Genomic DNA, 115343 nt, shown 5'->3' with positions numbered 1-115343 from the left:
AAGCGTCCTCTTCTTCCTCGTAATTGGGAGCCATCTCCTGACGTTCAAGAAGTAATTGATACCTGTAAAGTCGTTGCTGAGCAATCAAAAGAAGCGTTAGGCTCTTATGTTATCTCAATGGCTCGAACTGCATCGGATGTACTGGCTGTTCATTTACTACTTCAAGAAGCTGGCTGTCCATTCCGTATGGATGTATGCCCACTATTTGAAACTCTAGACGATTTAAACCGCTCCAAAGAAGTAATGGAACAACTGTTCTCTATTGACTGGTATCGTGGATTTATCCAAAACCATCAAATGGTGATGATCGGTTATTCTGATTCTGCAAAAGATGCTGGTGTAATGTCAGCGGGTTGGGCGCAATACAGCGCGATGGAAGCACTGGTTGAAGTGTGTGAGAAAGAGAGCATTGAGCTTACTTTATTCCATGGCCGTGGCGGTACTATTGGTCGTGGTGGCGCTCCTGCACACGCAGCGCTTCTATCTCAGCCACCAAAAAGCTTAAAAGGCGGTTTACGCGTAACTGAACAAGGTGAAATGATCCGCTTTAAATTGGGCCTACCTGAAGTTGCAGTAAACAGTTTTAACCTATACGCAAGTGCGATCCTTGAAGCTAACCTTCTGCCACCACCAGAGCCAAAACAAGATTGGCGTGATCTGATGGAAGTATTATCTGAAGTATCGTGTGAAGCTTACCGTAATATAGTTCGTGGCGAAAAAGACTTTGTACCTTACTTCCGAGCAGCAACACCGGAGCTAGAACTGGGTAAACTTCCACTAGGATCTCGCCCTGCTAAACGTAACCCAAATGGTGGTGTTGAGAGCTTACGAGCAATCCCATGGATCTTCTCATGGAGTCAAAACCGTTTGGTTCTTCCTGCATGGCTAGGTGCTGGTGAAGCGATTCAATATTCAATTGATAAGGGTCATCAAGAGCTATTAGAGGAGATGTGCCGTGAATGGCCATTCTTCTCTACACGTCTTGGTATGCTTGAAATGGTTTACACCAAGTGTAATCCACAGATGTCTGAATACTACGATCAACGTTTAACTGACAAGTCTCTATGGCCTCTAGGTGAGCGTCTACGCAATCAATTACAAGCTGATATTAAAGCGGTATTGAACGTAGAGAACAGCGATCACTTAATGGAACGTGACCCATGGGGTTCTGAGTCTATTCGTCTACGTAATATTTATGTCGATCCACTAAATATGCTACAAGCTGAGCTTCTGTTCCGTACTCGTCAAAAAGAAGAGACGTCACCAGAGCTTGAAGAAGCACTAATGGTTACTATTGCTGGTATTGCTGCAGGTATGCGTAATACTGGCTAATCATTAGGGTTTAAACCTCCTTCCTATATTCAAAGGTCACTTCGGTGGCCTTTTCTTTTATCTTTTATCTTTTATCTTTTATCTTTTAGATAGATACAGACACAAAAAAACCGCTATAGTAGCGGTTCTTTATAATGAGTTCGAAAGGTAATCTAACTTAACCTTTAGGGCGTACACCTAGAGTATGACACAGTGCGTAAGTATGCTCCGCACGGTTTAGAGTATAGAAGTGGAAGTCTTTTACTCCTTCACGGCTGAGAACACGCGTCATATCGATAGCATGGCTTGCTCCTACCATTTGACGGGTCACAGGATCATCATCCAAGCCTTCAAACTGCTGTGCCATCCAGCCTGGGATCTTCACATTATTCATCTTGGCAAAACGAGAAGCTTGCTTAAAATTCGATACAGGCAAAATACCAGGAATGATCTCAACATCAATGCCAGCAGAGACACAACGGTCACGAAAACGTAAGTAGCTTTCTACATCAAAGAAAAACTGAGTTATCGCACGGTTCGCACCCGCATCCACTTTACGCTTTAGATTCAACAGATCGGCTTGTGCGCTTTTTGCTTCAGGGTGAACCTCAGGAAAAGCAGCAACTGAAATATCAAAATCATGTTGAGACTTCAATAATTCAACAAGATCAGAAGCGTACATTTCTGGGACTCCGCCATCTGGTGGGATATCACCACGCAATGCCACGATATCTTTAATGCCATTTGCCCAATAGTCATTAGCAATATCAATCAACTCTGAGCGACTTGCATCAATACAAGTTAAATGCGGGGCAGCAATAAGACCCGTTTGCTCTTTAATTTCTTTAATAATGGAGTGAGTACGATCACGCTCGCCTGAGTTTGCGCCATAAGTTACCGACACAAATTTCGGTTGTAAGGTTTTTAATCGGTGAATAGAGTTCCACAACGTTTCTTCCATCTTCTCTGAACTTGGTGGAAAAAACTCAAAAGAGACATTGATATTACCATCAAGCTCAGCAATATTTTGATTCAGTGACTCTAAGTGGCTTGCGTGTGAATAGGCCATATCTTGCTCTCCCTGCTGTAATACTAAAGGTGTGCATTACAAAAATATATCATCCGTGACGACATCATTTAGACGTCTATATGTCTATATGTCTATATGTCTATATGTCTATATGTCTATATGTCTACAGAATGTATGTTATAGTGTTCAATGTCAAGGGGCTGATTATGAATTTTTCTCAAGTTATTATTGAGTTATTTTCAAGATAGAAAAGGCGGATGAGAATAATGAATCGAAATAAGAATATAACGGAGAGATAAAAAAAACGCCAGCACTAAGGCTGGCGTTTAAATTATTAGTTGGCTATTGATTACTCAGCAGCAACAACTTCTAATTTCAATGTAGCAAATACTTCAGAGTGAAGTTGGATGCTAACTTCGAAAGAACCAGTTGTACGTAGAGCGCCTTCAGGAAGACGAACTTCGCTTTTCGCAACTTTAACGCCTGCAGCTGTAATAGCATCAGCGATGTCACGAGTACCGATTGAACCGAATAGTTTACCTTCGTCACCAGATTTTGATGCGATAGTAACTTCTAGAGCGTTAACAGACTCAGCACGAGCTTCTGCAGCAGCTAGTTGCTTAGCAACGTTAGCTTCTAATTCAGCGCGACGAGTTTCAAACATCTCTACGTTAGCTTTAGTTGCCATAACAGCCTTACCTTGTGGGATAAGGAAGTTACGTGCGTAACCAGCTTTAACGTTAACTTGGTCGCCAAGGCTACCTAGGTTACCGATTTTATCAAGTAGAATAACTTGCATTATCTTAGTCCTCTATATACTTAATTAAACAACTAACGACTTACAGATGCTTATCTGTGTACGGTAGAAGTGCAAGGTAACGAGAACGCTTGATAGCGCGAGCTAGCTGACGTTGGTATTTAGCACGAGTACCAGTGATACGGCTAGGTACGATTTTACCAGCTTCAGTGATGTAGTTTTTTAGAGTTGCTACGTCTTTGTAGTCAATCTCTTGTACGCCTTCTGCTGTAAAACGGCAGAATTTACGACGACGGAAGAAACGAGCCATGGGCTATCTCCAGATCTAAATTAATTTAATATGCTCAGCATGTAACACTACTCTCGCCACGCCATTTCGGCCTGTCTGATAAGTGATAAAACCACCTACCGTAACGTTACTACTTTGAGCTAAGTTTGCAGTTAAAGCTTGAGACCTTTGTCCACTCACTACCACGTTCATTCTGCAATAGACTTCACGTGATAAGCCAGCTTCCTGTTTAATCGAACGATGCTCAATGACAAAATGACAATGAGGTATGCCCGCAGGACTAAGACTTCGAACCGGAGCCTTGGCGATTACACCGCTTAACTCCAATCGATTGGTCATCAATTCAATTACTCAGCAGCAGCTTCTTCAGCGCGTGGTGCAGCGTCTTCACGCTTAGCAGAACGCTCTTCTTTAGCTTTCATCATTACTGATGGCTCAGTGATCGCAGCTTTAGTACGCATGATCATGTTACGTAGAACAGCATCGTTGTAACGGAATGCAGTTTCTAGTTCATCAATAACAGCTTGCTCAGACTCAACGTTCATAAGAACGTAGTGTGCTTTGTGCAGTTTGTTGATTGGGTAAGCCATTTGACGACGACCCCAATCTTCTAGACGGTGGATAGTACCACCAGCTTCTGTGATTGAACCTGTGTAACGCTCGATCATGCCAGCAACTTGCTCGCTTTGATCAGGATGCACCATGAATACGATTTCATAATGACGCATTGGTTGCTCCTTACGGATTATTCAGCTTCCACGATTGGCTCAGTCATCCAAGGGAAGCAAGGAACTAAAAAAAAGACTGAGAATTAAGAACGGCGGATAGTATAGAAAAACAGCGTTATTAGCAAGAAAAAGATAACTAAATCACAAAAATATTTTCTCTGATTTCAAAGAAAAAAAGAAGGTAATGAATCACTCATCACCTTCTCACTTAGCTTGCTGTTTTATCTGTTATTTCGCCTTATAACGAACGCTGGCGTACTGCTTCAAACAAACACACACCAGAAGCTACAGAGACATTTAAACTGGTTACAGAGCCTGCCATTGGGATTTTAATCAGGTCATCGCAAGTCTCACGAGTTAGGCGACGCATACCATCACCTTCTGCGCCCATAACGATTGCTAATGGGCCGGTCAGTTTCGCTTGATAAACATCATGCGTCGCTTCACCAGCAGTACCAACAAACCATACGCCTTTCTCTTGCAGAGCACGCATCGTACGAGCCAGGTTAGTCACGCGAACCAAAGGAACCACTTCTGCTGCACCACAAGCAACTTTACTTACTGTTGCTGTCATTGATGCTGACTTATCTTTAGGCACGATTACCGCAGCAACACCTGCACCGTCAGCATTACGCAGACAAGCACCTAAGTTGTGTGGATCGGTAACGCCGTCCAGCACTAAGAATAATGGATTCTCAGATTGTGCCATGATGTCGTCTAGATCGTTTTCATTAAGCTGCTTAGCAGGAGTAACACGAGCAATAATACCTTGGTGATTTGCACCATTTGCTTTGTCATCCAACGTTTTACGTGGAAGCTCTTGGATTTTAAACCCAAGATCAGTCAGTTCCTTGATAATAGGTAACAAACGATCGTCTTCACGACCTTTTAATACAAATATTTCAATAAAACGGGCAGGATCACGCTCTAATACTGCTTTGGCTGCGTGGATGCCAAAAATAAATTCATTACTCATGCTGTCGCTTCTTTCTATTACAAATTAGTGGTTCTAATGGAGCATCGTCGCTCCATTATCGAATCGTTACTTATTCCGCTTTCGGCTTAGGTTTTCTTGCGCGCACTTTTTTCTTGTGCTTTGGTTTCGGCTTTCTTTTTGCCTTTACCTCATCAGCTGAGCCATCTGGACGTTTTGTTGGTTCAACCATGGCTTGAGCTTTTGATTTCACTTTGCCCTTACCTTTGGATTTACGCTCACCTAATTGACCACGGCCTTTTGGCTCCGCTTTCTCGCCTTTTTTCTTTGGCTTAAAGTTAGGATCGCGACGAGGCTCTTTTGTGCCACGTTTTTTCGCGTTATCTTTGGCTGTTTTACCATGACCACGCGCTTTACGCATTGAGCTTGTACATTCAAAGTCAATGTTGCGATCATCAAGATTAACGGCGACAACCTTAACGGTAACCTGATCACCAAGACGGAAAATTTGACCAGAGCTTTCACCAGTTAAACGTTGACCTGCTGGGTCGAATTGGTAGTAGTCATTCGCTAATGATGAAATATGAACTAAACCATCGATATGCAAATCATTTAATCGAACAAAGAAGCCAAAACCGGTGACATTGGCAATTACACCTTCTAGCTCTTCACCGATATGATCTTGCATGTATTCACACTTCAACCAATCGGCAACATCACGTGTTGCATCATCTGCACGGCGCTCAGTCATTGAACATTGTTCACCAAACACATCCATATCATCGAATGAATAATGGTAACCACCTGTTGGTGTCCAACGATCGTTATTTTGGCCTTTCTCTTTGGCAATTAGATACTTAATTGCGCGGTGTAACAGGAGATCAGGATAACGACGAATTGGCGATGTAAAGTGCGCATAACGCTTCAATGCTAGACCAAAGTGACCTTGATTATCTGCGTTGTATACTGCTTGCTTCATTGAACGCAGCAGCATCGTTTGAATCAATTCTTTGTCAGGACGATCAGCAATCACATGCACCAGTTGGCCATAGTCTGTTGGTGACGGCGTTAACCCACCCGACAAGCTTAGACCAAGCTCCCCTAAGAAATCGCGGAAACCCATTAAACGTTCTTCACCTGGAGATTCATGCACACGGTACAGTGCAGGCTCTTTGGCTTTTTCAACAAAAGAAGCCGACGCGATGTTCGCTAAAATCATACACTCTTCGATGATCTTATGAGCGTCATTACGAATCACTGGTTCAATGCGGTCAATCTTACGATCGGCATTAAAGATAAACTTAGTTTCAATAGTTTCAAACTCAATCGCACCACGAGCTTCACGTGCTGTTTTTAGCACCTGATACATATTATGAAGCTCTTTAAGATGCGGAACTAATGGCTCATAACGTTGAGTCAGTTCTTCATCACCATCAAGAATATCACTTACTTTGTTGTAAGTAAGACGAGCGTGTGAGTTCATTACCGCTTCGTAATGCTTAAAACCTGACAGCTTGCCTGATGCAGAGATAGTCATCTCACACACCATACATAGACGGTCAACTTGTGGGTTCAATGAACATAAGCCATTCGATAATACCTCTGGCAGCATTGGTACTACTTGCGCAGGGAAGTAAACCGAGTTACCACGCTGAATCGCTTCTTTGTCTAATGCGTTATCAGGGCGAACATAATAACTTACATCAGCAATCGCAACCCATAAACGCCAACCACCAGAGGCTTTCGCTTGACAGAATACCGCATCATCGAAGTCACGAGCATCTTCACCATCAATCGTTACTAATGGTAATTCACGAAGATCGACACGACCTTCTTTTGCTTCTTCAGGTACTTCTTCTGCTAAGCCTTCAACTTGTTTTTCAACGGCTGTAGGCCATACATGAGGAATATTGTGAGTGCGTAGTGCAATATCGATCTCCATGCCTGGTGCCATATTCTCACCAAGTACTTCAATCACTTCACCTGACATGCCACGAGCACGGCCACCACGGTCAGTAATATTAATCACAACGACATTACCCATGCGAGCACCCATTTTATGCTCTTTAGGGATAAAGATATCTTGGTTGATCCGTGAATCATCAGGAACAACAAAGCCCAAGCCATCTTCAATAAAGAATCGGCCGACAATACCTTCGTTATGAGGTTCTAATACACGTACAACTCGGCCTTCTTTGCGGCCTCGTTTATCGGTACCTGTTGGCTGAACTAATACCACATCACCATGAATGACTTTCTTCATTTGGTGGAAAGGCAAAAGTACATCATTGTCTTTACCAACACTGCCTTCAGGACGGATCCAACCGAACCCATCACGGTGTCCAAGTACCACACCTTTTAATACTTCAATGCGTTCAGGTAATGCATAGCATTGACGACGAGTGAACACTAACTGTCCATCTCGCTCCATCGCTCTTAAACGACGACGTAAGCCTTCATAGTTATCTTCACCAGATAAACCTAGGGCTTCGAATAAGTCATTACGATTTAAAGGAGCGTCTGCTTTTTGAAAGAATTCAAGAATACATTCACGACTTGGAATTGGATTCTCATACTTTTCTGCTTCTCGATCTTTGAAAGGATCGTTTTGAATAATCTTAGACATAGGCGACCTGCTTAGTCAGAGGAGATAATAAGGTAATTGTACCTGAGTATGCATATAACAGATAGAAAAGGATTTGGAATTACGGTCTTAAACGCGATTTAGCAAAATCAGTAATTCACTGTTATCTGTCAACATATCCTGAATCGTATAATTGTCTAATTCATCCAAGAATGCTTGTTTCGCTTTAGCAAGAGCACATTTAAGTCGACAGGCAGAAGTAATATGACAAAATTCAGGTGCGCAATTTACAACCTGTAGTGGTTCAATCGAACGGATCACATCACCTATAATAATTTGATTTGCTGGCTTACCTAAACAAATCCCCCCATTCTTACCTCGAACCGTTTTTACATAGCCTTCTTGACCTAATTTATTGATGATCTTCACCATATGGTTACGCGATACACCAAATGCTTCAGTTACAACTGTAATACTGGTTAGTTCATCTTCAGGCAATGACGCTAGGAATATCAAGGCTCTTAGGCCAAAGTCGGTAAAATTTGTTAGTTGCATATCCTCTCCTTATCTTTATTTATTGTAAATCTTCTCTTGACCAAAAGATATATTTTAGATACAACTTATAACATACATAATAAATACACCTTTAAAGGTACACATCATGCTCAACAAAAATACTATTGATATCATTAAATCAACGATTCCATTACTTGCACAAACAGGCCCGGCATTAACTGCTCATTTTTATGATCGTATGTTTACTCATAACCCTGAATTAAAAGATATTTTTAATATGAGTAACCAACGTAATGGCGACCAACGTGAAGCGTTATTCAATGCGATCTGTGCTTATGCGGGTAATATTGAAAACCTAGAAGTGCTATTACCCGCCGTAGAGAAAATAGCCCACAAACATACGAGTTTTATGATCACCGCTGATCAATACAACATTGTTGGTGGTCACTTACTTGCAACGCTTGATGAGATGTTTTCTCCAGGCCAAGAAGTTCTTGATGCTTGGGGTGAAGCTTATGGTGTATTGGCTAATGTATTCATTCAACGTGAAGAGCAAATCTATCAAGATAATAATGCTCTTGATGGGGGCTGGCGCGGACTGCGTGAGTTTGAGCTAATCGCAAAAGAAAAAGAGAGTAAGCATATCACTAGCTTTACGTTTATGCCTACAGATGATCAGCCCGTTTCCCACTTCAAACCAGGTCAATACATTGGTATTTACTTAAACCCTGAAGAATTTGAAAACCAAGAGATTCGTCAATACAGCTTATCTTCAGTGCCTCAAGAAAAAACATATCGTATCTCAGTAAAACGAGAAGATGGCGGTAAAGCCTCAAATTACCTACATGCATCTCTGAATATTGGTGATAAGGTAAACCTTACCGCACCTGCGGGAGATTTCTTCTTAGAAGTTGAAGCATCAACACCTGTTACGCTTATTTCTGCAGGTGTGGGCTTAACTCCGACTCTTTCTATGTTAGAAACACTGACCCAACATAAAGAAAAAGTAACGTGGTTACACGCAACGGAAAATGGCTCTCAACATGCATTTAAACAACACATTTCTACTTTAGCTGAAAAGCATGAGCATATCTCTGCGTATACTTGGTATAACCAACCACAGGAAACAGATACGCTAAATCAAGACTTCCAGTTTAACGGTTTAATTAATTTAACTGAGGTTAAAGAAGAGATCGTCTCTGATAATGGCCACTACTACTTCTGTGGTCCTGTTGGCTTTATGCAACATGTCGCGAAGCAATTGATTGAACTGGGTATTACTGAGGATCGTATTCATTATGAGCGCTTTGGCCCTCATAAAGTTCTATAAATTAATAGAGTCTTAAATGCAAAAACGCCCAGCGGTAATTTATCGCTGGGCATTTTTTTGAGCTGATGAAATTACATATCCAACGATAATAGTTAAATATTAAACTTTAGGTTCTACCAGAAGGTATCTCGTCTTTTTGCTCTCGCAATCACATTGCCAGGCATACGCATTTCTAATCCATTTCTTAAATTAGCAATTCGTTTATGCTTACGTCCATCTGAAGTCACCGTGTTATATAACCATCGATACGCGTCTTCATAATCAAGTGGGCTACCATAATCACTCAATAGTAGCTCAGCAAGATGAATACGAGCATTTACATTTCCCATTCCTGCGGCTTCACGCAAGTAAGGAATTGCTCGCTCTCTATCTTGTTGAACCAAGGTACCTTTGGCGTAATATCGACCAATCTGCTCAAGTGCTGCGGGTAAACCTTGTCTTGCTGCATTTTCCATGTAGTAAAGCCCTAGCTCTACATCACGGTCCACACATACTCCCCACGCCAACATGTCTCCGTAAAGAAACTCGTAAGCAGGTGAATCAATCTTAGTAGCACGAGCTACAATGTCTTCAACTAATTGACAATTATCTACATTTTTCACACGGGTTAGGTGTGAATTTGTATCAAATAATCGAAACAGTTGGTTTTCGGTATAGATTGGGATCGGTTCTCCGATCTCTTCGCTAGAAGCATGCATAGGCACTAATGCTACCATGCAGGCTGCTACGAGATGTCGTAGTTTCATAATTCATCAACTCTTTATAACTGTATTTATTGTATCGACGTAAGCGGCAAGTTCTTTAGACAAAATTTGCCCTTAGTGGCAATTTTTTGCCCATACTTTATAAGTTGTTGATTAAATGAAAATTCAGAGATTTGATAAGGAGATAACAGAAGCTAATAATGAAAATGACAGATATAAAAAAACCAGCTACATGAGCTGGTTTTTCTTCATTCTCTAAGCAATTAAGCTTGGAATGGGTGTACTTTGATGATTGTCTCGTTACGGTCAGGACCAGTAGAGATAATATCAATAGGCACGCCTGTTAATTCTTCGATGCGCTTAATGTAATTTAGAGCAGCTTGTGGAAGCGCTTCAATTGTTTTCGCACCAAATGTATTTTCAGACCAACCAGGCATAGTTTCGTATACTGGTGTCGCTTCTTCAAATGCTTCAGCAGCCATTGGAGAAACTTCTAGTAAAGAACCATCTTTCATCTGGTAACCAGTACAGATTTTTAGTTCTTCTAGGCCATCTAATACGTCTAGTTTAGTTAGACACATACCAGACAGTGAGTTGATTTGGATTGCACGACGCATAGCTACAGCATCAAACCAACCAGTACGACGTAAACGACCAGTCGTTGCACCAAACTCGTGACCAACTGTACCTAGGTGTTTACCAATTGGATCTTGCTTCTCTAAACCATCATATAGCTCAGTAGGGAATGGACCAGAACCTACACGAGTACAGTATGCTTTAGTAATTCCTAGGATGTAACCTAAGTGACGAGGACCAAAACCAGAACCTGCAGCAACGCCACCAGCGGTAGTGTTAGAAGATGTTACGTAAGGGTAAGTACCGTGGTCGATGTCTAGAAGTGTACCTTGAGCACCTTCAAACATGATCTTGTCGCCGCGCTTGCGTGCAGCATCAAGAGTATCAGTTACATCGATAACCATTGAAGTTAGTAGATCAGCATAGCTCATTGCTTGCTCAAGTACTTCTTCGTAGCTTACTGGTTCTACTTTGTAGTAGTTAACTAATGCGAAGTTATGGTATTCCATTACTTCTTTTAGTTTTTCTGCGAAAGCAACTTTATCAAATAGATCGCCAACACGTAAACCACGACGAGATACTTTATCTTCGTACGCTGGACCGATACCACGACCTGTTGTACCAATTGCTTTGTTACCACGTGCGATTTCACGCGCTTGGTCTAGCGCTACGTGATAAGGAAGAATTAGAGGACAAGCTTCAGAAATGAATAGGCGTTCACGAACTGGAATACCACGCGCTTCAAGCGGCGCCATTTCTTTTAGTAAAGCATCAGGTGAAAGCACTACGCCATTACCGATAATGCATTCAACATTATCACGTAAAATACCTGATGGAATTAAGTGTAGAACGGTTTTTTCACCGTCGATAACTAGAGTGTGGCCTGCATTGTGACCGCCTTGATAGCGAACTACATACTTTGCATCTTCAGTTAAAAGGTCTACGATTTTACCTTTACCTTCGTCACCCCATTGGGTGCCCAGAACGACAACGTTATTTCCCATCTTTCCAAGTCTGCTTGTTAGTTAAAAATGGATTCTAGCATTGATAGAAAAATCTTTCAGGTATTTTTAGTTAAAATCTCATTTTCATAATAAAGCGCTATCAATATAAACAAGGTTATGATTTATATTTCTAATAAAATCAAAAATAAAGACACAATCCTACATTTTCAGCGAATATTAGAGCATCACACTACAAATAACGACACCAGCCACCACTAAACACCCACCGATACGACGCAAAGTATTGTCAGGTTGCTCACTTAATTGCGCCACCATATTACGCCACCCATTAGGCGCGATTAATGGACCTAGCCCTTCCACAATAAGTACACCACCAATAGCTAACCAAATCACATTGTTCATACAAACCTCTTAATAAACTTAATAACGTGCAGAAACAAAACAAGGCCCCGTAGGACCTTGTTAATTAAAGCGAATCAAAATCTAGAGTTAGATTTATTTTCCACCCTTTGGATCATTCATGTATTTGAAGAAGTCAGTCTTAGGATCAAGTACTAAGATATCGTTCTTGCTATTAAATGATCTCTCATAGGCTTTCAATGAACGGATAAAGCTAAAGAACTCAGGCTCTTTATTAAACGTGTCTGCATACAGTTTTGCAACTTTTGCATCGGCATCACCACGAGTAATTTGTGCTGTTTTATCCGCTTCAGCGATAATCGTTGCTACTTCAAGCTCTGATTGAGCACGAATAACTTCGGCTTTCTCACGACCTTGAGAACGTAATTTACGAGCAACCGCTTCACGCTCTGCACGCATACGACGGTAAATCGATTCAGAGATCTCTTCAGGTAAGTTGATTTTCTTGATTCGTAAATCAATCACTTCAATACCTAGGTCACCTGTTCCATCTTGAGAGTCAAGAAGTACTGTTGCCATTACCTCTTCACGCTTTTCAGAAACCAATTCTTTTACCGTAGTACTACCGATTTCAGCACGTAGACCATCAGAAACACGACGTTGTAATAACGCTTCCGCTGTCAGAATATTACCACCACCAGTTGCTAAGTAGAATTGACCAAAATCTTTGATTCTCCACTTAACATATGAATCGATAATAACATCTTTTTTCTCTGACGTTACGAAACGGTCTGATTGATCATCCATAGTTTGGATACGAGCATCTAATGTATTAACTCGATCAAACATTGGCATTTTAAAATGCAAACCAGGTTCGTAAATACGAGTGATTTCATTATTGTCTTTAATCAAACGACCAAAACGAGTCACAATACCACGCTCACCTTCTGGGATCACAAACAGTGACATCAAGAAAATAGCGACTACAACAATCAGTGTTGGGATCATTAACTTACGCATGATTAGTATCTCCCTTCACGTGTTGAGTTACGGCCAGTAGTATTCGTATTAGTTGGTTGTTGCTTTTGTTCTACTTCGATATTGTAATTTTTAGACTGTGACGTTGAGGTTCTAGGAGCCGACGCCGCACCCTGCTGATTACCAGTGATCTTATCTAATGGAAGGTATAATAAGTTACCATTTGATTCTGAATCAATCAGAACCTTACTTGTATTACCGTATACGCGTTCCATCGTATCCAAGTACAAACGAGTTCGAGTTACTTCTGGTGCTTTGTTATATTCAGGTAGTAGCTTTTCAAACTGTGCAATTTGACCAATCGCTTCGTTAACAGTTCGTTCTGTATAACCTTGAGCTTCTTTTTTCAGACGCTCAGCACGACCCGTCGCTTTTGGAAGGATATCATTACTGTACGCTTCCGCTTCACGAATGAAACGCTCTTCATCTTCTCGAGCTGCAATCGCATCATCAAATGACGCTTTTACTTGCTCTGGCGGACGAGCTGATTGGAAGTTAACATCAACAACTAATAAACCCATGTCGTATTTATCAATAATGCGATTTAGCGTTTCTTGAGTTCGTTGACGGATCTCTTGACGACCACTGGTCAAGATATCATCCATTTTTGCGTCACCAATAACGGCACGTAACGCAGAGTCTGTCGCTTGGCGCAAACTGTCATCCGCATTCGTTACTGTGTACAAATATTTATGCGCATCAGCAACACGATATTGAACACCCATCTCAACTGTTACTACGTTTTCATCTTTAGTAAGCATTAAACCTTTTGAGTTTAATGAACGAATTGATTGAACGTTTACTGGTGTCACTTGGTCAATAAAAGTTGGTTTCCAGTTTAGACCTGGGTCAACCATGCGATCATATTGACCAAAACGTAATACTACGCCTCGCTCACTTTCACCAATGGTATAGAAACCAGAGAATACCCAAATACCAATAGCTACAACTGCAATTAAACCTAAGCCAATTGCACCGCCATTGCCAAATGAAGGTAGCCCGTTGCCACCATTATTATTTCCGCCTTTATTGCCACCACCAAACTTACCACTCAATTTTTGGCTTAGTTTATTAAAGACTTCATCAAGATCCGGTGGACCTTGATCACGGCCGCCACGATTTTTATTACCCCAAGGGTCTTTATTATCGCCACCGCCATTGTTGTTATTATTTCCAGGCTCATTCCACGCCATTAGAAAACTCCAAGGTAATTATGAAGACAAAGAATTCTGTGTGCTCTCATCAGCAATTAAAAAATCACTTAATGGAGTCTCTTCACGTTTTTCTAACTTAGACCAATCAACTTGCTGCATACGTACATCGAGAAGCAAGCTGCCATCATCCTGATATTCTTCTTTTATAATGCTTTGCATTTGAAAGAATTTACTTCGAAGACGTCCAACCAAATCTGGCGGTAATAGCAATGTATGCGCCACCATCTGCCCAGCTAATCGTTCCGTTAATGCTTGGAAAAGTAATTCAATGCCTTGGCCTTCTATTGCTGAAATCCAAACACATCGAGGAACTCCCTCCTCATCACGTTCAATTCTTGGTTGTTGATCTTCTAAGTTATCAATCTTATTCATCACAAGAAGAAAAGGTACCTCATTGGCATCTATCTCTTCTAGAACAATATCTACTGCCTCAATATTCTCACGAAAACGGTCATCACTGGCATCAACAACATGTAACAAGATATTTGCTTCTTGCGTTTCTTGTAATGTCGCTTTAAAAGCAGCAACAAGATCATGTGGCAAATGACGGATAAAACCTACCGTATCAGCAAGTATCGATGTCCCAACATCAACAACTTCTATCTTACGTAATGTAGGATCAAGTGTTGCAAACAATTGGTCAGCTGCATAAACCCCCGCTTCAGTAATTCGATTAAATAACGTAGATTTCCCTGCGTTGGTATAACCGACTAATGAAATGGTTGGAATTTCAGCCCGATATCTTGCTCGACGCCCTTGCTCACGCTGCTTAGCAACTTTAGCTAATCGGCGCAAGATTGCTTTGATACGATCTCGCAATAGTCGTCTATCGGTTTCTAATTGAGTTTCACCAGGACCACGTAAACCTATTCCGCCTTTTTGACGTTCAAGGTGCGTCCACCCTCGGATTAATCGAGTAGATATATGACGTAATTGTGCTAACTCAACTTGCAACTTCCCTTCATAGGTTCGTGCTCGCTGAGCGAAAATATCCAGTATTAACCCCGTACGGTCTATTACTCGACATTGACATAATTGTTCTAAATTTCGTTCTTGAGCAGGAGAAAGCGCGTGATTAAAAATCACAATATCTGCATTCTTAGCTCGAACTGCATCGGCAATTTCTTGCGCTTTACCTTCACCGACATAGTATTTAGGGAGTGGAGACTGACGGGTTCCCGTCACAACACCTAATGTGTTTACTCCAGCAGAAGACACCAACATCTTACATTCGTCGAGATCTTCTACGTCTCCCTCATAGGTGAAACTGATGTGCACAAGAATCGCCTGTTCACCGGATTCATAACGGTCAAACAAGCGCTAACTCCTTAAAGATCGACTATTCAAAAGTAGAATAGTATTAATCTTCTGTTGTTTCTTGTGGACGCTCGCCTTGTGGGCGATCACTTGCAGTGTGATGGCTTACAGCACGAGCTGGAACAACAGTAGAGATCGCATGCTTATATACCATTTGATTTACTGTGTTCTTCAATAGGATAACAAATTGATCAAATGATTCGATTTGTCCCTGTAATTTAATCCCATTAACTAAGTAGATAGACACTGGAATCCTTTCACGACGCAGCGCATTCAAAAATGGGTCTTGCAAAGATTGCCCTTTAGCCATTTTTTTTTCCTTTTTGGTTTGTAATTGTAATTTTATTTAGCTATTAGCCTTTAGCTTATGACTAAACGCTCTGAAGTTAAACAACATTGATACATTATTGTGCTTATTTTTTCTCTAAACGATCAGAGATCGTCTGTAGGGCACCATCAATGTCATCACTATCCAGCCAAGTGAGTTCTTTCCAGCTACGTAGCCAGGTAATTTGTCGCTTGGCCAATTGACGAGTCGCACACACACCACGGAAAACCGCGTCATCTAATGTGCCCTCCCCATCAAAATAGTCCCACATTTGTCGGTAACCTACGCATCGAATAGACGGTAAATCAGCATGAAGATCATCACGTTCATATAATGCTCGAGCTTCCGCTTCAAAGCCTGCTTCCATCATATTCTCAAAACGCAGTTCAATCCGACGGTGTATCTCTGCTCTTTCTTTCGGTGCAATCGCAAACTGATGCACTTCATAAGGCAAGGCGTCACCTTTAATCTGGGTTAATTCTGTTAAAGTTTTACCCGAAATTCGAAATACTTCCAACGCTCGGGAAAGTCGTTGTGGATCATTTGGATGAATTCTCTCTGCTGATACAGGATCAATCGTTTTTAATTGATCATGCATTGCTTCCCATCCAAATTGCACCGCTTCTTGCTCAATTTGAGCTCTAATGTCAGCATCCGCTGCTGGTAATGGTGAAAGACCTTCAAGTAATGCTTTGTAGTACAACATCGTACCACCAACCAATAAAGGTATCTTTCCTTGAGCAACAATGTCATCCATTTCTTTCAGGGCATCACGACGAAACTCAGCCACTGAATAGCTCTCTGTTGGATCAATAATATCAATAAGACGATGAGGTGCTTGTAAAAGTTCCTCTTCATTTGGTTTTGCCGTACCAATATCCATTCCCTTATAGATAAGGGCTGAGTCTACGCTAATCAACTCTACAGGAAAACGTTTTCGCAATTCAATCGCTAAGTTTGTTTTTCCTGATGCTGTCGGTCCCATCAAGAAGATGGCTTGTGGTAATGCTTTATTCATGACTAAATGCTTGTATCACTTGAGTAATATCGATGTTTTTTAACAGTTTCTGATTGAATTGGGATAACCCATCTCCCCATAACTGCTCTAATTCCATCACTAATTGTATCGCTTGAGCATTACTATAACTGACTTCTTCATGTTGAACTTGATGAGAAAGCCAAATAATAACCTGTTCAAGTGACGGATTTATGCTGTCTAGATACCTTAACAGATTCGGAATTAATTGTTGTAAATTCTGCTGCCGAATTGGCTGACAAACCGCCATCACAATAACACTCGTTCTATTTTTAACTTTAAGATCAATACCCAAAGGTTTCAAGAATAAAGCGTAATCTAATACTTTACGGCAAATCGTTTCTTCTACACCGATAGAAAGTGGTATTAATAAAGGTTGAGCTCGTAACGCTTCGTTATGCACACTGTTTAACTGCCCATAACTTTTTACAAACTCAGCATAATGTAAATTTAAAAGTTGCAGTTGCTCTCCTTTTTGTAAGAGGGCAAACCCTTTTTCGACAACGGTTAAGACCTTACCTAACGAAACCACTTTATCGTCGACTATTGAGAGTATTGGCACATAACTTTCGACGGTCGGTATGTCGCTTAAATGGCGTAAATGGCCCTCATTTACCTGATGATTGGTAGAGCGCTTCTCTTCAATTGGCGTGTTTAGTAACGCGCTGTAATTCGTCAGCTCTTTTTGAGATGGTTTCTCATTTTGGTAAGTAATACTACGGCCATTTGATGATGAGGGCTTTGATGCTGAAGTGGAGTTCGATACCCAAGAATCAGATGGCGCTTTATTTGGGTAATTCGGCGTTGAATCTACCGCATTTTTTAGCTGCTCAGTTCTATCAATACTCGTTTGTTGAGGCTGACGAACGTATTCCTTCATTGGTGGGAAATAGGCCTCTTTCTCATGGAAAGTACTGCACTCTTCATTTTCTTCTTCACTGTATGAGATTTCAGGTGAGCTAATACTTTGCTGTAATGCGCCATAAATGGCTTGATAGATAAAGTCATGCACCAAACGCGCTTGATGAAAACGCACCTCATGTTTAGCAGGATGGACATTCACATCGACATCGTGCGGATTAATCTCAATGAATAAGGTATAGGCAGCATATTGATTTGCTAATAATGAAGACTCATAACCTTGTCGTATAGCATGATTGATGAGTTTATCTTTCATCATTCGGCCATTCACATAGCAATATTGGATATCACCTTGCGCTCTAGCCCCTTCAGGTGAAGAGATCCAACCATGAAATTTTAGCTCACCGTGTTCTAGTTCAACCTCTAATGCATGTTGTAAAAAATGAGAGCCACAAATGGCTGCTAGTCGTTTTTCGACTTGAGCTTTTGTTTGCGCCGCTCGATATTGACGGACTTGCTTTCCATTGTGACGTAGGTTGATCGTAATATCTAATCGACTTAGGGCTATTCGCTTTAAGAGCTCATCAATATGGGTGAACTCTGTTTTATCAGTGCGAAGGAACTTACGACGAGCAGGCGTATTAAAGAAAAGGTCGACCACATCAATGGTGGTACCAATAGGGTGAGCTGCAGGTTTTAGTTTAACTTCCATATCTCGTCCCTCAGCATATGCTGACCACGCTTCTTCTTGAGCAACAGTACGAGAAGTTAAGGTTAAACGAGAAACAGAACTTATTGAGGCAAGCGCTTCACCACGAAAGCCAAGGCTCACAATGGCTTCGAGATCATCAAGAGTGGTAATTTTTGATGTTGCATGGCGACTTAAGGCAAGAGTCAGTTCATCTTTCGCGATACCAAAACCATTATCACGAATTCGAATTAACTTGCTACCTCCTTTCTCAATATCAATATCGATGCGAGTCGCTCCCGCATCAATACTGTTTTCAACAAGTTCTTTTACTACAGAAGCAGGGCGCTCCACAACCTCACCCGCCGCAATCTGGTTGGCTAATCGAGCTGGTAAGATTTGAATTGGCATAACCCTGTCCTTTCTAACTGGTTGGTATAATGAGTACCTGCCCTATAGCCAGCTCATCAGTACGTAACTTATTGGCTTTTCTTAAGCTAGACACAGATACTCCATATTTCGTTGCAATTTTACCTAAGAACTCACCACGTTTCACCGTATGTTTCTTCACTGGGGCAACAATACTTACTTTCAATTTTTGTCCGACAAACAAGGTATCTGATTTCAATCGATTTAACGAACGAATGCTGCTTGTAGAGACCTTATACTTAGACGCAATTTTTCCTAAATATTCACCAGATCGTACTTTATGAGTAATGATCGTACGTGCTTGTTTAGTGTTTGATGATGCAGCTTTTGACGTCGTCGTTTTCGGAGCAGCATACACAGGTTTATTTGTTGGAATAATTAGCACTTGACCAACAGCTAAACTCGTACTCTTCAAGTTATTCACACTTTTTAACTTGGTTGCAGTAGTACCGTATTTCTTAGCAATAACAGAGAGTGATTCACCAGAGCGCACTTTATGCTTCTTTTGCTGACCTTCTGCAGCCAGCAATGTCCCTTGCGGAGGGTTAGCATTAAGGTAGCTTACAATCGCTTTAGAAATCGCGCGAGCTATCTTATCTTGATGGCCACGCTGGAATAATTGCTTCTCTTCTGTCGGGTTCGAAATAAAACCAGTTTCAATCAAAATAGAAGGAATATCTGGTGACTTTAGTACCGCAAGACTGGCATTAACAGGATCTTTCTTATGAAGTTTGATCACTTTTCCCATTTCAGAAAGAACGTTCGTTGCAAGTTTATAACCCTCTTTTTGAGAGTGACTAAATTGCAAATCTAATAATGTTTGACTCACGTTTCGGTCATTGCTGTTCTTTGCTAGTACATCACCTGCGCCACCTAATAATTCAGATTGTTTCTCATGCTTCTCTACCCAACGACCAATCTCAGTGTTTGCACGACGTGTATTTAACACAAAAACAGAGCCACCTCTTGGTTGTGGAGAGCGGAAGCTATCTGCGTGAATAGAAACCAATAGATGAGATTTGTTTTTACGAGCAATGTCAGTACGTTTGTTTAAGTTAACAAAGTAATCACCGCTGCGCGTCATGATAGCTCGCATACCTGGCTGAGCATTTATCTGGGCAACGACTTTTTTAGAGATAGCAAGAGTCGCGTGTTTCTCGTACTTTCTCGTTGGTCCAATAGAACCAGGGTCTTCGCCACCATGACCAGCATCAATAGCAATAATAATCTCGCCATTACCAATAATATGATTGGAATTAGAGTTAATGATTGGCTGCGATGGTTTTACTGGTTTACTTTGAGTTGGCTTAGAGACACTGCTTGAAGAATGAGGTAAGTCCATTACCAAACGATGACCGTACTGCCCACCGGGTGTTGGAGCTAACTTAAACACTTCAGCTTTCACTGAATGCTTTAATTCAAAAACCAGACGCGTCGTGCCCTTGGATGGCGATGAGCTCTTTCGTATTTTTGATAATACTTTACTGTCACTGACCGTTAATGGCAGCTTGGCTTTTAAATCGGTATTTTTAAGATCAACAACCAAACGATAGGGGCTACTCAGTGTGAAGTAGCTGTAATTCGCCTCTGAATTTAAATCAATAACAATACGAGTTTCATCTGGCGACGGCCACACTCGTATCCCCTCTAAGGTATTAGCAGATACATAAAAGCTACTCACTGACATCACAGCAAGTATCGCATACCAAATTACTTGAAAATATTTACCGATTAACACAAATCCAACCGCTGAATTAAACTACATCCATACTCATTATTACCCGTGATCACAACATGACGAGCTTCGCCATCATAGCGAATATCAATATCAACATCTGGATTTGGTAATAACCCTTCCCCTCTCTCAGGCCATTCAACTAAACAAATTGCATCATCTGTAAAATAGTCACGGATCCCCATAAATTCTAATTCTTCAGGATCTGCTAAACGGTAAAGATCAAAATGGTATACTTGCCACTTATCCAGTTCATAAGGCTCAACTAAGGTATATGTTGGGCTTTTCACGTTGCCAATATGGCCTAGTGAGCGGATAAAGCCTCGACTAAAGGTGGTTTTACCTGCGCCAAGATCACCATGTAAAAAGATCGTTGTTTGTTGAGTACAAGCTTGAGAGAGCTGTCTACCAAATTCAACGGTGTCGTCTTCAGTAGCTAAATTAAATTCAAAGCGTTCCATTATTCACTAATTTCACTATTTTAATTGTCTAAATTGATGGACTTGGTATCAGATTCACAATTTATCTGCGGAATATTTACACACAAGTTCTTATGGGTTGCGTTGATTCAATACCTTTTAGTTGCATTGAAGTACGTCTTATCAATCCTATATGATAAACTTTTACTCATAATACTGTAATAAAAAAATGTAATCTCTCTGTGAATATCGACTATCAAGCACTCGCAAATAACATCAAAGTATGGGCACAAGAACTTGGCTTTCAAAAAGTTGGGATCTGTGACGTTGACTTATCTCAGCACGAAGCGGCTTTAGAGCAATGGCTTGATGCTGGCTATCATGGTTCAATGGACTGGATGGCTCGTCATGGCATGATGAGAGCAAGACCTAATGAGTTGCACCCTGGAACAATTAGAGTCATCAGCGCACGCATGGATTATTTACCTCCTAAAGCCGGTTTCGCAAGTAATTTAAGCGATCCTACACAAGCTTATATCAGCCGATACGCTCTCGGCCGCGATTATCATAAGCTGATCCGCAACCAATTAAAAAAACTGGGGCAAAAGATTGAAGCTGAAGTTGAACAGCTTGGTTATCGTCCTTTTGTAGATTCCGCCCCAATCTTAGAAAGACCTTTAGCAGAAAAAGCAGGATTAGGCTGGACAGGAAAGCACTCATTACTCCTTGATAAAGAGGCAGGTTCTTGGTTTTTCTTAGGTGAACTGTTAATTGATATTCCATTGCCTGTTGATTCTCCTGTTGAGAACCAATGCGGAAAATGCACGGCCTGTGCTGCCTCTTGCCCTACTAATGCCATATTAGAAAATGGGGTTATTGACGCCCGTCGTTGCATTTCTTATTTAACGATAGAAAACAGTGACGTTATTCCAGAAGAGTTTCGTTCATTAATGGGCAATCGAATTTATGGTTGTGATGACTGCCAGCTAGTATGCCCTTGGAACCGTGAAGCCGAAATAACACAGCAAAATGACTTTCATCGTAGAGAATCTTTAGATGATGCTAATTTACTCTCTCTTTTTGCATGGGATGAAGTCACCTTTTTAAAAAATACGGAAGGCTCTGCAATTCGTCGTATTGGCCATAAGCAGTGGTTACGCAATTTAGCCATTGCAATGGGTAACGCACCACATTCAACTGACATCATTTCAGCACTACAGGCTCGTATAGGGTTAGATGATAACTTGGATATTCATCTTCTTTGGGCAATAGAGCAACAACAATCCCAACAAATAAATACAAATAGAAAAGAACAACGCCTTATTCGAATTATAGAAAAAGGCTTACCAAGAGACGCCTAATCTCACGCAATATATCGGGTTGAGTATTTACTTATGATGAAAATTTGATGTTAGTCGTAATTAATGTGGAAAACATTTTGAAGTGAAGCAAACTATTTGGTTTACAGAAAAGTTAAGCACAAGGCAGGAATATGATTAGGATCAAAGAAGTCAAGCAAAAAGATCTTTTCAATTGCTAAAATAAATGCATATAGAAAATAAACCACATAGGAATCAATAAGATAAATAAAAACAAGAAATATATTGATCTAAAACCAACAATAAGATCTTTATTTTAGTTATTTAAAAAAAGGATTTTTATAAATAACTAACAGAGTTATCCACAATGTTCTTTTTGTGGATAAGTTTGTTGATTATATGGTAACTACTACATATAACTGACCCTCTGCCCTTTATGTTTTATAAAAACATATTGATATGCAGATAGATAATTTGATTCTTTGGCTTTGTATGAATCAGAATGTTCTAAAGAGCAGAATTTTATGTGGGGTTAATACTTCACAGCATTAATTTTAAAGAAAATAAAAGCGCTGAATAGTATTCAGCGCTTTTATTTTGTTTGGAGCGACACACGAGGCTCGAACTCGTGACCTCAACCTTGGCAAGGTTGCGCTCTACCAGCTGAGCTAGTGTCGCATGATCAACGCTTATAAAGCATTCAATCTAAATGTGGTTGCGGGAGCAGGATTTGAACCTACGACCTTCGGGTTATGAGCCCGACGAGCTACCAAGCTGCTCCATCCCGCGTCCGGATGCATTGTTTAAGACAATGAGACTATAAACCAAACTCTCTTTTCGAGAAGAACCATCAAGGCTCTTAAAGAGAAAATGGAGCGACACACGAGGCTCGAACTCGTGACCTCAACCTTGGCAAGGTTGCGCTCTACCAGCTGAGCTAGTGTCGCATGATCAACGCTTATAAAGCATTCAATCTAAATGTGGTTGCGGGAGCAGGATTTGAACCTACGACCTTCGGGTTATGAGCCCGACGAGCTACCAAGCTGCTCCATCCCGCGTCCGGATGCATTGTTTAAGACAATGAGACTATAAACCAAACTCTCTTTTCGAGAAGAACCATCAAGGCTCTTAAAGAGAAAATGGAGCGACACACGAGGCTCGAACTCGTGACCTCAACCTTGGCAAGGTTGCGCTCTACCAGCTGAGCTAGTGTCGCATGATCAACGCTTATAAAGCATTCAATCTAAATGTGGTTGCGGGAGCAGGATTTGAACCTACGACCTTCGGGTTATGAGCCCGACGAGCTACCAAGCTGCTCCATCCCGCGTCCGGATGCATTGTTTAAGACAATGAGACTTTTATCTTATCATTCAAAAAGTTGAACAAGAAGATTTAAATTGGAGCGACACACGAGGTTCGAACTCGTGACCTCAACCTTGGCAAGGTTGCGCTCTACCAGCTGAGCTAGTGTCGCATTCTGATAAGGAGTAGCTCCTCGTTCAGAGGCTGCGAATTATACGAGTAAAATGTGATGATGCAAGCGGATTTTAAAAAAAACGCGAGTTTTCTTTAAAATCCATCATTTTTAGCTCAACAATTCATCAGATGAAATTAAATTGTAAAAATATTTTGACGATAATACTTCAATTCAGCGATCGACTCTCTAATATCATCCAATGCTAAATGAGTTCCCGACTTTTCAAAACCGTCTAATACTTCAGGCTTCCAACGACGAGTTAATTCTTTAATTGTACTTACATCTACATAACGGTAATGGAAATACTCTTCCAGCTTAGGCATATGTTTGTATAAGAAACGACGATCTTGTCCGATACTGTTACCACAAATTGGTGATACGCCTTTTGGTACCCATTGCTCAAGAAAAGCAATCGTCTCTTCAATCGCTGCAGCTTCATTATATTTACTTGCTTCTACACGAGCGACTAATCCACTGTTAGTATGTGTATTTGTACACCAGTCATCCATCTTAGCCAATTCTTCTTCTGGCTGATGAATAGCAATAACAGGCCCTTCTGCTAAAATATTTAGCTGAGCATCAGTTACAATGGATGCGATTTCGATGATTTTATGAGTTTCAGGATCCAGTCCTGTCATCTCCAAATCAACCCAAATCAGGTTTTGATCATTAATTGCCATAGAGAATTGCCTATTTTGTAACTAAAAAGGGTATGATACTCGGGCCGATTTATCTTTCAACATAAAACTGAAAGCCAACCTTACAAGTGAAATCATTTCGTGGCAAAGAAAAAAAAGCTAACTAAAGGCCAAGTACGCCGAGTACGTTCTAATCAAAGTAAACGTATAGAAAAAATAAAAACCACTGTCGAGTGGGATGAATCCTCGTTAGAAGCAGCTAAAGAAGGGTTAGTAATTACTCGCTTTGGTCAACATGCGGATATCGAAGATCCAGAAAGCAAAGAGATACATCGCTGTAATTTGCGTCGAGGTATTGAAAGCTTAGTCTCAGGCGATCGTGTTATTTGGCGTCCAGGTACCGAAGTACTTGCAGGGATCTCTGGTGTTGTTGAAGCCGTTAAGCCACGCACATCAATACTCACTCGTCCAGATTATTATGACGGTATTAAACCCGTTGCAGCAAATGTTGACCAAATGGTCATTGTTTCTTCTATCCTCCCTGAACTGTCATTAAATATTATTGACCGTTACCTTATTGCGTCAGAAACATTACATATAAAGCCGCTAATCGTACTAAACAAAGTCGATTTACTTTCTGAAAAAGAATTTACTGATGTTAAGCAACTTCTTAGTCTATATGAAAATATTGGCTATAAAGTAAAATACGTAAGTAAAGAATCAGGCTATGGCGTAGAAGAACTTAAAGCTGAGCTACGCGATCATATTAATATATTTGTTGGTCAATCAGGCGTTGGTAAATCAAGCTTAGTGAATGCATTAATGCCTGAACTTGAAATTATTGAAGGCGCAGTTTCTGAAAACTCAGGTCTTGGCCAACACACAACAACCGCAGCTCGTTTATATCATTTCCCTCATGGCGGTGATCTTATCGATTCACCAGGGGTTCGTGAATTTGGTTTATGGCACCTAGAGAAAGAAGAAGTCACAGCGTCTTTTGTTGAGTTCAAAGGCTTTATTGGTGGCTGTAAATTTAGAGACTGTAAACATAAAGATGATCCAGGCTGTATTCTTCAAGAAGCTGTAGCTAATGGGAAAATTTCCAAATTGCGCTTCGAAAGCTACCATCGAATTATTGAAAGTATGTCTGAGAACAAAGCCAATCGCCAATTCTCTCGCGGCAAAAAAGCCGATTAATAAACAAAGTAAAGATGTGGTAATATCCACATTAAGTGATAACTAGTAGGCAAATAACGTGTCAGATAATTTAAAAATTGGGTTACAGTATTTAACCCCAAAACATGCACTTACTCGTTTGGCTGGCAAATTAGCATCAGCAAAAATGGGTTGGTTAACAACAGCGGTAATTAAGTGGTTCATCAAACAATACAAAGTTGACATGAACGAAGCTAAAAACCCAGATCCTAAAGCGTACTCTACGTTCAATAACTTTTTTGTTCGTGAATTAGAAGATGGCGCTCGCCCAATTGATGAAGACGCAAGCGTTATTTCTCATCCAGCGGACGCGTGTGTAAGTCAATTTGGCCCAATTACAGATGGTCAATTAGTTCAAGCTAAAGGTCATGTATATTCAGCTCAAGAGCTATTAGGTGGCGACGCTGATCTTGCTGAAGAATTTATGGGTGGCGAATTTGCAACTCTGTATTTATCACCAAGTGACTACCACCGTGTTCATATGCCTTGTGATGCAACACTCCGTAAGATGATTTATGTTCCTGGTGATCTTTTCTCTGTAAACCCATTAACCGCAGAAAACGTACCAAATCTATTTGCACGTAACGAACGTGTGGTCTGTATTTTTGATACTGAGTTTGGCCCTATGGCTCAAGTTCTTGTTGGTGCAACCATCGTTGGTAGCATTGAAACAACATGGGCAGAGACGGTAACACCACCGACAGGTCCTGCAGTTAAAACATGGCATTACCCACTTTCTGGCGATGATATGATTTGCTTTAATAAAGGTGAAGAGATGGGTCGCTTTAAATTAGGTTCAACAGTTATTAACTTATTTGCACCTAACTCAATTAAGTTTGATGCATCAATGGAAAATGGCGTTCCAACTCGTATGGGTACCCCATTTGCACATATTGTAAAATAAGTAATTTCCTTAAAATAAAGCAAAAATAGCGAACCTTGTGTTCGCTATTTTTTTATTGTGTATTTATATAACTGAGATTACAATCCGCGCTTAATTTCAGACTATTTATTTACAATAATTTTCATGATAAAAAAAATAACCACTCTTTTTATGATTTTGCTTTTTTCTAGCATGTCATTAATTGTATTATTTAATACTAATACCATGTTTAAAGCTCTTAAAACTGAAAACAAAATAAGAGTTGATCAATTACTATTAGTCCAAGCTCAAATGATTAATAATTTAGAGGAAAAAGTAAAAAAACAGGAAATGACAAAAGAACAAGCTCAAGCTTTAGCTATATATTTATTGCGTAATACCAAATATGCTTCCGATGAATATGTTTGGGTTGCAAGCAAAGATGAAAAAGGAATTTTGCGATTTTTATCTGCTCCACTAGATCCAGGCATTCATGATAAAGTATTTATTGATATTGTAGGGAAAGATACTGAAACTGCACTATTAAATAACTTAGATAACGCATCATCAAATACACTAATTAGCTATACTTGGAAATCGTCAAAAGGGGATGTTATCGCGAATATTGATAGCGTTGCATTAAAAACTGGAGACTGGGAATGGTATCTAGGTAATGGTGTTCAGGAAGAATATGTAAAAACACGATTAATGGGTTCCGCTTGGTATAATGCTTTCTTTATTCTTATTGTTTGCGCAATCTTATTTATATTAATGCATGTTATTTTAAAGAAAGAACTTCGTATTATTCCTCAAATAAATAACGTTATCGGAAATATGAGAGAAGGGTTATTTAATCCAATTCAAATACCTAAATCTAGGAATGAATTAGATGGCATTTCAAATTCACTATCTGAATTGCAACAAAAAATCGAATCTATTGTAACATCATCAAATTATCACATGGATAAATTATCAAAAAATCAAATAAAGATTATCGATATTATTCAGGATAATTCTGATAATGCTCAAAAAGAATTCTTAGAAGTAAAAGAAGTTGAAGAATCTATTCTTTCTTTATCTTCTGCTGCATCAGATGTAAATAAGATAATCACAGATTCAGGCTCTGTTGTTGCATCGACGATGGATATTATTTCGATTAGTTCAAATACGTTGCAACGCTCAGAAGGCATCACAACTAAAGTAAACCATACTATGGAAGAATCTACGAGTGTGGTAAATGAATTACGTGAAAGTGCAGAAAAAATCAGCTCTGTTGTTGATGTTATTGATGTTATATCTGAACAAACAAACTTATTAGCTTTAAATGCTGCAATTGAAGCAGCAAGAGCAGGAGAACAAGGGCGTGGTTTTGCTGTGGTAGCTGATGAAGTTCGAGCTTTGGCTGGAAAAACACAACAATCAACTATCGATATTCAACAGACCATTACACAGCTTCAAGATCTTTCAAAGCGTGCTAATGAATATATGCAGCAGAGTTCAGAGCTTGTAGCAGAATCTCAAACTATTTCAAATGAATTATTTGAATCATTCCGTGTTATTTCTCAAAAAGTATCTGAAATTTCAGAAATTAATTCGATTGTTGTTGTTGAATCAAACAAACAACTAAACGTAACACATGCAGTTTCTGAACGCTTACAAGAGATCAATAGTATTGTTCAACATAACCTTTCTGGAGTAACAAAAGTCTCAGAAATGAATAATGATATTTCAAACTTAACCATTAACTTAAAAGACGATTTATCTTTCTTTAAAATTAAAAATCATTAATTAAGTGATAATTGAGCACTAAACCAAACGCTTTGGTTTAGTGCTTTTTATATTATAAAAATTGCAAATTATGCTCTATCAAAAGGGAAAGCCATTACTTGATCGATGTGCTTCTCGTCCATTGCCAACATGATCAAACGATCAATACCGAGAGCAACGCCTGCGCAATCAGGAAGGCCTGCTTCTAGTGCGGCAATTAAATGATAGTCAATTGGTTGCTCAATTAATCCCATCGATTTACGTTTCGCATTATCTTCTTGAAAGCGAGTAAGTTGTTCTTTTGCATTATCCAATTCATGGAAACCATTCGCTAACTCAATCCCTTTGAAATAAACCTCAAAACGTTCAGCGACTCTCTGATCCATTGGATTAATCTTAGCAAGCGCCGCTTGAGAGGCTGGGAAGTCATAAACAAAAGCGGGAACCTCTAAGCCTATTTTCTCTTCAACCCCCATGCTAAATAGCAGTTGCAGTAATGTATCTCTATCTTCTTCAATATCTGCAATATCTGATAAGCCTAGCGGAGCTGCAACCGCTCTTAATTCATCCATAGACGATTCTAAAGGGCAAATACCAAGCACTTTAATAAAGGCTTCCTGATATGTCATACGCTCTGAATCATTACACTTTAACACCAACATCAGAAGCTCATTCATTTCATCCATTAGCTGATGATGATCAAAGCTTGGGCGATACCATTCCAACATCGTAAATTCAGGGTTATGGAAACGCCCGGCTTCTTCATTACGAAATGCTTTATTAATTTGGTAAATCGCACCACTGCCAGCCGCTAATAATCGCTTCATATGAAATTCAGGGCTAGTCATAAAATACAAATGCGCGCCATCTGCATAGCCCGGCCCAACAAAATCAGTTTGAAAGGTATGAAGGTGCACATCTGTAACAGTGGCATGACTCATTGCAGGGGTATCTACTTCCATCACTTTTCGCTCAGAAAAAAACAAACGAATAGAAGCCATAATCTCAGCACGTTGCTGTAATTGCTCAATTGATGCGCTTGGCATCCAATTTTGACTAGTCATAATCTTATACATTAGAAAAACTTATCCAAAATGATACCTGATAACCCACTTTAAGGTTACCTATTTTTTAACTTTATAAATACCCTTACCCATCAAGGGGATACGAGACCGATAAGAATCATTATCACTTATAAAGCAACAACTTAACTACAAATAACAGTGAATATTAACAGCTTTAACTAGTTGATGGAGATCACATTATTCGCAACAAACCACCCCATTAGTGGTACTTGCACGACAAAACTTTATCCATATCAATTTTTATTACAAAAGCTCACATAGAATAGGCATCAGAATTTTTAAGTTTTATTTGCTCTTTATTTGTCATACGAGCAGGCTAGATTCTCATAATTAATCACATTTGGATGGTTAATTTAATTTTTTATCTTTTATCCCGGAGAATAACTGTGAAAACGATAACCACAGATATTGCAGTGATCGGCGCGGGCGGTGCAGGTCTACGTACTGCCATTGCAGCAGCAGAAGCGAACCCAGAGCTAGAAATTGCTCTAATTTCAAAAGTTTACCCAATGCGTTCGCACACTGTTGCCGCGGAAGGTGGGTCAGCAGCCGTGACCAAGGAAGAAGATACACTAGACAATCACTTCAACGATACTGTTGGCGGTGGTGATTGGCTGTGTGAACAGGATGTTGTTGAATACTTTGTAAAAAATGCATACCGCGAGATGACTCAATTAGAACAATGGGGTTGTCCTTGGAGCCGTAAAGAAAATGGCGAAGTAAACGTTCGTCGTTTTGGTGGTATGAAAGTTGAACGTACATGGTTTGCTGCCGATAAGACCGGCTTCCATATGCTTCACACCCTATTCCAAACTTCAATGAAATACCCTCAAATCAACCGTTTTGATGAGTACTTTGTTGTTGATATTTTAGTTGAAGATGGTCAAGTTCAAGGTCTGATTGCTATTCATATGGCTGAAGGCGAACTTATTTGTATTAAAGCAAAATCTGTTGTTCTTGCAACGGGTGGCGCAGGTCGTGTTTACCACTGTAATACCAATGGCGGTATCGTTACTGGTGATGGTATGGCTATGGCATTCCGTCACGGTGTTCCACTACGTGATATGGAATTTGTTCAATACCACCCAACGGGCCTACCTGGCACAGGCATCCTGATGACTGAAGGTTGTCGTGGTGAAGGCGGTATCATCGTAAACAAAAATGGTTACCGTTACCTACAAGATTACGGCATGGGTCCTGAGACTCCTGTTGGTGAGCCTAAGAACAAGTACATGGAACTGGGTCCTCGTGACAAAGTTTCTCAAGCGTTCTGGCACGAACAACAAAAAGGCAACACTATCAAACACCCTCTTGGTGATGTAGTGCATTTGGATCTTCGCCATTTAGGTGAAGAGTACTTAAATGAACGTCTACCGTTTATCTGTGAGCTTTCAAAAGCCTACGTTAACGTTGATCCAGCAAAAGAGCCAATTCCAATTCGTCCTACAGTTCACTACACCATGGGTGGTATTGAAACGGATAAGAACAACGAAACAAACATCAAAGGTCTATTTGCTGTTGGTGAATGTTCTTCTGTTGGTCTTCACGGTGCAAACCGTCTAGGTTCAAACTCACTTGCTGAGTTAGTTGTATTTGGTCGCCTTGCAGGTGAAAAAGCCGCTGAGCGTGCTGCTGAATTCACAACTTGGAATGACGATGCTATCAAAGCACAAATTGAAGAAGTACAAGGCCGTATTGATGCATTACTAGCTCAAGAAGGCGATGAAAACTGGTCTGATATCCGTACGGAAATGGGCCATTCAATGGAAGCGGGTTGTGGTATCTATCGTAAAGAGCACGAGATGCAAGATACGATTGAGAAACTGGCTGAACTGAAAAAACGTTATAAAAACATTAGCATCAAAGATAAAGGTAAAGTGTTCAACACTGACCTATTATACGCTATCGAAGTAGGTTACGGCCTTGAAGTTGCTGAAACAATGGCTCACTCTGCGATTCTACGTAAAGAGTCTCGTGGTGCACACCAACGTCTAGATGAAGGTTGTACAGAACGTGATGATGTGAACTTCCTAAAACACTCATTAGCGTATTACAACAAAGATGCAGCGCCGACAATTAAATACAGCGATGTAACTATCACCAAATCTCAACCAAAAGCTCGCCTATACGGTGAAGCAGCAGAAAAAGCAGCAGCGGCAGAAGCTGAAGCAGCTAAGATCGCAGAGGAGCAAGCATAATGACAGCTGGTAAGAGAGTTCAAAAAGTAAGCATTATGCGTTACGACCCTATGGTAGATGAGAAACCTTATCTACAAGCGTTCGACGTACCTTGTGATGACACAACTTCTGTTCTTGATGCAATTGGTTACATCAAAGATAACCTAGACAAAAACCTATCTTACCGTTGGTCTTGTCGTATGGCGATCTGTGGCTCTTGTGGCATGATGGTAAACAACGTACCTAAGCTTGCTTGTAAAGCGTTCTTACGTGATTACCCAAATGGCTTAACACTAGAACCATTAGCAAACTTCCCTATCGAGAAAGACTTAATTGTTGATATGACGCCGTTCATCGAACGTCTAGAAGCAATCAAGCCTTATATTCTTGGTAACGACCGTACTCCAGATCAAGGTCCTAACACTCAGACTCCTGAGCAAATGGCAAAATACAAGCAGTTCGCTGGTTGTATCAACTGTGGTCTATGTTATGCAGCGTGTCCTCAATTCGGTCTAAACCCTGAATTCATCGGCCCTGCAGCACTAACACTGGCACACCGTTACAATCTTGATAGCCGTGATAACGGTTCTGCTGAGCGTATGAAGCTAATCAATGGCGACAACGGCGCATGGGGCTGTACGTTTGTAGGTTACTGTTCTGAAGTATGTCCAAAACACGTTGACCCTGCAGCAGCAGTTAACCAAGGTAAGATCGCATCGTCTCAAGACTTTGTTATCGCAATGCTTAAACCACAGGAGGCATAAGGATGAGCAACCGTAAACCTTACGTTCGCGAAATGACACGTACTTGGTGGAAAGATCACCCTTTCTACCGCTTCTACATGGTTCGTGAAGCAACAATTTTACCGTTAATTTTCTTTACTATCTGTCTGCTTGTTGGCTTAGGTAGTTTAGTGAAAGGTCCACTTGCTTGGGCTTCTTGGTTAGATTTCATGGCAAACCCTATTGTGGTTGCTCTGAACATTGTTGCTTTAGCGGGTAGCTTATTCCATGCTCAAACATTCTTTAGCATGATGCCGCAAGTAATGCCTATTCGTATCAGTGGTAAAACACTGGATAAGAAAGTCGTTGTTCTTGCACAATGGGCAGCCGTTGCTGCAATCACACTACTTGTATTGGTTATCGTTTAAGGAGAATTATTGTGGTAAATCTTAATCCAAAGCGTTCTGACGAACCAGTATGGTGGGGCTTATTCGGTGCCGGTGGTACTTGGTTTGCAATGCTAACACCAGTAACTATCTTAGTTCTTGGTATTTTAGTTCCACTAGGTGTGATTGGTCCTGAATCAATGAACTACCTACGTGTTGCTGGTTTTGTTACTAGCATCATTGGTGCATTATTTGTTATCGGTTCTATCTCTATGCCTATGTGGCATGCGATGCACCGTTTACATCATGGTATGCACGACCTAAAATTCCACACAGGTACTGCGGGTAAAATCGCATGTTACTCAGCGGCTGCTCTAGCAACTGTATTATCTGTTGTGTTTATCTTCATGATCTAATCATCATTTAGATACAAAAAAAGGTTGGCTTTATGCCAGCCTTTTTTGTATCTGCTATGTAATAAATAAAAAAGGCCACCGAAGTGACCTTTTATATAAAGCTATTCTCGATATAAATCGAAATTACTTCACACGACCAACATATTCGCCAGTACGTGTATCAACTTTAACTACTTCGCCGATAGCGATGAATAGTGGAACACGAACTACTGCACCAGTAGAAAGCGTTGCTGGTTTACCACCAGTACCTTGAGTATCACCTTTCAGGCCTGGGTCTGTTTCAGTCACTTCAAGTTCAACAAAATTTGGCGGTGTCACTGTAATTGGATTATCATTCCAAAGAGTCAGTGTACAAGTGTCGTTTTCTACTAACCATTTAGCAGCGTCACCTACTGATTTTACATCAGCAGCGATTTGCTCAAAGCTTACGCTGTTCATGAAGTGGTAAAATTCACCGTCGCTGTATAGGTAGTCTAGCTCTACGTCTACAACGTCTGCTAATTCAAAGCTTTCACCTGATTTAAATGTTTTTTCTAGTGTTTTACCAGAAAGCAATCTACGAAGTTTTACACGGTTGAATGCTTGACCTTTACCTGGCTTAACATATTCGTTCTCGATAATTGAGCATGGCTCATTATCTAGCATAAATTTCAAACCGCCTTTGAATTCATTGGTACTTACTGACGCCATGATTTCCTCTTAACATCGTTGAGTTATAAATAATGTCACACATAATAACCCGAAATGACGCTCCTGTTGAGCAAAACTGGCTCAAAGAACTAGCGAATGCGATCTCTGACCCTCATCAGTTACTCTCAACACTAGGTATTGATAGCTCTTCATGGGAGAAAGGTCTAGAAGCGAAAAAGTTATTTGCGTTACGTGTGCCGACAAGTTTTGTCGATAGAATGGAATTTGGCAACCCTTTTGATCCTTTATTACGCCAAGTATTGCCTTTAGATCAAGAATTCGAGGTACATGAAGGATATTCGAACGATCCTTTAGAGGAGCAAGACAACGAACAACCGGGTTTACTGCATAAATACAAAAACCGAGTTCTGTTAATTGTAAAGGGAGGTTGTGCCGTGAATTGTCGTTATTGCTTCCGCCGTCATTTCCCATATCAAGATAACAAAGGCAGTAAGGCCATTTGGCAAGAGTCCATCGATTACATTGCAAATCATCCTGAAGTAAATGAAGTCATCTTTTCTGGTGGTGATCCTTTAATGGCAAAAGATCATGAACTGACATGGTTAATTGAACATATTGAAGCGATTCCGCACATCAAGCGCCTTCGTATCCACTCTCGCTTACCGGTAGTAATACCAAACCGTATTACTGATACGTTGTGTCAGCTATTTAAACAAACACGCTTACAAATCATTCTAGTGACTCATATTAACCATGCTAACGAGATTAACGCTGAGTTAGTAAATAAAATGACTCAATTAAAGCAATCAAACGTCACACTATTAAATCAAAGTGTATTACTTAAAGATGTGAATGATACAGCAAGGACATTGACTGATTTAAGTGAGGCATTGTTTGATGCGGGCATTTTACCCTATTACCTTCATGTATTAGACAAGGTGCAAGGTGCTGCTCATTTCTTTGTTTCTGATGAAAAAGCAAAGCAATTAATGGGGGAGTTAATTGAAAATGTTTCTGGTTATCTTGTTCCTACACTTGCCAGAGAAATTGGTGGTAGAAAAAGTAAAACACCTCTCGATTTATATTTAGAGTAATTCCATTAACATAACTCCTTTGAATCATAAGTATTCAGATATAAAAAAACCGAAGCGAATGCTTCGGTTTTTTATCTCTAACGTTTAATTCTAAATTAGAATAACTCTTCAGCTACTTTGTATAGCTCAAGTTTTTCTGGGCGACGCATGTTTTCAATTGCATCGATGATATCGTGATGAACTAATTGCTCATTCTGAATACCAACACAACGGCCACCGTGACCATCAATCAACAATTTAACACCAAAGTTACCCATACGAGACGCAAGGATACGGTCAAATGCACCAGGTTGGCCGCCACGCTGAATGTGACCAAGAACGGTTGCACGAGTTTCACGACCCGTTTCAGCTTCGATCTCTTTTGCTAAACTATTAACATCAGTCATTAACTCAGTGATAGCGATGATTGCATGCTTTTTGCCTTTTGCAATGCCATCTTGAATGTTCTGAATTAACGCGTCTTTATTTAGGCCAGTTTCTGGAGTAATAACATACTCACAACCGCCCGCAATTGCAGCCATTAATGTTAAATCACCACAGTGACGGCCCATAACTTCTACAATAGAGATACGTTGGTGAGAAGAAGACGTATCACGTAAGCGGTCAATCGCATCAATAACTGTGTTTAATGCCGTTAGGTAACCAATAGTGTAGTCAGTACCAGCGATATCGTTATCGATTGTGCCAGGCAGACCGATACATGGGTAACCCATCTCAGTTAACTTCTTCGCGCCCATGTAAGAACCATCACCACCGATAACAATTAATGCATCGATGTCGTGTTTCTTAAGGTTCTCGATCGCTTTTTCACGAACAGCAACTTCTTTAAACTCAGGAAAACGTGCTGAACCTAAGAATGTACCGCCGCGGTTGATCATATCAGATACGCTATGGCGCTCTAATTTCTCGATACGGTCTTCAACAAGACCTAAGTAGCCATCATGAATACCAAATACTTCTAGGCCTTCGGTTAATGCTGTACGAACAACACCACGAACTGCCGCATTCATACCCGGCGCATCGCCACCACTTGTTAAAACACCAATCTTCTTGACCATGGTTACCCTCTAATATGGTTGGGAATTTCAATTTCAATTTCTAATACAGCAAGTAAACTCCCTAATCTACTCACCATTAATAATCTGTAATTTTTTTTCTTATGTAAGAGTATTACCAGTTTACTGAAAAAGTTCGTTGATTCACATCAGAATCAATCACGACTGTTTCATTTTTCTGTTACGAAAAAACAATTATTGCTAATAATACTACATACTCACTAACTAAACTGACTCTGCTCTCTGTCTGAGTCTAGCACAACTGAAAGTGGGTCTTGATGAATTATAATATCAGAATGTGGAAATACTGTTAAAAGTTCATCTTCAACTTTATCCGCAATACGATGTGCTTCAACTAATGGCATATGATCTGGCAACTCTAAATGCAGTTGAATAAATCGGGTTGGACCTGCTAAACGCGTTCGTAAATCATGAATCCCTTTAACCCCCTCGACTCGACAACACGCCTCTCTTATCTGATCCAACTCTTCCTGTGGCAGTTGTCTATCAAGTAATAGTTGAATCGCCTCATACGCCATTTTAAATGCGCTAATTAAAATATACACACCAATGACTAAGGCAAAAATAGCATCAGCTTGATGCCAACCATACCAACTTAATGCAAGTGCTAACATAATAGCGGCATTCATGAATAAATCGGTTTTGTAGTGCAACGAATCAGCAGCAATAGCCTGACTTCCCGTCTGTTTAACCACCCATTGCTGGAACATAACAAGGCCAAGAGTTAACACAATAGCAAACCCACTGACATACACCCCTAACTCAGGAGCAATAACATCTTGAGGACGGAAAAAACGCTCAACCCCATTCAATAATAAGAAGCAAGCAGAACCAGAAATAAACATTGCCTGAGCTAACGCCGCTAGCGACTCCGCCTTACCATGCCCAAAACGGTGCTCTTCATCAGCAGGTTGTAATGCATAACGGACGACTAAAAGATTAGTTATAGATGCGCCCATATCAAGCAAAGAGTCAACTAACGAAGCCAATAAACTGACTGAACCCGTTACCCACCAAGTTCCTAATTTAAATAGCATTAAAATTGTCGCAACAATGGTTGCAAGCCATGCAGCCGTAGTCACTAAAGACGCGTATCGTTGAGTCATGTTTCATCCATCTACCTAAAAATCAAACTTTAGTATAAAGGGTTACGCTCAAGATAGTTATTCCATTTATTAATATATTTACAACAAAATAGGTCTAAATAAAAAACGGACCTTTATTTATCATAAAGGCCCGTTTTCATTTTCTAGAGATAATTGCGTTTATTTAGCGCAATCAGCAATGTACTTATCTTGATTTGCTTTAAATTCTGCTTTTTGCTCTGGCGTTAGAATATTCATCATTTCATGACGTTTTTTCATCATTTCAACACGGCGATCGATTTGACGCTGTGACATTTTTTCAGCTAAATTACGTACTGCCTGCTCATCAAAATTATCCGCTAACATTAAGTTTTGCATCGCTTCATGATCGGCTTTCATTTCAGCCGTTGGCTGACGTTTTTGACCTTTCTTCGCTTTCATTTCAGCTTTACGAGCGTCACGCATTTCATCAAATTTATCTTCTTGAGCATCAGTAAGATCTAAATCTTTAAACGCCTTCTTATTTGCTTTCATCATACACTTACCACCATGCATGCCTTCACCGCCTTTCATTCCACCTTCGTGATGACCACCACCAAAAGCAAATGCCGATGCAGAAGCAAAAGAAAGAGGAAGAACAACTGCGCCTAAAATCATTTTTTTCATCATGTTCATTGTGTTATCTCCGTTACAGAAAATGTGTTTCAATCAAAAATCAGCTTGCTGCTGCTTGGTATGGAGTAAGAATAGCTCAGTAAACGTAAATGAGTGTATTTTGTGCGTAAAGCAACGTAAAGGTTATTTTGAAGGTTGGTATTCCTTCATTTATTTGGCGATACTACACTTAGAAACTATTTATGTAGGTGAATAAAAATGGCAAAGATTTTATTAGTTGATGACGATATTGAGCTAACCGCACTACTAAAAGATATCCTAAGTTTAGAAGGTTATCAGGTTACGGAGGCAAATAATGGCATTGAAGGCCTTGAAGCGATCACTAATGATTTAGACTTGATCCTACTTGATATCATGATGCCAAAAATGAATGGCATGGACATGCTTCGTAAATTACGAGAGACCAATGAAACTCCTGTATTAATGCTTACAGCAAAAGGAGAAGAAATTGATCGTGTTATTGGTTTAGAACTTGGTGCCGATGATTACCTACCAAAACCTTTTAGTGATAGAGAACTACTGGCTCGTATTCGCGCTATTTTGCGTCGTACACAAAATAAAACCAAAGAGAGCAACAGCAGCAGCATTAAATATCAAGGCATTGAGATATTTATAGGCAAACAAGAAGCCTATAATCATGGTGAATTGCTAGACTTAACTGGAACTGAGTTTGGGTTATTGTCTCAATTTATTCAAAAACCAGGAGAGATCATCTCTAAAGAAGAACTCAGCCTAGAAGTGCTTGGTAAACGCCTAGCACCCTTTGATCGCGCTATTGATATGCACGTTTCAAACTTACGTAAAAAATTACCACCACTCTCAGAAGGAAAGCCACGCATTAAAACCTTACGTGGTCGTGGCTATTTGTTTGTTGAGGAATAATTGGTGTTTAAAGTAAATACACGCTTCCCTCTTTTATCCAGCTTATATGGCCGTATCTTTGCCATATTTTGGTTTACCTTATTATTGGTTTTAATTGGGGTTGTTATTGGCCCTAATTTTGATCCACGATCTCGCCATAATATCGCAACTGAACATCTTACTAAAATGACTCAAATTGCTGCCTACATTACAGGGAAATACTCTGAGCGCGACAATTTAAAAAAGACCTTAAAAGAGATTAGCCATAAAGCACATCAACACGATGAAAACCTCGATCTATTTTTCACAACCCCTACTGGCGAAATTTTAGATAAACCTAAAGAGCTACGAGGAAGAAAAAAAGCGTTACTTAACTTTTTAACACTTTCTGATGACCCTGATCTTCCTCAACAAAAACTGTATGGCAGAACCATGATGGCGGGGCCTTTTGATATCGTCATCGCTCATGAAACCGTGTACATGTATGTGGGGCGATATTGGAAAAAGCCCCCACCATTTATTCTTAGAATATTAGATAAACCAGGGCAATTATTACTAGTGACCATGCTCGTTAGTACGCCTTTTTTACTTTGGCTTGCTTGGGCGTTAAGTCAACCTGCAAGACGTTTACAAAAAGCAGCAGAGCGGGTTGCTAAAGGCCAATTTGAAAAAGATGAGGCGTTAGAAAAAGGGCCAAGAGAATTTAGAAAAACAGGGCAAAGCTTTAATCAGATGGTCGGGTCACTCAACACCATGATCTCAGGCCAGCAGCGCTTATTATCTGATATTTCTCATGAACTACGCTCTCCCTTAACTCGTTTAAGAATGGCAACAGCCCTTGCCACTCGTAAGCAAGGTGAAAGCGCTGAGTTATCTCGTATTGATATGGAAGCGGATCGATTAGAGCAGATGATTTCTGAGCTATTAGAACTCTCTCGAATACAAGTAAACAGCCATCAAGAACGAGAGAAAACTGACGCTTACTCATTATGGTTTGATATTTTAGAAGATGCCAAATTTGAGGCAGAGCATTCAAATAAAATACTGACTTATTCTGATTTAAAAGAAACGCCTATTTTTGGTAACCCTAATCTATTAATGAGTGCGGTTGAAAACGTAATACGCAATGCTATTAAGTACGGTAATGATGTGGTCACTGTGAATATCAATGATAATGGCAACATTCTCACCATCACCGTTGATGACAATGGGGATGGTGTACCAGAAGATGAACTCAAGGATATCTTCAAACCCTTCTATCGAGTATCTACCGCTCGAGATCGAAGCAGTGGCGGAACAGGTCTTGGTCTGGCGATTACCGAAAGTGCTATTCACCAGCACAGCGGCACCATCATTGCGAGTAAAAGCCCTCTTGGCGGATTGCGCATGACCATTACGCTACCTATCGAACAATAATAACTTGTCACAACATGGCTTATCTCAAAGTAAGCCATGTTGTTACTCGTATGCTCTACCCCGATACCTATCAATTAGATATACTGAGTTTACTTTCCGTTATTCAAGAGTTCACTATGTTTGATATTGCGTTGTACGAACCTGAAATCGCCCCAAATACGGGTAACATCATTCGCCTGTCTGCTAACTGTGGTGCAAATCTGCATTTAATTGAACCATTAGGATTCGATTTAGAAGAGAAAAAACTTCGCCGAGCAGGGTTAGATTATCATGAGTTAACCCATGTAAAACGTCATAAAGATTACGCTGCCTTTCTTGATTATTTAGAAAATGAAAGTGAAGGTGAACACCGTATCTTTGCCTGCACAACCAAAACGACAGGCCATCACACCACTCCAAGCTATCAAAAGGGAGATGTGTTGTTATTCGGCCCAGAGACTCGTGGATTGCCCGCTGATTTAATTGATGGCTTACCAATGGAACAACGTGTTCGAATTCCTATGATGCCAGACAGCCGCAGTTTAAACTTATCAAACTCTGTTGCTATCATCGTATTTGAAGCGTGGCGTCAAATGGGATTTGAAGGCGGGTTATAATTCCAAAGCTCATAGCTCAAATACAAAAATAGCCACTCAATAGTGGCTATTTTTATACGCATAAGGAATGGGATATATTAAATTCCATCACCAGACATAAACGTTTGTGACTTACCATTAAACTGTTGGTCCATATCGAGCGATGGCATTTCAGAGCTAGGGCGCCCAACAATTTTAGCAGGAACACCGGCAACCGTAGTATGTGGAGGGACGGCTTGCAGAACCACAGAGCACGAACCAATCTTAGCACCAACACCCACTTCAATATTACCTAAAATCTTCGCACCCGCACCGATCATAACGCCTTCACGGATCTTAGGGTGACGATCGCCACACTCTTTACCCGTACCACCGAGTGTCACATCTTGCAGAATAGAAACATCATTCTCAACCACGGCCGTTTCACCAATGACGATGCCCGTCGCATGGTCAAACATGATCCCTTTACCAATGGTCGCCGCAGGATGCACATCCACCTGACAAGCAACAGAAATTTCATTTTGCAGATACGTCGCTAATGCAACACGACCTTGCTTCCAAAGCCAGTTAGATACACGATACCCTTGCAGTGCGTGATAGCCTTTTAAATACAATAAAGGCATTGAGTACATAGAAACCGCAGGATCTCGAGTCACAGTCGCGCAAATATCGCACGCAGCCGCATCGGTAAGAGAAGGATCAGAAGCAAATGCTTCCTCTACCACTTCACGAACTGCCATTGCAGGCATAGAGGCTGTCGCCAACTTATTCGCTAAAATATAACTTAATGCTGCAGCAAGGTTTTCATGTTTTATGATGGTGGCATGATAAAAGCTTGCAAGCATAGGTTCTTGTTCTGACTGCTCACGCGCTTCTCGAACAATGCACTCCCATACTTGGTGTTTTTTACATTCTTTCATTTTCATACCATCCTTGAATTACGATTCTGATTTCTTATCTCGCGCTAATAAGTCCTGCGCAGCAACTCTTGCATCTTTTCCTTGATACAATACTTGATAAATTTGCTCAACTATAGGCATTTCAACACCCATACGATCAGCAAGTAGCCATACTTCTTTGGTATTGCGATACCCTTCAACCACTTGACCAATTTCTGCTTGAGCGCTATCTACATCACCGCCTTGACCTAAAGCCAAACCAAAACGACGGTTACGAGATTGGTTATCGGTACACGTTAACACTAAATCACCTAAGCCAGCCATCCCCATAAAGGTTTCAGCTTCTGCGCCTAAAGCCACGCCTAAACGAGTCATTTCAGCCAAACCACGGGTAATTAATGCAGTACGAGCATTAGCACCAAAGCCAATACCATCAGACATACCCGCACCAATAGCGATTACGTTCTTCACTGCTCCGCCTAATTGCATTCCAGTAAAATCGTTATTGGCATAAACACGGAATGTTTTAGAGCAGTGGATTTTTTCTTGTAAATCTTTAACAAACTCTTGGTCAGGAGACGCAACAGCAATCGCCGTTGGCATACCAGATGCAAGTTCTTTAGCAAAAGTAGGTCCAGAAAGCACAGCCAGTGAATGAGATTCACCTAACGCTTCTACTGCCACTTCTTTTAATAAACGACCTGTTTCAGGCTCTAGTCCTTTTGTCGCCCAACATATACGAGAATCATCACGTAAGAATGGTTTTACATTACCTAGTACCAAACCAAAAACATGACTTGGAACTACAACCAGTAAATCGCGACTTGCTTGCACTGATTTTTCAAGATCCGTAGACATGATTAATGACGGTGGGAAAGCAACACCCGGCAAAAACTCTTCATTAGCACGATCGGCTTCAAGGCGAGCTATATGTGATTCTTCATGACCCCATAAAATCACTTTTGCGCCATTACGAGCAAGAGAGATAGCAAGAGAAGTTCCGTATGAGCCAGCACCAAGTACGGTCATGGAAATATCAGAGTAATCGGTTTGTGTTGTCATTGTGACCATCCAAAACAAGTATCAAAGGATACTAGAGTAATAAAAGCAAAATGCACTTTTTATCAAAATTTAATTTCTATATTCAGTATAGAAACTATCTTAGATAAAAAAGTGCATTTATTCTCTACAAATTAATCAATAGCGCAAGGCTATTCATTATTAAGCTTCAGAAGGCGCAGCTGCGTTTTCTTGAGCTTGGTTTTGTAGGTAATTCATGAACAATGCGTCAAAGTTAACTGGTGCAAGGTTCAATTGTGGGAACGTACCTTTAACCACTAGGCTAGAGATCGTTTCACGAGCATATGGGAACAGAATGTTCGGGCAGAATGCACCTAGACAATGTGCTAGTTGAGCTTCTTCCATTTGGCCAGCAGTAAAGATACCACCTTGTTGAACTTCACAAAGGAATGCCGTTTCTTCTTCGTTCTTAACCGTAACAGTTAAACGTAGAACGACTTCGTAAACACCTTCGCCTAGTTCACGGCTTTGAGTATCAAGGTCCAGTTTAACATCTGGATTCCACTCTTTTTGGAACATAGTTGGAGAGTTAGGAGCCTCAAAAGATACGTCTTTTAGGAAGATACGTTGAATTGCAAAGTTTTGTTGCTCTTGTTGTGCTGCTTCAGCCATGGGAAAGTCCTTTCTATATATGTATGTATGAATGCAGAATAACGCTGTGATATTACTCTGCATTCGTGATATCTAAAAAATGGGCCAGATATCACATCAAAATGAATCAGTTGCTTATGAAATGGGCAATTACTTTTTGCCTTTTACTAACGGTAAGTTAGCTTCATTCCAAGAGATTAGGCCATTCTTAAGCAATTTAACTTGCTCAAAACCTTCTTTATGCAGATCATTTGCTGATGCTTGAGCGGTTTGGCCTGTTTTACATACCACAATAATTGGGGTTGTTTTTGAGTTTTCAAGACCAGCTAGGTTACCGGCTTTAATATCACTTGGTAAAATGTGACGAGCACCCGTAATATGGCCTGATTTAAACTCATCTTTAGAGCGAATATCTAACACAATCGCATCTTCACGGTTCATTAGTGTTGTTGCTTGTGAAGGATCCACTTCTTGGTAGCCTGCCGTTTTTTGTTTTACTACGTTTTGAATCAACGCAACAACAATACCAATCCACACAACAGCTAAAATCATGTTATTGGTTACAAAATCGATGATTGACGTTTCCATATTCTTTATCTCTGATTTTTGGATAACCACATGCCATTAGACGATGTCAGTTACCATGGGCTCTAAAATGAAGTCGAAAGTATACCCTAGGGTTTGTTCGGAGACTAGCGAGGATAAAAAAACTGATAAGAACAACAAAAATGCTGTGATATTGGTTTTACAATTGAGACCAAATAAAAACTCTATCTAGTCAGAACTCACTCTATCTGAAATAATGCAGCGATGAATATATCCTTTTTTAATAAGCCTATTCCTAGTCGTAAATTTCTTACGACCGCGATCGTGTGCCTGACATTTGCACTTCCTCTTATCGCTCATGCGAATGACGCTGAATTAAAAGGAATGAAACAAGAAATATCTCGTCAGAGCTCAGTATTAAGTAAACAGAAAAAAGAGCTATCAAGTCTTCAATCTAGTCTTAAAAAGCACGAACTATCTATTGCTAACGCCTCCAAAAAAGCGCGCAATGCAGAGCGAGAACTAGAGGCAGTAAAACGCTCGATAACCGAATTAAAACAGCAACAATCAGAACTTACTCAACAACAAATTGAACAGACCGAAGTACTAAAAGACTTACTCGTCAATTACTACTTAATAAGTCGCAATAATCAACTTTCTAATGTACTCAGCGGCGATGAGGTCACTAAAATCGATCGCATGACACAATACGCCCAACGTATTTCTGAAGCCCGAGTGGGTGCGATTTCTCAATTAGAATTCACAACGATGCAGCTGAGAGAAAAAGAAGTCTCTCTTCTTAAACAGCAACAACGACAAAGTGAGTTATTAACTCAATACAAGCAAGAAAAAACCACACTGCAAACATCACAAAACAAACGTAAGAAAACCGTTTCCAGTATCAAAAAACGCATTTCAAATGAAAATGGTTACTTAAATGAACTGCAGCAAAATGAAAAACGCTTAAAAGTTGCCATCGCAAAAGCGAAAGCAAGTAACAATGTACCTATGGATGGTATTGCTCGTCAAAAAGGGCGTTTACCTTGGCCTATTAGCAATGCCAAAACACTTCATAGTTTTGGAACAAAACAAACAGGGCAGCTCACTTGGAAAGGTATGGTGCTAGCCAGTGAATACGGTACACCAGTAAAAGCCGTTGATTCTGGTAAGGTCGTTTTTGCTGATTGGTTACGAGGCTATGGCTTAATGGTGTTAATCGATCACGGTAAAGGTGATATGACACTTTATGGCTACAACCAAAGCTTAATGAAGAAAGAAGGCGATAAGGTGCAAGCAGGAGAGACGATTGCGGTTGTTGGTGACAGTGGCGGTCAAGACAGACCTTCACTTTACTTTGAGATCCGCCGTAACAGTAAGGCACAAAACCCACGCTCTTGGTTAAGGCGTTAGTAGTTTAGTGATTTGCTAAAATAACAATTATGAATAGAGTTCAGATCGCTTCGCTCGCAGAATTCAGAGATGATCGCAGTAATAACTGCGATCAATCTGAGTCCTTTAAGGGAGCTTGCGACCGATCTGAATTCTTATCTTTCTAAACGTTAAAATATTAAAGCGAGATTATTTTAAGGTTTTATTTGGATCGTCTTCTTTACGTTGAAACTCACCTTCAAATACATCGCCTTGTTGATCATTCTGGTTTGTACGATCAAATGGGTTACCTTGATTAAACGGACCATTTTGATCAAAGCCACCACCAAACCCTGCATGAAAACCACCCTGTGATGCTCCCATGCCATTTACTTTTACACGGCTCATTAGCTGTTTAGCTAAATACGCTCTCGGTGCTGGAAGCAATACCAGCATACCTAATGCATCAGTCATAAAACCAGGAACAAGCAATAACACACCAGCAACGGCAAGCATGACACCTTCTACTATTTGCTGTGCAGGTAATTCACCTTGTTGTAATTTTGATTGCACTGACATTAGAGTCTGAATGCCTTGGCTACGGACTAATGACGCACCAACAAAAGCGGTGATCAATACTAATCCAAGTGTTGGCCACATCCCTAACATGCCCCCTACTTGCACAAACAGCGCAATTTCAATAATGGGAACAAAAATAAACAATAATAATAAAATAGGAAACACAATATACCTCGATTAGATTTGATACGAACTTTCACTTTTCGCTTCATTTAGTGTAGCAGGCATTCTCTGCGAACCACTTTTTCTCTCTCTATTATGATAGATGCGGCACATCCCCTCATTTTTCAAGAAAATCTTCTGTAAAAGAGTGTAAACAGCCATCAAATTCATTAACTCGATTAGCAGTTATATAACCTACAAAGTAAATATATTAACAACTAGTGAGAGCATTATCTCAATTTGAAATATTTTGCAAAAACTAGACTTAAAAAGTGATCAACTTAACACTTTTACCACTAAAGAGGTGTATGATGACGTTAAAACAAGGCATCAGGTACGATATTGATCACCCTCTGACGAACGGACTCTACTCGCAGATATGATCACTTGGACAGAATCCAATAATTAAAATATAGAACCTTAAAGGCTTACTATGACTCAGATGCTTGATTTAGAAAAAACGAATACTGCAACTCGTATTGAAGAAGATTTGCTAGGTGAACGTCATGTTCCTTCTGAAGCTTACTACGGTATTCACACTCTTCGCGCTATGGAAAACTTCAACATTTCAAATGTAACTATTTCTGATGTTCCTGAGTTTGTTCGTGGCATGATCTACACTAAAAAAGCAGCCGCTTTAGCTAACAAAGAATTAGGTGCTATCCCTTCACAAGTTGGTGAGTACATCATCAAAGCATGTGATTTAATTCTTGAAACTGGCAAGTGTATGGATCAATTCCCATCAGATGTTTACCAAGGCGGTGCTGGTACTTCAGTTAACATGAATGCTAACGAAGTTATTGCTAACGTTGCCCTTGAACTAATGGGTAAAGAGAAAGGCGAATACGATATCATTAACCCTAATGATCACGTTAACCGTTCTCAATCAACTAACTGTGCATACCCAACAGGTTTCCGTATTGCGGTATACAACAGCATGATGAAACTGATCGAAGCGATTGAATACCTAAAAGGCGCATTCGATCTTAAAGATCAAGAATTCCGTAACATTCTGAAGATGGGTCGTACTCAACTTCAAGATGCCGTTCCAATGACGGTTGGCCAAGAATTCCACGCTTGGGGTGTTTTGCTTCAAGAAGAAGTGAAAAACCTTCACTACACAGCACAACTTCTATTAGAAGTGAACATTGGTGCTACGGCAATCGGTACTGGCTTAAACGCAGCGACAGGTTACCAAGAAGCAGCAGTTCGCCACCTATCTGAAGTAACTGGTCTACCATGTGTTGCAGCTGAAGATTTAATCGAAGCAACATCTGACTGTGGTGCTTACGTAATGATCCACGGTGCGCTAAAACGTACTGCGGTTAAAATGTCTAAAATTTGTAATGACTTACGTCTTCTTTCTTCTGGTCCTCGTGCTGGTCTAAATGAATTGAACCTTCCAGAGCTTCAAGCTGGTTCTTCAATCATGCCTGCAAAAGTTAACCCAGTAATCCCAGAAGTAGTTAACCAAGTATGTTTCAAAGTAATTGGTAACGATATTACAGTGACTTTCGCTGCTGAAGCGGGCCAACTGCAATTAAACGTAATGGAACCAGTAATTGGCCAAGCACTGTTCGAATCTATCGACATCTTGAAAAATGCCTGTGTGAACCTACGTGACAAATGCATCGATGGCATCACTGTGAACAAAGAAGTATGTGAAGCTCACGTATTTAACTCTATCGGTATCGTTACTTATCTAAACCCATTCATTGGCCACCACGAAGGTGACATTGTTGGTAAGATTTGTGCTGAAACAGGTAAAAACGTTCGTGATGTAGTTCTTGAACGTGGTCTTCTAACAGAAGAACAATTAGATGACATCTTCTCTGTAGAGAACCTGATGCATCCTGAATACAAAGCAAAACGTTACGATTAATCCGTAACACCTAAAATAGCGAGCTCACTGAAGCTCGCTTTTTTTATCGTCCTAATTTTTAATCAAAAAAAACTAAGTAATCATTCATACTTTTATTGGTTTGCTGTATATAGCTGTCCAATAAAAATCTGAATAATTATTTTAAATTTAAACACTGGAGTTATATATGGTTGCTGTACAGCTTCTCGTCGTACTACTGTTCATCTATTTAGGTGCACGTATTGGCGGTATCGGTATCGGTTTTGCGGGTGGTGCGGGCGTACTTGTTCTTACCATGATCTTAGGTCTAGACGCTGGTTCTATCCCTATCGACGTTATTTTAATCATCATGTCTGTTATCACTGCGATTGCTGCTATGCAAGTGGCTGGTGGTATGGATTGGTTGGTTGACCTAGCAGAAAAATTCTTACGTAAAAATCCAAAACGCATTACTTTCTACGCACCAATCGTGACTTATTTCATGACGATGCTAGCAGGTACCGGTCACACTGCATTCTCTACGCTTCCTGTTATTGCTGAAGTTGCTAAAGAACAAGGTGTTCGTCCTTCTCGCCCACTTTCTATCGCTGTTGTTGCTTCTCAAATTGCAATCACTGCATCTCCAATCTCAGCGGCGGTTGTTTTCTTCTCTGGTATCCTTGAGCCTCTAGGTGTGGATTATCTAACGCTATTAGCAGTATGTATTCCATCAACATTCCTAGCGTGTATGGTTGGTGCATTCGTTGCTAACTTCCTAGGCTGTGAGCTGAAAGATGATGCTGTTTATCAAGAGCGTCTTGCAAAAGGCCTAATTAAGATGAATGGCGAAGGTAAACGTGAAATCTTACCAACGGCAAAAGCGTCTGTTTACATTTTCTGTGTGGCAATTGTTGCTGTTGTTGCTTATGCAACGATGATCAGTGGCAGTGTTGGTCTTATTGAACACCCAACTATTGGTCGTAACGAAGCTATTATGACATTAATGCTAACCGCAGCTGCTGCTATCGTGACGTTCACTAAAATTGATGCGTCTAAAATTGCTAATGCTGCGACATTCAAATCAGGCATGAGTGCTTGTGTGTGTGTGCTTGGTGTTGCGTGGCTTGGTGATACGTTTGTGTCTTCTCACATTGGTGAAATCAAAGAGTTCTCAGCTGAGATCCTTGCACAATACCCGTGGATGCTAGCGATTGTTTTATTCTTTGCCTCTATGCTTCTTTACTCTCAAGGCGCAACAACAACGGCTCTAATGCCTGCTGCACTAGCAATTGGTGTTGCACCAATTACTGCGGTTGCTTCTTTTGCGGCAGTAAGCGCACTGTTCGTTCTTCCAACTTACCCTACGCTACTTGCTGCGGTTGAAATGGATGACACAGGTTCAACACGTATTGGTAATCTTGTATTTAACCACCCATTCTTCATTCCGGGTGTTGCTACGATTACAACTTCGGTTGCACTAGGTTTTGTATTCGGCGGTATTATTCTTTAATCGGTGAATTGCAATAATATCCCTCAAAATGGCAGCTGATTAAGCTGCCATTTTTTTGTCTGTTTACTCATGAACAGATCGGTACGACCAATATATCAATAGGAGAGTGATGAATTAGCGGTCGAGAATATGAGATGATTTTACTTAAGAAATCATGATGATGTCCGCAAATCAATAAATCGATTTCATTCACTTTTACTGCTTTATCTACTTTATGGCTAAGATCTCCCGTTCCTACCCAAAAGCTCTCAATTGGAAACGGAGTATATTGCTGAAAATCATTAAGCCATTTATTTGAAGGTTCATTTAATGGTTTACGATCCGGCTCTGCTTGTATATCAATGAGCTCAGGATAAATCTCACCATGAGTACCATCAATATGAATAAAAGACACTTTGGCATCTAATAGCTCCGCCATAGAAACGGCTCTATCAATCAACACATGACTCTCTTCTGAAAGATCCAGTGCAACAAGGATATGTTTGTATTTCATCACGCAGTCCTCTTATGACTCATTCTATTAATTAATCATCGTAACAAGCATAGTTTCTAAGCAGGTAAAAGAGTGTCGTAGGGATCTCGAAACGGTGACAAATAAAAAATAATTACACTAGGTAGCGAAGAGAAAGGAGCAGATCATTAATACAATTGATACTATACTTGTCGAACTCTTGACCATTTCGATAGTCATACCCGTATCTATATTTAATAAAGACTTTCACATGACGAACTTACTCCGTTTTCGAGCTGCCCTTTTATCATTTTTCATTCTATTTACCTCCTTTATCCCTCAAGCTGTTGCGTCTTTTGACCTGACTAAATTACAGGGCGAGCAAACCTCTTCTTTTGTGACCGTAAATGAAGCCTTCCCATTTAATTTCATGCAGCAAGGAGATAGAGTTTATTTAGATTGGCAAGTGATGCCTGATTATTACCTATACCAACAACGCATTTCGGTAACGGCTAATGGCGCAAAGATTGCTGATTTAGTGATGGAAGAAGGCACACCTTATAACGATGAATTTTTTGGTGATGTAAACATCTACACTGAACCACTTACGATCACTGTTCCTCTTATTTCGGTTAGTGATAATGCCGAGTTAACAGTGCGATACCAAGGTTGTGCGAAAGCTGGATTCTGCTATCCACCAGAAATCCGCAAAATTCCACTATCTGCATTAACAGGGCTAAGTTCATATCAAGATGAAACGGCAAATACGCATGTTGTGGCCAAAAATGATAACGCACCAGTTGGCGTAGAAAAGAAAACATCATCAAATTCAGAGCAAAAAGAAGTATCTCAAACTCAACAGCAAGAGCTGGCTGACAACTTAGGTGATGCTTGGTGGACACCGTTTTTATTCTTAGCGCTTGGCATTGGTCTTGCGTTTACACCTTGTGTATTACCTATGTACCCTATCTTAACGGGCATTGTTTTAGGTGGCGGTAAACTGTCTCATGGCAAAGCCTTCAAGCTCTCTTTTATTTACGTTCAAGGCATGGCGTTAACCTATACTTTACTTGGGTTAGTGGTTGCTTCGGCAGGTATGCAATTTCAGGCTGCATTACAACATCCTTATGTGTTAATTGGCTTGAGTATCATGTTTGTGCTGCTCGCTCTGTCGATGTTTGGCGCTTACACAATTCAACTACCAAGCAGCTTACAAACTAAATTAAATGACATCAGTAACCAACAAAAAGGCGGAAACTTAGGTGGCGTATTTGCCATGGGTGCTATTTCAGGTTTAGTGTGTTCGCCATGTACGACCGCTCCTCTTTCGGGTGCATTACTTTATGTTGCCAAAAGTGGTGATTTACTTACTGGTGCTGTCGCTCTGTACGCTTTGGCTATTGGTATGGGTATCCCACTAATTCTAGCCGCTGTATTTGGTAATAAACTGCTACCGAAAGCGGGTGTATGGATGACGCATGTAAAAACACTGTTTGGTTTTATTTTACTTGCCGTTCCTGTGTTCTTATTAGAGCGAATCCTTCCACATAACGTAACTCCATTTGTTTGGTCTGCGTTAGGTGTTGTAGCATTTGGTTGGCTTTATCATGTTAAAGCAACCATGCCCCAATCTTGGAAAACGAGTGTCGCTGGGATCATCGCGATCTTAGGTATTGTTGGCTCAGCAATCCCTGTAATTGATGCTATTTCAGGTAAAGTACATACTGAAGTAAACACCACCACTCAAACTGTCACGTTTAAAAAAATCGCTAATTTAGAAGATTTGAATCGAGAACTTGAGGCAGCAAAAGCCCAAGGAAAACCAGTCATGCTCGACTTTTATGCTGACTGGTGTGTCGCGTGTAAAGAATTTGAAAAATACACCTTCCATAATGAAAAGGTAGAGCCGCTCTTAGGTCAATTTATCTTGTTGCAAGCCGATGTAACCAAAAACAGCCCAGAAGATATTGCCCTATTACAACAACTCAAAGTTCTTGGGTTACCAACCATCGATTTTTGGAATTCAAATGGCGATTATTTATCGAATGCTCGATTAACAGGATTTATGAAAGCAGAGCCATTTATGAACCATTTAAGTACAAACGTGACCAATGTTGAAGAATAATGTTTCTTTATTGAGCAAAATCATTGGTGATACACAGAAACTTATTTTATAATGCGAATTAATGATTTTTGATTCTACGACTTACGTTTTTTTGAGGTATACAAATGAGATTAATTCCGCTAAATCGCGCTGAACAAGTAGGTGCATGGTCTGCACAACACATCGTTAACCGTATTAATGCATTCAACCCAACAGCAGATCGTCCATTTGTTCTTGGTTTACCAACTGGCGGTACTCCATTAAACACGTATAAGAAACTTATTGAGCTTCATAAAGCTGGCGAAGTGAGCTTTAAGAACGTAGTAACATTCAACATGGATGAGTACATTGGCTTAGATGCTGATCACCCAGAATCTTACCGTACTTTCATGCACGAGAACTTCTTCAACCACATCGATATTCAAGCTGAAAACATCAACCTATTAGATGGTAATGCAGCAGATAACGAAGCAGAATGCCAACGTTACGAAGATAAAATCAAGTCTTACGGTCGCATCAACCTATTCATGGGTGGTGTGGGCAACGACGGTCATATCGCTTTCAACGAACCAGCATCATCTTTATCTTCTCGTACTCGCATCAAAACGTTAACTGAAGATACGCGTATTGCTAACTCTCGCTTCTTCGGTGGCGACATGGACCTTGTTCCTAAGTACTCACTAACTATCGGTGTTGGTACTCTGCTTGATTCTGAAGAGATCATGATCCTAATCACTGGCCACAACAAAGGTCTTGCACTGCAAGCTGCTGTTGAAGGCTCTGTAAATCACATGTGGACGGTATCTGCACTTCAACTTCACCCTAAATCAGTAATCGTTTGTGATGAGCCATCAACACAAGAGCTGAAAGTGAAAACAGTGAAATACTTCCAACAGCTTGAAGCTAAAAACATGGAAGGCTTTTAATTTATAGTGAACATTCACTTAAATTAAGACAAAAAAAACCACCGATTAAACGGTGGTTTTTTTATGCATGAAGATTGTTTGAGCTTAAGCTTTTATTCTCTTAGGCAGCTTTATCGATATCAACGTAGTTAACAACAAAAACGCGAACGATACCCATAAACATGCAGCCAACCCTGCTATCTGAAATACCAATCCAGATAATATAGTTCCGATTAAACGCCCCATTGCGTTGGCCATATAATAGAAGCCAACATCCATCGAGACACCATCACCTTTCGCATAGCTAACGATCAAATAAGAGTGTAGAGATGAGTTAATGGCAAATACTGCACCAAAAATTAATAATCCAATGACGATAACATATTGAGCCTGCCACTCGATTTGCACACCATAGGCGATAAACCCAGTAACCAGTGTTAATAAAGCTACCCACCACATTGCAGCGCGACCATCAGGTACTTTACCTTCTGATTTCCCTGTGATTTTTGGCGCAAAGCCTTGCACAAACCCATAACCAATCACCCACAGAGCGAGAAATCCACCAACCCACGAATGATCCCAACCAAAGGTTGTGCCTAGGTAAATTGGCAATGCTATTACAAACCATACATCTCTTGCGCCAAATAAAAATAAGCGCGCAGCTGAAAGAATATTAATCTCACTCGATTTAGAAAACAACTGAGTAAATTTAGGTTTAGATTTCGCTTTGCCCATGTCGCCATCAAGAAAAGCTAAACTAGCAATCAATACCACAAAAAGAACCACAGCCATGGCGATAACTGCCGCTTTGAATCCTATGGTAGAAAGCAGAACCCCTCCTAAGAAGAAACCAGCTCCTTTTAGTGCATTTTTAGACCCCGTTAAGATAGCAATCCACTTGTAGAGAGATCCTTCTTGATTGCTTGGCACCAATGTTTTTATCGCACTTTTAGCACTCATTTTATTGAGATCTTTTGCAATGCCAGACAGTGCTTGAGCCGCCATTACCCAAGGAATAGTGAGCCACACAGTAGGTACAGCAAGCATCAATAATGCAAATACCTGCATACCTAAACCGACGTTCATGGTTTTATTTAACCCCAAACGTGCACCAAGCCACCCACCAATTAAATTCGTCACCACACCAAAAAATTCATAAAACAAAAAGAGAGAAGCTATCGCTAAGGTGCCGTAACCCAAATCATGAAAATAGAGCACAACCAACATACGCAACGCACCATCAGTAATGGTGAAGTTCCAATAATTGAACGTCACTAACATGTACTGACGTACGCTATGACTTAGTTGAGAAAACATAAAACTCATCCGTTCCAATAAAAAAGCCCCAGAAAAATGCTGCTTTCTGAGGCCTTATCTAAAATTGATTATTTACCCGCAATTGCATCAATGTATTCAATTTGCACAGGTTTCGTGAAAGCGCCCGGACGTAATGCTTGAACCTGCTGCTTAATCACATCCAGTTCCCAACCTAAGTCCAATAATAAATGCGCTGCAAGTAAGCCTGTTCGGCCAGACCCGCCCATACAATGCATTGCTACCTTGCCATTATTTTCCAATACTTGTTGCAGCTCAGGAGTCGCTGATTTCCATTGTGCTGCAAACCCATCACCCGGGGCGCAATCATCTTCAATTGGCAAATAAAACCATTTCATGCCTAGACGTTGCACTTCTTCACCAAGAGAGCTAACGCCTTTTTCTGTTAACTCATCTTGGTTTAATGCTGTTGCTACCGCTTCAACACCTTGTGCTTTTAGTTGTGTTAAAGATTCAATTAATTCAACGCCTTTTGTTCCCGGACATGGAGTCAAAATTAATGCGCCATGAGTGCCTGTAACCGGTAATTCCCAAATAGGATGTGTCATTTTAAATTCCTTAAACCAATGCCATTAATATTCAGCTAAGCCAACGTTACGAACTAACTCAGCAGTACGAGTTGCGTAGCCCATTTCGTTATCATACCAAGCATAAATCTTCACCATGCGCTTGCCCACAAGCATAGTAGATGGTGCATCGACTATCGTTGAGCGTTGGTCGCCTTTGTAATCAATCGATACTAATGGGCGCTCTTCGTATCCTAAAATACCTTTTAGCTCACCCTGTGCCGCATCCTTTAATAACTGATTGACTTCTTCAACTGTCGTATCTCTTTTTACTTCAAAGATAATGTCGGTTAATGATGCATTCGCTAAAGGAACTCGTACCGCATGGCCGTCGATTTTATCTTTTAGCTCAGGGAAAATTTCTACGATTGCTTTTGCTGACCCAGTTGTTGTCGGGATCAAGCTCATACCACATGCGCGTGCACGGCGAAGATCTTTATGCGGCGCATCTAAAATGGTTTGAGTATTGGTTAAATCATGAATGGTCGTAAATGCCGCATTTTCGATACCCAACTCTTTATTGATAACTTTAACAATTGGTGCAAGGCAGTTGGTAGTACAAGATGCCGCTGTGACGATTTGGTGAACAGCAGGATCAAAAATATCATCGTTCACACCAACTACAATGTTCGCAACACCGTCTTCTTTTACCGGAGCAGACACAACCACACGTTTAACGCCTTGCGCTAAATATTTATCTAAAAATGAACGTGAACGATGCACGCCAGTTGCTTCAATAACAACATCACAACCAGACCAATCAACCGCATCAATGTCCTTTTCTTGTGTGGTTTTAAGCGTTTGACCATCAATGATCATTTCGCTGCCATTGTTCGTCACTTCATGGTGCCAACGCCCCTGAATTGAATCAAATTCAAGTAAATGTGCCAATGTATGGGTATCACCCGCAACGTCATTGATTTGTACAAACTCCAACTCAGGCCAATCGAATGCCGCTCTTAATGCCAAACGTCCAATACGACCAAACCCATTAATACCAACTTTAATTGTCATCGTCTTAATCCTTAATTTAGCAACATGCTTTCATTGCGTTTAATTTATCTGTGTCTTTTTGATACTCAGCCTGTAAACAATTCGATTGCTTCAAACCTGCTATAATTTTATTTAACCACCCCGGAAGTTCTGTATTCACTTGGTAATACACCCACTGACCTTCACGGGTATCAATCAGTACACCAGATTGGCGCAGTTGGGCTAAATGCCGAGAGATCTTCGGCTGGCTTTCATCTAATGCTTCAGTTAATTGGTTTACACACAAACGGCCCTCACGAGCAATAAGCAATAAACAACGCATTCGTGTTTCATCTGACAGCATTTTAAAAAATTGATGAGGTAACATATTCAACCTTAAATATGGATATACGCATTTCCATATATTCTAAATAGGAAGATGAAAAGATCAAGGATAAAAGACAAATTGTCATAAAAGATTCATACTAGAAAAAAGTATTAGCAAGGAAAGCTATCACATGAAAAACAGCATAGACTTAAATTTATATCGTTTTCTTGATTCACTTTATGAACAAAAATCGTTAGCTAAAGTTTGTCATACATTAGACATCAGTAGAGCAACCTTTAATCGCTACTTATCTGAATGCCGTGAACTCTTTGGTAATGAATTATTCATTGCAGATAAAGGCCTTTATGCGCCAACGCTTTTCACCACCCAGCTGATAAATATTATTAAAGCCCCCTTAGAACAACTTGAACAAGCACAACAAACCGCTAAATCATTTAATAATAAAGACGCCAATATCGAGTATATTTTTCACTTAGCAAATCCACTAAGTAGCATGTTAACCGTGCCACTTTTACAAGGATTAACCCAAGATGATTGGCATCCTAAAATATCTATTGTGGACTGGTATTTAGAGGGAATAGAGTTTCCTAAATCAGGGGCATTATCTATCGGAATTTCAGGCTACCCGAATCAACTAAACGAACGTATTATTGAGCGAAAACTCGGGGAGTTAGATTTATTTGTGTATATATCTAAGCAGCACCCGTTAGCTTGTTCATCCCAAATTGGTCTCTCTGATTTAGCCCAATTTGATACTGTAAGGGTTTCGATGGGAAACCTCGATGACAATACTTACTATGAACGACTACGTAAACAAACAGGAATAAACCTTGCTCAAAAACTCACGGTTTCTTCTGTCGCTTCTGCTATTGAGTGCGTAGAAATAAGCCAATACGCTTTTGTTTGCTTTGATATTTTAAAAAACAAACTTCCAATAAACGTATGTAAGCTACCTTTAACTCTCGATAATAAAGCGATGACGTTTAGTGTTGGAATTCAATATCATCGTGCTTACTATCAGCATCCTATTATTAAAAATATTGAAAAGCTTCTGATTCAAAACCTAGAAGGTCATTAGATATAAAAAAGCCTCTGCCCATTAGTAATAACAAGCAGAGGTTATGGTTAAATTGCAGCAATCACTTATTTAATTAGCTCAATATCACCCGGTTTCCAAGAGTGATCATACCAAGCCTCTTGCGGTCCGTATAAACGTAGAATAGTAAACCACCCTTTGCCCGGAACGGTTTCGACCCAGTTCGCTTCTTTGCCTTTTGGTGCTTTAGGTCCAAAATAAATATCAACTGAACCATCTTTATTTTCAATTAACTTATCACGTTGATTATTTTTACTTGGTAACGCTTGACCGGTTTGTAGTTCAGAGCGTGTTTGCGGATCATAAGCCACCACTGACCAAAAGTTTTTTGCTGGTACATTCGCTGGAATATTCAACTTATAATTTTTACCACCATCAAGGTAATCTCCACCTTTCGATTTATCTACAATGGCATATTGAGAGCCTTTATCGATGAGTTTCAGAGCCATCGCTGGTGTATTTACTGTCGCCATATAAAAGAAATACGTACGAGCATCCAGATTACGCCCTCCCTCACCTTTATCTACTAACCACTGATAATCTTTCCCAATAAATGCCGTTTTCCATAAACGATCTGAGTAGATATAAGCGCCTTTATCCCGAGGTTGGAATATCAAAGCTCTTGCCGTTGCATTACCGATTGCTACGCCGTCTTTTAAGATCTTTTTCATACGAGCATCAGGCGCAAATGGTTTTCCTTTTTGCAGACCAATACTAGACATTAAACCGCGTATTTCAGGGTCAATAAATGAAATAGGCTCTTTATCTAAAACAACTTTTAACTCATCAAAATAATGTTCATTATTTGCATGGATGGTATTAAATTCTTTTTCACTTCCTGAGATAAATTCCATTTTTGGAGGCTGATTCTTCTGCGCTAATGGATAAATTTTCAATTCCTTTTTATACGCATTTACAGCGGCATCTGTTTTGCCATCTTTTAAGAATCCACGAGCAATAAACCAGTTAACGTAACTTGTTGATTGAGAAACAAAGTAACCCTCTGGAACCTCTCCGTCATAACCTGGAGGAAGAATTAAATATTTCCCGCCTTTACCTTTATCAGGACCAACAATACCTAAGTCAGTAACAAATCTGAAAAAAGCGTCATTGACCGTTGTTGGACCCATGCCTGCAGGAACTTCAATAACCGTAGGGCCATCACGTTCAAGATCTAAAAATGCAGAGGCATAAACCGTATCGGTATTCCCGGTTAAAAACAGCGGGTTCGAATCCATCAGTTTATCAAACACCACCACTTGGTTTGATTTACTCACACCAATACTTTCATGCCCCATTCTTAATGCTTCTAATGATGCCATTGGGATTGCATTTAAAAAGACTTCAGTTGAGCGAATGGTATCTAAATTATCGTACAGCTTTTGGGTGGTTTCTATTGTTGGTGCACCATCAGTAAAATTCAGCTCTCCAATACTCGTACTTACGGCATCCGGAGTCATGATGCTTGTTGGTATATCTGTATTGTACTTATCAGTCGCAAACGCTTGTGCCGTAAAAGCCAATGCAGTTAATGCTACCAACGTTTTCAATTTTGATTTGATCATCTTTTCACCTTCATGGTTAGTTTTGATAGTTTAACTATAGGTCTATCCATTATTTATTTCTGATATTCACTAAGCTCAAATTTAAGCTTTGATGTGTATGTTTGCCTAGATTCCCATGCCAACTTGGAAATAAAGCGCAGTATCTTCTTCACTAAACGCTACATCTATTCCTATTTTCATTCCATAACGGCGAGCAATTAAATAACGAAAACCTACGCCATAAGCGTATTGCTCATCCTCTTTAAGTAATGAATTATGATGTGATGATGCATACCCTAAACCTGCAAACAGATTACTTGACCAACGCGTTGTCCATTGATAATTAACTTGTCCTTCAAGCGATAACGTCTGCTCACCTTGGTATCTATTTCTTGCGATACCACGCAATTGAATATCAGGATACGCTGGTGGAGGAAGAAGGCTTTCGTCGGTATACAGTGATTTATAATACCCTCTCATCGCTAGAGACCATTGCGATGTCAGTGTCCAATAATGGTGGCCTTTAATGTTTAACGTATCAAAATCATAATCGCTTCCAATACCATCTCTAAACCAGAGATATTCGACGGTATAGTTCATCCCTTTCATTGGATTCAAAAAATTATTCTTTGTATCGTACTCCATTAACAAACCAACCCCTGATCCTGTCGGAGTCGTATTTCCTAATCGATTTAAAATTTCATCTGCATTCGGGTGGCTATTGATACTCAACTCCGGTTGAAAGTACTTTTGTACAATACCCAAAAAAAGCGGTGAATCATCAATACGAAACTGAAGCTGTTGCATACCACCACCGCCACGCATACCAAACTCCACCCCGCTATTTCCAACAATCGGTTCTAACGCTCCTGCATTATTCTTTTGGCGATAAAAGGTCATATTCATATCACCATAAGCCAAACCACCCATGTAACGGATAGTATCTTTATTCCAGGTTCGTCTATGCCCAATGAACCCCATCCATGTTCCATTTTCTGTTGCTAAGCCCCCAGCAACCGTTATTGCCGGAGTTAATAATTGAGCGCCTCCATTCAAAGAGGTTGCCGCCAATTGTTTACGCTTTTCTCTCTGCTTCTCAGATTCATGCAAAAACACACCAGCAAAGCCGAAACCATAACCTAAAGCAGGTTCTGTAATTAAAATGGGCATGGGAAGAAAACCATAAGCGTTTTCTGCGAGGTACTCTCCCATATCGAGGCTTCCATCAATGGGATCAGTAAATTCAATCGCAGAAGAAGCGAGAGGGATACTAAATAAAGTTAAAAGTGATAATCGAGATATAAAAAACGGCATCTAAAACATCCATATTTAAGAGACGAAGAGTATGGTTCAGGTACTCATTTCTATTGAGATAAGTATTGGCAATAAACAGATTAAAAACAAATAAATGGATTAAAAACGAACTATTTCATTAAGAATTGTCAACGGGTTCAAACTTATGCATTACTCTCCAAGACCATTCATTTACTCACGCCCATTTATTACCATTACGTAAAAGTGATTTTCATTTAAAACCCATTATCACCAATTAAGAAATAAATATAATAGCCACATTGAAACTCAGCACGCACTGTTGCGCTCTGTAATGAAGATTATTCTTTGGCTTATTTTCGAGTGAGTTAACTCCTCTTTAAGCCAAAATATTGTGAGAAAAATGCTATGTCCCGAATCATTGTTGTAGGCGGTGGCGCTGCTGGTCTAGAGCTATCAACCTTATTAACTAAATCAATCCGTAAAGAAGATGAAATCATTCTGGTTGAACCTGAAACACATCATTATTGGAAGCCTCGTCTGCACGAAATCGCAGCTGGCACATTTGATAGTGATTTAGATTCGGTATGCTATTTCACTCATGGAGCTCATCACGGTTACCAGCATTATCAAGGTGCGATGACGGGAATCGACCGTAAAAACCAAACGTTATTAGTGCGTCGTCCAGATGGCACAGAATCAGGCTTAAGCTATGATTACCTTGTGGTTGCCATTGGTGCAATCAGTAATGACTTTAATACGCTAGGCGCTCAAGACCACTGCCTATTTTTAGATTCAGCAGGTCAAGCACGCCAAGCGTGGAATCAAATTAGCCAAATCTTACGTGAAGGCAAAAACAGCACAATAAACATTGTAGGAGCTGGTGCTACTGGTGTTGAGTTATCGGCCGAATTAGCTCGAGTAAGTAAAAAATTAAAACGCTATAACGCTTCATCTTTAAGTATTAATTTAATTGAAGCGGCACATCGTGTATTACCTAATAGTCCACAAAAAATGTCTGACAAGGTATTAAAAGAGCTAGAAAAAAGTGGCGTAAATGTATTACTAGAAACTCGCATTAGTGAAGTAACTGCAAACGGTATGCGAACAGATGTTAATAAATTTCTTGGTGCTGATATCCAATTTTGGGCGGCGGGTATAAAAGCGCCGGATTGGCTAAATGGTATTGGGAACTTAAGCTACAACCGTATGAACCAAATTAACGTAAACCAAAATCTGAGCTCAACCGAAGATCCTCGTATCTTTGCTATTGGTGATTGCGCTGCAATTCCGCAACCTGATGGTGTTTTTGTTCCACCAAAAGCTCAAGCCGCTAACCGTGCAGCAGTTCACTTAGCTAAAAGTTTAAGTCGTTATTTACGTGGAAAAGAGCTAAGAGATTTTATCTTCCAAGACAGTGGAATGGTGGTTGCTGTTGGTCATCACTTTGCCGTTGGTACTTTTGCTCCAGGGACACGTTTAGAAGGGAAATTAGTATTACAAGGTCGATTAATTCGCCGCTTATACGATACAATTTTCCGCCTACACCAACGTACGGTTTCAGGAATGTTTACGGTCTCTCGCTTAATGATCACTAAACGTTTAAAAGCTTTCTTTAAACCTGCAGGAATTTAATTTTAATTTAACATCACGGTTCTAAAGAGATAAATAAAAACGGCAGTCTGCATAAGACTGTCGTTATTTATTTCAAAAAATAGTAATAAAGTTCAATGAGGTATTATATTTAAAAATAAGAGATTAAACTTTAATCTAAATAGATTTTTAATAATAAAGTTCTCTTATATACTTTTTAGAGAGCTTATATCACGGTGAATTTAGTTATGATTATCCCACAAATACGACTAACTGAAAAAACAACTCAAGAGGCTGAACTTATCCAAATATGGTCAAAAGAAAAGCTAATTGAACTGGATAATAATAATGCTTTATTCCACCCACATCGTATTGATTTTAGCGCTCTCCTTTTTGTTACATCTCAAACCGCCAAACATGAAGTTGATGGTAAAACAATCAACCTTAATAAAGGCGACATACTTCTGTTTGCTAAGCAATCCGTTCATAGATTCATACAAGAATCTGAGTGGGAAGGTATTGTTATTGCTGTCAGTGACAACTATTGGTTTAACGATTTAAATACACAATCCATACTATATATTGAATCACTTTTTTCACACTGTACGTTAGTGAAACAAAATCATGTCTACGATCAACTTTTTAGTTTAATCACAGATCTAGCTACTCGAGTACCGATCCAAGAGCCTGTAATCAAACATTTGCTTATCTCTTTATTACTCCTAATTTCAGAAAAGGTACAAATACCGAAAACAACTATAGGCAATGATCTCTACTCGGCTTTTTTAGATATGCTTAACTCTAAAAGAAAGCTGCAAAATATTAATGATATGGCCAAAGCACTTAAAGTTTCAATGTACCAACTGAGAAAGGCCTGTATTGTATGCTCAGGAAAACCACCAAAACAACTTATGAATGAGCATATTCTTGTCGAAGCAATACGCTTATTAAAATACACCGAATTACCTATTCAGCATATTTCTGAACTACTCGGTTTTGATGAGCCATCGTACTTCTCCAAATTTATTAAAACAAAAACGACCTTAACTCCAGCTAAAGTACGTCAAAGTAAAACAAAGGCAGAGTTTTACCACCAAGAACAAGCGAGCCAAGATAATGTATGACATACTACACAAATCCAAGAAATACAGACACTCTATCCTTTTGATATAATTGATGTTTTATAATGACTTTGTTTTTTTATCATTTTAATCAATATATTTACCTTTTTGCATTATCCATATTCACATAATATGCTGAAATATCTTAAATATTGAATTTACATAATGAACAAGCTAAGAACCAAATCTCTTTCTCATCGAATTACACTCGGTATTGTGTGTGTTATTGCGCTAGCATGTTCTATTGCTGGTTGGAAGGCGTATCAAAATTTTTCATCTATCGCTCGTTCTGAGCTAGCTCAAAGAATGACTAGTATAGTGACCGAGCGTAGCTTAATCACACAAGGGTACTTTGAGCGATTCCAATCAAAAGTAGATGCATTCGCTAATGTACCAGTACTAAAGAATTTTGCGGGTAATAGAACAACCACGGAAGATCCAAAAACTAATTCAGACTTCCTTCAAGTTAATACTTTTATTGAAGATATGAATCATCAAGACCCACAGTTATACAGCCTTTTTTATGCAATAAGTGCGACTAGCGAATATTTTGATAAATCTGGCCGTTATTATGACCCATCAGCCAATTTACAAGATCGCCCTTGGTGGAAGCGTTCGGTAAGTGAAGGCAAGGCTTGGGCCGCAACCGTAATTGATATTCGCTCAGGTCAAATGAGTGGCTCTATCTATATGCCGGTTTATCAAGATAATAAACTTGCTTATATTGCTGGTGCTGACATCAAGCTAGAAGCCTTACAAAAGCTATTACTGAGTGAGACTAACTATGGTGATAATGCTGAATTACTTGTTTTTGATGATGAAGGTAACGTGATTCTTTTTTCTGATATGAAAGAAAAAGACTCAAAAGAACTGACACTTCAATTATTAGATCAAGAAAATCCAGGCATAGCTCAACTGAATAATTCAAATGTAGCAACTGATGCTTTACTTAATCTGACATTAAAAGAGCAGCCTTATTACGCCGTTGTACATGATATTTCAGTAGCCCATCCCAACTTATCATGGCATCTAGCTATATTGGTTCCTCAATCGCAACTTGATAACCAATTATCCAATTTAATGCGTAATGTATTACTCGGCTCTTTCTTGGTCATCATCATTGTGGGTATGACCGTTATGCTCGTCATTAACCGCTCACTACGTAATGTTAATACAATTGCTGATGAACTGGTTGCTCTTTCTCAAGGCGAAGGGGATCTAACACGTCAGTTAGCTATTACCTCTAACGATGAACTTGGGCAATTAGCGCATGGATTTAATGGTTATAACGCTAAAATAAAAGATATCATCAATGAATCAAAATTAGTGTCTACAGATGTTGCTGTAACAACACATAGCGTGAGCAATGCATTATTAAAAACCTCTCGTGATATGGAAGAGCAGCGCTCTGAACTAACCGTTATTGCGACAGCAACAACAGAAATGGATCATGTAGTCAAAGACATTGCACAAAATGCAGAGATGACTCGCCAGCATGTTTCGGAAGCGAAAAATAACGTTGAGCATGCTCGTTCCCTTACTGAGGAAGCAAATGCACAAGTACAAACGTTAAACACAGCACTAATTCATTCTGAGTCTGGCGTAAACGCTCTTCTTGTAGACGCAAAACAGATTGGAGATGTATTGCGTGTAATCCAAGAAATAGCAGATCAGACTAACCTTTTGGCGCTGAATGCAGCCATTGAAGCAGCTCGCGCTGGTGAGCTTGGACGTGGATTTGCGGTTGTTGCTGATGAAGTACGAAGTTTAGCAAGTAAAACGCAGCAATCGACTCACAATATTCAGCAAATTATTGAAGGTATCCAGAGTAATACGCAAAGTGTTGCGAATGACATGGCGACCAATAGAGAAAGTGCCGATCAAACTTCCGATAAAATGGAACAGATAACCCAAGCTCTGTTGACCTTGATGCAATCATTTGAAACCGTTTCAATGCAAGCAGAACAAGTTGCGTGTGCGACATCAGAGCAAGCCGAAGCGGTAAAAGAAATTGAACGTAATGTCACCCAAGTTAATCAATTATCACTATCAGCTGATGAAAGTATTGCAGGCATCACAATAGAAGCGAAAGAGCTTCATAGTAAAAGTGACGATTTGAATACATTACTATCACGATTCAAAACTCAATAACTTATCTAAATAGCCCTTTAAAACGCCGTGCTAACAACACGGCGTTAACTTACTTACTCTACCGTTACCGCTTTCGCTAAGTTACGAGGTTGATCGACATCCGTCCCTTTAATTAAAGCAACATGGTACGAAAGCAACTGCATCGGGATGGTGTAGTAAATTGGCGCAGTAATATCACTCACATGAGGCATGGTAATAATCTTCATGCTTTCATCCGCTTCAAAACCCGCTTGCTCATCAGCAAACACATATAACAAGCCACCACGAGCACGTACTTCTTCTACGTTTGATTTTAGCTTCTCTAATAAATCATTGGTTGGCGCAACCACCACCACTGGCATTTCTGCATCAATAAGCGCTAGTGGACCATGCTTTAACTCACCTGCCGCATACGCTTCAGCATGAATATAAGAAATTTCTTTTAACTTCAGAGACGCTTCAACCGCAATTGGGTAAAACTCACCACGGCCTAAAAATAGCGTGTGTTGCTTGTCTGCAAAGTCAGGTGCTAACGCTTCAATCTCTTTATCAAACGATAACGCTTGTTCAATTTGAGCAGGCAATGCATGCAAGGCTTCAACTATCTCTTTCTCTTTATCTTTTGAAATACGATTTTGTTGTTTACCTAATGCTGTTACCAACATAAGCAATGCAGCAAGCTGAGTCGTAAATGCTTTGGTTGAGGCAACGCCAATCTCAGTTCCTGCACGTGTCATGAAAGCAAAATCAGATTCACGAACCAGAGAAGATCCTGCAACGTTACACACCGTCATTGCCCCCATATAGCCACGCTCTTTGGCTAAGCGAAGTGCTGCTAAGGTATCTGCCGTTTCACCAGATTGAGATAAGGTGATTAATAAGCTATTTGGACGCGTCACAAATTTACGGTAACGGAATTCAGAAGCAATTTCGACATCACAACTCACGCCCGCCAATGATTCAAACCAATAACGAGCCGTCATGCCTGCATTGTAAGAAGTACCACAAGCAATAATTTGTATATGTTCTACTTTATTTAAAATCTCAACCGCATTAACACCAATGCTCTCAGTTACCACTGAATCGTGAGTTATACGCCCTTCCATTGTGTTGATAAGCGCTTTAGGCTGTTCAAACACTTCCTTTTGCATAAAGTGACGATATTGCCCTTTATCACCCGCATCATGCTCAGTGTTTGATTCTATTACTTCACGTTCTACTCGTTCACCACGAGCATCGAAAACCACCACATCACGACGAGTGATCTCAGCAACATCACCTTCTTCAAGATACATAAAGCGACGAGTCACGTTGAGTAAGGCAAGCTGATCAGAAGCCAAGAAATTTTCACCAACACCACGACCAATCACAATTGGACTACCAGAACGAGCAACCACAAGACGCTCTGGATCACGACGATCCATAACCACAGTACCGTAAGCACCTTCTAATTGTTTTGCTGTTTTTTGTACTGCTTCAATTAATGAATCTGAAGTACGTAACTCCCACTCCACTAAATGCGCAATCACTTCGGTATCGGTTTGAGATGCAAAGGCATAACCACGTTCTTGCAATAAAATACGTAATGATTCGTGATTCTCAATAATGCCATTATGAACAATTGTAATATCGCCAGAGACATGAGGGTGTGCATTGATTTCAGAAGGCTCACCATGGGTTGCCCAACGAGTATGAGCGATGCCTGTACCACCAACAACATGAGATTCTTCAACCGCATTCGCTAGTTCTTTCACTTTTCCTAAACGACGTAAACGCGTGTAGTTACTATCTGCATCAACAACTGCAATCCCTGCAGAATCGTAGCCGCGATATTCTAAACGACGTAATCCTTCAACTAAAATTTCAGCTACATCTCTTTGTGCAACTGCACCTACGATCCCACACATGGCAATACTCCAATTATTCTAATTTTAAATTTTTTAGTTTAAAAAACGATGGTCGTTTCTTGGTAAGAACCGCTGATCGGCAGCAAAAATGTCAGCGGTATCATATAAATTAAATCACTGAGCTCTAATGACTCGTACATTATGTGATTCAATTTTCTGTTGTTGTTCTTGGCTTAAATCATTATTGGTGATCAACACATCAATGCTGTCCCATGGCAATTCAACGTTAGGGATTTTTCGACCAATTTTTTCAGATTCCACCATTAAAATGACTTCACGAGCCACTTCAGACATCACGCGGCTTAACCCCACTAATTCATTAAATGTGGTTGTTCCGCGTTCTAAATCAATTCCATCAGCACCAATGAACAGCTGATCAAAATCATAGGATCTTAAAACCGATTCGGCCACTTGACCTTGAAATGAGTCAGAGTGACTGTCCCATGTTCCACCTGTCATCAATAACGTTGGTTCGTTTTCAATTTCTTGCAGTGCATTAGCAACGGGTAATGAGTTGGTCATCACCACTAAGCCATTTCGTTTCGATAATTGATTAATTAATGCCGCGGTTGTGCTACCGCTATCAATAATGATCCGATTATGATCTTTAATCAGTTCTACCGCTGCAGCAGCTATAGATAACTTTCGATTCGAAACTTCTTCACAACTGTCTTCTTGTATAATATTTGATGGCATTAAAACCGCTCCACCATACTTACGCATCAGTAAACCATTCTTTTCTAATTCTGTTAGGTCTTTCCTAATAGTCACTTCAGATATATCAAACAAATCAGAAAGATATTCAACGCTAACTTCACCTTGTTCTGTTAGTAGGGAAAGGATCATATGACGGCGTTGTTTCGTGTTTCTTTTTGACATAACAAACTCAATAAGTTTCGATTTGAAAGAAGTTTAGTTTCGTTTCATTTAATTGTCTAGCCCTTCAAATTAATTTGTTTTAAATATTAAGATCCCATCAAAAACGCCCGTTTATTTAAAATAAGAGATGAGTTAGAGAGACAGCGCAGACTTTAGCGACTAAAAATTGCTCAAAACCGTAGGGGATGTTAATTTTATTTAATCACTTATAAGGAATTTTGTAGCCATGGACGACAACTACACCATTATCATCGCCGACGATCACCCCTTATTTCGCAATGCGCTTTTTCAATCCATTCACATGGCAATCAGTGGTGCTAATTTAATAGAAGCGGATTCGCTTGAAGGGTTATTAACGGTCTTACAAAAAGACTCCGATCCAGATTTGCTTCTATTGGATTTAAAAATGCCTGGTAGCAATGGGATGTCTGGATTAATACAACTTCGCTCTCAATATCCAGACCTGCCTATTGTTGTTGTATCAGCCAGTGAAGAGCCTAGTATTGTATCTCAAGTCAAAAGTCATGGTGCTTTTGGCTTTATTCCTAAATCTAGCGATATGAAATCACTCATTGCAGCCTTAAATCAAATTCTTGCTGGTGATTCCTATTTCCCTGAAGGGTCAATAAAAAATTCGGCAGCGTGTGATGATCTCGCGACCAAAATCGCGGCTCTTACTCCTCAGCAATACAAGGTACTTGGTATGCTATCTGATGGCTTACTCAATAAACAAATCGCTTATGATTTAGAAGTATCAGAAGCCACGATAAAAGCGCACATGACGGCAATATTTAGAAAATTGGGCGTTAAAAATCGCACTCAAGCGGTTATTTTATTGCAACAAACGGAAAGTTAACCTTGATATAACACTCTAGCCGTTAAAATAAGTTAGGTTGCCCATTCATTATTTTAATCCCTCTGCGTAACCTAACCTCTGGGAGAACCCATGATAAGTATCCTCATCACTCAATTTGTTGTTCTTTGGGCAGTCATTGACCCTATAGGATCCGTTCCTGTCTATCTTTCACAAACTCAACACCTAACCGCTAAACAACGTAAAGTCGTAGCTCTTAAAGCGGTAGCGATCGCGACGGCTGTACTTTTATTTTTCCTTGTTATTGGTCAACTTCTCTTAGAAGCAATGCAAATTCCTTTGCCTGCCTTTCAGGTTGCTGGCGGGTTAGTCTTATTAATCTTTGCTCTTACTATGATTTTTGGTGAGAGCAAGCCAGATCAAGAACAGAAGATGAGCGAGGAACTAAGTCATTCAGATCTAGCAGATTTAGCGGTTTATCCTTTAGCTATCCCATCAATCGCCTCGCCCGGCGCTATGATGGCCATTGTGATGCTAACCGATAATTCTCGCTATTCTTTTTTAGATCAGTCAATTACAGCAGCAGTCATGATTGTCGTTCTCGTCATTACGTTATGTTTATTACTTGGTGCAACGTTTATCCATAAGGTAATTGGCAACGTAGGTGCTGCGATTATTAGCCGCGTTATGGGATTAATCTTAGCCGCTGTTGCCGTTAACAATTTACTGCTTGGTATTAAAGACTTCTATTTTTAGTTATGAATATACCTTAGACCTTGGTATTAATTAACATAAAATTAACACATCAATTCCCGTAGTCACCTCACATAAAACGCTCATATTTTGGGCGTTTTTCTTTATCTGCTCGACTAAAGTTGCACTGTTTTCTTCTCTTCTCACTGCTAATCTCTTTTTGGTTACATATTATTAACATAAAAAAGGAGCTGGCTATGGCGTTCGAAACAAAAGAACAAGCACAAGCCTATTGGAAGGAAAATCTAGGGATCATGGGTGGACTGCTTGCGATCTGGTTCTTAGTCTCATACGGCGCAGGGATATTATTTGTTGATGCACTTAATACCGTTCAATTTGCTGGATTCAAATTGGGGTTCTGGTTTGCACAACAAGGGTCTATCTATACCTTTGTCGCACTGATCTTTATCTATGTTGCTCGCATGAATGCGCTAGATAAAAAATACAACGTACAAGAAGATTAAGAGGAATTATCATGGGTATCCAAACTTGGACGTTTATATTAGTCGGTATCACTTTTGCTCTCTATATCGGAATTGCAATTTGGGCTCGCGCCGGATCAACCAGTGAGTTCTACGTGGCAGGTGGGGGGGTTCACCCTGTTGCTAATGGCATGGCAACTGCTGCAGACTGGATGTCTGCGGCGTCATTCATTTCAATGGCGGGTATCATCTCCTTTGTTGGTTATGATGGTGCTGTATACCTTATGGGTTGGACCGGTGGCTATGTACTATTAGCGCTTTGTCTTGCTCCTTATCTACGTAAATTTGGTAAATTCACCGTGCCAGATTTTATCGGTGAACGTTACTACTCTCGAACCGCTCGTATGGTTGCTGTGTTCTGTGCCATCTTTGTTTCCTTCACTTATGTGGCAGGACAAATGCGTGGTGTTGGCGTGGTGTTCTCACGATTCCTAGAGGTTGATATTAATATCGGCATCATCATTGGTATGGGTATCGTATTTTTCTATGCGGTATTGGGTGGCATGAAAGGCATCACTTATACACAGGTAGCTCAATTCTGTGTCCTCATTTTCGCCTTCCTTGTTCCTGCTGTTTTCACTTCAATCATGATGACAGGTAACGTATTCCCTCAAATTGGTATGGGATCAACCGTTACTGGCTCTGAAGTCTACTTATTAGATAAGTTAGATGGATTAACCACTGAACTCGGGTTTACCCCATATACTGACGGCTCTAAGAGCATGGTTGATGTCTTCTTTATCTGTGCTGCGCTAATGGTGGGTACGGCTGGACTCCCTCATGTAATTATCCGCTTCTTCACGGTACCTCGTGTTAAAGATGCACGTATCTCTGCGGGTTGGGCGTTACTGTTTATCTCATTCTTATACACCACAGCACCTGCGGTAGCCGCGTTTGCTCGTGTAAATATGATTGAAACCATTAATGGTCCAGATAGCCAAGGGGTTGCTGCGGCTGATGCACCAAGCTGGTATAAAAACTGGGAAGACACAGGTCTTGTTGGTTGGGATGATAAAAATGGCGATGGCAAAATGTTTTACTCTGGTGATGAACGTAATGAAATGGACATCAACCGAGATATCATCGTATTGGCGTCACCTGAACTAGCAAGTTTACCAAACTGGGTTGTGGCACTATTAGCTGCGGGTGGCTTAGCCGCTGCATTATCAACGGCTGCCGGCCTACTACTGGTAATCTCGACGTCTATCTCTCATGATTTATTGAAGAAAGGCTTTAAGCCTAACATGACCGATAAACAAGAACTGCTCGCCGCTAGATTGGCTGCCGTGGTTGCTATTATTGGTGCTGGTTACTTAGGAATAAACCCTCCGGGCTTTGTAGCACAGGTGGTTGCCTTCTCCTTCGGCTTAGCAGCAGCCTCCTTCTTCCCTGCGATTATCTTGGGTATTTTCTATAAGAAGATGAATAAGGAAGGGGCGATTGCCGGTATGATTTCTGGTGTTACCTTTACCACGGCTTATATTGTTTACTTTAAGTTCATTAACCCTGCTGCAAGCACACCTGATAACTGGTGGTTTGGTATCAGCCCAGAAGGGATTGGTACACTAGGTATGTGTGTGAACTTCATTGTTTCAATTGCAGTAAACAAAGTGACAGCAGAAGTGCCTAAAGATGTGCAGGACCTTGTGGAATCAATTCGTTTCCCTAAAGGTGCAGGTGAAGCACACGATCATTAATTGTATATAAATAACGTCAGATATTGGCTAAGCAAAGGGAGTTAGTGAATGCTAACTCCCTTTTTATTTCATTTAACTTTTAGCTATTTATATCGATACAATAGCGCTTATTAATTCATAATTACTTTCTAACATGACGATTCAACACAGCTCTTAACTTTAAAGGTTTAACCGGTTTTGCAATAAACCCAAATCCATTCGTTTTAATACTGTCCAATAAATCATCGGTTTTATCCGCACTGATCATCACCCCTTCAAATGCATTCCCTAAACGTAAACGACATTGTTGTAATACCTCAAGTCCTGTTCTATCGTTATCCAATCGATAATCAGAGAAGATCACATCTGGTACCCAACCCTCTTCTAGACAACGCAGGCTACTCATTAAATCGGTTGCGGTTTTTACTTCACAGCCCCATCGAGATATCAATGACTCCATCCCAATAAGAATATCTGGTTCATTATCAACACATAGCACTCGAACTAAACTCAATGGTAATTCAGGTTTTTGTTCTATCGTAGGCGCATTACTCTCAAGCAGTACGCCTCTATCAAGTGTGACTGAAAATACCGAACCTTGATTAAGCCATGAACGCAATGAAATTGTATGTCCAAGCACATGAGAGATACCACGAGCAATGGCTAAACCCAAACCTAAACCTTGGTCTGCCCGGCTTTGATCGACCCGAGTAAACTCATCAAAAATGGCTTGTTGTTTTTCTTCAGGGATACCAATTCCACAGTCCCATACATCCAAACGTATTTGACCTTCGACCCTTCTTGCTCCAAGTACCACTTTACCTTGAGGATTATATCGAAACGCATTAGTTAAAAAGTTTTGCACGACTCGGCGTAAGAGTTTTGGATCGGATTCCACCACCACATTTGAATGAATAACCGTAAAGTCAATGCCTTGCTGCTTGGCTAACGCACCAAACTCCGCTTCCAAATTAGAAAACAGACTGTTTAATGAAAAACTTTGAACATGTGTTTCTAACTTACCGGCTTCTAAGCGAGAAATATCGAGTAAATCCCCAATCAGCTCTTCAGCGGCTCCTAACGCTCTTTCAATATGGCCTGATATTTTTTTTGTTTCTACTTCTTGGGCAACTTCACTCAATGAAGAGGCAAATAAACGTGCAGCATTTAAAGGCTGCATTAAGTCATGGCTAACAGCGGCAAGTAAACGACTTTTCGATTGAGACGCCAATTCGGCGCTTTGGGTTGCTCCAACCAATCGCTGGTTTAATTTTTCTAACTCTTTGGTGCGCTCGTGAACGCGCGACTCGAGAGTTTCATTGGTCTCTTTTAATGCTTTTTCTGCCTGCCTAAATACAGTGATATCTGTAAAACTCATCACAAATCCACCACTGGGCATCGGGTTACCTTGCACTTCAATAACCTGACCATCAGGGCGAATACGAGAAGAGACATGACGAGTTCCTCGCTCTAAATGCTCCACTCGTCGCTGAACGTGTATTTCAGGATCACCCGGTCCACACAAACCTTGCTCTGCATTGTGACGGATCACATCGGCTATCGGTCTACCCACTTGAATCAATCCCGGAGGGAAAGTAAATAATTCTAAGTAACGTTGATTCCATGCAACCAATTTCATCTGCTTATCAACCACGGCGATCCCTTGGCTAATGTGCTCAATCGCTCCTTGCAATAAACCACGGCTAAAATCATACAACTCAGAGGCTTCATCAACGATGGTTGCCACCTCTTCCAACTGCATATTTCTGCCTTGTAAAGCTGAAGTAAGAACCAAACGAGAAGAAGAAGCGCCAAATACGCCAGCCAGTACACGCTCGGTATGGCGAATTAGTGCAGAGCTTGCCTGTTGTTGCGGCAATAAGGATTCATCATTCTGTTGAGAGAATTGGCGAAAGGCTTTTTGAGCACGTCGGCGACCAACAAACCGTGAAGCCAACATTTCTAATTCACCCACCGTAACGCGAGTTTGATAAACACTGACATCTTCATTTTCTGGTAAAGGAGCGCCAACAAATGCAGCCGCTTGTAAACGCTCGCTTAATGATGCCCGAGTGATTGATGAAACAAGAATAAATAATAGGGTGTTAAGACCTAAACTAAGCATCATTCCCCAATCTGAGGTTTTCACCTCTAGCTGCTGCAACCATTCCGGAGGAGTGATTAACCATAATAAAACGTTATTTTCAGCACTACCTGCTAACATTTGAGTTTGGCTCATCAGAGTAACAACCCAAATTAAAAAGCCGATAATTAACCCTGCATACACGCCTTTTTTGTTGGCATTTCGCCAATACAATCCACCAATTAACGCTGGTGCAAATTGAGCTATGGCCGCAAAAGCTAACAAGCCAATGACCGACAATGAATCAATCGAATCAAGTGCTTGGTAAAACCCCCACGCCGCTAATAACAGTAATAGAATAAGCACGCGTCTAATCGTTACTAATAATTTAGAAAAATGTCCGAACGATCGTCCTGTGGTTTTTACTCGACGTAATAGCAAAGGTAAAACTAAATCATTCGATACCATAATCGCCAGTGCAATGGTAGATACGATAACCATACCACTGGCGGCTGAGGTTCCACCAACAAAAGCCAGTAATGCCATATTCTCAGCACCAACCGACAATGGCACGCTAATAACAAAACTATCACTAACACCACCAGAGAGCAGAGCTTGTCCAGCCCAAGAGATAGGGAGTACAAATAGGCCAATTAATATTAGATAGAGTGGAAATACCCAACGCGCTATTCGTAAGTCTTGCGCCTGCTCATTCTCTACAACCGTGGTGTGAAACTGGCGCGGTAAACAGATTATCGCCGCCATTGTTAAGATCGTATGGAATAAAAGCGTAATGAGATTGGGGGATTGGTAGGTTTCTTTGGCAATAGAAATTAAATCAACATTAGCATCAGAATAAGCCAAATAAAGAATGAAACCGCCAACCGCAAGAAAGGCGACCAATTTCACTATCGACTCAAAGGCAACAGCCATCATCAAACCACGATGATGCTCTGTCGTATCAATATGTCGAGTACCAAAAAGAATCGTAAATACAGCAAGGGCACCGCCAACAAACCAAGAAATATGCCCATCTTGATAACCTAAATCCAGAGCCAAATTAGGCGCAACAAGATCAAGCCCCATAGTGATGCCCCTCAATTGCAATGCAATATAAGGCAGTATCCCAACAACAGCGATAATCGTGATCACCCCAGCTAATCCTTGAGATTTTCCATATCGTGCCGCGATAAAATCAGCTATCGAGGTGATATGCTCTCGCTTAGCAATCAAGATAATTCTGGCAAGAAATCGCCATGCAAATACAAACACAAAAATAGGAGCAAGATAAATAGGAAGGAAAGACCACGGGTTATTAGTGGCTTGGCCTACGGTGCCATAAAAGGTCCATGAGGTGCAGTAAACCGCTATAGAGAGGCTATAAATCCACGGGCGATATTGCGCTAGCCACCCTTTTTGTCTATCGCCATACCAAGCAATTAAAAACAATAATCCTAAATACGCCAGCGACACTGGCACCACAATCCATCCTTGTGTCATCACTCATCCTTGGTGATACCACTCTAGTGCCATAAAAAACGCTAGAAGGGTACAAATACTCTGTAGCACCATTCTAGCGTTATAATTGTCGCTTGTTTTTTACTCAACCCTACAAATGTGATTAAGGCCTATTTATCGGTCACTTTATCCAATTTAATCAGTAAAGCAAACGAACCCATTGCTGCCATTAACCAGAAAATATTGGCTCCCCACGCTTCATAGCCCCAACCACTTAATGTCGTCATTAGCGCAATAAATGCCCCTAACGGAATCGCATTGTATAATGCTTGCAAAGGGATCATCTTATTTTGAGGGAAGCGTTGAATGTATTGGATTGCTGCCAAATGAGCCATTGCAAATGTCACCCCGTGTAAAGCTTGAACTAACACTAACGCAAACAGTTCTGTCGTTGCTGCAGTTAACCCCCAACGAACCATCACCCCAACTGCAGCCACTTTAAATAGTGTTGATACCTTCCACCCTGCAAACAGTCGCTTACTAAACGCAAATACCATGACTTCAGCCACAACACCAAGACTCCACAAGTAACCAATCGTACTTTCTTGATAGCCTGATTCTTTCCAGTAGATAGAACTAAAACTGTAATATGCTGCGTGGCTACCTTGAATTAGCGAGACTAAAATAATGAACTTTAATACTGGCGTTTCGGTTAATAGTGCAAGTAATGGTGGACGAGTTTGATCTTCTTCAGACACCGAGACTGGCATTGGGTTTGGGTTTCGCATCACTAAAAACAGTGCCGCTAATATCCCAGCAATCGCGGTATACACGATCATGTCAGTACCGAACCCTGAGACTAAATAGCCAACAACCGTAGAACCCGCGATGAAACTCACTGAGCCCCATAAACGCGTACGTCCATAATCTAATAAATTATTCTTCGCGTAATAGTTTGTCATCGCATCAGACAATGGAACTGCAGGACCACAGGATAAATTAAAGAGCACGGTGACAAATGCCATCCACCAGAAACTCCCTCCATTAATTAAAAACAAACCAAGGGCGATTAATGAGGCGAAAGTAAGAATTCGTAACGCGGGAAGTAAATATTCCACTTTATGCAAACGTGGCGTGATAACTAAGTTCGCCACACAACGCGTCGCAAACCCGAGGCCAATTAATACACCAATATCCCCTGCTGAGACGCCTTGTTCTTCAAACCACAACGCCCAAAATGGTAAATAAACACCATAGGCAAAAAAGAACCCACCAAAGTATTGAGAGATCCAAGCAAAAGGAGAAACGCGAAACATGACAATGTCCAAAGGGAATAAAAGAGACGTTCATTATGGCATTGTATGGGTTTATAAAAAGGGAAAAACGAATTGAAAAAAACTGCACCTTTTAAAATGTGACTTCACCTTCAATTTTCACGCTCTTTATGAAAACTCTAGACTAAAGTCGTCTTCATTCTTATTGCATATCTAGCGAGAATAAGGGAAATCATCAATTAAAGGGGGGAGCTATGCCAAGTGAACTCAATTTCTCAATTGCTCCATTTAATACCCTAACAGCAAACCAGAAAGAGCAATTAACGCGTCATGTCGACATTGCTTACTTTCGTGAAAATGACATTATTTTACATCAAAGCCAATCCTCAGAAAGCTTATACATTATTATCAAAGGCGTAGTTGAAGAGCGATCTAACGACAGCGGTGAGATTTATGCTCATTACACTCATGATGATATTTTTGATGCCCGTTCCCAGCTCGAAGGCTCAGTAAAGCATTGCTATCACGCCCTTGAAGATACGTTATGTCACCTTATTCCTACCGAAGTGTTTCTTTCCATTTATCACGAAAATGCTGATTTCTCTGCTTATTTCAATGGCAGTTTAGCGAAACGTAAAGCGCTTCTCACTCAAGCAAATCAACAACAAAATTTAGCCGAATTTATTCTGACAAAAATTGATGATGATACGATTCAAACCGCCATTTCTGTCGATTGGAATACATCATTAAAACAGGTCACACATTTACTTAAAGAACATAATATTGATGCCCTTTTTGTAGAACTAAACCAATACGACCCAAGGCATAAAAGAAATAAATACTCATTGCCGATCGGGATCATAACCCGCACCGACTTATTACACGCATTAGTCCTCAATAATCACGAGCCGAACCACCCTGTGGGCCCAATTGCGACCTACCCTATCGTATCGATACAAAAACACGACTACCTTTTTAATGCCATGACCCTTATGACTCGCCACCACGTAAAAAGAGTGGCTGTATTAGATAGTCAGCAATTAGTTGGTATGCTCGATATGACTCAGGTATTAAGCCTTTTCTCAACGCACTCTCACGTCTTAACACTTCGCATCGCCAGAGCCCAAAGTATTGAAGAGCTTGCCATTGCTGCTAATAGCCAAACCCAGCTCATTAATACCTTATTAAATAACGGCATTCGAACGCGATTTATCATGGAATTAATTTCTACGGTTAATGAACAGATCATTGAAAAAGCATTTAGTTTAACCATCCCCAAAGGGCTTCATGATCACTGCTGTTTAATTGTTATGGGCTCAGAAGGCCGAGGTGAGCAGATCTTAAAAACCGATCAAGATAACGCTTTAATCATTAAGAATGGCTTAGAGTGGCACCAAGTAAATGAATTAATGACCCAATTTACACAGACGTTATTGCAGCTTGGCTACCCTTTATGCAAAGGAAATGTCATGGTCAGTAACCCTCACTGGGTCAAAACAGAGCAAGAGTGGCAGCGTTATATTGAACGAATGAGCACAGAGCACAATGGTGAGAATATGATGAACTTAGCCATATTTTCTGATGCGCAAGCCGTTGCTGGTAATCGAGATTTACTGACGCCATTAAAGCAGAGCATAAGTCATCAGTTAAAAGATAACGAACTTGCCTTAAGCATTTTTACTCGCCCAGCACTGCAATTTACGGTGCCGTTAACTCTGTTTGGCAACGTCAAAAATAAAAAAGAAGGGATTGATATTAAGCAAGGGGGTATTTTCCCCATTGTTCATGGTATTCGCGCGCTCGCCTTGGAACAAGGAATCGAAAAAACCAATACTTTTCAACGTATTGAAGAATTAAACTCACGCAAAGTTTTAGAGCACTCAACCGCAGATAACTTAACCGAAGCATTAAAATTATTTTTTAAATGGCGACTTCGTCATCAGTTAAAAAACAGCCAAAATAGAGTGTCTAATTACATTCACATTGAACAGCTCGATAGAACGGAAAGAGATTTACTTCGCCATAGTTTGCACGTAGTGAAAAAATTTAAAGAATGGCTTGGCTACCATTATCAAATAAGGGATTAAACGATGAATGCCCTACAGCGATTATGGTGGCGATATAAATTAAAAGACCACCCTCATCATTCTCTATTTTCATCCTATTCTGGTGATGAATTAGTCTCGATTGATTGTGAAACCACTAGCCTTGACCCTAACCACGCTGAACTGGTTTCTATTGCGGCCATTAAAATCAAAAATAATCGAGTATTAACCAGTCAAACCATTCACTTAAAACTAGCACCACCACAAAGTTTAAACTCTGATTCGATTAAGGTTCATCAGCTGAGACATCACGATCTCACCAGCGGGTTATCAGAAAAAGAAGCGCTTAATCAACTGATTCACTTTATTGGTTGTCGACCAATTGTGGGTTACCACATTCACTATGACAAAAAGATTTTAGACCGAGCCTGTTTACGTCACTTCAATCATCCTTTATCAAATTCATTAGTTGAAGTATGTCACCTCTATCATCATAAATTAGAACGACTACTACCAAACGCTTATTACGATCTAAGCATTGACGCTATTTCTAGACATTTAGACCTACCGCAGGCTAAACGCCATGATGCATTAGAAGACGCCATTGCCGCCGCATTAATTTATGTGCGCTTAACTCATGGGGACTTTCCAGATTTGCCAACAATAAGGCTAGGCCATAGCAATCACTGATACACAGTTACTGATCTGCGTCTCAAAAACCAATACTCGCCATTCTGAAAATTCAGTAAACCTTTCTTTCTCTGACTAAAGTCTAATTGTTGAAAACCTATTTCTAACCGAAAGTAATATCAACCCGACCAATAAAAAAGCAGAACCAATGATGGTGCTGCAATGAAATCCAGTCATAAATTGGATATTTGCTGTATTCACAAGGAGAATCAACATGAGTGACATTCACGTATACCCTGTCAATCAAGACATCGCTAACAATGCCCACGCAGATGATGAAAAATATCGTGAAATGTACCAGCAGTCCGTTATTAACCCTGAAGGTTTTTGGCGTGAGCATGGACAGATCCTTGATTGGATGACTCCTTATACAAAAGTGAAAAACACCTCTTTTGATACTGGCCATGTCGATATTAAATGGTTTGAAGATGGCGAATTAAATGTCTCGGTAAACTGTATTGACCGTCACTTAGCTACTCGCGGTAATGAAGTCGCGATTATTTGGGAGGGTGATGATCCACAAGATGACGCCTCAATTACCTTCAACGAACTCCATGAGCAAGTTGGTAAATTTTCAAATGCACTAAAAAGCCAAGGCGTTCGTAAAGGCGATGTGGTTTGTATTTATATGCCAATGGTGGCAGAAGCTGCTGTTGCTATGCTGGCTTGTACTCGTATCGGCGCGGTTCACACCGTAGTATTTGGGGGCTTTTCACCAGAAGCACTGGCTGGACGAATTGTCGATTCCGATGCAAAAGTGGTTATTACCGCTGATGAAGGTGTTCGTGGTGGTCGTACTGTTCCACTGAAAAAGAATGTCGATGATGCATTGAATAACCCTGAAGTAACCACCATTGAAAAAGTCGTTGTATTCCAACGTACAGGCAATGACATTGAGTGGAGTGAAGACCGTGATGTATGGTGGCACGAAGTAACGGCTGTCGCTTCTGCACACTGTGTACCTGAAGCAATGAATGCCGAAGATCCTCTATTTATTCTCTATACTTCTGGATCTACAGGTAAACCTAAAGGCGTATTACATACCACAGGTGGCTACCTTGTTTATGCAGCCATGACCTTTAAATATATTTTTGATTATCAAGAAGGCGAAGTTTTCTGGTGTACTGCAGATGTTGGTTGGATCACCGGTCACACTTACTTAATTTATGGTCCTCTTGCAAATGGTGCAAAAACGATTTTGTTTGAAGGTGTACCTAATTACCCAAGCACTAGCCGCATGAGTGAAGTGGTAGATAAGCATAACGTAAATATTCTCTATACTGCCCCAACAGCGATTCGAGCATTGATGGCACAGGGCAATGATGCAGTAGAAGGCACGTCGCGAACCTCATTACGAGTAATGGGATCGGTTGGTGAGCCAATCAACCCTGAGGCATGGGAGTGGTATTACAACACGATTGGTGATGCTCGTTGTCCTATCGTTGATACGTGGTGGCAAACAGAAACCGGTGGCATTTTAATCTCACCACTACCGGGAGCAACCGCATTAAAACCAGGTTCAGCAACTCGCCCATTCTTTGGCGTTCAACCAGCTTTAGTCGACAACATGGGAAATATCCTTGATGGTGCGACCGATGGCAACCTGGTTATTACTGATTCATGGCCTGGGCAGATGCGCACCATTTATGGTGATCATGACCGCTTTGAACAAACTTACTTTTCTACCTTTAAAGGCATGTATTTTACCAGTGATGGCGCACGACGTGATGACGATGGTTACTACTGGATCACTGGCCGTGTTGATGACGTATTAAATGTTTCGGGTCACCGAATGGGAACCGCCGAAGTAGAATCCGCATTAGTGGCGTTTGATAAAATAGCAGAAGCTGCCATTGTTGGCGTACCCCATGATATTAAAGGCCAAGCGATTTATGCCTACATCACCCTAAATTCAGGTGAAATTCCAAGTGCTGAACTGCATAAAGAAGTGAAAGATTGGGTAAGAAAAGAAATAGGCCCAATAGCAACGCCAGATTTCCTCCATTGGACAGACTCATTACCTAAAACTCGTTCAGGTAAAATTATGCGCCGTATTCTACGAAAAATAGCAACCGGAGATACTTCCAACCTTGGAGATACTTCAACCCTTGCTGACCCAAGCGTGGTTGATAAACTGATTGAAGAGCAAAGAAAAATCGCCTAAATACATTCAATAAAATCTAATTTTTATCTCAATAAGCCACTATTGTTCGCAATGGTGGCTTATTTCATGTGACGCCCTGCGCAAATTTACAGATATGTTATTTCTTTACCTCCTGCTGATTAAGTAAGCAAAATAAAAACTGTATAATTGTTCAACAAAGTTTAAAGTATTTGTTAACTAACAAGTAAAATAACGGAACTTAACTGCCCTCTTTGCTTCTTATTATCATATTTAAGTCAAAATATGTTTTATTATCTTCGCATAAAGTGAGAACTTAGAGCTGATAAGACCAGTATTTTGCTGCGATTTGCTGTGATATTGTCTATAATTGCTTTTCATGAGCATTAGCAGTGTAATATTTGCAAAAACTCATCAAATCGAATATATAAATTATGCTTTTTTTTACTTCAATCGTAAGAACAAGGAATTTAGCATCACAATGTCGACTCAATTGCGAATTTTAGTTCTCAATGGCCCAAATCTAAACCTATTAGGTCTGCGTGAACCTGCTCATTATGGCAGCCAAAACTTAGAGCAAATTGTTAATGCTTTAAGCATTCAAGCCGATGCTTTTGGTATAGAACTCGAACATTTACAATCTAATCGTGAATATGAGTTGATTGAAGCTATCCATAATGCTTATCAACGTATTGATTTCATTATCATCAACCCAGCTGCGTTTACACACACTAGCGTTGCTTTACGTGATGCTCTACTTGGGGTTGATATTCCTTTTATTGAAGTACATTTATCAAATGTCCATGCACGCGAACCTTTTCGCCACCATTCTTATCTTTCTGATAAAGCGGTAGGTGTTATTTGTGGGTTAGGTGCTGATGGCTACGAATTTGCTTTGAATGCAGCAGCAAAACGTCTGCGTTCAAATTGATCACTGAATATAAACAGAAGAGATTACACAATGGATATCCGCAAAATTAAAAAACTGATTGAACTAGTTGAAGAATCTGGCATTGCAGAACTTGAAATTTCTGAAGGTGAAGAGTCAGTACGCATCAGCCGTGCTGTAGCACCTCAAGCTCAACTAGCACCAATACAACAAGTTGCGGCACCTGTAGCTGCTCCTGTTGCAGAAGCAGCTCCTGTTGCTACAGCTCCTGTTGCTGAAGCTCCAGCAGAAGTTGCTGGTCATAAAGTTTGCTCTCCAATGGTTGGCACGTTCTACGGCGCTTCAAGCCCAGACGCAAAACCATTTGTTAAAGTTGGTCAGCAAGTTACTGCTGGCGATACACTTTGTATCGTTGAAGCAATGAAAATGATGAACCAAATTGAAGCGGACAAGTCTGGTACTGTTACTGCTATTTTAGTTGAAGACGGTAACCCGGTTGAATTTGATCAACCACTTGTTGTGATCGCATAATAGAGCTCACTATGTTAGATAAATTAGTTATCGCAAACCGTGGTGAAATTGCACTACGTATCTTGCGAGCATGTAAAGAGCTTGGCATTAAAACGGTTGCAGTTCACTCTACTGCTGACCGTGATTTAAAGCACGTATTGCTTGCAGATGAAACCATTTGTATTGGTCCTGCACGCAGTGCTGACAGCTACTTAAACATTCCTCGCATTATTAGTGCGGCAGAAGTGACAGGCGCAGTTGCTGTTCATCCAGGTTATGGCTTCTTAGCTGAAAATGCTGACTTCGCAGAGCAAGTTGAGCGTTCTGGCTTTATCTTTGTTGGTCCTAAAGCGGAAACTATCCGCATGATGGGCGACAAAGTATCAGCGATTACATCAATGAAAAAAGCAGGCGTACCTTGTGTACCTGGTTCTGATGGCCCGCTAGATAATGACGAAGCGAAAAACAAATCATTTGCAAAACGCATTGGCTACCCTGTAATCATCAAAGCCTCTAGTGGTGGCGGTGGTCGTGGTATGCGTGTTGTTCGTGCAGAAAAAGATCTAATCGAAGCAATCGCAATGACTCGTGCTGAAGCAACAGCTTGTTTTGGTGACGGTACGGTTTACATGGAAAAATTCCTTGAAAACCCTCGCCACATCGAAGTTCAAGTAATTGCTGATGGTCAAGGTAATGCGATTCACCTTGGTGAGCGTGACTGTTCTATGCAGCGTCGTCACCAGAAAGTAGTTGAAGAAGCACCAGCACCTGGTATTACCGAAGAAATGCGTAAATACATCGGTGAGCGTTGTACACGTGCGTGTATCGATATTGCTTACCGCGGTGCGGGTACATTTGAATTCTTATACGAAAACGGTGAGTTCTACTTCATTGAGATGAACACACGTATTCAAGTTGAGCACACAATTACTGAAATGGTAACGGGTATCGACTTAATCAAAGAGCAACTGCGTATTGCCGCAGGCCAACCTCTTTCGTTTACTCAAGAAGACATTAAACTGCGTGGTCACTCAATTGAGTGTCGTATCAATGCTGAAGATCCTGTTCGCTTCCTACCTTCACCGGGTAAAATTGAACGTTTCCATGCACCAGGTGGTATGGGTGTTCGTTGGGAATCTCACATTTATACAGGCTATACAGTGCCACCACATTACGATTCAATGATCGGTAAGTTAATCACTTACGGTGAAAATCGTGATGTTGCTATCGCTCGTATGAAAAACGCATTAAGCGAAATGATTGTGGAAGGCATCAATACAAATATCTCTCTACACCTAGATATTATGAATGATGAGAACTTCCAACACGGCGGTGCAAACATCCATTACCTTGAGAAAAAATTAGGCCTTCAATAGAACCCAATTTTTCATCTTAAGTTAAAGAAGTAAATAAAGGCCGCGAGTGATTACACTCACGGCCTTTTTCTATGGTAAAATTCGCCGATATTTTCAACTAAACAAAGTGATCCCCATGCCTTGGATTCAAGTAAAACTAAATGCAACATCTGAAAATGCTGAACAAATCAGTGATATGCTAATGGAAGAGACGGGTGCTCTTTCGGTAACGTTTTTAGATGCAAAAGATGTCCCTATCTTTGAACCTCTTCCAGGAGAGACTCGTTTATGGGGCGAAACGGATATTGTTGCTCTTTATGATGCAGAAACCGACATGGATTTAGTGATTGCACAATTAAAAGCAAGCACGGTACTTGATGATAACTTTGCTTATAAAGTTGAACAACTTGAAGACAAAGACTGGGAACGTGAATGGATGGATAACTTCCACCCAATGAAGTTTGGTGAGCGCTTATGGATTTGCCCAAGCTGGCGTGAAATCCCTGAGCCAGATGCGGTTAATGTTATGCTTGATCCTGGTCTTGCGTTTGGTACAGGCACCCATGCAACAACAGCACTTTGTCTTGAATGGCTAGAAAGTATCGACCTTAAAGGTAAAACTGTTATCGACTTTGGTTGTGGCTCTGGCATCTTAGCGATCGCTGCGATCAAATTAGGTGCTGCAAAAGTGGTAGGGATCGACATTGATCCTCAAGCGATCACCGCATCAAAAGACAATGCCGCTCGTAATGGCGTAGCCGATCAACTTGAATTATTCTTACCTCAAGATCAGCCAGGGAACCTTGTTGCAGACGTCGTTGTCGCTAATATTCTTGCTGCCCCACTTCGTGAACTTTCAAGTATTATTACCGCTCACGTTGCTCCTGGTGGCGTGCTAGCTATGTCTGGTGTCTTAGATACTCAAGCAAATGATGTTGCTTCATACTACGCAGATAACTTCACCCTTGATGCTATTGCTGAGCAACAAGAATGGTGCAGAATCTCAGGAATTAAGAAGTAATCGTCCCTCAGACCTACTCTTTCTAAAAAAAACTTCAATGCCTCAATACTAAATTTGAGGCATAAAACCGTCTAATTGACTGAAATATAAACAAATTGCATAAACTATTTGTAAATGCTCAAAATTTGGTCTTTTCAGGCGAGCAAAAAATGCGTAAAATGCGCGCCCTTGCTGACACAAACGTGTGTGGATGTTTTGCAGATAGGTAAATATACATTAAAGAACAATCTTATCGTTGCTCCTATGGCTGGTGTAACCGATAGGCCTTTTCGTGAGTTATGTATGCGCTATGGCGCAGGCATGGCTGTGAGCGAAATGATGTCTTCTAACCCAAAACTATGGAAAACATCTAAGTCCCAAAATCGCATGGTACATGAAGGTGAATCTGGTATTCGCTCGGTACAAATTGCTGGGGCAGATCCACAGTTGATGGCAGAAGCTGCGCAACACTGTGTTGAAACCGGTGCTCAAATCATCGATATCAATATGGGGTGCCCTGCTAAGAAGGTGAATAAGAAACTTGCTGGTTCCGCATTATTACAGCGACCTGATTTGATTGAAGAGATCTTATTAGCCGTTGTAAATGCCGTTGACGTTCCGGTAACTCTGAAAACGCGTACAGGCTGGGATCCAGACAACCGAAACTGTGTTCAGGTTGCAAAAATGGCGGAGCAATGTGGCATCCAAGCTTTAGCGCTTCATGGGCGAACCAGAGCTTGTATGTACAAAGGTGAAGCTGAATACGACAACATTAAAGCGGTAAAAGAAGCGATTTCTATTCCGGTTATAGCGAACGGTGATATCGACTCACCGGAAAAGGCTCGTTTTGTGCTTGAGTATACAGGCGCTGACGCTTTAATGATCGGCCGTCCTGCACAAGGTAGGCCATGGATTTTTAAAGAAATCCAACATTATTTAGAAACGGGCGAAATCATGCCACCTCTTCCAATTGAAGAAGTGAAGACCACTTTACTTGGTCATGTCCATGCGCTTCACCAGTTTTATGGTGAATTTTTAGGCCCTCGCATTGCTCGTAAGCATGTGGGTTGGTACTTAAAAGAGCATGAGCAAGCAACCGATTTCCGCCGCAGCTTTAACGCGATAGAGGACGCTTCACAGCAACTCCATCAACTTGAAAGCTATTTCGACCACGTTGCATCATAATAAAAGAAGAGCTAAACAGAATATGTTCGATCAATCTATGACTTCAGAAGCATTAACAGTTACAACAGTTACAGCACAAGACCAAATTACTCAGAAACCACTACGTGATTCTGTTAAGGCTTCGCTGAAAAACTACTTAGGCCAACTAAATGGTCAAGAAGTTAACGACTTATATGAATTAGTATTAGCTGAAGTAGAGCAACCTCTACTAGACATGATCATGCAGCATACTCGCGGCAACCAAACTAAAGCAGCAAACATGATGGGTATCAACCGTGGTACGCTTCGTAAAAAACTTAAAAAATACGGCATGAACTAGTCACGCCTTATTTCGAAAATTTAAAGCAGTGTTAAGCAATTAACGCTGCTTTTTTTATACCTAAGATAACTGCATTCATCTCTTTCTTTGATCAACAGATATAAAAAAACCGATACTACATTTCTGTAATATCGGCTTTTAAATCTCTTACCTACTATGGCGGCCAAGCTCGTTTCTTGCCACCACCAGCACCAGCTCCTGAGCGAATAAGCTCAACGGCTTTTGCTGTTTTCTCTTCAATTCCTTTCAAACGCTCGTCAAGTTCACTTAAATCAGCTGCGGCTCCCGCGGTATTCGAACCTTGAGCACCAACACCATCAATCATTTTAGCGATCTTGGCATTCTGAGCTTCAATACGCTTAATACGAGCATCAAGCTCCATTACTGCCTTGCCTTGCTCACTGATTTTTTTATCGATAACTTTCAGAGCGGAAAGCAATTTCATTACGTATTGTTTTTCCATTAATTGGCTCTCACCTAATTGTCGCTCGTATTCTTTCCACTAATTATCGACCATTTTATCAACATCTTGAGTAAACAGGCACAATAATTTATGCTTTTTTCTCTTCTAACTCAGTTAAGGCAGAAAGAATAGAGCAATGAGAGGCATCTTCGTCAACATGACCACAACAAGCATCATTAATTCGCTTTAACGCAGTTCTAATTTCAGTGAGTTGCTCAATCTTTTTATCTATTGTATTTAGTTTAGTTTGAGTAATCGCTTTTACCTCAGCGCAACTGTGCTTTGTTGCTTCCAATCTAATGTCGAGCAGCTCTTGTATTTCATCTAACGTTAAGCCCAACTGCTTAGCTTTTAAAATAAAACGAATTTGAGCAAGATTGTCATCATTATAAAGACGATATCCACTATTGCTTCTGCCTGATGGTATAAGTAACCCATTTTTCTCATAAAAGCGTAATGTGTCGTTAGTAACATTACATCGTTTTGCCAACTCTCCAATCAAATACATTTTCATTTCGTCTTTTCCCTCTCTTTATGCGCTTTATTTGTATCGTTTTTTAATAAAAATGACATCTTTTTCTATGAATGCAATCGATTGCGCGAGCTTTTTTGTTTAAGTTTAGTTAGAATATGCACCATTACGTTAATACAACACTTAATACTTTACTCTTTTCAATTAGGGTGTTTCCCAAAACTGGCCAATCTCTGCTTCTCCTTAAACAAGAAATAGAGCAGAACAAGTTCATTTTTGGCAAAAATCCTAACTTAATTCTAAAGGAAGAAAGTAGTCATGAATAACGCACGTCCGATCCGTCGCGCGCTAATTAGCGTATCTGATAAAACTGGTATTGTAGAATTTGCTCAAGCACTGACTGAGCGCGGAGTAGATATCCTATCTACTGGTGGTACCGCTCGCCTGCTTGCTGAAAAAGGCATCTCAGTAACTGAAGTATCTGATTACACAGGCTTCCCAGAAATGATGGATGGCCGCGTTAAAACTCTTCATCCTAAAGTTCATGGTGGTGTACTTGGTCGTCGTGGCCAAGATGACGGCATCATGGAACAACATGGCATCAACCCAATCGATATGGTTGTTGTTAACCTATACCCATTTGCAGAAACTGTTGCTAAAGAAGGTTGTACACTTGCTGACGCTGTTGAGAATATCGACATCGGCGGCCCAACAATGGTTCGTTCTGCAGCGAAAAACCACAACGACGTTACCATCGTTGTTAACGCACACGACTACGAGCGCGTTATTGCTGAAATGGACTCTAACGAGAAATCTCTTACTCTAGAAACACGCTTTGACCTCGCTATCGCAGCATTCGAGCACACCGCTTCTTATGATGGCATGATTGCTAATTACTTCGGTACTATGGTTCCTAGTTACGGCGAGAACAAGGAAGGTGATGAAGAGAGCAAATTCCCACGCACGTTCAATCAACAGTTCGAGAAAAAACAAGACATGCGCTACGGTGAGAACAGCCACCAAGCTGCTGCATTCTACGTTGAAGCCAATCCTGAAGAAGCATCAGTGTCTACTGCTCGCCAAATCCAAGGTAAAGCCCTGTCTTACAACAACATCGCTGACACTGACGCAGCGCTTGAGTGTGTGAAAGAGTTCAACGAGCCAGCATGTGTGATTGTTAAGCACGCTAACCCATGTGGTGTTGCACTAGGTGAAGACATCCTAGAAGCTTACGACCGCGCATTCAAAACAGACCCAACGTCTGCATTTGGCGGCATCATTGCTTTCAACCGTGAGCTAGACGCTGCAACAGCAACGGCTATCACTGAGCGTCAATTCGTTGAAGTTATCATTGCACCATCAGTTTCTGCTGAAGCAGTAGAAATCGTAGCGACTAAGAAAAACCTACGCCTACTTGAGTGTGGTGAGTGGACAACGAAGACAACTGGCTTTGACGTGAAACGCGTTAACGGTGGCTTGTTAGTTCAAGACCGCGACCAAGGCATGGTGTCTGAAGATGACCTTAAAGTCGTTTCTAAGCGCCAACCAACGGCTGAAGAATTAAAAGATGCACTGTTCTGCTGGAAAGTAGCAAAATACGTAAAATCTAACGCTATCGTTTACTCGAGAGGCGACATGACTATCGGCGTAGGTGCAGGCCAAATGAGCCGTGTTTACTCTGCGAAAATCGCAGGCATTAAAGCGGCTGACGAAGGTCTACAGGTTGAAGGTTGTGTAATGGCATCAGATGCATTCTTCCCATTCCGTGACGGTATCGACGCGGCAGCAGAAGCTGGTATCAAATGTGTTATCCAACCGGGTGGTTCTATGCGTGATGATGAAGTTATCGCCGCTGCCAATGAACATGGTATGGCGATGATCTTTACTGGCATGCGTCACTTCCGTCACTAGGAAAGACAGTAACGAGAGCGCTTCGCTTCTAGAAACTAGAACGCTGCGCTCCTATAAGAGCAAAAAAGAGCACTCTGTAAGCTTAATATTGCTCTTATAGTTTCTCGCACACTGAACTTTGTATTCATCGATTTATATAATTTATCCCCATTACAAAATGGTATTAAGGATTAAAACATGAACGTATTGATCATCGGCGCAGGCGGTAGAGAGCATGCTTTAGGCTGGAAAGCAGCACAAAACCCAAACGTTGAAACGGTATTTATCGCTCCAGGTAATGCAGGTACAGCACTTGAACCAAAGCTAGAAAACGTAGCAATTGATGTTGAAGACATTACAGCCCTTGTTGCCTTTGCAAAAGAGAAAGCAATTGAGCTAACAATCGTTGGCCCTGAAGCACCATTAGTTATCGGTGTTGTTGATGCATTCCGTGACGCAGGATTACCTATCTTTGGCCCTACAAAAGCAGCGGCACAACTAGAAGGCTCTAAAGCATTTACCAAAGATTTCTTAGCTCGTCATGATATCCCAACGGGTTCTTATGCAAACTTCACTGAAATTGAACCTGCATTAGCTTACGTTCGTGAACAAGGTGCTCCTATCGTTGTTAAAGCTGACGGTCTTGCCGCAGGTAAAGGCGTTATTGTTGCAATGACACTTGAAGAAGCTGAAGATGCGATCAAAGACATGCTTTCTGGTAACGTTTTTGGTGATGCTGGTAGCCGTGTCGTTATTGAAGAATTTTTAGAAGGTGAAGAAGCAAGCTTTATCGTGATGGTTGATGGCGCAAGTGTTCTACCAATGGCAACAAGCCAAGATCACAAACGCGTAGGCGACAAAGACACAGGTCCAAATACTGGTGGTATGGGAGCATATTCTCCAGCACCCGTTGTTACTCCTGAAATTCATAATCGTATCCTTGAAGAAGTCATCTACCCTACAGTTCGTGGTATGGATGCAGAAGGTGCACCTTACACAGGGTTCTTATACGCAGGTTTGATGATTGATACTGATGGCACACCAAAAGTAATCGAATATAACTGCCGCTTTGGTGACCCTGAAACGCAACCTATTATGATGCGTATGGAGTCGGACCTTGTTGATCTTTGCCTAATGGCTATTGACGAAAAGCTGGATGAGGCAGAATCTAAGTGGGATCCTCGAGCTTCTATTGGTGTTGTTCTTGCAGCTGGCGGTTACCCTGCAGACTACGCGAAAGGTGACGTTATTTCATTGCCAACAAGCGAAGTTGAAGGACAAAAGATCTTTCACGCAGGCACCACAAATAACGAAGCTGGCGACGTTGTGACAAATGGCGGCCGCGTACTTTGTGCTACAGCATTAGGAAATACAGTCTTAGAAGCTCAGCAGCGTGCGTACGAGCTAACGAAACAAGTAAGCTGGAATGGAATGTTTCATCGCAATGATATTGGTTACCGTGCCATTGCACGTGAATTAGAAGGTAAGTAATCACTTATCTTACAAATAACGGCTCCAGAAAAACAAAAAAGGCGCTATCACAGCGCCTTTTTATATCAATATAGATAAAGAATAAATTTACTCTTCAATTAATTGAGGTTGCTCTACACAAGAGTAACTATCATCAGTTAACAGCAATAATTCAGACATTTTTAATACTTTTTTATCGCGATTTTTTTCTTCACCTAAAAACGAAATAAAACTATCTAGACCAGATAATCGTACGACGACAAAATTCGGCAAAATTTGATTAAATTCTAATTGATCGTATTGCTTACCATCACAAGAGTAAAATGTTTCACCGTCCCACTCACCTTGATATAAAGCGATGCCTTCTTTATCAAAATTTTCTACATTTGTGACTAAAGATTGAGATTGCTCTTGAAATTGAGCAAGTTGTTTTGGCATTAATGGAAATATACGACTATCTTTACGATAGCGTTGATACACAGCCTCTCCATTACCATTATAACGAACGTGCATTATGTAAGGAATGAGGCCGTCAGTATTATCTAGCATCTCACCTTCACGAACGGCTTCGACTAATACGTTCTTTTCCCAGCGATAACTTGTTTTATACCAACCATAATCGCCCATAGTAACGTAATCTGACGCAGTCAGAGACTGTTGCAGTCGACGCGTATACCAATAGTAACTGGTTGCATCACCTTGGATTTGACCACCAGTTAAGGTGACTGATTTGATGCGTTGCTCATCTGATGGGCTTGATGAACAGCCAAAAAGAAATGCTGAGAGAAGTAAGGTAGATAGAATGCGCTTCATAAAAATGCCGAGTTAAGGGTTAACTCGGCAAAGTATATCTTAGTTCACTGATTCTTTCAGTGCTTTACCAGCAACAAATGCAGGAACATTCGCCGCTTTGATTTGAATCTCGTCACCAGTCTTAGGGTTGCGACCAGTGCGTGCTGCACGATGGTTAACTTTAAAAGTACCAAAGCCGATAAGTTGAACCTGTTCGCCATCTTTAAGTGCGCCAGTTACGCCTTCTAGAGTCGCTTCAAGAGCTGCTTTTGCTTGTGCTTTTGATAGGTCTGCTTTTTCAGCAATAGCATCAATTAACTGGGTTTTATTCATTAGGGTTTCCCTTCTATTTTTTGAAATTCTGTTCACTCTAATGCATAAAGCCCCCATCTGGCAAAGGTTTGTCACACTTCTTGCTACAGAATGCGCGTTCTTTAGACACAAACTGAGTAACGTCTCACAATTTATCACTATTTTTCATTTGTGAGGCATTGTTTTTTGGCCGAACAGCACCCATTTTATAAGGGCTTGCTTACTTTTTTGAGATTAATAATGTTTATTTTATCCATCTATATTGCCATTTCTATTAGCGTATCCTTCATTTGTTCTGTGCTTGAGGCTATTTTACTTAGTATCAGTCCAAGCTATTTGGCTCAAATGCGTCAAGAGAACCACCCTGCTGCCGAAAGATTAACGCAACTAAAAAACAATGTAGATCGCCCTTTAGCGTCAATTTTAACCCTAAATACTATTGCCCATACTGCGGGTGCTGCGGCTTCTGGTGCTCAAGCGTCTATCGTTTTTGGTAGTGAGTGGCTAGGTGTTTTCTCTGCGTTCTTAACGTTCGCAATCCTATTATTTTCTGAAATTGTACCGAAAACTATCGGTGCAACCTACTGGCGTCAACTCGCTCCAATGGCTGCAAGAATGCTTCATTGGATGGTGCTATTATTAAGCCCTGTTGTTTGGGCGTCAGAGCAATTAACTAAACGCTTAGCTCGCGGACATCAAGCGCCAAAATTACGAGATGAAATAGCTGCGATGGCAACTCTTGCAAAAGAGAATGGGGAATTTGCAGAAGGTGAATCAAAAATCTTAACTAATATTCTAAATATTAGAGATGTACCAGTAACCCAAGTAATGACGCCAAGAACCGTTTTATTTCGTGTTAATGCTGAAATGACGGTGGAAGACTTTATAAAAGATTGCGCAGAAACCCCATTTTCACGTCCATTAGTTTACAGTGAAGACAGTGATAACATTGTTGGCTTTATCCATCGCTTAGAATTATTCTCAGCAATGCATAAAGGCCAAGGAAAACGCCTTCTTGGCTCTGTTATGCGCCCAATTCAAGTTGTTATCAGTACTTCAACACTACCTAAAGCATTTGAACACTTAATGAAGCACAGAGCACAGTTAGCACTCGTGATTGATGAATACGGCACGGTACAAGGCCTGCTTACTTTAGAAGATATCTTTGAATATATGGTTGGTGAAGAGATCATTGATGAAGCAGATAAAACTACGGATATGCAGCAACTGGCTCAACAGCGTTGGACTAACTGGAAAAATAAGCACGGCGTTATCGATAATACCGATGTAGAAGAAGAGAAAGAATAGTTAAAGGTGTTAGCAAGCCCCTTTAAATTAAAAAACCGATGACTGTTCATCGGTTTTTTTGTAACGTTAGACAATTAGTAATCTAGCTCTAAACCGATATTACTTACATTCTCGTCTCTTAGTTCTTGGCGTAAGTCTTTAATTAAATCAATATCACGCTCTTCTGCTTCACGAAGTGGTCGGAAAATTGCCCACTGGACATCCCACTCTTCACAAATCACATCAATGTCTTTTTGATTTTCGTCTGTCACTTCTTCGCCTGTTTGAGCTTCAACTAGCTGAGCAACAGTCATTACTGATAATTGGCTAATCTTAAACATAGCTTCTTCTAACACATCACGATCTAAGATCCCGTGTAAAAAAGTCGATAGCGCAACACAAGCATCAATGGCTGGGTAAGTCAGATAAATTGAGTCATCATCTAACTCAGGGATCATTTCTTCTAGCTTTTCTAATTGACGTTCAAAATTAATCTTGGCATTTTTAACAGTCAATAATTCCCAAATACTATCTAGTATAACGCGATAGGTTTGAGGCTCAGCAAAGCCGGTTGCTTCACAGTAATGTACGTAATTTGGGTACATACGCTCACATAAAGAAGCCATAAAAGTAATTTGTTGCCATGGTTCAAACTTTTCTAAACGAACTTGGATAGGATTGCGTAACATATACGATTCTACACTATAAAAAAATGACGCTTTAAGTGTACTTGATAACCACGAATGACAAAAGGAAGGTTATGAATAAATTACTTATCATTTCAAAAGAAAAAGAGAAATACCTCTCACTTTTTGAGCTATCAGATCTTCCCGATCTTGAAATTTGTCATAATCTTAGAAAAGCAGAAATTATTCTTGCTGATCCACCACTCATTCCTGACTTACTGAATCAATTTAAATCTGTCGAGTGGATTCAATCTACCTTTGCTGGTATTGACGCTCTCATGAAGCCTGACTTACGACAAGATTACGCTCTCACTAATGTTAAAGGGATCTTTGGCCAACAAATCTCTGAGTATGTTTTAGGTTATTGCATTCAATACTTTCGCCACTTTTCTTTATATTCTGAGCAACAGAAACAAAAACAGTGGATAACTCATCACTACTCTTCATTAATCGATAAAGTGATGGTGATCTTGGGTACGGGATCCATTGGTTGCTATTTAGCTAATTCAGCAAAAGCATTAGGGTTTGTTGTACATGGTATTAATAGCTCAGGTATCCCACCAAAAGAATCACCTTTTGAAAAAGTATTCCATATTTCAGAAATGAACGAAGCGTTTAAACAAACAAATGTAATTGTAAGTACTCTACCTAATACGGAGCAAACCAATGCTTTATTGAACGTTAATACATTGAGCAATTGTAATGGCGCATTGCTGTTTAATGTTGGGCGTGGTGAGGTTGTTGATAATTTCGAATTATTACAGGCACTAGAAAATAATTATCTCTCTCATGCTTTTCTTGATGTATTTATCAATGAACCCTTATCGCAAGAGTGCCCTTACTGGCATCATCCGAATATTACGATAACACCGCATATTGCCGCGCTTAGCTTTCCTGAACAAGTTTTTGAGCAGTTCTCTGAAAACTACTTACGTTGGCGTGATGGTTTTTCTTTAAGCAATCTTGTGGATTTTGACAAGGGTTATTAAAGCGATAAAAATGAAAGCCTGTGATATGACAGGCTTCACTGCATTATACATGTGGTGCTGCGGCAAGCTTGGCTCGAATAAACTCAAGATGGTCGAGATAAATCAGATCGGATACCTGACGAATCACCGCCTCTTCCATTGGTTCAATCACACCATCGGCATACGCTACCGTCCACATGGCTTCGATTAGATCGTAACGCTCATTTGGCATCAATGCTCTCAACTTAGTCGTAAACTCATATAAAGACGTTGAGGCTTTACTTTTAGCCGTAGCTTCACACAATAAAGTCTTTGCTTGTTCGTCGTTAATATCAAATAATTTACTTAATAGCTGTAATTTTGCGTTATCTTCTCTTTCATCACTCTGGTGATCGGCACCTGATACTTCACATAATAAAGACGCCATTGCTAAATGCATCGAAGCGACTTCACCCGCACTACCGTCACTCGCTTCATGCATGACTTTTTTTAATAGCGTACTCAATTTCTTAAACATAAAAACTCTCAATACCGATAATTAATAATATGACCATTTAAGTATAGATCTGTTCCAATAAAAAAGGAGACTACAATGAGTCTCCTTTCTATCTAGAATCTTAAACTAAGATTTTATTTATGATACGGCTTAGATAGGTCATGAACCGCATCAACAAACACACCTGCATTTTCTGGCGGAACGTCTAAATGGATACCGTGACCCAAGTTAAATACGTGACCTGTACCTTCATTACCAAACCCTTCTAGAATAGTACCCACTTCTTGGCGGATACGTTCAGGTTGTGCGTAAAGGATTGATGGGTCCATATTACCTTGTAGAGCAACTTTATCACCAATACGAGCTTTCGCATCTGCAATATTAATTGTCCAATCCAAGCCTACTGCATCACAGCCTGTTGCTGCAATTGACTCTAACCACATGCCACCATTCTTAGTGAATAGCGTTACTGGTACTCGGCGACCTTCGTTTTCACGAATTAAGCCATCAACAATCTTATGCATGTATTGCAAAGAGAATTCGTTGTAATCACGAGGAGTTAATACGCCCCCCCATGTATCAAATACCATCACAGATTGTGCACCTGCTTTAATTTGCGCGTTTAGGTACTCAATAACCGTATCTGCTAATTTATCTAGCAATAGGTGTAATGTTGCTGGCTCTGCATACATCATTTTTTTGATCTTAGTGAATGCTTTTGAACTTCCACCTTCAACCATGTATGTCGCTAGTGTCCAAGGACTACCAGAAAAACCAATCAGTGGTACTTCGCCTTTTAGATCTTTTCGGATCTGGCGTACTGCATTCATTACGTATTGCAGTTCACCTTCAGGATCTGGAAGACCGATTTTAGTTACGTCAGCTTTACAAGTGATTGGACGCTCAAACTTAGGACCTTCGCCTGTTTCAAAGTACAGACCTAGACCCATTGCATCTGGAATGGTCAGAATGTCTGAAAATAAAATCGCAGCATCTAGAGGAAAACGACGTAAAGGCTGAAGCGTCACTTCAGAAGCAAGCTCTGCATTTTTACACAGAGACATGAAATCACCCGCTTCTGCTCGTGTCGCCTTGTACTCTGGAAGGTATCGACCTGCTTGGCGCATCATCCAAACTGGTGTGTAATCTACTGGTTGTTTTAATAACGCACGTAAATAGCGGTCATTTTTTAATTCTGTCATGATCTTTCCTTATATTAGCTCCTGCTATTGTATCACTCAATGGCGCGAACAAAAGCCTACCTTTGCTATCGAGATCATATTTAATTAATCTCATTTATGATGCCAATTGCGCAATAGTTAACCTCATGATAGAAATTACTTTGCCAGTAAAAATAACAACATTCAATTAACAATTGTATTTAATTGAAAGCATAACAACACCTTACTTACACCCAGTCTCTTGATTGGGTGTTTTTTTATTTATGTTATCTAGTGTTGCTTCTATGAGCGTTCGTGCAATCGTGCCTTTAGGAGCAAGTTCTGGCAATTGATCTTGGCAATACCATCCCGCTTTTACTAGCTCATTTCTATCGACTTTGATTTCACCTGACTCATAATCTGCCAAGTACCCAACCATAAGGCTTGAAGGAAAAGCCCAAGGCTGACTACCAAAATATCGGATATTGGTAATTTTAATGCCTGTTTCTTCAAATACTTCACGCTCTACCGCCATTTCAAGCGTTTCACCTACCTCAACAAAACCGGCTAAAACCGTAAATAAGCCACCTTTATGCCTTTGATGTTGAGCAAGTAAAATCGAATTTTCTCTACGAACCGCTACAATAATAGATGGAAAAATTCTAGGGTAATGCAACTTGCGACATTCATTGCACTGCATGGCGATTTGATTAAGGTTCAGTTGAGTACGGCCACCACATTGAGGGCAAAAACGGAATTCTCGAGCCATAAATCCATATTGAATCGCTTTACTGAATAATAAGAACTCAGTTTCTTTGTATTCTAATAAGTCTCTTAAATTCGTATAAGAAAGTGTTTGCTCAACTGACTCATCATTTAACCACATAACTGGATAACTATTGTGTTTTCCTATACATACGGCTTGCTCAAAAGGCAATTTTAAATCACTTGCACTGCCGTAAGGGAGACCATCAGTTTCTAGCCAAATAGTAGAATCATTGACGACACACCAGTAGACTTTTGTATGTTGGTTTAACATCTTTATCACAACCCTCTTGCAGCCTTTAATATTTACTGGCAATCTTAATGAATATAGTAATGAGAGTATATATAAGAACTTTGGTTTATTGCTTGCAACTACAAGGATATCGTTATGCTTACTAAACTAAATAAATTCCAAGAACAGTGGGGTGGTAATAACGATGTTATTGATCACTGGCTTTCGACTCGACAAGATCTATTGGTCGAGTTCTGTAAATTAGCAGGCTTACCCCCTTTCGATTCATCGACCCCATCGCTCCCTACTTTCTCGTCAATTCAATCTTTTACTCAGCATTTGATTGATTATATTTCAGAGGGGCATTTTAAAATTTACAACATGGTAATGGCGAAATGGGACGCTACAGGCTTTTCTCCAACGGAAGATATGAGTCAAATTTACGCTAATATCACTAAAACCACCGATCCTATCCTAAATTTTACAGATAAATATTCAAAAGAAGACGAAGCGCTTTTATTGACAGATTTTGATAAAGATTTTTCAAAAATAGGTGAGATTATTGAAATGAGGTTTGAGTTAGAGGATGGATTAATCGAGCTGATTTCAAGCAGCTTAGAACATCCGCCAGGAGCGTAACGCATTAGAAACTATTGGTATAAATATCATTATAGTCAATAATAACTATAATGATATTTATACCAAAAAGAAGGATACTATGGATGATACAAATACATTAGAAATATTACTGCTAACAAAAAGTAAAAACTTCAGTGCCCTATTATTAGAGCTGCTGAGTAGAACTAAACCCAATGTAAAAGTCCATGTCCATAATAATTACTCAGCATTATCTACACATTCAAATCTATCTCTATTAATGATTGATTACAGGACTGTCCCATCTCCAACTTCTTCATTAAGTTATAATCCTAAATCAACTTCATACCCTTGGTTACTTTTAAATACGCAGGAATCGTCAAATCTATCTTATCAATTAATTCAACAAGGTTACTTAGGGGAAATATCTCACAAATATGCACTGGAGCATTTATCAAAGGCAATTGAGTCTATTTTAAATGGTGAAATGTGGTTTTCAAGAACTACCCTCTCTAATGCGATAAGGCATGAAATACACCCCAAAGGACCTCTAAATTCAGTTATTCAGAATATTTCCCATAAACACCTGCTAACTAAAAAAGAACGCAAAGTATTACATCTATTGCTTGACGGCATGAACAATTATGAAATATCAGAACAATGTCATATTAGTATTAACACCGTAAAAACACACATCTCTAATGTTTATAAGAAATTTAATATCCACTCTCGCAACGAGTTGTTGCAGCTTATAGAAAAAGAGTTCAACTAAATCATCCAAATATCACCCTTTTTTCCATTCAATATCACCCTCCAGTATGAGGTGAACTATTCCTCTGATAGCTATTATTTAAACGCAACGTATAACGTTATATTTAAGTACGAGGGATTGAACATGAAATTTAAATTATTAGCGGCAGCAACAGCACTATTAGCAGCACCATCACTAATGGCAGCTACAACACTTGATATGCAAAGCGCAATGAACTTTGTAGATTCGAATGATACAGTTAATTTAACCGTTTCAGGTAATATACCCGTTAAGTGTGTAATGACATTTATGGATATATCTGCAGCGAGTAACTATACAACTCTAGATTTAACTGTAGCTGGTGCAGCTAAAACACAAGTTGGCGAGGTTTTAGTCTGGTGTAATGACGGCCAAGGCAGAGCAAACATTGAAGTAACATCAACCAATAGCGGTAAATTAATAAATAATGAGGGTGGTGAAATAGATTACCTATTCCGCTTCCATGAAAATAATAATAACACAGGGATTGTAAGTGATAAATTCTTCCCTATTGATGAACCTCAAGACTTAGTTGAAAGTATTTGGACAAGTAATAATGGTGGCGCTTTTGATCCAGAATTAGTCGCACTATCTCCACAATCTAAAAAATTATATGTTAAACCTGTTGGTTTAACTGGCATGGAAAGAGCCGGTGATTATAGCGATATAATTTCACTAACTATCTCACCTATCCAACTTTAAAAGATTGTCTATAATTAAAGCGAAGCCATGAAGTTCATGGGTTCGCTTTTTCTTTTTAGAGGGATTTAATTATGACGAAATATCTTTTTTTTGCCTTAATGATCATTTCATTTGGTATTAAAGCCTTTCAAGTTGAGCCTTTTATACAATTTATGGAACCTATTGGTAAAAAATCTAATGCTACCTTTAAAATCACAAATACAACCGATAAGCCCTTACCAATCGAAACCGAATTATTAAAGTCGAACTTAAATAACGATGATATCGAAAGTACAATTGAAAGCGATGATTTTTTCATCATGCCTCCTCAAACACTCATACCTGCAAATAGCTCACAAGTATTCAGAGTTCGTTACTTAGGGGGCTCCGAAATCAATAAATCTGAACCATATCGCGTTCTATTCAAACAGTTATCATTAGATCAATCAGAAAAAAAAGGCTCTCACGTTGAAGTCTTATTTAACTTCAGTGCCTTGATCTTATTATCACCAATGAATGCAAAAGAAGATCTAGCCATTAATGTCTCTTCATTAAATAATGCATATAGCATAAATATAGAAAATGAAGGCAATAAGTTTAGCGATCTATCTCAAAAAAAACTAGAAATTCAAGGGAGTAAAGACGGTGTTATTCTAAATTGGCAAGATTTTTCTGATTTAACTCAATTTCAATTCGTTTTACCCGGAAGAAGTAAATCTTTCACGATTACATCAGAAATGTTCCCTGCCATTGGGAAAATTGAATCCATTGATTTCGTTCCAATGTAATCATGTCTCGCTTGCTTCTAATGTATCTGCTGATATCTTTTCAGGTATCAGCAAATTGGATAATGGACTTCCCTATCGAAATGCAAGGGCGGCCAATAGCATCCATTGAAGCAAAAACTAATGGTCTAAAAGTACTTAGTATTAATACTAAACAGCTTCAAACTGCATTAAGCAACATAGTAGATACAGAGGTATTAAATAATATCGTTAACCAAGAAAGTGAAACTATAACATTAGACGAGTTAAAGCCCTACGGGGTTGGATTAACGTTTAACTCACAAAAAATTTCATTAGATTTAGAATTATCTCCTAAATTAATGGCTCTTTCTGAATTAAGTTTTAATAACAACTACCAAGTTCCTATTTATAGTGAAGCCGCTGGATATACTTTTCAAAATTCATTCAACTTAGTTAATACTTATATTCCCGAAAGCAATCAATATAGCAATAGTCTAGAGACTGTCGGTGCTATGAACATTGGAGGAGTATATGGTGCTAATCTTATATGGAATGGCTCTATAGATTGGAGCGAAGATAATGATGCAACTTTTGGGCGAGGTCCAATACAGCTATATTTTGATAATCCAGAAGCCCCTTATCGCTTCACATTGGGGGAAGTTGACTCCTCATCATCAAGCCAATTATCCTCTATTTCTATTCTCGGGATCCAATTATCCAGAGCGAGAAGCACATTAAGACCTACAGAACAAGTTACCTCATCCCCAAATCAAGAGTTTGAGCTTACAGAGAGTGCTGAAGTAAGCATTACCGTAAACGGTTTATTTGTTACAAAAATTCGACTTCCTCCTGGCCGCTACTCTTTAAGTGATTTACCTGTTACTACAGGAGCAAATGATATCGTTTTAACTGTTCAATATCTGTCTGGAAGAGAAGAAACTCTCACTTTCAGTAACTTTTTTGACCCTCAAATATTAGGGAAAGGTTTTGATAATTTTAATTTATCAATTGGTACTAGCACTGACTATTCTGAAGGATTAAAAGCAACATATGATGGAAATACGGTTATTTCCGGTGACTATCTATATGGCTTAACAGACTTTATAACTATCGGTGCAAATGGAACATATCACCCATCAGGGCAGGTTCTAGGTGCAACTATGACAATCAGTTGTCTATTAGGTGTTATTACTTTTAGACCTAGTATGTCTATGAGTAACGATACCACTGCCAATACCGCCTCCCTTGATTATTCCAATACTTTCTTTTCATCACCTGACTTTTCTGGGACTTCCTTAAGGCTTAATGCTGAATATTTATCTAATTACTCTAGTGCTCCGTGGGATAAAAATTTAGATACCATCACAGCTAATCGCTATAACGCCAGTTTAAATCAATCCATTCTTGATAATTTAAGCTTGGATTTAACTGGTAGCTATGATGATTACGAGGATACGGATAACTACCAAGCACAAACCGCATTAAATTGGTCCATTGACAGCTTTACTTTTAAGTTAGGCGCAAAATATGAATATATAGAAAAAGAAAACTTTGATGAAACAGAGTATTTCTTAAACGTTAGATGGAGAGAAAAAATAACTAATTTTGATTTACAAGCAGCCGTGACTTACGACAGTCGGTATGAATATACAAGAACAGAGCTAAGTAAAAATGCAGACTCTTACGTTGACAGTACTGGCGGGTTAATTGCCTATAATCAATATCAAGAGTCTTCCTCTGCTGAAGCAGAGTTACATCATGTTGCCAACAGGTTCCGAGTATCTGCTTATTATAATCAAAACTTTACTAAAGTAGCGACAACATCAAGTATTAGAACAAACCTATCAACAACTATTGCTGTTGTGGATAATCAACTATCGATATCACCTCAACCTATTGCTCCTATCGCTCTTATTTCTGTACATCCCTCCTTACCAAGTGATGTGTTTATTAATTCGACTATAGACAATAATAAAGAAGGGATAGCAAACCGTAGCATGGCGAGCCATGTTACCTTGTTGCCGCACATGGACAACAGCGTAATGACAGAATCCCCCATGGCTCCGATAGGATATAACTTAGGCTCCGGATCTCATTCGATAATACCAGGAAGTTTAACTGGCCATAAAATTATGGTTGGATCTGAATATTCAAAAACCATTATTGCAACATTAAAACAAGAAGATGGCTCTCCATTACCCCTGACTACTGGAACTGCCACAAATGGTAGTCATACCATTTCGTTTTTTACTAATAGTAAAGGGCGTTTTGTTATAGAAGGGGTTAGTTCAGGTCTATACTTACTAAAGGTAAATGTACCAGAAACTCAACAAGCAAGCCTTTATATTCCAGATTCGAAAGAATTATTACTCACTTTAGGTGATGTGATTTTACAAAAGACACCTCAAGCTAATTAAAGGAATAAAACATGAAAACGATAATTTTTATGATATTGTTTTTTATCTCATTTATTGCATATGGCCAGTGCGAAGTAGAATGGTCAATACAACAACAGGCATTAAAACAAATCAAGACAGAAAAAAACTATGTATATATCCCACTAACGATTACGTTTAAGAAGGGGACAAATCATTGTATTGATTTCATTAAAATAAAGCCTATTAATAGATTTCAATTCAAAGGCTATCAAAAAGCATTTCAAACAACATTATATAATCACTCAATGTCACTTTTATCAAAAAAGACAAATGGAACATTTATACTGCCCTTAGAGTTAGGAATTACAACTAGACTCTGGGCTAAAGTTCCACACCCATATAAAATTACACCGGGTGAATACTTTCAGAATTTAGAATTATCAGCCATAAACAAAGAAAAGAAGGTTCTAAAAAATAAAGATATTAGCCTTACTTATGATGTTGAACCTATGGCCGAACTAAGCATTACTGGAGCTAAAATTAACAATAAATATTTGACGTACAATGTTGATTTTAAAGCACTAAAGAAGGGGAAGCAGAAAAAGGTTAGACTTATTACTTACAGTAATGCACTTACAAATTTAATTGTTACTTCTGAAAATGGTTCATTGCAACACACTTCATCTCCATCATCTAAAGTTGCGTATGAAATTAAAATTAAAAATCAGAAATTCATTCCATCTGAAGAACAAAAAATCCATGTATTTAAAAATATTAATCGCTACGGAAAAAATCAAACGCCGTTATATTTAACAATTAAAGATGACACTAAGATCAAAAGAGCCGGTGATTATACAGACCAAATCACACTAAAATTAGAAATTAAATTATAAAAAAGCCCTGCATTTCTGCAGGGCTTTTTATTTGCGTTTATTAAATTAATTACTCTTCAGAAGAGAAACCAGCATTTAATAGTGCCGCTAAGTTATCAGTCGCTTGCTCAGCTGATGGACCTTCTTGCTCCACAGCTTTTTGCTTTTGACGTTCTTGGTGGTATGCGAAACCTGTACCCGCTGGAATTAGACGACCAACGATTACGTTTTCTTTCAGACCACGTAGCTCATCACGCTTACCAGAAACAGCTGCTTCAGTAAGTACGCGCGTCGTTTCTTGGAACGATGCAGCAGAGATGAACGACTCAGTAGCAAGAGACGCTTTAGTAATACCTAGTAGATCACGCTCGAAACGTGCAGGTTGCTTGCCTTCAGCTTCAAGCTGACGGTTTGCAATCGTTACGTTAGCGAATTCTAATTGCTCACCTTCAAGGAAAGTAGAATCACCAGAATGTGTAATCGTACACTTACGTAGCATTTGACGAACGATAGTCTCAATGTGCTTATCGTTAATCTTAACGCCTTGTAAGCGGTAAACTTCTTGAACTTCGTTAGTGATGTATTCAGTCACTGCATGGATACCACGTAAACGTAAGATATCATGTGGAGTTTCTGGACCATCAGAAATAACGTCGCCACGTTCAACTTTATCACCATCAAAGATGTTAAGTTGACGGTGTTTATGAATCATTTCTTCATAAACTTCGCCGTTATCGTCACGAGTGATCAATAAGCGTACTTTACCTTTAGTTTCTTTACCAAACGCAACAATACCTGCGTGCTCAGCAAGAATTGCTGGCTCTTTAGGTTTGCGAGCTTCAAATAAGTCCGCAACGCGTGGAAGACCACCGGTAATATCTTTAGTACCACTTGAAGCTTGAGGAATACGAGCTAGTGTTTCACCGATACCTACGTTACCGCCATCAGCAAGGTTAACGATCGCCTTACCTGGTAGGAAGTATTGTGCTGGCATTTCAGTGCCAGGGATCATGATGTCACGACCATTCGCATCAACAAGTTTCACTGTTGGACGCATGTCTTTACCAGCAGAAGCTCGCTCAGCCGCATCAAGGATAACGATTGAAGATAGACCAGTTAACTCATCAGTTTGAGTTGTAATTGTCACACCATCAATCATGTCCACGAATTGAACTTGACCTTGTACTTCTGTGATGATTGGCATTGTATGCGGGTCCCAAGATGCGATCTTATCGCCTTGGTTAACTGCATCACCATCTTTCTTAGAAAGAACGGTACCGTAAGACAGCTTGTAGCTCTCTTTTGTACGGCCATGCTCATCAATAACTGTTAGTTCAGATGCACGAGACGTAATAACTAAGTTGCCTTCGCCATTTGTTACGTGCTTAGCATTATGAAGTTTAATCGAACCAGTCGTTTTAACTTGAATGCTGTTGTCTGCTGCTGCCGTAGATGCCGCACCACCGATGTGGAACGTACGCATCGTTAGCTGTGTACCAGGTTCACCGATTGATTGAGCAGCGATAACACCAACTGACTCACCTTGGTTAACCATGTGGCCACGAGCAAGGTCACGACCGTAACAGTTTGCACAACAACCGAAGTCAGCTTCACAGCTTACTACTGAACGTACTTTAATTTGGTCAACTGAGTTTTCTTCAACAACTTGACACTGCTTCTCATCAAGAAGCGTGTTACGTGGTAGAAGAACTTCATCAGTACCAGGTTTCAATACATCTTCAGCAACAACACGACCTAGAACACGTTCGTGTAGAGGCTCTTTAACATCACCACCTTCAATTAGAGGAGTCATGGTCACACCTTCGTATGTACCACAGTCATCTAAGTGAACAACCACATCTTGTGCAACGTCTACTAAACGACGAGTCAGGTAACCTGAGTTCGCTGTTTTAAGTGCTGTATCGGCAAGACCTTTACGCGCACCGTGCGTTGAGATGAAGTATTGGTTTACGTTTAGACCTTCACGGAAGTTCGCCGTGATCGGTGTTTCGATGATTGAACCATCTGGTTTAGCCATCAGACCACGCATACCCGCTAGCTGACGAATCTGAGCTGCAGAACCACGAGCACCGGAATCGGCCATCATGTAAACGCTGTTAAACGATTCTTGTTGCTCTTCTTCACCATCGCGGTTAAGCACAGTTTCTGAAGACAGGTTATCCATCATCTCTTTAGCAACTTGTTCGTTTGTTGCTGCCCAGATATCGATAACTTTGTTGTAACGCTCGCCCGCAGTTACAAGGCCAGATTGGTACTGCTCTTGAATTTGCTTAACTTCTTCTTCTGCATCAGCAACTTTCGTGTACTTAGCATCAGGGATAACCATGTCATCGATACCAACAGACGCACCTGATAATGCTGCGTATGCGAAACCTGTGTACATAATTTGGTCAGCAAACACTACTGTGTCTTTAAGGCCAAGAGTACGGTACGCTTCGTTTAGTAGGTTAGAGATTTGCTTCTTACCTAACTTCTGGTTAATGATGCTGTAAGGAAGACCTTCTGGAACGATCTGCCATAGCATTGCACGACCAACAGTCGTATCAACCAGTTTAGTTTCACGAGTCTCAATACCGTTCTCATCACGAATAACTTCAGTGATACGAACTTTAACGCGAGCATGTAGCTCAGCAACACCTGTACGGTATGCTTTTTCAGCTTCAGCAAAACCTTCAAGGTACATGCCTTCGCCTTTCGCGTTAATTTTTTCACGTGTCATGTAGTACAGACCTAATACAACGTCCTGAGAAGGTACGATGATTGGGTCACCTGATGCTGGCGACAGAATGTTGTTTGTCGACATCATTAGGGTACGTGCTTCTAATTGAGCTTCCAGAGTTAGAGGTACGTGTACCGCCATCTGGTCACCATCGAAGTCGGCGTTATATGCCGCACACACTAGTGGGTGAAGCTGAATCGCTTTACCTTCGATTAGTACTGGTTCAAACGCTTGAATACCAAGACGGTGAAGTGTTGGTGCACGGTTAAGCAATACTGGGTGTTCACGAATTACGTCATCTAGGATATCCCAAACGATCGCTTCTTCACGCTCTACCATTTTCTTAGCAGCTTTGATTGTCGTAGCAAGACCACGGCCTTCTAATTTGCTATAGATAAATGGCTTAAATAGTTCAAGTGCCATCTTCTTAGGAAGACCGCACTGATGTAGACGAAGCGTTGGACCTACTGTAATTACAGAACGACCAGAGTAGTCTACACGTTTACCAAGCAAGTTCTGACGGAAACGACCTTGTTTACCCTTGATCATATCGGCAAGAGATTTCAGAGGACGCTTATTAGAACCTGTGATCGCACGACCACGACGACCGTTATCAAGCAGCGCATCAACAGACTCTTGCAGCATACGTTTTTCGTTACGTACGATGATGTCTGGTGCTGCTAGGTCTAAAAGACGCTTCAAACGGTTGTTACGGTTGATCACACGACGGTATAAGTCATTTAGATCCGACGTAGCAAAACGACCGCCATCTAGTGGTACTAGAGGACGAAGATCTGGCGGAAGAACTGGTAGTACAGTAAGGATCATCCATTCTGGGTTATTACCAGATTGAACAAACGCTTCTACTAGTTTCAGACGCTTAGTCAATTTTTTACGTTTTGTTTCAGAGTTAGTAGTTTCTAACTCTTCACGCATATTTTCAATCTCAGCGTGCATATCCATAGAAGCAAGTAAATCTTTAATTGCTTCAGCACCCATCTTAGCGATGAATTCGTCACCGAATTCTTCTAGCTTATCAAGGTACTCTTCTTCTGAAAGAAGTTGGCTACGCTCAAGATCCGTCATACCTGGCTCAGTAACCACATATGATTCAAAATAAAGTACACGCTCAATATCACGTAGTGGAATGTCCATTAACAAACCAATACGAGACGGCAGTGACTTCAGGAACCAGATGTGCGCAACTGGAGACGCTAATTCGATGTGGCCCATACGATCACGACGAACTTTAGTTTGCGTTACTTCTACGCCACATTTTTCACAGATAACACCACGGTGCTTCAGGCGTTTATATTTACCACATAAGCACTCGTAGTCTTTAACTGGGCCAAAGATACGTGCACAGAAAAGACCGTCACGTTCTGGCTTAAAGGTACGATAGTTGATTGTTTCTGGCTTTTTAACTTCACCAAAAGACCATGAACGAATTTGGTCAGGTGAAGCAAGACCGATTTTGATTGCATCAAATTCTTCAGTCTTATGTTGTGCTTTCAGAAACTTTAATAAGTCTTTCACATTCGGCTCCTGTAAGGAGAAAAAAGGCGCTCGGCGAGCGCCTTATATTCTACCGGACAATCTCAATGAGATTATTCTTCGTCTTCTAACTCGATGTTGATACCAAGTGAGCGGATTTCTTTCAACAATACGTTGAATGATTCCGGCATACCAGGTTCCATACGATGATCGCCATCTACGATGTTTTTATACATCTTAGTACGACCGTTCACGTCATCCGACTTAACTGTTAGCATTTCTTGTAGAGTATATGCAGCACCATATGCTTCAAGTGCCCATACTTCCATCTCACCGAAACGCTGGCCACCGAACTGAGCTTTACCACCAAGTGGTTGCTGAGTTACAAGGCTGTAAGAGCCGGTAGAACGTGCGTGCATCTTGTCATCAACTAAGTGGTTTAGTTTTAGCATGTACATGTAACCAACAGTTACAGGACGCTCAAATGCATCACCAGTACGACCATCAAACAGTTTCAACTGACCAGAGACTGGTAGATCAACAAGTTGTAATAGTTCTTTAATTGATGATTCTGGAGCACCATCAAAAATTGGTGTTGCGATTGGTAAACCACCGCGTAAGTTCTTAACTAATGTACGAACTTCGTCATCAGACAGTGCAGCGATGTCTACTTCTTGGCGAGTTTCACCAAGATCGTATACTTTTTGTAAGAAGTTACGGAACTTATGCAGTTCTTGTTGCTCTTTAAGCATTTGGTTAAGTTTATCACCAACACCTTTCGCAGCAAGACCCATATGAACTTCAAGGATTTGACCGATGTTCATACGAGAAGGTACACCCAGTGGGTTCAGTACGATATCTACTGGTTGACCTTTTTCATCATAAGGCATGTCTTCAACAGGGTTAATCTTAGAGATTACACCCTTGTTACCGTGACGACCCGCCATCTTATCACCAGGCTGAATACGACGTTTTACCGCTAGGTAAACTTTAACGATCTTCAGTACACCCGGAGCAAGATCATCACCTTGAGTGATCTTACGACGTTTAGTTTCGAATTTCTTATCGAACTCTGCTTTAAGCTCATCATATTGCTCAGCAAGCTGCTCAAGTTGATTTTGTTGTGATTCATCATCAAGAGTGATTTCTAACCACTGCTTACGATCCATCGCATCAAGCTTAACTTCAGAAGTACCTGCAGCAAGTAGAAGTGTGCGAACACGCGCTAATAAGCCACCTTCAAGAATCTGGAATTCTTCAGTGATGTCTTTCTTAGCTTCTTTAAGCTGCATTTGTTCGATTTCTAGAGCACGTTTGTCTTTTTCAACACCATCACGAGTAAATACTTGTACATCAATGATAGTACCTGAAACAGAGTTTGGTACACGTAGAGAAGAATCTTTAACATCAGATGCTTTTTCACCGAAGATCGCTCGTAGTAGCTTCTCTTCAGGAGTCAGTTGAGTTTCACCTTTAGGCGTTACTTTACCAACTAGGATGTCACCACCCTTCACTTCAGCACCAATGTAAACAATACCTGATTCATCAAGTTTAGACAGTGCAGCTTCACCTACGTTAGGGATATCTGCAGTGATCTCTTCTGAACCAAGTTTAGTATCACGAGCCACACAAGATAGTTCTTGAATATGGATTGTCGTGAAACGGTCTTCCTGAACTACACGCTCAGATACAAGGATTGAATCCTCGAAGTTATAACCATTCCAAGGCATGAACGCGATACGCATGTTCTGACCAAGTGCAAGCTCACCAAGATCCGTTGAAGGACCATCAGCAAGTACATCACCACGAGTTACAGGTTCACCAGGAAGTACTGTAGGACGTTGGTTGATACACGTATTTTGGTTAGAACGAGTGTATTTAGTTAAGTTGTAGATATCGATACCAGCTTCGCCAGGTACCAATTCTTCTTCGTTCACTTTAATAACGATACGAGAAGCATCTACTGACTGAACCATACCACCACGTTTAGCAACAGCAGTTACACCTGAGTCAACAGCTACATTACGTTCAATACCAGTACCAACTAAAGGCTTATCAGCTCTTAGTGTAGGAACAGCTTGACGTTGCATGTTCGCACCCATTAAGGCACGGTTCGCATCATCGTGTTCTAGGAACGGGATAAGCGATGCAGCTACAGATACAACTTGGTTTGTCGCGACATCCATATATTGGATGTGTTCACGTGGGTGCAGTCCAGATTCACCTTTCTGACGAGCGATGATTAATTCATCAGCAAAAGTACCTTCTTCTGTCAACACGGCATTCGCCTGTGCGATAACAAAAGTACCTTCCTCGATAGCAGATAGGTAATCAACATCTTCAGTAACAACACCATCAACAACTCGACGGTATGGAGTTTCTAGGAAACCATACTCGTTACATTGTGCGAATGCTGATAATGAGTTAATTAGACCGATGTTTGGACCTTCAGGTGTTTCGATTGGACATAGGCGACCGTAGTGAGTCGCGTGTACGTCACGAACTTCGAAACCAGCACGCTCACGAGTTAGACCGCCAGGACCTAATGCAGAAATACGACGCTTATGCGTAACTTCTGACAATGGGTTATTCTGGTCCATAAACTGAGACAGCTGTGAAGAGCCAAAGAATTCTTTAACTGCAGCTGAAATCGGCTTAGCATTGATAAGATCTTGAGGCATAATTGCATCAAGGTCACCGAGACTTAAACGCTCACGAACAGCACGTTCTACACGAACTAAACCAACACGGAATTGGTTTTCTGCCATTTCGCCAACAGAACGAATACGACGGTTACCAAGGTGATCGATATCATCAACCTCGCCTTTACCGTTACGAATATCGATCAGTTTACGCATAACCTCGATGATATCTGTCTCATCAAGAATGCCAACGCCTTCGTCATTATCACGGCCAATTGAACTATTAAACTTCATACGACCAACAGTCGATAAGTCATAGCGATCTTCAGAGAAGAATAGGCTTTCAAATAATGCTTCAGCAGCTTCTTTTGTTGGTGGCTCGCCTGGGCGCATCATTCTGTAGATTTCAACAAGAGCCGATAAACGGTCAACCGTTGAATCTGCACGTAATGTGTCAGAAATATATGCACCATGATCAAGATCATTCGTAAATAATACTTCGATCTTTTTATGGCCAGCTTGAGATAAATTAGCAAGATCTTCTAAGCTAAACTCTTGGTTAGCTGCAACAATGATCTCACCTGTGTCTTCATTCACATAATCGTGAGAAGCCACTTTACCTACGATATAATCTACTGGTACTTCGATATAATTTACTTCGTCTTTCGTCAATTGACGAATATGACGCGCAGTAATACGACGGCCGGCTTCAACATAAACTTTGCCGTTCGACTCAATATCAAATGTTGCAGTCTCACCACGTAAACGCTCAGGAAGTAATTCCATCATTAGCGTTTGATCTTTCACTTCAAATACAACTTTATCGAAGAATAGATCTAAGATCTCTTCTGTTGTCTTGCGAAGTGCACGTAAGATGATCGTTGCTGGTAATTTACGACGACGGTCGATACGTACGAATAAGTTATCCTTAGGATCAAATTCGAAATCTAACCATGAACCACGGTAAGGAATTACACGTGCGTTATAAAGAACTTTACCAGATGAATGGGTTTTACCCTTATCGCTGTCGAAGAAGACACCTGGGCTGCGGTGCAGCTGGGATACGATAACCCTTTCAGTACCATTGATTACAAAAGTACCATTGTCTGTCATAAGCGGAATTTCGCCCATGTAGACTTCTTGTTCTTTAATGTCTTTTACCGTGCCTGCAGGTGCGTCTTTATCGTACACAACTAGACGTAATTTAACACGTAGTGGTGCAGAATATGTAACACCGCGGATTTGACATTCTTTCACGTCAAATTCTGGTTCACGGAGATTGTAGCTAACGTATTCTAGCTTAGAGTTGCCATTGTAGCTCTGAATTGGAAAAACAGAACGGAAAGCAGCCTCAAGACCGTATTGCCCTTCAGGATCTTGCTCGATAAACTTAGTAAAAGAATCAAGCTGGATCGATAGCAAGTATGGTATGTCCAACACTTGTGGACGCTTACCAAAATCCTTACGGATGCGCTTTTTCTCTGTATAAGAGTAAACCATGGGGTTCCTCAGCTCGCTGATAAGTGACCCGAACCGTCCGCCTTCGAAAGGTTGGGACAGTGACTAATAACACTGTTTTCTGTAGGACATAATCTCTGATTGAAATTATGTTTTTTGCTCGGATATAGGGACTTTAAACAGTGTGAAATTACCCTAAACCCTACAGCGCAAAAAGGCCGGTGGTTAATAAACCACCAGCCATTAGCCGTTAGGCTATGAAACTAAGTAATAATTACTTGATTTCAACAGAAGCACCAGCTTCTTCTAACTGAGCTTTAAGAGCTTCAGCTTCAGCTTTGTCAACGCCTTCTTTTAGAGGTGCTGGAGCTGAGTCTACAAGACCTTTAGCTTCTTTCAGGCCAAGACCTGTAGCGCCACGTACTGCTTTGATTACAGATACTTTGTTTGCGCCAGCAGAAGTTAGGATAACGTCAAATTCAGTTTGCTCTTCAGCAGCGTCGCCCGCAGCTGCGCCACCTGCAACTACTGCAGCAGCAGCAGAAACACCAAATTTTTCTTCCATAGCTTCGATAAGCTCAACAACTTGCATTACAGACATTTCTGCAACTGCGTCTAGGATTTGCTCGTTAGTAATAGACATAACAATTCTCTTTTAAGTCAACAATAATTTATTTTGTAATCAAATAAAGCAGGGCTTATGCCGCAGCTTCTTCTTTTTGATCACGAACAGCAGCGATAGTACGTACCAGTTTAGCAGCAGAAGCTTCTTTCATGCACATCATTAAGCGTGCGATAGCTTCGTCGTAAGTTGGTAGTGTCGCTAGTACATCAGCATCAGTAACTACGCCTTCAAATGCAGCAGCTTTGATCTCGAAGTTTTTATTCTCTTTAGCAAAGTCTTTAAAAAGACGTGCTGCAGCACCTGGGTGCTCATTAGAGAATGCAAGTAGAGATGGGCCAGTAAATGTGTCTTGTAGACACTCGTACTGAGTACCTTCTACTGCACGACGTGCTAAAGTGTTACGAACAACTCTCATGTAAACACCCGCTTCACGCGCTTGTTTACGTAGAGAAGTCATCGCGCCAACAGCAACGCCACGAGAATCAGCTACAACTGCAGAAAGTGCACCACTGGCTGCTTCGTTGACTTCAGCAACAATTGCTTTTTTGTCTTGAAGATTTAAAGCCATTTGGATTAACCTCTGGTTGTGATTACACCACTCACTACAAAATTGTAGGAGAGTAATTACGATGCATTCCCAGAAAACCAATTTAAAAAACTAGCTTTTAGTTCGGGCACCGTCTACGCAGGCTTTATTAAGCTCTTGCGAGCACCTACGGTCTTGGACGGAGACTATTTAATATAAAATTAAACAGCCCCAACCATAAATTTGATAAGCGCAGAATTATACATTAATTCTACACTTTTGCAAATTAGTTTGTAGCAGTATCTAAAGTCGCTTGATCTAGAGATACGCCAGCACCCATTGTAGTTGAGATGCTTACCTTCTTCAGGAAAGTACCTTTCGCTGAAGTTGGTTTTGCTTTCTTAAGTGCAACTAAAAGAGCTTCTAGGTTCTCTTTAAGTTGAGCAGCATCAAAATCCACTTTACCGATAGTAGTATGGATGATGCCGTTTTTGTCGTTACGGTAACGAACCTGACCAGCTTTAGCATTTTTAACTGCTTCAGCAACGTTAGGAGTTACAGTACCAACTTTAGGGTTTGGCATAAGACCGCGAGGACCTAGGATAGTACCTAGTTGACCAACAACGCGCATTGCATCAGGAGAAGCAACAACAACGTCAAAGTTCATTTCGCCTTTCTTAACTAGCTCAGCAAGATCTTCCATGCCTACTAGATCAGCGCCAGCTTCTTTAGCTGCTTCTGCGTTTGCACCTTGAGTGAACACAGCAACACGGATGTCACGACCAGTACCGTGAGGTAGTACAGTTGCACCACGTACGTTTTGATCTGATTTACGTGCATCAATGCCAAGATTAACAGCAACGTCAACGCTTTCATTGAATTTAGCAGTAGCTAGTTCTTTTAAAAGAGCAACAGCTTCGTTGATTTCGTAGTCTTTAGTAACTTCCACTTTTTCGCGGATATTACGCATACGCTTAGTAAGTTTAGCCATTCTATTAACCCTCTACCACTAGACCCATTGAACGAGCAGTACCAGCAATTGAACGCTTCATAGCTTCAATGTCAGCACCAGTCATGTCCGCAGCTTTAGTTTCTGCGATCTCTTGTAACTGAGCGTCAGTAACAGTACCAACTTTCTCAGTATTTGGACGACCTGAACCAGACTTAACGCCTGCAGCTTTCTTAAGAAGAACTGCTGCTGGTGGAGTCTTAGTTACAAATGTGAAAGAACGGTCGTTGTATACAGAGATAACAACTGGGATCGGTAGACCTTTCTCAACAGATTCTGTTCTTGCGTTAAACGCTTTACAGAATTCCATGATGTTCACACCGTGTTGACCTAGAGCAGGACCAACTGGTGGACTTGGGTTCGCCATACCTGCTGCAACTTGCAGTTTGATATAAGCTTCAACTTTCTTAGCCATAATATTTCCTAATTTTGGGTTCAAACGCCATCCAACTGGATTAGCTCCCCGTTAACAAAAACGCGCGAAATTATAGTAATAATTCGCGCGCTTTACAATAGTTTTGCTGATTTTTCGATCAGTTTTTTTCTACTTGGCTAAACTCAAGTTCAACAGGAGTTGCACGACCAAAAATAGAAACAGAAACTTTGATTCGACTCTTCTCGTAGTCTACTTCTTCAACAGTACCATTAAAGTCAGCAAATGGGCCTTCTGTAACACGTACCACTTCACCAGCTTCAAATAATGTCTTAGGACGAGGAGCTTCGCTCGCTTGCTCAAGACGATTTAAGATAGCATCAGCTTCTTTGTCTGTAATTGGCGCAGGGCGATCCGAAGTACCACCAATGAACCCCATTACACGTGGAATACTACGTACTAAGTGCCATGATTCATCATTCATGATCATTTGCACTAAAACGTAACCAGGGAAAAATTTACGTTCGCTTTTACGACGTTGGCCAGCACGCATTTCTACCACTTCTTCAGTTGGTACTAGCACTTCACCAAATAACTCTTCCATGTTATGCATTTTAATATGTTCGCGTAGCGATTGAGATACACGACCTTCAAAACCTGAAAAGGCTTGAACTACATACCAACGTTTCTTTGGAGCTTCACTCATGATCACTTATCCTCAAACACCTGTGATTAAGCCAATTAGTCTGACCATAATACCATCAATACCCCATAAAATCAGAGCCATTACGATACATACAGCTAGAACAATGAAAGTTGTTTGTGTTGTTTCTTGGCGTGTAGGCCAAATAACCTTTCTAACTTCCATTCTTGATTCACGAGCAAATGCAATTGCAGTTTGACCTTTTGCTGTGAAAGCAGCAATACCACCAGCAGCAGCAATTAATGCAACCACACCGGCAGCTCGAATAACAACAGATAAATCAGCTAGTAAGTAATTACCAACAACAGCAGCAGATAATAGAGCTAAAACAAGTAACCATTTTACTGTATCAGCTGCGCCTGAAGTTTCTGTTGTCTCAGTATTTGTTTTCATAAACCAACCTGTGACATAACCATAATTTACTTCTATCACTTGATAGAAATTGTTAACCAGACTTAATATAGCCTAGTATCTTCATTCCATAAACCAACAATTTCGTTGATTCATCTGCGCTGTACTGTGTATTTTCTAAAAATGCAAAACAACACACAATACAACGCAGAAAAAGGGCATCAAATGATGCCCTTTTTACTAGTATTTAGTCAAATCTTAAGCA

103 protein-coding genes and 7 tRNA genes (1 of these 110 running past the window's edge) are annotated in these 115343 nt (G+C 40.3%); 46 read left to right on the top strand and 64 right to left on the bottom strand.

From position 1 onward, the window contains the following. Positions 1–1332, top strand: the 3' portion of a protein-coding gene (ppc, locus tag PVK71_RS04670) for a phosphoenolpyruvate carboxylase (RefSeq protein ID WP_274419507.1). Its footprint begins 1299 nt before the window's first position; only the last 1332 of its 2631 coding nucleotides appear in the window; its start codon lies beyond the left edge, outside the window; the stop codon is at positions 1330–1332. Between the two features lie 157 nt (positions 1333–1489). Here ppc and metF read toward each other — a convergent pair whose 3' ends face one another. The 8 genes from metF to nsrR all read right to left on the bottom strand — a co-directional run bounded on the left by metF (position 1490) and on the right by nsrR (position 8188). Next, positions 1490–2380: a methylenetetrahydrofolate reductase gene (metF, locus tag PVK71_RS04665; protein WP_274419508.1), complete on the bottom strand. Its 891-nt coding sequence runs from the start codon at positions 2378–2380 to the stop codon at positions 1490–1492. A 310-nt stretch (positions 2381–2690) separates the two neighbouring features. Next, positions 2691–3140: a 50S ribosomal protein L9 gene (gene rplI, locus PVK71_RS04660; protein ID WP_130043874.1), complete on the bottom strand. Its 450-nt coding sequence runs from the start codon at positions 3138–3140 to the stop codon at positions 2691–2693. 40 nt (positions 3141–3180) lie between these two features. Further along, on the bottom strand, positions 3181–3408 hold the full coding sequence (gene rpsR, locus PVK71_RS04655; RefSeq protein WP_005421136.1) for a 30S ribosomal protein S18: 228 nt from the start codon (positions 3406–3408) through the stop codon (positions 3181–3183). A gap of 15 nt (positions 3409–3423) precedes the next feature. After that, entirely contained in the window at positions 3424–3726 is a 303-nt protein-coding gene (priB, locus tag PVK71_RS04650) for a primosomal replication protein N (RefSeq protein WP_274419509.1), read from the bottom strand. Positions 3727–3734: 8 nt separating this feature from the next. Then, positions 3735–4115: a 30S ribosomal protein S6 gene (rpsF, locus tag PVK71_RS04645; RefSeq protein WP_005421140.1), complete on the bottom strand. Its 381-nt coding sequence runs from the start codon at positions 4113–4115 to the stop codon at positions 3735–3737. Between the two features lie 238 nt (positions 4116–4353). Continuing rightward, entirely contained in the window at positions 4354–5091 is a 738-nt protein-coding gene (gene rlmB, locus PVK71_RS04640) for a 23S rRNA (guanosine(2251)-2'-O)-methyltransferase RlmB (RefSeq protein ID WP_130049238.1), read from the bottom strand. A 70-nt stretch (positions 5092–5161) separates the two neighbouring features. Then, on the bottom strand, positions 5162–7675 hold the full coding sequence (rnr, locus tag PVK71_RS04635; RefSeq protein ID WP_274419510.1) for a ribonuclease R: 2514 nt from the start codon (positions 7673–7675) through the stop codon (positions 5162–5164). 87 nt (positions 7676–7762) lie between these two features. After that, complete coding sequence (gene nsrR, locus PVK71_RS04630; protein WP_274419511.1) at positions 7763–8188, bottom strand: nitric oxide-sensing transcriptional repressor NsrR; 426 nt, start codon at positions 8186–8188, stop codon at positions 7763–7765. A gap of 106 nt (positions 8189–8294) precedes the next feature. Here nsrR and hmpA point away from each other — a divergent pair, with 106 nt between their 5' ends. Further along, a complete protein-coding gene (gene hmpA, locus PVK71_RS04625) occupies positions 8295–9479 on the top strand; it encodes an NO-inducible flavohemoprotein (RefSeq protein ID WP_274419512.1) in 1185 nt (394 codons plus the stop codon). 113 nt (positions 9480–9592) lie between these two features. Here hmpA and motX read toward each other — a convergent pair whose 3' ends face one another. The 11 genes from motX to tsaE all read right to left on the bottom strand — a co-directional run bounded on the left by motX (position 9593) and on the right by tsaE (position 21191). Beyond that, positions 9593–10225 carry a flagellar protein MotX gene (gene motX, locus PVK71_RS04620; protein WP_130043867.1) on the bottom strand — a complete coding sequence of 211 codons (633 nt, stop codon included), beginning with the start codon at positions 10223–10225 and terminating at the stop codon, positions 9593–9595. A 221-nt stretch (positions 10226–10446) separates the two neighbouring features. After that, the gene (locus tag PVK71_RS04615; protein WP_130043866.1) at positions 10447–11763 is read right to left on the bottom strand and encodes an adenylosuccinate synthase; all 1317 of its coding nucleotides are present in this window, start codon (positions 11761–11763) and stop codon (positions 10447–10449) included. Between the two features lie 177 nt (positions 11764–11940). After that, complete coding sequence (locus tag PVK71_RS04610; protein WP_274419513.1) at positions 11941–12126, bottom strand: DUF2065 domain-containing protein; 186 nt, start codon at positions 12124–12126, stop codon at positions 11941–11943. Positions 12127–12219: 93 nt separating this feature from the next. Next, complete coding sequence (gene hflC, locus PVK71_RS04605) at positions 12220–13104, bottom strand: protease modulator HflC (protein ID WP_130043865.1); 885 nt, start codon at positions 13102–13104, stop codon at positions 12220–12222. 2 nt (positions 13105–13106) lie between these two features. Next, on the bottom strand, positions 13107–14315 hold the full coding sequence (gene hflK, locus PVK71_RS04600) for an FtsH protease activity modulator HflK (RefSeq protein WP_274419514.1): 1209 nt from the start codon (positions 14313–14315) through the stop codon (positions 13107–13109). An 18-nt stretch (positions 14316–14333) separates the two neighbouring features. Beyond that, positions 14334–15653 (bottom strand): ribosome rescue GTPase HflX, encoded by a 1320-nt coding sequence (hflX, locus tag PVK71_RS04595; RefSeq protein WP_274419515.1) that lies wholly within the window; start codon positions 15651–15653, stop codon positions 14334–14336. Between the two features lie 43 nt (positions 15654–15696). Then, complete coding sequence (gene hfq / locus PVK71_RS04590) at positions 15697–15963, bottom strand: RNA chaperone Hfq (RefSeq protein ID WP_274419516.1); 267 nt, start codon at positions 15961–15963, stop codon at positions 15697–15699. Positions 15964–16066: 103 nt separating this feature from the next. Continuing rightward, positions 16067–16999, bottom strand: coding sequence for a tRNA (adenosine(37)-N6)-dimethylallyltransferase MiaA (gene miaA / locus PVK71_RS04585; RefSeq protein ID WP_130088127.1), 933 nt, complete (start codon positions 16997–16999; stop codon positions 16067–16069). Further along, positions 16992–18977 (bottom strand): DNA mismatch repair endonuclease MutL, encoded by a 1986-nt coding sequence (mutL, locus tag PVK71_RS04580; RefSeq protein ID WP_274419517.1) that lies wholly within the window; start codon positions 18975–18977, stop codon positions 16992–16994. The genes miaA and mutL overlap by 8 nt, the downstream gene beginning before the upstream one ends. 13 nt (positions 18978–18990) lie before the next feature. Next, entirely contained in the window at positions 18991–20733 is a 1743-nt protein-coding gene (locus PVK71_RS04575; protein WP_274419518.1) for a LysM peptidoglycan-binding domain-containing protein, read from the bottom strand. Further along, on the bottom strand, positions 20727–21191 hold the full coding sequence (gene tsaE, locus PVK71_RS04570) for a tRNA (adenosine(37)-N6)-threonylcarbamoyltransferase complex ATPase subunit type 1 TsaE (RefSeq protein WP_274419519.1): 465 nt from the start codon (positions 21189–21191) through the stop codon (positions 20727–20729). Before tsaE ends, PVK71_RS04575 begins: the two co-directional genes overlap by 7 nt. Positions 21192–21397: 206 nt before the next feature. Here tsaE and queG point away from each other — a divergent pair, with 206 nt between their 5' ends. Then, on the top strand, positions 21398–22510 hold the full coding sequence (queG, locus tag PVK71_RS04565; protein ID WP_274419562.1) for a tRNA epoxyqueuosine(34) reductase QueG: 1113 nt from the start codon (positions 21398–21400) through the stop codon (positions 22508–22510). A 560-nt stretch (positions 22511–23070) separates the two neighbouring features. Here the strand turns inward: queG and PVK71_RS04560 are convergent. From PVK71_RS04560 to orn, 8 genes are all read right to left on the bottom strand, one after another. Then, a tRNA-Gly gene (locus PVK71_RS04560) sits at positions 23071–23146 on the bottom strand. Positions 23147–23180: 34 nt separating this feature from the next. Then, a tRNA-Met gene (locus PVK71_RS04555) sits at positions 23181–23257 on the bottom strand. 82 nt (positions 23258–23339) lie between these two features. After that, a tRNA-Gly gene (locus tag PVK71_RS04550) sits at positions 23340–23415 on the bottom strand. 34 nt (positions 23416–23449) lie between these two features. After that, positions 23450–23526: transfer RNA gene (locus PVK71_RS04545), tRNA-Met, on the bottom strand. A gap of 82 nt (positions 23527–23608) precedes the next feature. After that, positions 23609–23684: transfer RNA gene (locus tag PVK71_RS04540), tRNA-Gly, on the bottom strand. Positions 23685–23718: 34 nt separating this feature from the next. Then, positions 23719–23795 (bottom strand) — tRNA-Met (locus PVK71_RS04535). Between the two features lie 71 nt (positions 23796–23866). After that, a tRNA-Gly gene (locus PVK71_RS04530) sits at positions 23867–23942 on the bottom strand. Positions 23943–24079: 137 nt separating this feature from the next. Continuing rightward, positions 24080–24625 carry an oligoribonuclease gene (gene orn, locus PVK71_RS04525; RefSeq protein WP_130043856.1) on the bottom strand — a complete coding sequence of 182 codons (546 nt, stop codon included), beginning with the start codon at positions 24623–24625 and terminating at the stop codon, positions 24080–24082. Positions 24626–24724: 99 nt separating this feature from the next. Here orn and rsgA point away from each other — a divergent pair, with 99 nt between their 5' ends. The 3 genes from rsgA to PVK71_RS04510 all read left to right on the top strand — a co-directional run bounded on the left by rsgA (position 24725) and on the right by PVK71_RS04510 (position 28448). Then, entirely contained in the window at positions 24725–25780 is a 1056-nt protein-coding gene (gene rsgA, locus PVK71_RS04520; protein ID WP_274419520.1) for a small ribosomal subunit biogenesis GTPase RsgA, read from the top strand. Positions 25781–25838: 58 nt separating this feature from the next. Continuing rightward, positions 25839–26702, top strand: coding sequence for an archaetidylserine decarboxylase (gene asd, locus PVK71_RS04515; RefSeq protein WP_274419521.1), 864 nt, complete (start codon positions 25839–25841; stop codon positions 26700–26702). A 123-nt stretch (positions 26703–26825) separates the two neighbouring features. Beyond that, positions 26826–28448 carry a methyl-accepting chemotaxis protein gene (locus tag PVK71_RS04510; protein WP_274421759.1) on the top strand — a complete coding sequence of 541 codons (1623 nt, stop codon included), beginning with the start codon at positions 26826–26828 and terminating at the stop codon, positions 28446–28448. A 68-nt stretch (positions 28449–28516) separates the two neighbouring features. Here the strand turns inward: PVK71_RS04510 and epmA are convergent, their stop codons facing one another. After that, positions 28517–29491, bottom strand: coding sequence for an elongation factor P--(R)-beta-lysine ligase (epmA, locus tag PVK71_RS04505; RefSeq protein WP_274419523.1), 975 nt, complete (start codon positions 29489–29491; stop codon positions 28517–28519). Between the two features lie 407 nt (positions 29492–29898). On the opposite strand from epmA, the gene frdA reads away from it, so the two are divergent. From frdA to frdD, 4 genes are read left to right on the top strand one after another with little or no spacing between them, the layout of a single operon-like run. After that, the gene (gene frdA, locus PVK71_RS04500; RefSeq protein WP_130043850.1) at positions 29899–31710 is read left to right on the top strand and encodes a fumarate reductase (quinol) flavoprotein subunit; all 1812 of its coding nucleotides are present in this window, start codon (positions 29899–29901) and stop codon (positions 31708–31710) included. After that, positions 31710–32453: a succinate dehydrogenase/fumarate reductase iron-sulfur subunit gene (locus tag PVK71_RS04495; RefSeq protein WP_130043849.1), complete on the top strand. Its 744-nt coding sequence runs from the start codon at positions 31710–31712 to the stop codon at positions 32451–32453. The genes frdA and PVK71_RS04495 overlap by 1 nt, the downstream gene beginning before the upstream one ends. A gap of 2 nt (positions 32454–32455) precedes the next feature. Beyond that, a complete protein-coding gene (gene frdC / locus PVK71_RS04490; protein ID WP_045101069.1) occupies positions 32456–32839 on the top strand; it encodes a fumarate reductase subunit FrdC in 384 nt (127 codons plus the stop codon). An 11-nt stretch (positions 32840–32850) separates the two neighbouring features. Next, on the top strand, positions 32851–33213 hold the full coding sequence (gene frdD, locus PVK71_RS04485) for a fumarate reductase subunit FrdD (RefSeq protein WP_165366817.1): 363 nt from the start codon (positions 32851–32853) through the stop codon (positions 33211–33213). A gap of 123 nt (positions 33214–33336) precedes the next feature. On the opposite strand, the gene efp is transcribed toward frdD, so the two are convergent. Next, the gene (gene efp / locus PVK71_RS04480; protein WP_130043847.1) at positions 33337–33903 is read right to left on the bottom strand and encodes an elongation factor P; all 567 of its coding nucleotides are present in this window, start codon (positions 33901–33903) and stop codon (positions 33337–33339) included. Positions 33904–33935: 32 nt separating this feature from the next. Here efp and epmB point away from each other — a divergent pair, with 32 nt between their 5' ends. Beyond that, entirely contained in the window at positions 33936–34958 is a 1023-nt protein-coding gene (gene epmB, locus PVK71_RS04475) for an EF-P beta-lysylation protein EpmB (protein ID WP_274419524.1), read from the top strand. A 95-nt stretch (positions 34959–35053) separates the two neighbouring features. Here the strand turns inward: epmB and pfkA are convergent, their stop codons facing one another. From pfkA to PVK71_RS04460, 3 genes are all read right to left on the bottom strand, one after another. Then, positions 35054–36016: a 6-phosphofructokinase gene (gene pfkA / locus PVK71_RS04470; RefSeq protein ID WP_274419525.1), complete on the bottom strand. Its 963-nt coding sequence runs from the start codon at positions 36014–36016 to the stop codon at positions 35054–35056. A 218-nt stretch (positions 36017–36234) separates the two neighbouring features. Further along, the gene (gene fieF, locus PVK71_RS04465; RefSeq protein ID WP_130048548.1) at positions 36235–37140 is read right to left on the bottom strand and encodes a CDF family cation-efflux transporter FieF; all 906 of its coding nucleotides are present in this window, start codon (positions 37138–37140) and stop codon (positions 36235–36237) included. A gap of 159 nt (positions 37141–37299) precedes the next feature. Then, positions 37300–37794, bottom strand: a complete 495-nt coding sequence (locus PVK71_RS04460; RefSeq protein ID WP_151656565.1) for a CpxP family protein — start codon at positions 37792–37794, stop codon at positions 37300–37302. Positions 37795–37992: 198 nt separating this feature from the next. On the opposite strand from PVK71_RS04460, the gene PVK71_RS04455 reads away from it, so the two are divergent. The 3 genes from PVK71_RS04455 to PVK71_RS04445 all read left to right on the top strand — a co-directional run bounded on the left by PVK71_RS04455 (position 37993) and on the right by PVK71_RS04445 (position 40667). Then, a complete protein-coding gene (locus tag PVK71_RS04455; RefSeq protein ID WP_130088016.1) occupies positions 37993–38676 on the top strand; it encodes a response regulator in 684 nt (227 codons plus the stop codon). Positions 38677–38679: 3 nt separating this feature from the next. Continuing rightward, positions 38680–40071, top strand: a complete 1392-nt coding sequence (gene cpxA, locus PVK71_RS04450) for an envelope stress sensor histidine kinase CpxA (protein ID WP_130088017.1) — start codon at positions 38680–38682, stop codon at positions 40069–40071. A 116-nt stretch (positions 40072–40187) separates the two neighbouring features. Next, positions 40188–40667, top strand: a complete 480-nt coding sequence (locus PVK71_RS04445; protein WP_130043997.1) for a tRNA (cytidine(34)-2'-O)-methyltransferase — start codon at positions 40188–40190, stop codon at positions 40665–40667. Positions 40668–40744: 77 nt separating this feature from the next. Here PVK71_RS04445 and cysE read toward each other — a convergent pair whose 3' ends face one another. From cysE to PVK71_RS04425, 4 genes are all read right to left on the bottom strand, one after another. After that, positions 40745–41566, bottom strand: a complete 822-nt coding sequence (cysE, locus tag PVK71_RS04440; protein ID WP_130048558.1) for a serine O-acetyltransferase — start codon at positions 41564–41566, stop codon at positions 40745–40747. A gap of 18 nt (positions 41567–41584) precedes the next feature. Next, a complete protein-coding gene (gene gpsA, locus PVK71_RS04435) occupies positions 41585–42616 on the bottom strand; it encodes an NAD(P)H-dependent glycerol-3-phosphate dehydrogenase (protein WP_274419526.1) in 1032 nt (343 codons plus the stop codon). Between the two features lie 150 nt (positions 42617–42766). After that, on the bottom strand, positions 42767–43237 hold the full coding sequence (gene secB / locus PVK71_RS04430; protein WP_130043838.1) for a protein-export chaperone SecB: 471 nt from the start codon (positions 43235–43237) through the stop codon (positions 42767–42769). Between the two features lie 129 nt (positions 43238–43366). After that, a complete protein-coding gene (locus PVK71_RS04425) occupies positions 43367–43804 on the bottom strand; it encodes a rhodanese-like domain-containing protein (protein ID WP_130043837.1) in 438 nt (145 codons plus the stop codon). A 222-nt stretch (positions 43805–44026) separates the two neighbouring features. On the opposite strand from PVK71_RS04425, the gene PVK71_RS04420 reads away from it, so the two are divergent. Further along, the gene (locus tag PVK71_RS04420; protein ID WP_274419527.1) at positions 44027–45172 is read left to right on the top strand and encodes a murein hydrolase activator EnvC family protein; all 1146 of its coding nucleotides are present in this window, start codon (positions 44027–44029) and stop codon (positions 45170–45172) included. 168 nt (positions 45173–45340) lie between these two features. On the opposite strand, the gene PVK71_RS04415 is transcribed toward PVK71_RS04420, so the two are convergent. Beyond that, complete coding sequence (locus tag PVK71_RS04415) at positions 45341–45874, bottom strand: FxsA family protein (RefSeq protein WP_130043835.1); 534 nt, start codon at positions 45872–45874, stop codon at positions 45341–45343. A gap of 430 nt (positions 45875–46304) precedes the next feature. On the opposite strand from PVK71_RS04415, the gene aspA reads away from it, so the two are divergent. After that, positions 46305–47753, top strand: coding sequence for an aspartate ammonia-lyase (aspA, locus tag PVK71_RS04410; RefSeq protein ID WP_274419528.1), 1449 nt, complete (start codon positions 46305–46307; stop codon positions 47751–47753). Positions 47754–47919: 166 nt separating this feature from the next. Next, positions 47920–49221, top strand: a complete 1302-nt coding sequence (locus PVK71_RS04405; RefSeq protein WP_274419529.1) for an anaerobic C4-dicarboxylate transporter — start codon at positions 47920–47922, stop codon at positions 49219–49221. A 67-nt stretch (positions 49222–49288) separates the two neighbouring features. Here the strand turns inward: PVK71_RS04405 and PVK71_RS04400 are convergent, their stop codons facing one another. Next, positions 49289–49714 (bottom strand): universal stress protein, encoded by a 426-nt coding sequence (locus tag PVK71_RS04400; RefSeq protein ID WP_274419530.1) that lies wholly within the window; start codon positions 49712–49714, stop codon positions 49289–49291. Positions 49715–49943: 229 nt separating this feature from the next. On the opposite strand from PVK71_RS04400, the gene PVK71_RS04395 reads away from it, so the two are divergent. Continuing rightward, complete coding sequence (locus PVK71_RS04395) at positions 49944–51797, top strand: protein-disulfide reductase DsbD (protein ID WP_274419531.1); 1854 nt, start codon at positions 49944–49946, stop codon at positions 51795–51797. Positions 51798–51901: 104 nt separating this feature from the next. Next, positions 51902–52702 carry a glucosamine-6-phosphate deaminase gene (nagB, locus tag PVK71_RS04390; protein WP_130043830.1) on the top strand — a complete coding sequence of 267 codons (801 nt, stop codon included), beginning with the start codon at positions 51902–51904 and terminating at the stop codon, positions 52700–52702. A gap of 84 nt (positions 52703–52786) precedes the next feature. Here nagB and arsJ read toward each other — a convergent pair whose 3' ends face one another. From arsJ to PVK71_RS04370, 4 genes are all read right to left on the bottom strand, one after another. After that, complete coding sequence (gene arsJ, locus PVK71_RS04385; protein ID WP_274419532.1) at positions 52787–53998, bottom strand: organoarsenical effux MFS transporter ArsJ; 1212 nt, start codon at positions 53996–53998, stop codon at positions 52787–52789. Between the two features lie 68 nt (positions 53999–54066). After that, entirely contained in the window at positions 54067–54564 is a 498-nt protein-coding gene (locus PVK71_RS04380; RefSeq protein ID WP_274419533.1) for a cyclin-dependent kinase inhibitor 3 family protein, read from the bottom strand. Between the two features lie 24 nt (positions 54565–54588). Then, the gene (locus tag PVK71_RS04375; RefSeq protein ID WP_274419534.1) at positions 54589–55596 is read right to left on the bottom strand and encodes an ArsJ-associated glyceraldehyde-3-phosphate dehydrogenase; all 1008 of its coding nucleotides are present in this window, start codon (positions 55594–55596) and stop codon (positions 54589–54591) included. 16 nt (positions 55597–55612) lie between these two features. Next, complete coding sequence (locus PVK71_RS04370; RefSeq protein WP_130043826.1) at positions 55613–55942, bottom strand: metalloregulator ArsR/SmtB family transcription factor; 330 nt, start codon at positions 55940–55942, stop codon at positions 55613–55615. 130 nt (positions 55943–56072) lie between these two features. On the opposite strand from PVK71_RS04370, the gene PVK71_RS04365 reads away from it, so the two are divergent. Beyond that, the gene (locus PVK71_RS04365; RefSeq protein WP_130043825.1) at positions 56073–56981 is read left to right on the top strand and encodes a LysR family transcriptional regulator; all 909 of its coding nucleotides are present in this window, start codon (positions 56073–56075) and stop codon (positions 56979–56981) included. 65 nt (positions 56982–57046) lie between these two features. On the opposite strand, the gene PVK71_RS04360 is transcribed toward PVK71_RS04365, so the two are convergent. Both PVK71_RS04360 and PVK71_RS04355 read right to left on the bottom strand, forming a co-directional pair. After that, positions 57047–58564, bottom strand: coding sequence for a DUF1254 domain-containing protein (locus PVK71_RS04360; protein ID WP_274419535.1), 1518 nt, complete (start codon positions 58562–58564; stop codon positions 57047–57049). A 105-nt stretch (positions 58565–58669) separates the two neighbouring features. Continuing rightward, on the bottom strand, positions 58670–59857 hold the full coding sequence (locus PVK71_RS04355) for a BamA/TamA family outer membrane protein (protein ID WP_274419536.1): 1188 nt from the start codon (positions 59855–59857) through the stop codon (positions 58670–58672). Positions 59858–60223: 366 nt separating this feature from the next. Here PVK71_RS04355 and PVK71_RS04350 point away from each other — a divergent pair, with 366 nt between their 5' ends. The 3 genes from PVK71_RS04350 (at position 60224) to PVK71_RS04340 (ending at position 64680) form a co-directional block, all read left to right on the top strand. Next, positions 60224–61450, top strand: coding sequence for an NAD(P)/FAD-dependent oxidoreductase (locus PVK71_RS04350; RefSeq protein WP_274419537.1), 1227 nt, complete (start codon positions 60224–60226; stop codon positions 61448–61450). A gap of 206 nt (positions 61451–61656) precedes the next feature. Continuing rightward, the gene (locus PVK71_RS04345) at positions 61657–62532 is read left to right on the top strand and encodes an AraC family transcriptional regulator (protein ID WP_130043821.1); all 876 of its coding nucleotides are present in this window, start codon (positions 61657–61659) and stop codon (positions 62530–62532) included. Between the two features lie 162 nt (positions 62533–62694). Next, positions 62695–64680, top strand: a complete 1986-nt coding sequence (locus tag PVK71_RS04340; RefSeq protein WP_274419538.1) for a methyl-accepting chemotaxis protein — start codon at positions 62695–62697, stop codon at positions 64678–64680. A 53-nt stretch (positions 64681–64733) separates the two neighbouring features. Here PVK71_RS04340 and glmS read toward each other — a convergent pair whose 3' ends face one another. Both glmS and PVK71_RS04330 read right to left on the bottom strand, forming a co-directional pair. Further along, positions 64734–66566, bottom strand: coding sequence for a glutamine--fructose-6-phosphate transaminase (isomerizing) (gene glmS / locus PVK71_RS04335; protein WP_274419539.1), 1833 nt, complete (start codon positions 66564–66566; stop codon positions 64734–64736). 114 nt (positions 66567–66680) lie between these two features. Continuing rightward, positions 66681–67445: a DeoR/GlpR family DNA-binding transcription regulator gene (locus tag PVK71_RS04330; RefSeq protein ID WP_274419540.1), complete on the bottom strand. Its 765-nt coding sequence runs from the start codon at positions 67443–67445 to the stop codon at positions 66681–66683. 226 nt (positions 67446–67671) lie between these two features. Between PVK71_RS04330 and PVK71_RS04325 the strand changes: the two genes are divergently transcribed. From PVK71_RS04325 to PVK71_RS04310, 4 genes are all read left to right on the top strand, one after another. Further along, on the top strand, positions 67672–68301 hold the full coding sequence (locus tag PVK71_RS04325; protein ID WP_274419541.1) for a response regulator: 630 nt from the start codon (positions 67672–67674) through the stop codon (positions 68299–68301). Between the two features lie 90 nt (positions 68302–68391). After that, positions 68392–69015, top strand: a complete 624-nt coding sequence (locus PVK71_RS04320) for a MarC family protein (protein ID WP_130048526.1) — start codon at positions 68392–68394, stop codon at positions 69013–69015. Between the two features lie 194 nt (positions 69016–69209). Next, a complete protein-coding gene (locus tag PVK71_RS04315) occupies positions 69210–69476 on the top strand; it encodes a DUF4212 domain-containing protein (RefSeq protein ID WP_130043815.1) in 267 nt (88 codons plus the stop codon). Positions 69477–69487: 11 nt separating this feature from the next. Next, positions 69488–71191 (top strand): sodium:solute symporter family protein, encoded by a 1704-nt coding sequence (locus PVK71_RS04310; protein WP_130088035.1) that lies wholly within the window; start codon positions 69488–69490, stop codon positions 71189–71191. A gap of 121 nt (positions 71192–71312) precedes the next feature. On the opposite strand, the gene PVK71_RS04305 is transcribed toward PVK71_RS04310, so the two are convergent. Together PVK71_RS04305 and PVK71_RS04300 are read right to left on the bottom strand one after the other, a co-directional pair. After that, complete coding sequence (locus PVK71_RS04305; RefSeq protein WP_274419542.1) at positions 71313–74753, bottom strand: PAS domain-containing hybrid sensor histidine kinase/response regulator; 3441 nt, start codon at positions 74751–74753, stop codon at positions 71313–71315. 128 nt (positions 74754–74881) lie between these two features. Continuing rightward, positions 74882–76027: a 3-phenylpropionate MFS transporter gene (locus PVK71_RS04300; RefSeq protein WP_130048523.1), complete on the bottom strand. Its 1146-nt coding sequence runs from the start codon at positions 76025–76027 to the stop codon at positions 74882–74884. 212 nt (positions 76028–76239) lie between these two features. Between PVK71_RS04300 and PVK71_RS04295 the strand changes: the two genes are divergently transcribed. From PVK71_RS04295 to fis, 9 genes are all read left to right on the top strand, one after another. Further along, a complete protein-coding gene (locus PVK71_RS04295; protein ID WP_274419543.1) occupies positions 76240–78072 on the top strand; it encodes a putative nucleotidyltransferase substrate binding domain-containing protein in 1833 nt (610 codons plus the stop codon). A gap of 3 nt (positions 78073–78075) precedes the next feature. Then, the gene (locus PVK71_RS04290) at positions 78076–78720 is read left to right on the top strand and encodes a 3'-5' exonuclease (RefSeq protein WP_274419544.1); all 645 of its coding nucleotides are present in this window, start codon (positions 78076–78078) and stop codon (positions 78718–78720) included. A gap of 214 nt (positions 78721–78934) precedes the next feature. Further along, the gene (gene acs / locus PVK71_RS04285) at positions 78935–80884 is read left to right on the top strand and encodes an acetate--CoA ligase (RefSeq protein WP_274419545.1); all 1950 of its coding nucleotides are present in this window, start codon (positions 78935–78937) and stop codon (positions 80882–80884) included. A gap of 439 nt (positions 80885–81323) precedes the next feature. After that, positions 81324–81773 (top strand): type II 3-dehydroquinate dehydratase, encoded by a 450-nt coding sequence (gene aroQ / locus PVK71_RS04280; protein ID WP_274419546.1) that lies wholly within the window; start codon positions 81324–81326, stop codon positions 81771–81773. A gap of 30 nt (positions 81774–81803) precedes the next feature. Next, complete coding sequence (gene accB / locus PVK71_RS04275) at positions 81804–82262, top strand: acetyl-CoA carboxylase biotin carboxyl carrier protein (RefSeq protein ID WP_274419547.1); 459 nt, start codon at positions 81804–81806, stop codon at positions 82260–82262. A gap of 11 nt (positions 82263–82273) precedes the next feature. After that, positions 82274–83617 carry an acetyl-CoA carboxylase biotin carboxylase subunit gene (accC, locus tag PVK71_RS04270; RefSeq protein WP_130048517.1) on the top strand — a complete coding sequence of 448 codons (1344 nt, stop codon included), beginning with the start codon at positions 82274–82276 and terminating at the stop codon, positions 83615–83617. Between the two features lie 115 nt (positions 83618–83732). After that, a complete protein-coding gene (prmA, locus tag PVK71_RS04265) occupies positions 83733–84617 on the top strand; it encodes a 50S ribosomal protein L11 methyltransferase (RefSeq protein ID WP_274419548.1) in 885 nt (294 codons plus the stop codon). A 195-nt stretch (positions 84618–84812) separates the two neighbouring features. Then, positions 84813–85781: a tRNA dihydrouridine synthase DusB gene (gene dusB, locus PVK71_RS04260; RefSeq protein WP_165367202.1), complete on the top strand. Its 969-nt coding sequence runs from the start codon at positions 84813–84815 to the stop codon at positions 85779–85781. Between the two features lie 22 nt (positions 85782–85803). After that, positions 85804–86100 (top strand): DNA-binding transcriptional regulator Fis, encoded by a 297-nt coding sequence (gene fis, locus PVK71_RS04255; protein WP_005421285.1) that lies wholly within the window; start codon positions 85804–85806, stop codon positions 86098–86100. Positions 86101–86254: 154 nt separating this feature from the next. Here fis and PVK71_RS04250 read toward each other — a convergent pair whose 3' ends face one another. After that, the gene (locus tag PVK71_RS04250; protein ID WP_130043803.1) at positions 86255–86563 is read right to left on the bottom strand and encodes a hypothetical protein; all 309 of its coding nucleotides are present in this window, start codon (positions 86561–86563) and stop codon (positions 86255–86257) included. 88 nt (positions 86564–86651) lie between these two features. Then, on the bottom strand, positions 86652–87071 hold the full coding sequence (gene zntR, locus PVK71_RS04245; protein WP_274419563.1) for a Zn(2+)-responsive transcriptional regulator: 420 nt from the start codon (positions 87069–87071) through the stop codon (positions 86652–86654). Positions 87072–87353: 282 nt separating this feature from the next. Between zntR and purH the strand changes: the two genes are divergently transcribed. Both purH and purD read left to right on the top strand, forming a co-directional pair. Then, the gene (purH, locus tag PVK71_RS04240) at positions 87354–88946 is read left to right on the top strand and encodes a bifunctional phosphoribosylaminoimidazolecarboxamide formyltransferase/IMP cyclohydrolase (RefSeq protein ID WP_274419549.1); all 1593 of its coding nucleotides are present in this window, start codon (positions 87354–87356) and stop codon (positions 88944–88946) included. Between the two features lie 177 nt (positions 88947–89123). After that, a complete protein-coding gene (purD, locus tag PVK71_RS04235; RefSeq protein ID WP_274419550.1) occupies positions 89124–90416 on the top strand; it encodes a phosphoribosylamine--glycine ligase in 1293 nt (430 codons plus the stop codon). Between the two features lie 87 nt (positions 90417–90503). On the opposite strand, the gene PVK71_RS04230 is transcribed toward purD, so the two are convergent. Both PVK71_RS04230 and PVK71_RS04225 read right to left on the bottom strand, forming a co-directional pair. Further along, positions 90504–91208, bottom strand: a complete 705-nt coding sequence (locus PVK71_RS04230; RefSeq protein ID WP_274419551.1) for a DUF1481 domain-containing protein — start codon at positions 91206–91208, stop codon at positions 90504–90506. Positions 91209–91247: 39 nt separating this feature from the next. After that, positions 91248–91520 (bottom strand): HU family DNA-binding protein, encoded by a 273-nt coding sequence (locus PVK71_RS04225; protein WP_122033826.1) that lies wholly within the window; start codon positions 91518–91520, stop codon positions 91248–91250. Between the two features lie 219 nt (positions 91521–91739). On the opposite strand from PVK71_RS04225, the gene PVK71_RS04220 reads away from it, so the two are divergent. Then, the gene (locus tag PVK71_RS04220) at positions 91740–92807 is read left to right on the top strand and encodes a CNNM domain-containing protein (protein ID WP_130048511.1); all 1068 of its coding nucleotides are present in this window, start codon (positions 91740–91742) and stop codon (positions 92805–92807) included. 74 nt (positions 92808–92881) lie between these two features. On the opposite strand, the gene PVK71_RS04215 is transcribed toward PVK71_RS04220, so the two are convergent. Continuing rightward, positions 92882–93475, bottom strand: coding sequence for a YjaG family protein (locus PVK71_RS04215; RefSeq protein WP_130048510.1), 594 nt, complete (start codon positions 93473–93475; stop codon positions 92882–92884). Positions 93476–93546: 71 nt separating this feature from the next. Here PVK71_RS04215 and PVK71_RS04210 point away from each other — a divergent pair, with 71 nt between their 5' ends. After that, positions 93547–94461 carry a D-2-hydroxyacid dehydrogenase gene (locus PVK71_RS04210; RefSeq protein ID WP_274419552.1) on the top strand — a complete coding sequence of 305 codons (915 nt, stop codon included), beginning with the start codon at positions 93547–93549 and terminating at the stop codon, positions 94459–94461. 43 nt (positions 94462–94504) lie between these two features. Here the strand turns inward: PVK71_RS04210 and PVK71_RS04205 are convergent, their stop codons facing one another. From PVK71_RS04205 to nudC, 3 genes are all read right to left on the bottom strand, one after another. Next, on the bottom strand, positions 94505–94957 hold the full coding sequence (locus PVK71_RS04205; protein ID WP_274419553.1) for a tellurite resistance TerB family protein: 453 nt from the start codon (positions 94955–94957) through the stop codon (positions 94505–94507). Positions 94958–95070: 113 nt separating this feature from the next. Next, positions 95071–96138 carry a uroporphyrinogen decarboxylase gene (gene hemE / locus PVK71_RS04200; protein WP_130043796.1) on the bottom strand — a complete coding sequence of 356 codons (1068 nt, stop codon included), beginning with the start codon at positions 96136–96138 and terminating at the stop codon, positions 95071–95073. 202 nt (positions 96139–96340) lie between these two features. After that, entirely contained in the window at positions 96341–97135 is a 795-nt protein-coding gene (gene nudC / locus PVK71_RS04195; RefSeq protein WP_130049328.1) for an NAD(+) diphosphatase, read from the bottom strand. Between the two features lie 114 nt (positions 97136–97249). Between nudC and rsd the strand changes: the two genes are divergently transcribed. The 6 genes from rsd (at position 97250) to PVK71_RS04165 (ending at position 103178) form a co-directional block, all read left to right on the top strand. After that, positions 97250–97732 (top strand): sigma D regulator, encoded by a 483-nt coding sequence (rsd, locus tag PVK71_RS04190; protein WP_274419554.1) that lies wholly within the window; start codon positions 97250–97252, stop codon positions 97730–97732. A gap of 79 nt (positions 97733–97811) precedes the next feature. Then, positions 97812–98462 carry a response regulator transcription factor gene (locus tag PVK71_RS04185; RefSeq protein ID WP_274419555.1) on the top strand — a complete coding sequence of 217 codons (651 nt, stop codon included), beginning with the start codon at positions 97812–97814 and terminating at the stop codon, positions 98460–98462. Between the two features lie 123 nt (positions 98463–98585). Further along, entirely contained in the window at positions 98586–99182 is a 597-nt protein-coding gene (locus tag PVK71_RS04180) for a hypothetical protein (RefSeq protein ID WP_274419556.1), read from the top strand. Between the two features lie 71 nt (positions 99183–99253). Then, the gene (locus PVK71_RS04175; protein ID WP_274419557.1) at positions 99254–99949 is read left to right on the top strand and encodes a fimbria/pilus periplasmic chaperone; all 696 of its coding nucleotides are present in this window, start codon (positions 99254–99256) and stop codon (positions 99947–99949) included. A gap of 62 nt (positions 99950–100011) precedes the next feature. Continuing rightward, positions 100012–102324 (top strand): fimbria/pilus outer membrane usher protein, encoded by a 2313-nt coding sequence (locus tag PVK71_RS04170; RefSeq protein ID WP_274419558.1) that lies wholly within the window; start codon positions 100012–100014, stop codon positions 102322–102324. A gap of 11 nt (positions 102325–102335) precedes the next feature. After that, positions 102336–103178: a hypothetical protein gene (locus PVK71_RS04165; protein WP_274419559.1), complete on the top strand. Its 843-nt coding sequence runs from the start codon at positions 102336–102338 to the stop codon at positions 103176–103178. A 49-nt stretch (positions 103179–103227) separates the two neighbouring features. Here the strand turns inward: PVK71_RS04165 and rpoC are convergent, their stop codons facing one another. The 8 genes from rpoC to secE form a co-directional block, all read right to left on the bottom strand. After that, positions 103228–107433 carry a DNA-directed RNA polymerase subunit beta' gene (rpoC, locus tag PVK71_RS04160; RefSeq protein WP_130088045.1) on the bottom strand — a complete coding sequence of 1402 codons (4206 nt, stop codon included), beginning with the start codon at positions 107431–107433 and terminating at the stop codon, positions 103228–103230. A gap of 71 nt (positions 107434–107504) precedes the next feature. After that, on the bottom strand, positions 107505–111533 hold the full coding sequence (rpoB, locus tag PVK71_RS04155; protein WP_274419560.1) for a DNA-directed RNA polymerase subunit beta: 4029 nt from the start codon (positions 111531–111533) through the stop codon (positions 107505–107507). Positions 111534–111765: 232 nt separating this feature from the next. Beyond that, entirely contained in the window at positions 111766–112134 is a 369-nt protein-coding gene (rplL, locus tag PVK71_RS04150) for a 50S ribosomal protein L7/L12 (protein ID WP_130049331.1), read from the bottom strand. A gap of 55 nt (positions 112135–112189) precedes the next feature. Then, a complete protein-coding gene (gene rplJ, locus PVK71_RS04145; protein ID WP_130043790.1) occupies positions 112190–112684 on the bottom strand; it encodes a 50S ribosomal protein L10 in 495 nt (164 codons plus the stop codon). A gap of 244 nt (positions 112685–112928) precedes the next feature. After that, positions 112929–113633 carry a 50S ribosomal protein L1 gene (gene rplA / locus PVK71_RS04140; RefSeq protein ID WP_130049333.1) on the bottom strand — a complete coding sequence of 235 codons (705 nt, stop codon included), beginning with the start codon at positions 113631–113633 and terminating at the stop codon, positions 112929–112931. A 4-nt stretch (positions 113634–113637) separates the two neighbouring features. Next, positions 113638–114066, bottom strand: coding sequence for a 50S ribosomal protein L11 (gene rplK / locus PVK71_RS04135; RefSeq protein ID WP_130043788.1), 429 nt, complete (start codon positions 114064–114066; stop codon positions 113638–113640). A gap of 118 nt (positions 114067–114184) precedes the next feature. After that, on the bottom strand, positions 114185–114730 hold the full coding sequence (gene nusG / locus PVK71_RS04130) for a transcription termination/antitermination protein NusG (protein WP_130043787.1): 546 nt from the start codon (positions 114728–114730) through the stop codon (positions 114185–114187). Between the two features lie 12 nt (positions 114731–114742). Then, positions 114743–115120 (bottom strand): preprotein translocase subunit SecE, encoded by a 378-nt coding sequence (gene secE, locus PVK71_RS04125; protein ID WP_274419561.1) that lies wholly within the window; start codon positions 115118–115120, stop codon positions 114743–114745. Between the last annotated feature and the right edge of the window lie 223 nt (positions 115121–115343).

It is taken from the genome of Aliivibrio sp. S4MY1, from assembly GCF_028765545.1.
GTDB lineage: Bacteria > Pseudomonadota > Gammaproteobacteria > Enterobacterales > Vibrionaceae > Aliivibrio.
Note: the sequence above shows the minus strand (reverse complement) of the source record. Positions and strands in the feature narration are given on the sequence as shown.

Excerpts from the sequence above, each read along its gene's own strand:
- metF (WP_274419508.1), bottom strand. The coding sequence starts at position 2,380 with ATGGCCTATTCACACGCAAGCCACTTAGAGTCACTGAATCAAAATATT.
- rplI (WP_130043874.1), bottom strand. The coding sequence starts at position 3,140 with ATGCAAGTTATTCTACTTGATAAAATCGGTAACCTAGGTAGCCTTGGC.
- rpsR (WP_005421136.1), bottom strand. The coding sequence starts at position 3,408 with ATGGCTCGTTTCTTCCGTCGTCGTAAATTCTGCCGTTTTACAGCAGAA.
- priB (WP_274419509.1), bottom strand. The coding sequence starts at position 3,726 with ATGACCAATCGATTGGAGTTAAGCGGTGTAATCGCCAAGGCTCCGGTT.
- rpsF (WP_005421140.1), bottom strand. The coding sequence starts at position 4,115 with ATGCGTCATTATGAAATCGTATTCATGGTGCATCCTGATCAAAGCGAG.
- rlmB (WP_130049238.1), bottom strand. The coding sequence starts at position 5,091 with ATGAGTAATGAATTTATTTTTGGCATCCACGCAGCCAAAGCAGTATTA.
- rnr (WP_274419510.1), bottom strand. The coding sequence starts at position 7,675 with ATGTCTAAGATTATTCAAAACGATCCTTTCAAAGATCGAGAAGCAGAA.
- nsrR (WP_274419511.1), bottom strand. The coding sequence starts at position 8,188 with ATGCAACTAACAAATTTTACCGACTTTGGCCTAAGAGCCTTGATATTC.
- hmpA (WP_274419512.1), top strand. The coding sequence starts at position 8,295 with ATGCTCAACAAAAATACTATTGATATCATTAAATCAACGATTCCATTA.
- motX (WP_130043867.1), bottom strand. The coding sequence starts at position 10,225 with ATGAAACTACGACATCTCGTAGCAGCCTGCATGGTAGCATTAGTGCCT.
- PVK71_RS04615 (WP_130043866.1), bottom strand. The coding sequence starts at position 11,763 with ATGGGAAATAACGTTGTCGTTCTGGGCACCCAATGGGGTGACGAAGGT.
- PVK71_RS04610 (WP_274419513.1), bottom strand. The coding sequence starts at position 12,126 with ATGAACAATGTGATTTGGTTAGCTATTGGTGGTGTACTTATTGTGGAA.
- hflC (WP_130043865.1), bottom strand. The coding sequence starts at position 13,104 with ATGCGTAAGTTAATGATCCCAACACTGATTGTTGTAGTCGCTATTTTC.
- hflK (WP_274419514.1), bottom strand. The coding sequence starts at position 14,315 with ATGGCGTGGAATGAGCCTGGAAATAATAACAACAATGGCGGTGGCGAT.
- hfq (WP_274419516.1), bottom strand. The coding sequence starts at position 15,963 with ATGGCTAAAGGGCAATCTTTGCAAGACCCATTTTTGAATGCGCTGCGT.
- miaA (WP_130088127.1), bottom strand. The coding sequence starts at position 16,999 with ATGAATAAAGCATTACCACAAGCCATCTTCTTGATGGGACCGACAGCA.
- mutL (WP_274419517.1), bottom strand. The coding sequence starts at position 18,977 with ATGCCAATTCAAATCTTACCAGCTCGATTAGCCAACCAGATTGCGGCG.
- tsaE (WP_274419519.1), bottom strand. The coding sequence starts at position 21,191 with ATGGAACGCTTTGAATTTAATTTAGCTACTGAAGACGACACCGTTGAA.
- orn (WP_130043856.1), bottom strand. The coding sequence starts at position 24,625 with ATGGCAATTAATGATCAAAACCTGATTTGGGTTGATTTGGAGATGACA.
- PVK71_RS04510 (WP_274421759.1), top strand. The coding sequence starts at position 26,826 with ATGATAAAAAAAATAACCACTCTTTTTATGATTTTGCTTTTTTCTAGC.
- epmA (WP_274419523.1), bottom strand. The coding sequence starts at position 29,491 with ATGACTAGTCAAAATTGGATGCCAAGCGCATCAATTGAGCAATTACAG.
- PVK71_RS04495 (WP_130043849.1), top strand. The coding sequence starts at position 31,710 with ATGACAGCTGGTAAGAGAGTTCAAAAAGTAAGCATTATGCGTTACGAC.
- frdC (WP_045101069.1), top strand. The coding sequence starts at position 32,456 with ATGAGCAACCGTAAACCTTACGTTCGCGAAATGACACGTACTTGGTGG.
- efp (WP_130043847.1), bottom strand. The coding sequence starts at position 33,903 with ATGGCGTCAGTAAGTACCAATGAATTCAAAGGCGGTTTGAAATTTATG.
- epmB (WP_274419524.1), top strand. The coding sequence starts at position 33,936 with ATGTCACACATAATAACCCGAAATGACGCTCCTGTTGAGCAAAACTGG.
- pfkA (WP_274419525.1), bottom strand. The coding sequence starts at position 36,016 with ATGGTCAAGAAGATTGGTGTTTTAACAAGTGGTGGCGATGCGCCGGGT.
- fieF (WP_130048548.1), bottom strand. The coding sequence starts at position 37,140 with ATGACTCAACGATACGCGTCTTTAGTGACTACGGCTGCATGGCTTGCA.
- PVK71_RS04460 (WP_151656565.1), bottom strand. The coding sequence starts at position 37,794 with ATGAACATGATGAAAAAAATGATTTTAGGCGCAGTTGTTCTTCCTCTT.
- PVK71_RS04455 (WP_130088016.1), top strand. The coding sequence starts at position 37,993 with ATGGCAAAGATTTTATTAGTTGATGACGATATTGAGCTAACCGCACTA.
- PVK71_RS04445 (WP_130043997.1), top strand. The coding sequence starts at position 40,188 with ATGTTTGATATTGCGTTGTACGAACCTGAAATCGCCCCAAATACGGGT.
- cysE (WP_130048558.1), bottom strand. The coding sequence starts at position 41,566 with ATGAAAGAATGTAAAAAACACCAAGTATGGGAGTGCATTGTTCGAGAA.
- gpsA (WP_274419526.1), bottom strand. The coding sequence starts at position 42,616 with ATGGTCACAATGACAACACAAACCGATTACTCTGATATTTCCATGACC.
- secB (WP_130043838.1), bottom strand. The coding sequence starts at position 43,237 with ATGGCTGAAGCAGCACAACAAGAGCAACAAAACTTTGCAATTCAACGT.
- PVK71_RS04425 (WP_130043837.1), bottom strand. The coding sequence starts at position 43,804 with ATGGAAACGTCAATCATCGATTTTGTAACCAATAACATGATTTTAGCT.
- PVK71_RS04420 (WP_274419527.1), top strand. The coding sequence starts at position 44,027 with ATGAATATATCCTTTTTTAATAAGCCTATTCCTAGTCGTAAATTTCTT.
- aspA (WP_274419528.1), top strand. The coding sequence starts at position 46,305 with ATGACTCAGATGCTTGATTTAGAAAAAACGAATACTGCAACTCGTATT.
- PVK71_RS04405 (WP_274419529.1), top strand. The coding sequence starts at position 47,920 with ATGGTTGCTGTACAGCTTCTCGTCGTACTACTGTTCATCTATTTAGGT.
- PVK71_RS04400 (WP_274419530.1), bottom strand. The coding sequence starts at position 49,714 with ATGAAATACAAACATATCCTTGTTGCACTGGATCTTTCAGAAGAGAGT.
- PVK71_RS04395 (WP_274419531.1), top strand. The coding sequence starts at position 49,944 with ATGACGAACTTACTCCGTTTTCGAGCTGCCCTTTTATCATTTTTCATT.
- nagB (WP_130043830.1), top strand. The coding sequence starts at position 51,902 with ATGAGATTAATTCCGCTAAATCGCGCTGAACAAGTAGGTGCATGGTCT.
- arsJ (WP_274419532.1), bottom strand. The coding sequence starts at position 53,998 with ATGTTTTCTCAACTAAGTCATAGCGTACGTCAGTACATGTTAGTGACG.
- PVK71_RS04380 (WP_274419533.1), bottom strand. The coding sequence starts at position 54,564 with ATGACACATCCTATTTGGGAATTACCGGTTACAGGCACTCATGGCGCA.
- PVK71_RS04375 (WP_274419534.1), bottom strand. The coding sequence starts at position 55,596 with ATGACAATTAAAGTTGGTATTAATGGGTTTGGTCGTATTGGACGTTTG.
- PVK71_RS04370 (WP_130043826.1), bottom strand. The coding sequence starts at position 55,942 with ATGTTACCTCATCAATTTTTTAAAATGCTGTCAGATGAAACACGAATG.
- PVK71_RS04365 (WP_130043825.1), top strand. The coding sequence starts at position 56,073 with ATGAAAAACAGCATAGACTTAAATTTATATCGTTTTCTTGATTCACTT.
- PVK71_RS04360 (WP_274419535.1), bottom strand. The coding sequence starts at position 58,564 with ATGATCAAATCAAAATTGAAAACGTTGGTAGCATTAACTGCATTGGCT.
- PVK71_RS04355 (WP_274419536.1), bottom strand. The coding sequence starts at position 59,857 with ATGCCGTTTTTTATATCTCGATTATCACTTTTAACTTTATTTAGTATC.
- PVK71_RS04350 (WP_274419537.1), top strand. The coding sequence starts at position 60,224 with ATGTCCCGAATCATTGTTGTAGGCGGTGGCGCTGCTGGTCTAGAGCTA.
- PVK71_RS04345 (WP_130043821.1), top strand. The coding sequence starts at position 61,657 with ATGATTATCCCACAAATACGACTAACTGAAAAAACAACTCAAGAGGCT.
- PVK71_RS04340 (WP_274419538.1), top strand. The coding sequence starts at position 62,695 with ATGAACAAGCTAAGAACCAAATCTCTTTCTCATCGAATTACACTCGGT.
- glmS (WP_274419539.1), bottom strand. The coding sequence starts at position 66,566 with ATGTGTGGGATCGTAGGTGCAGTTGCACAAAGAGATGTAGCTGAAATT.
- PVK71_RS04330 (WP_274419540.1), bottom strand. The coding sequence starts at position 67,445 with ATGTCAAAAAGAAACACGAAACAACGCCGTCATATGATCCTTTCCCTA.
- PVK71_RS04325 (WP_274419541.1), top strand. The coding sequence starts at position 67,672 with ATGGACGACAACTACACCATTATCATCGCCGACGATCACCCCTTATTT.
- PVK71_RS04320 (WP_130048526.1), top strand. The coding sequence starts at position 68,392 with ATGATAAGTATCCTCATCACTCAATTTGTTGTTCTTTGGGCAGTCATT.
- PVK71_RS04315 (WP_130043815.1), top strand. The coding sequence starts at position 69,210 with ATGGCGTTCGAAACAAAAGAACAAGCACAAGCCTATTGGAAGGAAAAT.
- PVK71_RS04310 (WP_130088035.1), top strand. The coding sequence starts at position 69,488 with ATGGGTATCCAAACTTGGACGTTTATATTAGTCGGTATCACTTTTGCT.
- PVK71_RS04305 (WP_274419542.1), bottom strand. The coding sequence starts at position 74,753 with ATGACACAAGGATGGATTGTGGTGCCAGTGTCGCTGGCGTATTTAGGA.
- PVK71_RS04300 (WP_130048523.1), bottom strand. The coding sequence starts at position 76,027 with ATGTTTCGCGTTTCTCCTTTTGCTTGGATCTCTCAATACTTTGGTGGG.
- PVK71_RS04295 (WP_274419543.1), top strand. The coding sequence starts at position 76,240 with ATGCCAAGTGAACTCAATTTCTCAATTGCTCCATTTAATACCCTAACA.
- PVK71_RS04290 (WP_274419544.1), top strand. The coding sequence starts at position 78,076 with ATGAATGCCCTACAGCGATTATGGTGGCGATATAAATTAAAAGACCAC.
- acs (WP_274419545.1), top strand. The coding sequence starts at position 78,935 with ATGAGTGACATTCACGTATACCCTGTCAATCAAGACATCGCTAACAAT.
- aroQ (WP_274419546.1), top strand. The coding sequence starts at position 81,324 with ATGTCGACTCAATTGCGAATTTTAGTTCTCAATGGCCCAAATCTAAAC.
- accB (WP_274419547.1), top strand. The coding sequence starts at position 81,804 with ATGGATATCCGCAAAATTAAAAAACTGATTGAACTAGTTGAAGAATCT.
- accC (WP_130048517.1), top strand. The coding sequence starts at position 82,274 with ATGTTAGATAAATTAGTTATCGCAAACCGTGGTGAAATTGCACTACGT.
- prmA (WP_274419548.1), top strand. The coding sequence starts at position 83,733 with ATGCCTTGGATTCAAGTAAAACTAAATGCAACATCTGAAAATGCTGAA.
- fis (WP_005421285.1), top strand. The coding sequence starts at position 85,804 with ATGTTCGATCAATCTATGACTTCAGAAGCATTAACAGTTACAACAGTT.
- PVK71_RS04250 (WP_130043803.1), bottom strand. The coding sequence starts at position 86,563 with ATGGAAAAACAATACGTAATGAAATTGCTTTCCGCTCTGAAAGTTATC.
- zntR (WP_274419563.1), bottom strand. The coding sequence starts at position 87,071 with ATGTATTTGATTGGAGAGTTGGCAAAACGATGTAATGTTACTAACGAC.
- purH (WP_274419549.1), top strand. The coding sequence starts at position 87,354 with ATGAATAACGCACGTCCGATCCGTCGCGCGCTAATTAGCGTATCTGAT.
- purD (WP_274419550.1), top strand. The coding sequence starts at position 89,124 with ATGAACGTATTGATCATCGGCGCAGGCGGTAGAGAGCATGCTTTAGGC.
- PVK71_RS04230 (WP_274419551.1), bottom strand. The coding sequence starts at position 91,208 with ATGAAGCGCATTCTATCTACCTTACTTCTCTCAGCATTTCTTTTTGGC.
- PVK71_RS04225 (WP_122033826.1), bottom strand. The coding sequence starts at position 91,520 with ATGAATAAAACCCAGTTAATTGATGCTATTGCTGAAAAAGCAGACCTA.
- PVK71_RS04220 (WP_130048511.1), top strand. The coding sequence starts at position 91,740 with ATGTTTATTTTATCCATCTATATTGCCATTTCTATTAGCGTATCCTTC.
- PVK71_RS04215 (WP_130048510.1), bottom strand. The coding sequence starts at position 93,475 with ATGTTACGCAATCCTATCCAAGTTCGTTTAGAAAAGTTTGAACCATGG.
- PVK71_RS04210 (WP_274419552.1), top strand. The coding sequence starts at position 93,547 with ATGAATAAATTACTTATCATTTCAAAAGAAAAAGAGAAATACCTCTCA.
- PVK71_RS04205 (WP_274419553.1), bottom strand. The coding sequence starts at position 94,957 with ATGTTTAAGAAATTGAGTACGCTATTAAAAAAAGTCATGCATGAAGCG.
- hemE (WP_130043796.1), bottom strand. The coding sequence starts at position 96,138 with ATGACAGAATTAAAAAATGACCGCTATTTACGTGCGTTATTAAAACAA.
- nudC (WP_130049328.1), bottom strand. The coding sequence starts at position 97,135 with ATGTTAAACCAACATACAAAAGTCTACTGGTGTGTCGTCAATGATTCT.
- rsd (WP_274419554.1), top strand. The coding sequence starts at position 97,250 with ATGCTTACTAAACTAAATAAATTCCAAGAACAGTGGGGTGGTAATAAC.
- PVK71_RS04185 (WP_274419555.1), top strand. The coding sequence starts at position 97,812 with ATGGATGATACAAATACATTAGAAATATTACTGCTAACAAAAAGTAAA.
- PVK71_RS04180 (WP_274419556.1), top strand. The coding sequence starts at position 98,586 with ATGAAATTTAAATTATTAGCGGCAGCAACAGCACTATTAGCAGCACCA.
- PVK71_RS04175 (WP_274419557.1), top strand. The coding sequence starts at position 99,254 with ATGACGAAATATCTTTTTTTTGCCTTAATGATCATTTCATTTGGTATT.
- PVK71_RS04170 (WP_274419558.1), top strand. The coding sequence starts at position 100,012 with ATGGACTTCCCTATCGAAATGCAAGGGCGGCCAATAGCATCCATTGAA.
- PVK71_RS04165 (WP_274419559.1), top strand. The coding sequence starts at position 102,336 with ATGAAAACGATAATTTTTATGATATTGTTTTTTATCTCATTTATTGCA.
- rpoB (WP_274419560.1), bottom strand. The coding sequence starts at position 111,533 with ATGGTTTACTCTTATACAGAGAAAAAGCGCATCCGTAAGGATTTTGGT.
- rplL (WP_130049331.1), bottom strand. The coding sequence starts at position 112,134 with ATGTCTATTACTAACGAGCAAATCCTAGACGCAGTTGCAGAAATGTCT.
- rplJ (WP_130043790.1), bottom strand. The coding sequence starts at position 112,684 with ATGGCTTTAAATCTTCAAGACAAAAAAGCAATTGTTGCTGAAGTCAAC.
- rplA (WP_130049333.1), bottom strand. The coding sequence starts at position 113,633 with ATGGCTAAACTTACTAAGCGTATGCGTAATATCCGCGAAAAAGTGGAA.
- rplK (WP_130043788.1), bottom strand. The coding sequence starts at position 114,066 with ATGGCTAAGAAAGTTGAAGCTTATATCAAACTGCAAGTTGCAGCAGGT.
- nusG (WP_130043787.1), bottom strand. The coding sequence starts at position 114,730 with ATGAGTGAAGCTCCAAAGAAACGTTGGTATGTAGTTCAAGCCTTTTCA.
- secE (WP_274419561.1), bottom strand. The coding sequence starts at position 115,120 with ATGAAAACAAATACTGAGACAACAGAAACTTCAGGCGCAGCTGATACA.